The sequence below is a fragment of the Sphingomonas sp. BL-S-28 genome (genome assembly GCF_055521515.1).
The window spans coordinates 3,733,995-3,849,337 of sequence record NZ_CM145484.1 but is presented as its reverse complement, the minus strand read 5'-3'; the positions used below and the strand labels follow the sequence as shown (position 1 = coordinate 3,849,337).

Genomic DNA, 115,343 nt, shown 5'->3' with positions numbered 1-115,343 from the left:
GGTCATCGGATTGCCGCCCACCAGCAGCGTGTGGAACGAGAGCGCCTGGCGCAGATGCTCGTCCTTCACATAGTGCGAGACCATCGAATAGACCGATCGCCACGCCTGATAGCGGGCCAGTGCCGGCGCCGCCTTCACCATGCTGGAGAAATCCAGGAACGCCTGGTGCCCCAGCTTCACGTAGCCTTCCTGATAGACCCCTTCGGCGTAGTGGAGGAATTCTTCGTACCCGCCGATATCGTTGGGGGCGACGCGGGCGATTTCGCGGCGCAGGACATTGTCGTCGTTCGAATAATCGAACGTCACGCCGTCGGTCCAGTTGAGCCGGTAGAACGGCATGACCGGCATGATCTCGACATCGTCGGCCATGTCATGGCCGGACAGCGCCCAGAGTTCGCGCAGGGCAGCGGGGTCGGTGATGACGGTGGGGCCGCCGTCGAAAGTGAAGCCGTCCACCTCGCGCACCCAGGCGCGCCCGCCCACGGCATCGCGCGCTTCGATCAGGGTGGTTTCGACGCCGGCGTTCTGCAGGCGGATGGCGAGGGCAAGCCCGCCGAAACCGCCGCCGACCACACAGGCCCTGCTGGAAATGACGGTGGTCATCATGCCGGACCCCGCTCAAGTCCCAGGTCGGCAAGCGGCCTGCCCCCGCCCGAAAGGCTGGCCAGCGCCGCGCCCAGCGGCACCGGTGGGCGGCCGATCAGCAGTCGTGCCCGGTCCGCCATCGTGGAGCGGCCGGCGTAGAAACGCTCCACCAGCGGCTGCGGCAGGCGATAGAATCGTTCGAGTACCCGCCATCGCGCACCCGGCGGTGCGGCGGCGAACAGCATGCGAGTCAACATCCGGTAATAGCGCCCCCCGCGCCAATGGTTTGCGGCCCATGCATGGCTGACCCTTCCTAGGCTGATGCCGGAGAGCTTGTCGAGAGTGGTCAGATGATGCGCGAAACGGGCGGCGTCGGGAAGCGAATAGGACGTCAGCGGATGAACCAGAGCTGCACGGGCCCCGGCGCGTGCCATTTCCGGCGCTTCGCCGGCGGCCCAGAAACGTTCGAAATCGCCATCGGCGATCACCGGCAGCACGCCGGTCTCTTCGTATTCCACAGCGGTGACGTCCCAGCCGGCAGCGCGCGCATAGTCGGCGATGCGGCCGCGCAGCAGGAGAAGGTCCAGCACCGGGCTGTCGGCATAATAAGTGTCCTCAAGGAAGATCTCGTTTGCGGAGAAGGGCAGGGCATAGACAAAGCGGTAGCCGTCCGCCTGTTCCACGCGCGCGTCCATCACCACCGGATGCTCCAGCCCGTGCGGCCGGGCGGTGCGCAGCATCTGCCCGGCGAATTTCTGCCAGCCGCCGGCCATGTGCGGCAACCCGCGCGTACCGCGTGCGTCGATCACGGCGTCGGCCTCGATCCTGCTCCCATCGGTCAGCGTCACCGATGTGGGGGCGGCGTGCCGGACTTCCGCGCCGGTGAGCAGCGTGCCCTCCGGCACCGCCGCGCGTACGGCGGCATCGAGATTGCGGCTGGTGACGCTGGCGTAAGGCGTGGAGAGGTGGCGGGAGAAACCGGGAAAGTGCACATCGTACCCCGGCCAGCGCGCGGCGACCATCGGCAGGACCAGTTCACGCGCGGCCGGCGTCAGGTCGCTTTCGAAGAAGGACCAGACGTGCTCGCCCCCCAATGTTTCGCCGCGCTCGATCAGAAGAACGCGCAATTCCGGGCGGTGACGCGCCATGGCAAGCGCGATCAGCGATCCGGCAAGACCGCCGCCAAGGATAGCCAGGTTGCACGTGCGAAGCTCCATCGTCCTGACGTTTAGGGAAGCCGGGGCCATGTCGCAACGTGGCAGGACAACTTGGCAGGCTTCGTTGTATGCTGCATATTTGTGACGATGAACGGGGATTTGACCATCTGCGACGCCCGGCCGGACGATGCCGGGGCCATCGCGTCGATCTATGCGCACTACGTGCTGGAAAGCACCGCGACTTTCGAAACCGAACCGCCTGCGGAACTGGAAACGCGCCGCCGCATCGGCGCGACGCTGGATGGCGGATACCCGTTCCTGCTGGTGCGCGACGGCAACGGGGACGGCCGCGTGATCGGCTTCGGTTTCGCCCAGCGCTACGGCCCGCGCGCCGGCTATCGCTATAGCGTGGAGACGACGATCTATGTCGAGCCGGGCTGCGTCGGGCGCGGCATCGGCAGTCAGTTGCTGGGCGCTCTGCTGGACCAGTGCGAGGCGCGCGGGTTCCGGCAGGCCTTCGCGGTGATCGCGGAGAGCGAGCCGGCATCGGTGGTGCTCCACGCCCGCGCCGGCTTTCGCCCGGTGGGCACGCTGGCGGCGGCGGGCTGGAAACACGGCAAGTGGCTGGACGTCTTCGTCATGCAACGCCAGTTGGGCGAGGGCGATCAGACGTTGCCGGAGCCGGAAACGATGCGGACCGGCACGAACGGCGGGCGCTGATCTGCGGATGAGGGGCTCTAGCCGCGAAAGTCGATGCGGTTGGCCAGGATCACGGCCTGCGTGCGGCTGAACACCTGCATCTTCTGCAGGATGGCGGAGACATGGGCCTTCACCGTCGTCATCGAGACATCCAGTTCGTAGGCGATCTGCTTGTTCAGCATCCCGGCGGTGAGCCGGCCCAGCACCACGCGCTGCTGCGGGGTCAGGCTGTCTATCCGCGCGCGGATGGAGGCTTGCTCGGCCGCATGGGCATCGCGTTCGGCAGTTTCGATCAGGGCAGGGCGGTAGATCGCCCCCGCCAGCACCTGTCGCAAGGCGGAGAGAAGATCGTCGGGCTGCAGCGATTTCGGAAGGAACCCGCTCGCGCCTGCCGCCAGTGCGCCGTGGATGGCATCGGGATCGGTCAGGCCGGACACGATGGCCACCGGTGTTTCCGGAAACCGCGCGCGCAGGGTTTTGAGGTCGGACAGGCCCGCGCGCCCCGGCGCCGGCAGGTCCAGCAGGATCAGATCGACCTTGCCCGCCCCCGCCATGCGCTCGGCCGCTTCGGGTAAGTCCGCCGCCTCCAGCACCGCGCAGGCGAACGCCTGCTGCAGCACGGTGCGCAGACCGTCGCGGACCAGTGCATGACCGTCGATGACGATTACGCGTTCCGGATCACCGAGCTTCACCGGCACGGCACGTCCTCCCCTGGTTGCCCCTGCGCTGTCGTCCGGGATTTTACGCCGATACGGACCGGTCTGCCACGAAGGCATGATCGGGACTGGAGCAATTCACCGGATGGGCGCGCAAAAGGTCACGGCCCTGTCACACGCGCGCGGCATAGGCGCGGAGGTAATGGCTTCTACGGATCTCCCTGACAGCCTGGAAGACGAACCGCAGCCGCTGCGGCTTGTAGTGCTTGCCGGGCATGGACCGCGTTCCGCCCTTCGCGGGGCCGATGCGCTTGCCCAGCATTTCGGGCAGAGCCATCGCTGCCTCGTGCCGCTGGCCGGCCGCCCGCTGATCGCGCATATCCTGCAGACCGCCGCACAGCATCCGCGCGTTACCAGTCTGGCGATCTGCGTGGAGCGGCAGGCGTTCGATCCGGTGTGGGACGTGCTGACCCAATTGCCCGGACGCGGCACCGTGGCGCTGGTGGAAGCGCAAGCAGACATTGCCGCCAGCGTGCGCGCGGCGGCGAAGGATTGGGACGGACCCTTGCTGGTCACCACCGCCGATCACGCGCTGCTCTCCGCAGACTCGATCGACGCGATGATTGGGGCGCTGGAGGCGGCAGACGTGGCCTTCGCGCTGACCCGGCGTGAGGCGGTGGAGGCCGCGCATCCGTCTGCCGGCCGCAGCTTCATTGCGATGCAGGACGGCGAATTCGTGGCCTGCGACCTCTACGGCATGGCATCGGCGCGCTTCGTCGATGCCGTGAACGTGTTTCGCGGCGTCCGCACGTCGGACCGCGAAGGGCTGCGCATCTGGCGCGCCATCGGGCTGGTGGGCTTCGTGATGGTGCGGCTGGGCATGGAAACGCTGTCCGGCGCCGTCATCCGCGCCTCGCGCCGGCTGGGCATGCGCGTGCGCGCGGTCGTGCTGGCGGACGGCACGCAAGCGATCGATGTCGACGATGAGCGGACGCACGCCATCGTGCGCGACCTGCTGCATGATCGGGGTGAGCAGGCGGACCCGAGCCGGGAAGCGGGCAGAAGCGCAAAGGCGGCTTTCGCCTGACGCACTGCGCCGGTGGCCCGAAGGCTTTGTTAAATACCGATTTTCAGGGATTTACCAGGGTGATGGTGCGGTCGAGAAGACTCGAACTTCCACGGGCTTTCGCCCACAACGACCTCAACGTTGCGCGTCTACCAATTCCGCCACGACCGCACTGATCACCGGGGCTGTTTGGAACCGCCCCGTGGTAGGAGCGCGCCACTAGCAAGGAGCTTCGGACCCTGCAAGCGATTCGGATGCGATTATTTATGCACAGCGCGATTTTTTTCCGTTTTTGGGCGGAAAGGCGCGGATTTTCGGGGTTTTTGCGAGAAAGAAAATTGCGAGTGCTTGTATTGGTGGGCCGGAGCGGCGTGTGGCGGCATTCCGGCGGCCGGGGTCTCGGCATCGAAATCGTGCCCGGCAGGGCGTTGGGAAGCGGCGATCCGATATAGCCGTCGTGCCTACGCTACGGCTCCAATCCACCCCAAACCCCGTCATCCCCGCGAAGGCGGGGATCCCGCTTATCTTGCGGCATACGAGAGGGGGCAGAAGAAAGCGGGGCCCCCGCCTGCGCGGGGGCGACGAGATGCTTTCGGTAAGCCCACGCTGCTTTTCGCCGCCAGGCGGGGCCACGGTTGGCGTCGCTCTGGGTTGCTTCGGCGGCTTCGCCCCCTCGCAATGACGAAGGGGGCGATTGGGGGAGCGCCTCAACGGTTGCCGAGGTCGCCCTTGCCCACGGTGCCGCTGGCCATGTCCAGCATGCGGTCGAGGCTCTTCTTGGCGTCGAGACGAAGCTGCTCGTCGATCTCGATGCGCGGCTCCAGATCGCGCAGGGCGATGTAGAGCTTTTCCATCGTGTTGAGCGCCATGTACGGGCAGATGTTGCAGTTGCAGTTGCCGTCCGCACCCGGCGCGCCGATGAAGGTCTTGTCCGGGATGGCAAGCTGCATCTGGTGGATGATGTGGGGTTCGGTGGCGACGATCAGCGTCTGGGCATCGGTGGTCTTGGCATATTGCAGGATGCCGCTGGTGGAGCCGACATAGTCCGCATGGTCGACGATGTGCGGCGGGCATTCCGGGTGCGCGGCGATCGGCGCGGTGGGATGCTGCGCCTTCAGCTTCAGCAGTTCGGTTTCGCTGAACGCCTCGTGCACGATGCAGACGCCGGGCCACAGCAGCATTTCGCGGCCAAACTTGCGCGACAGATAGCCGCCAAGGTGACGGTCCGGGCCGAAGATGATCTTCTGGTCGGCGGGGATCTGCTGCAGGATCGTCTCGGCGCTGGAACTGGTGACGATGATGTCGGACAGCGCCTTCACCTCGGTCGAGCAGTTGATGTAGGTCAGCGCGATGTGATCGGGATGCGCGGCGCGGAAGGCGGCGAACTTTTCCGGCGGGCACGAATCTTCAAGACTGCAGCCCGCTTCCATGTCGGGCAGCACCACGATCTTTTCCGGCGAAAGGATCTTGGCGGTTTCGGCCATGAACTTCACGCCGCAGAACGCGATCACATCGGCATCGGTCTCTGCCGCCTTGCGGCTGAGTTCCAGACTATCACCCACGAAATCGGCCAGATCCTGCAGTTCCGGGCGCTGGTAATAGTGCGCCAGGATCACCGCATTGCGCTCCTTGCGCAGCCGTTCGATCTCGGCACGCAGGTCGAGCCCGGAAAGGTTGGCGGGAATTGCGGTCATGGTGTCCCTCTGTCTGGCCGGTCCGGTTCGATGTCGGAATGCCCGACGCCGGAATTTGCGGCCTATCTAGGGACGCTTGCCGCGATGCCCAAGTGGAAAAACCCACGAGTCTTTTTGAAAATCCGCTGAAGGCGGATTTTGGCGGCACCGGCCCACTCCCCCACCCGACCACCCATCAGGATACACTCGTGGGTGGTCGGGTGGGGGAGTGGGCCGGTGCCGCGATGGGAATGCCCGGATGGGCATTCCCAAAATCTCAACCCGCCAGACGGCTCGCGAGGGCGATCCACCAGGGCGTCACCGCCAGCAGTTCGACCATGACGTGGGACAGGAGCACAACCATCGCCACGGCCAGGGTGGCGGGATGGGTATGGCCGATCTCGCGCCGGTCGTGGCGGACGATCAGCTTGACCACGCCAAGCTGGATCACCATCGAAACCCATTCGCCCCACGGCATGATCAGCGGCATCGGCAGCAATCGGCCCAGCGCGGGTTCCATCAGGAGTATGGTGGAGCCGATCATCAGCCGCTTGTGCCAATCGCTCTGCTTGCGGCGAGACACTGCCATGCCCACCAGCAGCGCGAAGAACGCGGCCTCTATATGGACCAGCGCCAGAAAATAGGCCGGCGTGAAGAACGGCGGGAACATGTGCAGTTGCAGTGCGGTCAGGCATAGGGCGCTAGCCAGCACGACCATCGTCGGCACCATCACCGCGCTGGCCCAGCCCAGCTTGCGATGCAGGGCCAGTCCGCCTCGCCCAGCCAGCAGCGACTGCGTGGTCAGCAGCCCCAGCCAGGCCAGCATCGCCATGCCGTGCAGATGCATGACCAGCGGCGCATGGGCATAATCGACGAAACCGCGCAGGCCGAATTGCGCAAAGGCGAAGACAATGAAGGCCGAAAGCCCGATCGCCATCTTCTGCCAGAAGGAAAAGGCGCCGATCCGCGCCTGCGGCAAAGTTGCCATGGAAATCTCCCCACTCACCCGTTTTCACGGGCCCCATCTTTTTCGAGATGTGGGGGGAAATACTTGAAAACGGATTCAGGAAATACGCCGTTTCGACGAATTACTCTTTCGCCGCGACGAGCGTCCAAGTGTCTTCTTCACGGTTTACAAGGCTTCTTCTTTGCAGATCAAGAAGATGGGCAAGAACAGAGCGCCCGGCGGCGGGCCATAGTCTTTCATCCACGCCCTTGTACATGCGCGGCACCATTTCGCCGATCGTGTGGTGGCCGGCTTCGATCTGTTTCAGGATCTGGCGTTCGCGCTGGCGGCGGTGGCCGATCATGCCGCGCACCAGCTGGCGCGGCTTTTCGACGGCGGGGCCGTGGGCGGGGAAATAGACCGCGTCCTGCTGACGCTCGTAGAGCTTGGACAGGCTTTCCAGATAGGCGGTCATGTCGCCATCGGGCGGGGAGACGACGCTGGTGGACCAGCCCATCACGTGATCGCCGGTGAACAGCGCGCCGGTTTCCGGCAGGGCGAAGCACAAGTGGTTGGAGGTATGGCCGGGGGTGGCCACGGCTTCCAGGGTCCAGCCGTCGCCATGGATCGCCTCGCCATCGGCCAGCACGCGGTCCGGCGCGTAGTCGGGATCGAAGGCGGCGTCGGCGCGAGGGCCGTCGTCGTCCAGCGTCAGCGGCGCGCAGCCGATGATCGGCGCGCCGGTGCGGGCCTTCAGCGGCGCGGCGGCAGGCGAATGGTCGCGATGCGTGTGGGTGCAGGCGATGGCGACGATGCGGGCTTGGCCCACGGCGTGCAGGATCGCCTCGATATGTTCGTCCTCGGCCGGGCCGGGATCGATCACGGCGACTTCGTTGCCATCGCCAACGACATAAGTCTGGGTGCCGGTATAGGTGAACGGCGAGGGATTGCGCGCGAGCACGCGGCGGACCAGCGGGGCGATCCGCTCGGCCACGGCATAGGGCTTGTCGATCAGGTCCGGTGCGTTCATGGCGCCGATATGGTGATTTGCGGGTTCGGTGTCGAGTTCCGCGTGCACGATGAAGAGGGATGTGGATGGCCAAGGGCGTGGCAGGTGAGGGCGAACTGGTCCTGGTGATCGATGCCGGGACGACCTCCAACCGCGCGATGGTCTTCGCGCCCGACGGCAGCGTGCGGGCGACGGCCCAGCGCCCGCTGACCCAGCACTATCCGCAGCCCGGCTGGGTGGAGCACGATGCCTCGGAAATCTGGCAATCGGTGTTGGCCTGCGCGCGCCACGCGGTCTCTCAAGTGGGCGGGGCGGCGCGGATCGCGGCGATCGGGCTGGCCAACCAGCGCGAGACCGTGGTGGCGTGGGACAAGGCGAGCGGCGAACCGCTGGCCCGCGCGCTCGTGTGGCAGGATCGGCGGACCGACGATTTCTGCGCGGCCTTGCGAAGGGCCGGGCATGAGCCGGCGGTGCAGGCGGCGACCGGCTTGGTGCTCGATCCCTATTTCTCCGCCAGCAAGATGCGCTGGCTGATCGACAATGTGCCCGAAGTGCGCGCGGCGGCCGATGCCGGGCGACTGGCGCTGGGCACGATCGATTCCTGGCTGCTGTTCAAGTTGACCGGCGCCCATGTCACCGATGCCGGCAATGCCAGCCGCACCGCGCTGATGGCGCTGGATGGCAAGGGTTGGGATCAGGGGCTGTGCGACCTCTTCGGCGTGCCGCATGCTGCCCTGCCGGAAATCTGCGACAGCGCCGGCACTCTGGGCACCACGCGCGGCGAATGGCTGGGTGCGGCGATTGCGGTAACGGGCATGGCGGGTGACCAGCAGGCGGCGACGATCGGGCAGGGCTGCCTCACCCCCGGCGCGACCAAGGCGACTTACGGCACCGGTGCTTTCGTGCTCGCGAACATGGGAGAGGCGCCGCCAACCTCGCGCCACCGGCTGCTGGCGACGGTGCTCTGCCAGTTGGACGGCAGGCGGACTTATGCGCTGGAAGGGTCGGTCTTCGTGGCGGGCAGTCTGGTCCAGTGGCTGCGCGATAGCCTTGGCCTGATCGACGCGGCGGGCGAGACCGAAGTGCTGGCGCGTTCGGTGCCGGACAATGGCGGTGTCGTCATCGTCCCGGCGCTATCCGGGCTCGGCGCGCCCCACTGGCGGCCCGATGCCCGCGCGGCGATCACCGGGCTGAGCTTCGCGGCCAGCCGCGCCCATCTCGCCCGCGCGGCACTGGAGGCGATGGCGATGCAGACGCGCGATCTGGCCGAAGCTTTTGCAGCGGACGGCGCGCGCTGGACGCATCTTCGCATCGACGGCGGCATGAGCGCCAATAACTGGATGGCGCAGGACATCGCCGACGTTTTGGACATTCCGGTGGAGCGGCCCGGCTTCGTCGAAACGACCGCGCTGGGCGCGGCGATGCTGGCGGCGAGCGGGGCGGGTCTGTTCGCGAATCTGGGCGAGGCAGCCGCTGCGATGGCAGGCGAGCGCAGCGCTTTCGCGCCCCGGATGACGGATGAAGTGCGCGAACGCCGGATTGCGGCGTGGAACAAGGCGCTTGGTGCCGTCTAGGTCGCTCTAGGTGTCGTCTAGGTCGTTTTAGGTGCTTAGCTGGCGAGGCGGCGTTCGATCCGCTCGCGCAGCTGTTCCAGCGCGCTGGGCATCTTCTCGTCCGCCAGTTTCCAGCTGCCTTCCAGTCGCAGCAGACGGTCGTAAAAGCGGCGCGTGGTCTCCACCAGCGTGGCCACTTCGGGTTCCAGCATCGCCAGCTGTCGCGCGTCCGACTGGCGCATGACGGGGGACAGGCGGCCATGGCGGCGCAGCTGCAATTCGCTGATCTCGCCCATGAAATAGGCGCGGTGATTCAGCAGCCAGGCAATCGCATGCATCATCCGGGTGGTGGTGCGCAGTCCCTCGCTGGAGAGGGCGACACGCGCGAAATCGTCATCGCTGACCGGCCTGCCCGAAAGCCTGCCCGCCGGCGCGAATGCGTGGCGGACTTCGTCTGACAGCAGCAGCGCCTCCGCATAGAGGGCGTCGACAATGCGCGGGTTTATGGTCGCGGTTTCGGACATGCGGCGCCCGATATTTCTTAACAACGACTCGCGCACAACCGCTCAAAGGTAAATTTCCAAACCTATTTCGCGATTGTCCCCGTTCGGCACGCTTCATCGCTAACGGCGGTTAATTGAATTCATTGGGAAATTTTGAAAGAGAGTAAGTGGTTGGCCGACCTGACGGTCGGGCAAAACGGGCATCCGCCCGTTTTGGGCGGCACCAGCCCACGCCCCCACCCGACCTCCCACAACAGTGTATCCTGGATGGGAGGTCGGGTGGGGGCGTGGGCTGGTGCCGCAAGCCATTCGCGGATGCGAATGGCGTACCCAACGAATTACGCGATGATATCCGGGATCAGATAATCCTCGATCAGCGAAATCTGGTCTTTCAGCCGCAGTTTGCGTTTTTTCAGGCGGGCGATCTGCAACTGGTCTCCGGCGCCGGCCGAATTGAGCGCATCGATCGCCGCGTCGAGATCGCGGTGTTCGATCTTCAGCATTTCGAGGCGCTTACGCATTTCCTCTTCGGTCACGCCGGGGTTCCCTAGTCTCGATCGGCAGCCCTGATTCGGCTGCCAAATGGCCGTCTGCAGCTATTTTCGCGTTGGGCCCACTCAACGCAGGCGGCACGCAGTTCACCGATATGAAGCAATCACACTCTTCGCAAGATAGCGCGAATGTGGTTCGATCTCTTTCGCGCCGCATCCGTCGATGCCGAGTCGCCAAGAAGCCGTGGGTACCGCGGCAGACAGAACATTCGGTCGTCGGGTTTCGGCCCGGTCAGCTTCGCGGAAAAGCTGGCTCGGGTGCGGCTCAGCCCCCCCCGGAGAAGAGGAGAACTGTCCATGGATAGTCGTCACGTCAACGCCCTGCAAAGCAAGCATGCCGGCCTGGAGCGTCAAATTCATGACGAAATGTGCCGACCCATGCCCGATGTCGTGATGATCCAGGCCCTCAAGAAGAGAAAGCTCAAGCTCAAGGAGGAATTGGCGCGCCATTGAGCATGACCGCTCGGTGATGCCGGCGGCGCCTTGTTTCCCGGAAACAGGGGCTTTCAGGGCCCCTTTAAGGCGCCGCCACGCCGGGATTTCGGTTTTGTAATCGCTGATCGCCTGCGCGAATGCGCGACGTTCTCAGGATAACAGCTGATTTCACGGCTTCGCCGCGTTTCCAAAGCGCTCGCTTTCGGTTACTCGGGTAGCCATGACCAGCGGAGCCGTCGAAGCAGCCCGGAATATCCTCACCCGCCTCCATGAGGTCATGGCCTCGCGCAACCATGCGCAGTCCAAGCTCAACAACGTGGTGGAAACGATAGGGGAGTGCCTCAATAGCGAGGTCTGCTCGATCTATCTGCTGCGTGAAGGGATGCTTGAACTCTTCGCCACGCGCGGCCTTGCGCAAGAGGCCGTGCACGTCACCCGCATGGCCGTGGGCGAAGGTCTGGTCGGCTCGATCGCCGATCGGATCGAGACGCTGAACCTGGCCGAAGCGGCCGCGCATCCGGACTTTTCCTATCGGCCGGAAACCGGCGAAGACAAGTTCCACTCCTTTGCCGGTGTGCCGATCGTCCGCCGCGAACGCGCGGTGGGCGTGCTCTGCGTCCAGCACGTAGAGCCGCGCCGGTACGAGGAAGTGGAGATCGAGGCATTGCAGACGGTGGCCATGGTGCTGTCCGAGCTGATCACCAATGCCGACCTTGTCGATGAAGACGATATCAACGCGGCGGGCTCGCTGCAGTCCGGGCCGCAGCAGCTTCGCGGGCTGGCGCTGGTAAAGGGCCTTGCCTCCGGCGTGGCCGTCTATCACCAGCCGCGCGTCACGATCGAGCACATCGTTGCCGAGGATACCGAGGCCGAGCGTCAGCGCGTGATTCTGGCGTTCGACAAGATGCGCGAACAGATCGACCGCATGGCCAGCCAGGCGGAATTCGGCATGGGCGGCGAGCATGAGGAAGTGCTCGAGACTTATCGCATGTTCGCCTACGACGAAGGCTGGACGCGGCGCATCAACGAAGCGATCGATTCCGGCCTGACCGCCGAAGCGGCGATCGAGCGCGTGCAGCAGCGGACCCGCATGCGCATGCGCCAGATCGACGATCCGCTGCTGGCGGACCGTATGCACGATCTGGAGGATCTGGCGAACCGCCTGCTGCGGATCGTTTCGGGTCAGCTGGGCACCGCCGCATCGATGGGGCTGCGCAACGACGCGATCCTGATCGCGCGCAATCTTGGTCCCGCCGAACTGCTGGAATACGACAAGCGGCGGCTGAAGGGCGTGATCCTGGAAGAAGGCTCGCTCACCAGCCATGTCGTCATCGTCGCGCGGGCCATGGGCATTCCGGTGCTCGGCCGCGTGCGGGGCCTGCGCGGCGTTGTGCGCGAGGGCGATCAGTTGCTGCTCGATGCCGATCAGGCGACGACGATGGTACGCCCGCCCGCCGGTGTGATCGAGGCATTCGAAGCGCGTTTCGCCGAGAGCCGCCAGCGTCAGGCCGCCTATGCCGCGCTGCGCGATGTGCATCCCACCACGCGAGACGGTACGCGCGTGCAGGTGATGATCAACGCCGGCCTGCGCGACGACATCGCCAATCTGACGATGACGGGCGCCGATGGCATCGGCCTGTTCCGCACCGAGTTCCAGTTCCTGGTTTCCGCCACGCTGCCCTCGCGCGAACGCCAGACCCGGCTCTATCGCGATGTGATGGAGGCGGCAGGTGAAAAGCCGGTCAAGTTCCGCACGGTGGACATCGGCGGCGACAAGACGCTGCCCTATCTGCGGCATGACGATGGCGAGGGCGAGGAGAACCCGGCGATGGGCTGGCGCGCGCTGCGCGTCGCGCTCGAACGCGAAGGTCTGCTGAAAGTGCAGGCACGCGCGCTGCTGGAAGCGGCGGCGGGGCGCACGTTGCACGTCATGTTCCCGCTGGTGGCCGAACCCTGGGAGTTCGATCAGGCCAAGGCGGTGTTCGAAGGGCAACTGGCCTATCTGCGCAAGCAGAAGAAAGTGCTGCCCGAAGCGATCCACTACGGCGTCATGCTGGAAGTGCCGGCGCTGGCCGAGCAGTTGGACGTGCTGGCGCCGAAGATTTCGTTCCTGTCGATCGGCACCAACGACCTCACGCAGTTCCTGTTCGCGGCCGATCGCTCCAATCCCAAGCTCGCGGAACGCTACGACTGGCTGAGCCCGGCGATCCTGCGCTTCCTGCGCCGCGTGGTGCGCAGCTGTGAAGGGCACAACGTGGAAATCGCGGTCTGCGGTGAAATGGGTGGTCGCCGTCTGGAGGCACTGGCGTTGCTGGGGCTGGGGATTCACCGGCTGTCGATCACGCCGGCTTCGGTCGGTCCGATCAAGGATCTGGTCGGCAAGGTCAATCTGGCGGAAATCGAGGCTGCGGTGGACGGCTGGCTGGCCGAACCGCCGCGCGATCTGCGCGCTGCGCTTACCGCCTGGGCCGCCGAACGCGGCATCGCGGTGGAATGATGCCGATGCTGTTGTGGCGTGCTGAAAAGCCTCCGCAATGGCCGATTGACACGGGTTTGACTTGCGGGGATGTTACTTACCGTGCACGGGGTCGCATCCGCCGCAGATTTCTGAGAGAATAGTCGGCGCTCCGATTGACTTTGGGAGGCTGCCCGGCTTGGTGTCGATCCCGGTTCGGAACTGTCAAACTCACTGAATTCCCTTCGGGAGCGGAATGGAACACGTCGAAAATCAAGATGCGGGCGATCAGGCGCTCAGGAATGCGGACATCACCGTAGGCACCGTGCTGACACGTGCGCGTGAGGCGGCGGGCCTGTCGCGTGCCGATATCGCCATGCAGACCAAGATCGCCGAACGCCATCTGGCCGCGATCGAGGAAGACCGGCTGGGTGATCTTGCCGCGCGCACCTATGCCGTGGGCTTCTCTCGCGCCTATGCCCGCACGCTGGGGCTGGATGAGAAGGAGATCGCCGAGATCGTCCGTCGCCAGCTTGAAGCGGAAGGCGGGCGTGAGCCGGTTGTGGTCCACGATTTCCAGCCCGGAGATCCCGCCCGCGTTCCTTCGGCCAAGCTGGCCTGGTTCGCCGGCGCCGGTGCGCTGCTGGTGATCGTGCTGCTGGTGGTGTTCTGGGGCAGCTATCTCTCGCCCGAGGGCAAGCTGCCCGATCTGCTTTCGCCCAAGCCCGCGCCTGCGCCCACTCAGGTGGCCGTGCCGGTTCCGGCGGCAACGCCCACCGCTGCGCCCGCCAATGGGCCGGTGGTGCTCACCGCGACCGAGGAAGGCGTCTGGGTCCGCGTGACCGATGGCGCCAATCGCCTTGTCGAAACCACGCTGAAAAAGGGCGAAAGCTGGACGGTGCCGCAGACTGCGCAAGCACCGCAGCTTCGCACCGGCCGCCCCGATGCCCTGGCGCTGACGGTCGGCGGGCGCGCGATTCCGGCGCTGGCCGACAAGCCGACGGTGATGTCGGGCGTGTCGCTTACGCCGGCGGACCTGGCTGCGCGGGCCAATCCGCAGGCTGCCGCTCCGTCGGGCGCGGCGCCCGCCGCTTCCCCGGCTGGCGCGTCCGCCGGCCAGCGTGCGCCCGCCCGCCCGGCCTCGCAGGCGACCGTGCCGGTGACCGAGGCGAACCCGGCGCCGGTTCCCGGCAACGACGCTGCGGCGCCGGCTGCCGCACCGCTTTCCACGACTTCCAACTGACCCTGCCTCGACAGGGGGCGCATCTTGCGGCACCCCTGTCCGCAGGCTTGGTTAATGCCTCGTTCGGAGCGGACGCGGCAGCCTTGAGCCGACCGACCTGTCGACCGATCTGCCGCGCGGCAGGGGCGGCGTAAAGGGGGCGTGTCAGCCGGGCATCGCCCGAGACGGAGATGATTTTGCAATGACTTCTTCACTGAACAGCGTGCGCCGGATGCGCCTTGCCGCGACCGGCGTTGTCGCGCTGGCCCTTGCCGGCGTGAGCTTCGTCGCGCCCGCGCAGGCGCAGGATGGTTCGACCGATGCCCGCCTCAAGAAGGTGGAGACCGAAGTGCGCGCGCTGCAGCGCAAGGTCTTCCCGGGTGGCGACGGCAAGTATTTCGCGCCGGAAATCACCGGTCCCGCCGCCACGCCGACCCCGGCGCCCGGCCAGCCCGCTTCCACGCCGGTCAGCGACATGCTGGTGCGTCTGGACGCGGTAGAGGCGCAGATGGCGCGCCTGACCGGGCAAGTGGAGCAGAACACCAACCGCATCGACCAGCTTGAAGCCAAGCTGGCCGCCGGCATGCCGGCGCCTGCTCCGGTTCCGGTCGATCCTGCCGGCCCGCAGCCGACTGCCTCGCAGTCCAACCTGTCGGCCATGGGCGGCACCCAGCCTGCCGTGATGAAGCCCGCCGCCAAGCCGGCCGAGCTGAAGCCGGCGGTGGAGACCAAGCCGGTCGGGCCTTCGAACTCGCGGATCGATGGGGTGAAGGCGATCGTCAAGCCGCAGTCGGCCGACGCAGCCGATGACGAATATTCCTATGGTTTCCGCCTGTGGGAAGCGAAGTACTATCCCGAGGCGGAGCAGCAGCTGAAGCTCTACCTCGAAAAGTATCCCAAGCACGCCCGCGTCAGCTGGGGCCGCAACCTGCTCGGCCGCGCCTATCTGGACGATGGCAAGCCGCTGGAAGCCGCCAAGTGGTTCGTCCAGAACTACCAGGCGGACAAGCGCGGCGATCGTGCGCCGGACAGCCTGCTGTACCTCGCGATCTCGATGAAGCAGATGAAGGACACCAAGCGCGCCTGCATTGCGCTGTCCGAATTCAGCGAAACTTACGCCGCAGAGGCCGCGGGTCGCCTGAAGGGTCTCTACGATTCCACGCGCAATGGGCTCACCTGCGCCTGATCCTCGCTTGATCCCGGCACCGGAGGCGGTCGAACGCTTCCGTGCCGGGATCGAGGCGATCTGGCCGGAACTGGCCGATGCAGCCGCGCGACTGGGCGTGGCCGTGTCGGGCGGGCCGGACAGCACGGCGCTGCTCTTGCTCGCCGTGGAGGCACTGCCCGGCCGCGTGGAAGCCGCCACGGTCGACCACAGATTACGCCTCGAAAGCGCGGGCGAAGCGGCGGATGTGGCGCTGCTGTGCGAGCGGCTGGGCATTCCCCATGCGACGCTTTCCGTCACTGTCGCTGCCGGCAATGTGCAGGCGGAGGCTCGTGCTGCGCGCTATGCCGCGCTGGCGAAGTGGATCGCGGAGCGCGACCTTTCCGCGCTGGCCACTGCCCACCATGCCGACGATCAGGCCGAAACGCTGCTGATGAGGCTGAACCGGGGCAGCGGTGTCGCCGGATTGGCCGGGACGCGCGGGCGGGGGCGGGTGCCGGAAACGGCGATCCCGCTGCTGCGCCCGGTGCTGGATTGGCGGCGCTCGGAGCTGGGCGAGGTGGTTGCGGCAGCGGGCCTGGTGGCGGCGCAGGATCCCAGCAATTCAAACGACCGCTTCGATCGCGTGCGCATCCGCAAGGCGCTGGCCGATGCGGATTGGCTCGATGTGGCTGCCATTGCCCGCAGTGCCGAGAATCTGGCGGATGCCGATGCCGCGCTGGACTGGATGGCGGCGCTGGAATGGCGTTCCTGCGTGAAGAAGGAACCGATGGGGCTGCGTTATCGCCCTCAGGCGCCGCGCGCGGTGGCGCTGCGGGTCTTGGCGCGCTGCGTGGCCGAACTGGGTGGTGAGGAGCCACGTGGAAGCGCCATAGCGCGGCTGTTCGACACGCTGTGCGAGGGCAAACCGGCGTCGATCGGCGAACTGGTCGTGCGGCCGAATGCGGGCGGGTGGAGTTTCGCCAAAGCTCCGGTGCGCGCGGCGAAGAAGATCAAGGGCTGATTGCGGGGCGGTTGTTTCTTCAACGGCCCGCGCTCAGGTATTTCGGAGTTCCTGAGTTCACAACCAAACTTCGTCGTCCCCGCGGAGGCGGGGATCCCGCTTGTCTTGCGGCACGCGAAAGGTTGCAGAAGAAGGCGGGGCCCCCGCCTTCGCGGGGGCGACGGGAGTGGTGTTTGTCATGGGTTCAATGGTTCTGGCCGTTGTTTGGTCTGCCAGCCACGCCGCCCGTCGTCATTGCGAGCGTAGCGAAGCAATCCAAGGGCGGCGCAAACCGCCCCTGGATTGCTTCGCTACGCTCGCAATGACGATGTGAGGTTGTGATGCAGATGCGTGCTGCTTAGGCGCACTCGCCCGCCGCAATCACGCTCCGACGAGATCGTCGCCCATCGCGGCCTGCTTGCCGCGCGTGATGTAGACCTTGTCGCCCAGCTTGGTCACCGCGAACAGTTTGGCTGCGAAGTCGTCCGGCATGCCGACGCAGCCGTGGCTGGCGTAGCCCTTCGCCACTTCCGAACCGTGCAGGGTAATGCCGTCGTTGGTCAGCCGCTGCATGTAGGGCATCGGTGCGCCGGTGTAGATGTTGGAGACGTGATCCTTGTCCTTCTCGGTGATCGGGAACACGCCGAGCGGGGTGGGCGTATCCTCGGTACCGAGCAGCACGGCAGTCGCGCCGATCTCGTAGCCGTCGCGGAATACCGACAGCACGCGCGCGTCGAGGTCTACGGTGATGACGATCGGGCCGGCGGGCGCGCCGGTTTCGTCCCAATGCCATTCGCCGTACTTGATCGCGCCTTCGATCGGCAGGATCCGCTTGATGACGAAAGCGCTGTCGGTGGCCCGGGCAGGGGCGGGCGCAGGGGCCGGAATTGAGGCCGGTGCTTTTGCCGGAGCAGCTGTGTGGAAAGTCGACGCCGCGCTGGCCGGGGTTGCGGGCTGCGTGGCCATGATCAGCACGCCCGCGATCACCGCAAGAGCGGGTGCCGCCGAAGCGAGGAGGAGCTTGGCCCCCATCGGGGCGCGCTTGCGAGGATTGGCGTTGTTTTCCACGAGGACGCTTATCGCGCATTCTCGCAAATCTTGCCAGTGCGTTAACTAATCGCGTCCCGATTTAGGACCGGTTTACCGTCGAAACGTTAACGTGCTGCGTTAGTTCGTTAGTTTTTGTTCGGCGCGGCAATGCCTTGGCGCAAAATGGAATTGGCGAGGTCTGCCACATCCTCTGGCTGCATGTCATCCGACCATACGGCGTAGCGCAGGCCCAGAAACACGTTCATGCCCATGATCGCCCAGGCGTGGGCCTCGCCCAGTCCTTCGCGCAATTCGCCTTTGCGCACGCCTTCGCCCAGACGTTCGGTAATGCGTCTGGCGGTCGATTCGTAGTGGATGCGGAAGCTGGCGGGATCGACGAATTCGCACTCGTCGATGATGCGATAGATTTCCTTGTGATCGCGCGCGAACTGCAGGAATGCGGTCAGTGCGGCCTGCTCGGTTTCCAGCGCGGGCAGTGGCTCGCGCAGCGCTTCGCGCGCGGCTTCGCGCACTTTGCCGCTGAGGTCGTCCACCAGCGCGCGGAAGATCTCATCCTTCGAATCGAAGTAGGTGTAGAAACTGCCCAGTGCCGTGCCTGCGCGCTGGGTGATGCCGGTGATAGAGGCTTCGTGAAAGCCGCGCTCTCCGAATTCCACCGCCGCCGCGTCCAGCAATTTGCGCAAGGTTCGCCGCCCGCGTTCGGTGCGGGGGGTCTTGGCCGATGTCAGCCGATCTGCAGGTTCGGCATCGACCGGCGGCGAGGGGGCGTCTGTGGTCACAGGGACACAGCTAGACCCGGAACCGGTCCGTGGCAAATGTTCAATGTTGAAACATGGTTCAAGTATCAATATGGTCGCCTCCAACGATAAGATCCATTGGGAGCGACTAGTGATGCAAAAGGCGCAGAGGGGCGGCGCGCGCGGCCGTGCAGCGAAGAATTTCCTTACCTTGACCACGATCCTGGCGGGCCTGTCCGCAGTGCCCGCGATGGCGCAGGATGCCGCGCCGGCACCGGACGCTACGGCGCCGACCACCGTAGGAGAGGGCGAGATCATCGTCACGGCCCGCCGCCGCGAGGAACGTCTGGTGGACGTGCCGATCGCCGTCACCAGCTTCAGCGGCGCCCAGCTGGAACGCTCCGGCGCGGCGGATATTACCGATCTGGCCCAGACGGTACCTAACGTGACATTGGAGCCCTCAAGAGGCACCAACTCCACGCTGTCGGCCTTCATCCGCGGCGTCGGCCAGCAAGACCCGGTTTCGGGCTTCGAACAGGGCGTCGGTATCTATCTGGATGACGTCTATCTCAACCGTCCCCAGGCCGCCGTGCTCGATATCTACGACGTGGAGCGCATCGAAGTGCTGCGCGGTCCGCAGGGCACGCTTTATGGTCGCAACACCATCGGCGGCGCAGTGAAGTACGTCACCAAGTCGCTGCCGGACGAGTTCGCCTTCAAGGCCCGCGCCACTTACGGCACTTACAACCAGCTTGACGGGGTCATCACCGCCTCGGCGCCGATCAACGACATCGTCCGCGTCGGCGGTTCGGTGGCGCGGCTGACGCGCGATGGCTTTGGTGAGAACATCACCACCGGCAAGGACAATTACGACAAGGACATCTGGGCCGCGCGCGGCACGGTGGAGATGGGCGGCAGCGGCCAGCCGGTGCTGATCCGCATCACTGGCGACTACACCCGCGATCGCAGCAATCCGCGCGGCGGCCACCGGCTGATCACCGGCTCCGCACCGGGCAGCGAGATCCTGCCCGACGTGTTCGACACTGCCGGCGCCATCGACGATCCGAAGCAGGATATCGAGGCCTGGGGGCTGGCCATGAACATCAAGGTCGATCTGACCGACGCCCTGATGTTCAAGTCGATCAGCGCCTGGCGCAAGGACCATTCGGCGACCCCGATCGACTTCGACGCCAGCCCCACCGTCGATCTGGACGTGCCTGCCTTCTACGACAACGAGCAGCTCAGCCAGGAATTCCAGCTGGCTTACGACAAGGGCCCGCTGCAGGCGCTGGTCGGCTTCTATTGGCTGAACGCCAGCGCCGACACTTACTTCGATTCGCGCACCTACACCACGCTTCCGGCCCTGTTGCCAATGCTGACCGGCCATACCGAGGCCGATGTCGATACCAAGACCTGGGCGGTCTTCGGCGACATGACCTACAACTTCACCGACCAGCTCAGCCTCTCGGTCGGCGGCCGCTATACCTGGGACAAGCGTGAGGCGGATATCATCAAGCAGACCTATTTCCGGGGCGGCGGCGCACGCTTCGGCAATCCGGGCATTCTCTATTCCACCGACACCAACTTCTCCGGCAGCGCTGTCTACAAGAAGTTCACCCCGCGCGCTTCGCTCTCGTTCAAGCCGAACCGCGATCACAACATCTATGCAAGCTACAGCCAGGGCTTCAAGGGTGGCGGCTTCGACCCGCGCGGCGTGGGCAAGAATGCGCCCACCAGCAATGCCAACGGCATCCCCAGCGATGCGGAAGTGGCCGCCTATCTGAGCTTCAAGCCGGAAACGGTGAACAGCTACGAAGTGGGCTACAAGGGCAACCTGCTGGGCGGCGCGCTCTACGTGGCGGCAGCGGCGTTCCGGATGGACTACAAGGACATCCAGATCCCCGGTTCGGTAGCCTGTACGGTCAGCGGCGTGCCCACCTTCTGCGGTGTCGTCTCCAACGCCGGCAAGGCGCGCCTGCAGGGACTGGAACTGGAAACCACCGCGCAACTGGGCCGCGATCTTGCCACTTCGGGTGACAGGCTAAGCCTGTCCGCATCGATGGGCTACATCGATGCCAAGTTCCGCAAGTACGAAACCTTCATCGCCGGCCAGACGGTGGATGTGGCCGATTATCGCCACATCCAGAATACCCCCAAGTGGACCGCCAGCGGCACGCTGAGCTACGATCTGCCGGTGGGATCGGGTGACGTGATGTTCGCCACGACCGTCTCCTATCGTTCGAAGGTTCATCAGTTCGAGTATCCGAACCCCTATCTGGACCAGAAGGGCTATGCCCTGTGGGATGCCAGCCTGGTCTATTCGGCGCCGGGCGGCCGCTGGACGCTGGGCGTCTACGGCAAGAACATCCTCGACAAGGAGTATATCACCTCGGGCTACAGCTACATCCGGCAGGATGCGGTGACCGGGGCGGTGATCCCGGATGCCAATGGCAACCCGATCCCGACGCTGGGCACCCAGGGCACGCTGACCGGCTTCTACGGCAATCCGCGTCAGGTGTTCGTCACCGGCACGGTGAAGTTCTAGAGCATTTTCTAGTCAGGTAGAATCACCTGATGACTCGGAAAATGCGCCAAACCAAAACCTTAGAGCAGTCCATCCGACGCAGTCGGGTGGAAAACTGCTCTAAGTCGAAGTTTCAGGTCGTTCAGGGGGACGTGGGGCCTGCCACGCCGGCAGGCCCCACGCACAACCGGTTCAAGAGGATCCCACGAGGATGGACTACAGCCTCCATCGCTATCGCAGCGCCTGCGGGCGGCTGGACCTTGTCGCTCGCGACTATCCGGCGCGCGACTTTACGCGCACCGGCCCCGCGCCCGTGCTGTTGATGATGCACGGGTTGACGCGGAACAGCGCCGATTTCGAGCCGCTTGCGGCGCACCTTTCCGGCACTTACCGGCTGATCGTGCCCGATCAGCGCGGGCGCGGGCTTTCGCAGTGGGATCCGAATCCGGCGAACTACCGGCCGGACGTCTATGCGCAGGACATGTTCGCCCTGCTGGACGGGTTGGACGTGGAGCGCGCCTGCCTGATCGGCACCTCCATGGGCGGGCTGATGGCGATGGTGATGAATGCGCTACGCCCCGGCCTTGCCAGTGGTTTCGTGTTCAATGACATCGGCCCGGTGCTCGATCCCGCCGGGCTGGCGCGCATTCAGGGTTATGTCGGGCCCTCGGCGCCGATGGCGTCGTGGACCGAGGCGGCGGCACGCTGCCGCGCGGTCAATGCAGCCGCCTTTCCCGATTACGGCACGGCGGAATGGCTGGCTTTCGCTCACCGCACCTGCCGGAAGAACGATAACGGCACCGTCTCGCTCGATTACGATCCCGCCATCGCACAGAGCATGGCGGGCGACGCGCCGCAGACCGTGCCGCCCGATCTCTGGCCCTTGTGGGATGCGCTGGATGCGGCGCCGGTGCTGGTGGTGCGCGGGGCCTTGTCCGACCTGTTGAGCATCGATACCGCGCGGGAGATGGCGCGGCGCCATTCCGGGCCTTACAGCCATGTCGAGGTGCCGCGCGTCGGCCATGCCCCGATTCTCGATGAGGTGCCCGCGCTCGCGGCGATCCTCTCCTTCTGCAAGGAACATCTGGACTGACATGAGTGCCACCGCTTCCCTGCCGAAGGTTTCGTCACGCAAGCCCGCCTCTCCCAATCTGGTGCTGGCGATGCTGCTGCTGGTCTACATCTTCAACTTCGTGGACCGGCAGATCCTCGCCATCCTCGCCGCGCCGATCCAGAAGGATCTGGGGCTGGACGATGCGCAGATGGGGATGCTGGGCGGGCTGGCCTTCGCGATCCTCTATTCCACGCTGGGCGTGCCACTGGCATGGCTGGCCGACCGCACCAGCCGGTCCTGGGTGATTACCGGATCGCTGCTGGTCTGGAGCCTGTTCACCGCGCTTTGCGGTGCGGCGCAGGGGTTCTGGCACTTGTTCTTGGCCCGCCTTGGCGTCGGCGTGGGGGAGGCGGGCGGCGTCGCCCCGTCCTACGCGGTGATCGGCGATCATTTCCCCAGCGAGAAGCGGGCCTTCGCGCTGTCCATCTATTCGCTGGGCATTCCAATCGGCGCGGCAGCGGGCGTGCTGGCGGGCGGCTATGTCGCCGCGCGGGTGGATTGGCGCACGGCTTTCGTCGTCGTCGGGCTGACCGGGTTGCTGGCGGCCGTGCCGTTCCGCCTGATCGTGCGCGACAAGCCCAAGCCTGTGGTTGCCGCGCCCACCGTGCGCTTTGCAGATGTGGCTTCCACACTGATGCGCAAGAAGGCGTTCTGGCTGCTCTCGTTCGGCGCGGCGTCCAGTTCGATGCTGGGTTACGGCGTGATGTTCTGGATGCCCAGCCTGCTCCAGCGCAGCTTCGGGCTCGATCTGGTGCAAACCTCTTGGTTCCTGGGCGCGGTGCTGCTGCTGGGCGGCACCGTGGGCGTGCTGGCGGGCGGGCGACTGGCGGACCGGCTGGGCAGTGCAGACCGCGCCTTCTACGGCTGGGTGCCGGCACTGGCCTATGTTCTGGCGGTGCCGCTCTATGCCGGTGGCATCTGGACGCACAGCGTGCCCACTGCCTTCTTGCTGTTCCTGTTGCCGCAGGCGCTGGCCTACGTCTGGTTGGGCCCGGTGACGAGCGCGGTGCAGCACCTTGTCGAGCCGCCCGCGCGGGCGACGGCATCGGCGCTGTTCCTGTTGATCAACAACCTGATCGGCCTTGGCGGCGGCATCTATGCCCTGGGCGCGCTGTCGAAGGCGCTGACGCCGGTGTGGGGGGCGGAGGCGCTGCGCTATTCGATGCTGATCGGGCTGGGGCTCTATCTGCTGGCGGCGTTGCTGATGGCGCTGGCGGGGCCGGCGCTGCGCCGGGAATGGGTGCGCGAAAGCGCCTGATCCCAAAACGGGATTCCGGCCGGTGAGAGGGCTGGCTTGCGTCCGGGGGCCGGTATAGGCTGGCGCCGGGATGCATAGCTACGGGTGGCTCAATCGGACGGGGAACTTGCGCCTGCGCCATCTGGCGCCGCTGGCGCTTGCCGTCTTTGCCGTGCCTGCCGCCGCCGATCCGCCGCGCACTACCGTCACTGCCGATACGCGGCTGGATTTCGGCAAGATGGTGGTGGTGGATAGCGGCAGCCGCCGCATTTCGGCCAGCGGCATGGTGACGGACAGCGGTGTGCTCTCCGCCCCTGGCAACAGCACAAGGCCGGCGCAGTTCACCGTGGCCTACGATCGCGGCAACGAGAGCCGGCGGCCGCTCGATATTACCGTGGAAGTCGTGCTCTCGGCGCCGGGCACAATCACCAGTGGCGGCGTTTCGGGGAAGCTTTCCGCCTTCGAGACGGACCTTCCCGGCTATGCCACCGTCACGCCGGGTCAAGTGGTGCGGGTGACGTTCGAAAGCTGCGCGCAGCGCGTCTGTTCGCGCAGTTTCCGCGTCGGCGCGCGGATGGACCTGACGCGCCATTATGGCGGCGGCACGCTGGCGATGCCGCTGCCGATCGACGCCACTGTGGTGAGCGTGGACTGATCGGGCATTTGCCTAAGCAGGCATAAACGCCGGTCTTGCCGATTTCTTCCTAGAATGAACGGGATGGCCCGGTTTTCGGCCGGTGCGGAACCCCTGCGCCTGTTCGTCCGTTTCCCGGCGACGGAGGCGCTGGGGCCTCCGTGCCCGGCAGGGGGCGGGCCGGACGAACCGGAACTGGCGCAGATGCGCCGTGCAGCGAGTGAATGCCCGTGTCCCGATCGCCCGTTCTTCCCGTCGCCGCCGGCCTCCTGGCGGCCGGCGCCGTATCCGCGGCACAGCCTGCATGGGCTGCGCAGGGCGATGGCGAGGCCGGCCATGCCGCCGGCGTGGCCAGCGCTACGGTGGTGCAGCCGCTCTCGGTGCGCTCGCTGTCGGACCTCGATTTCGGATCGTTGGGCGAAGTCGGCGCGCAGGGCGGCAGTCTGGTGATCGCCCCCGGCACCGCCAAAGCCCGCTACGCCGGGGCCGCGCATCCCGCTTGCAGCGTCGATACCGCCGACTGCGCCGGCCCCCACGCCGCGCGCCTGCGCGTAGAGGGGGAGCCGGGCCGTGCCTACCGCGTGGTGCTGCCGGAATCGGTACTGGCGCATTCGGCGAATGGGGCGGACGAAGCGACCGGTCTGCCCGTCACCGGCCTCACCGTCCGTACCGACAGTCGCCCGCAGGCTGGCGGGCAAGGCGTGCTGGACAATGCCGGCGCGGACGGGTTTGAAATCGGCGGCGAATTGCGCATTCCGCCCGGCACGGCCGCCTCGCATTACCGCGCGCAAGTTCCGGTCATAGTCGTTTATGGTTGATTCGGCAGGATTTTCTGCCGGATTACTCATACAAGGGAATGAATCGGTCAGTACTTTGGTATGAAATGGAAGTATTGATTATTTTTCAGTAAGAACCCTCAGCATAAGTGCCTAGTCAACACGAGACGGGGTCGCCTCGTGCAGTTCGGTCGGTCGGGACGTCCGGACTATTCAGGAGGTACTTTTCATGAAGAAGCTTGCACTTGTTTCCGCACTGGCGGTTGCCGCCGCTTCGCCGCTCTTTGCCGGTTCGGCACTGGCCGCCACCGCGCAGGGCACCGCCACGGCCACCGTCGTCGCGCCGATCACGCTGACGCACACCTCGGGCGCGGCGCTGGCCTTCGGTTCGTTCACCGCCGGCACCGGCGGCACCGTGGTCGTCAGCTCGGCCGGCGCGGGTTCGAAGACCGGCGGCGTTGTCCTGGTCGCGGGCTCGACCAACACGGCGGACGCTTTCTCGGTCGGCGGCGATGCCAGCCGCGCCTTCACGATCTCCACCACCGGCAGCACCGTTGCCAGCGGTTCGAACACGATGGCCTTCACCACTGCCGCTTCGTCGACCGCCGGCACGCTCAGCAGCTCGGGCGCGGCCACCTTCACCGTGGGCGGCACGCTCACCGTGGGCGCGAACCAGGCCGCCGGCAGCTACACCGGCAGCTACGACGCGACCGTCACCTACAACTGACAACAGCTTTGGGGGGTGGGCCCTCCGGAGGCGCTGGGGGGCGCCATCCGAAGGTCCGTCCGTGTCGGCCCCGAGGGGGGCTCGGGGCCGACATACCTTTTCGCCAGCCGCCGCAAGGGATCGGGATGACCCGCAGGAGACAGAACCGGGCCAGTCTTGCTCTTCTCGGGGCAGCGCTTTTCGCGCTGCTTCCGGGGGCGGCGCTGGCGGCCGGGGCGAAAGGTTCGGCAACCGCCGAAGTGGTGGCGCCGGCGCAGATCGTGCCGCTGGCTTATCTGCGCTTTGGCAGCTTCACGCGGCCGACGACGGCCGGCACGGAGACGGTCAGCACGACCGGCACCGTCAGCGGCACCGGCGGCATGGCGGGCAACTTGTCCTTGCCGCAGGGGAACGGCGGGCGCGGGCAGGCCATGTTCCAGCTTAACGGGTCGGCCAACCGCCTTTATATCGTGTCCCTGCCGGGCACGACGACGATCTCCTCCGGCGCGGCGACGATGCAGGTGAGCGACTTCACATCGGACGCCGGCATCTTCGGCATAGGTGTGCTAGGGGCGTCCGGGCAGGATACGCTGAATGTGGGCGGCACGCTGAACGTCTCGGCCAATCAGGCGCCGGGCAATTACTCCGGCACGTTCACGCTGACCGTCTACTACCTTTAATGGATTTGCTGCACCGGCCCGCTCCCCCACCCGGCCACCCATCAGGGTACACTCGTGGGTGGCCGGGTGGGGGAGCGGGCCGGTGCCGCTACGAAAATGCGCATTCGCGCATTTTCCAAACAAACGCATAAGTACTTAAGTATGATTGCGCCTGATTCCATGCAGTTGCATGGGTGGAATTACTAGGGGCATTCGGGGGTCGCAGTTTTGCGCGTCGCATCGGTACTGGGGAACGGCGCGCGTCTGCTGCGTGCCGGCGGGTTGGCGACTCTTTGCGTCGCGACTGCCGCCATCGCACAGGACGATCCGCTCAAGGCTCCACCGCCACAAGCCGCCGCTCCCGTGCCCGAAGGCGCGGTGGGCGGCATGGGCGATATCAATCTCTACCCCAAGCGCGTGGTGATCGACGATCGCGCGCGCATCGCCTCTGTCGGGCTCTACAACCGCAGCATCGAGCGCGGCGAGTACGACATCACCATTGCCGACAAGATGATGACCAGCGACGGCCGCCTGCTCGATATCGAAACCGTCGATGCTGCCGATCGTGCGAAAGTCCACGGCGCCGCGGCGATGCTGCGCTGGTCTCCCCGCCGCGCGGTGTTGGGCGGTAGCGAGGCGCAGACGATCCGCATCATGGCCCGCGTCGCGCCGGATACGCCGCCCGGCGAGTACCGCGCGCACTTTTCCGCCGTGGCCGTGCCGCCAGAGGATGCCTCCTACTCGATCGAGCAGGCGGCGGGCGGGCAGAAGCCCAATTCGATCGGTGTGCGCATCGTGCCGCGCTTCGGCATCTCGATCCCGGTGATCGTCCGCGTCGGCCAGACCACGCTGACGGCGGGGATCGAGAACGCGCATCTGGTGCCGCTGCCCGGCGGGGGCAAGGGATTGCAACTGACCATCACCCGATCCGGCACGCGCTCCGCTTTCGGCGATATCGCCGTCACCGCGCCGGGTGCGAAGGCGCCGCTGGCGGTGCTGAAAGGGCTGGGCGTCTATACCGAGATCGACGCCCGGCAGGTTACCGTGCCGCTGGAGCCTGCCGCCGATCCGCGCCTTTTGGCCAGCGGTGCGAAGCTGACCGTCACCTACACCGATGACGATGTCGATCCCGGCAAAGTGCTGGCCAGCCGGGATCTCACCGTGCCGTGAGCCGGGGCCGGGGCGGCCGGGACGAAAGGCGGACTGGCTTTCCGAAGGCGGCCGGGCTGGTTCCGTTTCTGGCCGGCGCGTCGCTGCTGGCACGCGGGGATCGCGCCGCACCGACGGCTTCGCCGGCGGGGGAGGACGCCGCGCCCGCGCCGCATCATGCGCTGGCACAACGCCCCGTTCCCCGTCCCAGTTTCGCCGCGCTTCCGCTGCCGGGGCTGACCGCCAAACCGATCATCGTGCCGCCGCGACCATTGCCGATCCGGATGGCCCTGCAGGCTTCGGCGGCGCCGGTTGCTCTGGCAGCCGCCGACGTTCGCACGGAACCTTCGGCTGAACCTGGGCTCATTCCGGGGGGAAACACCGACCGTCAGCCTTTGGCGTCGGCTGCACCGCGCCCGCTCGACCCGTCGCCCGCCCCGATCGCGCTGGTGTTACCGGCGATGTCCGAGGTGCCGTTTCTGCCGGCGGTGGCTCCCCTGATCGACGGTACATCGGTAGCACCGGCTCCGGTGGTGGACCTGCCTGCACCGGTTCCGCTGATCGCTGCGCCGCCTCTCGCCACAGCACCTGCGAACGACCAGCGCCCGGCATTGCTGCTCGCCGTTACTCAGCATTCGGCGGCGGACACTCCGCCACCCGAGCCCCCGGAGCAGACCCTCGCAGCCTCGCGCGCGCTGCCAGCGCCCAGCTTCGGCCTCGGCAGTCCCCAAGCCGCCAAGGACGCCGCCCCCGCAAGCCCGGCCAATCTGGCCCCCGCCAATGCCACGCAGACCTTTCCCGCCAATGTCACCCCGGTCATCACCTACGATGACGAGGTGATCCTGGCGGTGAAGGTCGCCACGGCAACCGGCACCACCGGGGGTGAGGACACCGTGATCGCCTATGGCACGCGCGGCGGGCTCTACCTGCCGCTGGGGGCACTGGCGCGGACGCTCGATCTGGCGATCTCGGTCGGGGACGAGGGCAATTACGCCAGCGGCTGGTTTCTGGACGAAAATCGGCACCTGACGATCAACTTGCGCGAAGGCACGGCGGAGGCGGGCGGCAAGGCGGTTCCGCTGGCGAAAGGCGATGCCGTTGCCTTCGACGGCGAACTCTACGTCCGGGCCGAGCGCATCGGTGATCTGCTGCCGCTGACGGTTACGCCGAACCTGCGCGACCAGTCGATCGTCATCAAGACGCTGGAACCGTTCCCCGTCGAACAGCGTCTGGCCCGCGAGGCAGAGCGTGAGCGGCTGGGCAACGAGCAGGCCTCCGCCGCCAATGCCGAACGGCGTTTCCCGCGAGAGGATACGCCGTGGCTGCCGATCTCGATGCCGATGGCCGATATCGAAACGCGCGCGGTGTCGGACACGACGCTGGGCGAGCGGGTGGAGACCGACTTGCGGCTGGCGGGCGACCTCGCCTGGATGAGCGCGCAAGTCTTCCTGACCCATTCCACGCGCGATGGGCTGACGGCGGCGCATATCGAACTGGGCCGCACCGATCCCGATTCCGATCTGCTGGGGCCGCTCCATGCCACATCGTTCGCGATGGGTGACGTGGCGACCACTTCGCTACCCATCGGCCTGCGCGGTGTCGCGGGGCGCGGGGGTACGGTGACCAATGCCCCGGTGGAGGCGGCATCGGTGTTCGACAGGATCGACCTGCGCGGCCAGCTTCCCGATGGCTATGAAGTGGAACTCTACCGCAACGGCGTGCTGGTGGGATCGACGCGGCTGGCGGTCAACGGGCAATACCAGTTCCTGCAAGTGCCGGTCGATTACGGGCTGAACCTGTTTCGCCTTGTGTTCTATGGGCCGCAGGGTCAGCGCAGTGAGGAAGTGCGGCGCATTTCCGTGGGGGATGGGCGGCTGTCGAAAGGGCAGGTCGTCTACACCGTGGGCGCGGTGCAGAAGGACGAGAACCTGCTGGGCGTCACCGCGCCGCGTTTCATTCCGGGGCTCGATTACGGCCGCTGGCGGGCGAGCGCGCAGCTTGCCTATGGCGTGACCTCGGGCGTGACGGCGATGGTCAGCGGCGGCTGGTTCGACAGCGACTTTGGGGACCGCTGGCTGGCCAGCGCCGGCCTGCGCACCGGGCTGGGCGGGCTGGCTGCCAAGCTGGACTTTGCCATGCAGGACGGGGCGATACCTCTGGGCGGCGTCGGCAAAACCGGGCGCGCGATCGAGGCGGGGCTGGGCGGGCGGGTGTTGGGCGCGTCCTTCACGCTGACCCATGCCGAATATCGCGGCGATTTCCTGGACGAAGTGCGGGTGTTCGACGGGCAGCCGCTGCGCCGCGTCACCGAACTGGACGCCAATGCCACGCTGCGGCCCGGCGGCGAAGGCGGGTTGTCGATTCCGCTCTATGCGCGGGCGCGACGGATCGAATATGCCTCGGGCGAAGTGCAGACCACCGCCTCGCTGCGCGGATCGGCGCGGGTGGCGGGGGTGCTGGCGTCGAACACGCTGGAATATTCGCGCTATGAGCCGGCGAAGGGCGTGGGCGGCGGCATCGTCAACCAGCTGATCGGCACGTTCGACCTTTCGACGCTGAACGGATCGCGCACGCAAGTCCGCGCTTCCGCCAGCTACACCGTGCTGCCCGATCCCCGGCTGGAGGCGGTGTCGCTGGAAGTGGACCGCTCGCTGGATGATCGGACGCTGGTGCGCGCCTCGGTGGCGCAGACCTTCCGCCGTAGCGATACCCAGCTAGGCCTGTCGGCAGAGCGTCGTTTCCGCCGTTTCACGCTGGCGTTCGATGGTACCTATGGCCTGCGCAACAAGGTTCATTCGGTGGCGCTGCGGCTGGGCTTTGGCTTCGGCCGCGATCCGCTGACCGACCGCGTTTATGTCGCGCCGCCGGGGCAGGCATTGTCCGGCGCGGTGGCCTTGCGCGCCTATGAGGACAACAATGGCGACGGCCAATACGACGCGGGCGACAAGGTCCTGCCCGAAGTCGCCTTCGGTTCCGGCACCGGCACGGGGGAGACCGATGGGCAGGGCGTAGTGCTGCTCACCGGCCTGCCTGCCGGCACGCGCGCCAGCGTTCAGGTCGATCCCACGTCGCTGCCCGATATCGCGCTGGCCCCGGTTACGCGCGGCATCGAAGTGGTGCCGCGCCCCGGCCGCATCCACCGCGCCGACTTTGCAGTGGTGGCGATGAGCGAGATCGAGGGGACGGCCTATTTCGAAGGGGCGGCGAGTCCCGAGGGAAAGGCGCGCTCGCGCGGGGTTTCCGGGCTGCAACTGCGGCTGATCGATACTGTCGGAAAGGTCGCATCCAGCGCGCGGACCGAGGCGGACGGGTTCTATCTGTTCGAACAAGTGCGCCCCGGTCGCTACACTCTGGCCATCGATCCCGATCAGGCGGCGCGACTGAAGATTGCCCTGCGCGAAGCCGTGGCGGTGGATGTCGGCCCCAGCGGCAGCACGCTTTCGCGCGACCTCTTCGTGGTTCAGAAATAGCGTACTGATTTTTGCAACGATCCGTCCGGATCATTGCGTTTGATAGATCGCCGCGTGCCGGGCAGAGCATGACTTATGTGTCGCGTTCTTCCGATCTCCGCTCCTCTCTGTGCCCGACTTGCCTGCCCTGCCACGCATCGGCAGGATCAGGCGAACGGCTTGCACCGCTGAGGAGGACCGCTAGACGTGACCGAAGCGCCAACCGACCGGATTCCCCGTTCGCCCGCCGAAATCGTGGCCTCCGCTGCCGCGCGCGGGCTGACGATCCCACCCGAATGCATGGAGGGCGTCGCGGCCAATCTCGCGCTACTGGCGCGCCATGCGGAAATCCTGCTCGGCAACGGCAAGTGACGGCCAGCGCTCTTGAAATCGCCGCCGCCGTGCGCGGCGGGCGGCTCACTGCGGGCGAAGTGGTGGAGCTTTGCCTCGCCGCGCTGCCGCAGCCTGCGGACGATCCGCTGGTGGCGATTACCCGCTTGCTGCCCGAACGCGCCCGGGCCGAAGCGGCGGCGGTCGACGCGCTGGTCGCGGCGGGCAAGGATCCCGGCCCGCTCGCCGGCGTGCCTTATGGCGTGAAGGACCTGTTCGATGTGGCGGGCCTGCCCACCACCGCCGGCTCCACGCTCTACGCCGATGCGCCGCCGGCCGTGGCGGATGCCGAAGCCGTCGTCCGGCTCAAGGCGGCTGGCGCGGTGCTGGTCTGCACGCTCAACATGGACGAATTCGCTTACGGCTTCGCGACGATCAACGCGCGCCATGGTACGACCCGCAATCCTCACGATCCCTCCCGCCTTGCCGGCGGATCCTCGGGCGGCTCGGCGGCGGTCGTCGCGGCCGGGCTGCTCCCTTTCTCGCTGGGGTCGGACACCAATGGTTCGGTCCGCGTGCCGGCGAGCCTCACCGGGCTCTACGGGTTGAAGCCCAGCCATGGCGACTTGCCGCTGGCGGGCGTGTTTCCCTTCGCCGAAAGCTTGGACGATGTCGGGCCCTTCACCCGCACGGCCGCCGACATGGCGCTGGTGTGGGAAGTGCTGTCCGGCCGTAATGTATCGACCGGGACGGACCCGGTCCGGATCGGCCGGCTGGCCGGGCGGTTTCGGGAGAATGCCGATCCCGACCAGCTTGCCGCTATCGACGCGCTTGCCGCCGACGCCCCGCTGGTGGAGCTGCCCGATATCGCCCGCGCCCGCTCGGCCGCGTTCCTGATTACCGCCTTCGAGGGCGGCAACCTCCATCGCAAAGCCTTGTCCGTTTCGGCCATGGCCTTCGATCCCGCGACGCGGGACCGTCTCCTCGCGGGTGCACTGCTGCCCCGGGCACTCTACGAGGAGGCGGTGCGTTTCCGGGATGCATTTCGGGCGCAAGTCCATGCGCTGATGGCGCAGTTCGATGTGCTGCTGGGCCCGGCGACCCCCTGCGTCGCCCCGCCCATCGCCGATCCGCGCATAGAGATCGACGGCGCGCTCAGCCCCGCGCGGGCCGATCTTGGCATTCATACGCAGCCGATCAGCTTCACCGGGCTGCCCTCGCTGGCGGTTCCGTTGTACCGTCCGGGACGCCTGCCGCTCGGCCTGCAGCTTATTGGCGCGCCGGGCGGAGAACCGGCGCTGCTGAAGCTGGCCGCACGGCTGGAGGCACAGGGCGTGACGGGCGCGACAATACCACCCGGAAACACAACCGGGTCGCAATAAGGGGCAGAAGCGTGACGGAAACTACGAGCACCATGGAGGGACCGCCCGGCGGCAGGCTGGAACGCTGGTTCACGCTGAGCGAGCGCGGCACCAATGCCCGCACCGAAGTGCTGGCGGGCGTCACCACGTTCCTGACCATGGCCTATATCGTGCTGGTCAACCCGGCGATCCTGGGCACGGCGGGAATGCCGGTGGCCTCGGTCGCGGCGGCGACGTGCTTTGCCGCCGCTTTCGCCTCGATCCTGATGGGGTTCGTCGCCAATACGCCGCTGGCGCTGGCGCCGGGCATGGGGCTCAACGCCTATTTCAGCTTTACCGTCGTACAGCAGATGGGCGTGCCCTGGCCGGTGGCGCTGGGCTGCGTGTTCATTTCCGGCGTGGCATTCCTGGTGCTGACCGTAACCGGCGTGCGCCAGCTGATCGTCGCCTCCATCCCGCAATACCTGTTCGCGGCAGTGGCGGGCGGCATCGGCCTGTTCATCGGCTTCATCGGCTTCAAGGATGCCGGCATCATCGTCGCCAATCCGGCAACCTTCGTGGCGCTGGGCGACCTCAAGGCCCCCGGCGCGGCGCTGGCGCTGTTCGGGCTGGTGCTGATCGGCGCGCTGAGCGTGTGGAACGTGCGCGGGGCCATGTTGATCGGCATTCTGGCCACCACCGTGGTCGCGTGGCTTTTCGGCATGGTCTCCGTCAGCCCCGAACCCTATTCGCTGGAGGCGTTGACCGGCACCGCGTTCAAGCTGGACCTTGCCGGCGTGTTCGGCCTTTCCGGCAGCCATGGCCTCGGCCTGTTGGAAATCCTCTTCGTGTTCCTGTTCGTGGACCTGTTCGACAATATCGGCACGCTGGTCGCCGTGACCAAGCGGGCGGGGCTGATGGATAGCGAGGGGCGCATCCCGCGCCTGAACCGTATCCTCATCACCGATGCTACCGCCACCATCGTCGGTTCGATGGCGGGCACCAGCACCGTCACCAGCTATGTCGAAAGCGCGGCGGGCGTGCAGGCGGGCGGGCGCACCGGCTTGACCGCCGTGGTCACCGGCCTGCTGTTTCTGGCGACCATGTTCGTTGCACCCTACGCGCAATTGATCCCGCTGGCGGCCACGGCTCCCGCGCTGATCATCGTTGGCGGGCTGATGCTGCTGCCCTTGACCGAGGTGAAGTGGGAAGACCCGCTGGCCGCGATCCCCGCGTTCCTGACCGTGGCGATGATCCCGTTCACGTTCTCGATCGCCAATGGCCTGGCCTTCGGCATCACCGCCCACGCCGCGCTGAAGATCGTGCGCGGCACGGTAGAGAAGAAGGACTGGTTTCTGCTGGTGCTGGCGCTGCTGTTCGTCGCCCGCTTCGTCTGGATGGGGGCTGCCTGATGCGCGCGATGACTGCACTTGCCGGGGCCATCGCGCTTACGGCCACGCTCACCACCCCGGCCCTCGCGGCCGACAAGCTGGACGCCACCCCGCGCACTTTGGTGATGACGGCCTACGAGCCCGAATGGAACGCGCTGGTCCATGCGGTGCAACAGCCGATGTCCTACCAGCTCAACGGCATGACCTACATGACCGGCGTGCTGGAGGGTAAGCCGGTGCTGCTGATGCAAAGCGGCGTTTCGATGGTCAACGCGGCGATGAATACGCAGCTGGTGATCGACCGGTTCGCGGTGAAGCGCATCGTCTTTTCCGGCATCGCCGGCGGCGTCGATCCGGGCCTGTCCATCGGCGACGTGATCGTGGCGGAGAACTGGGGCCAGTATCTGGAAGTCTCCTTCGCGCGCCAGACCGATGCCGGCTGGTTGCCGCCGGAGAAGACCGCCACCGGTGCGCCGGGCAACTGGGAATTCATGTATCCGCGCCCGATCCGCGTCAGCAATGCGGTGCAGGGATCGCAGCATGTCTTCACTTTCGCGATGGATCCACAACTGCTGGCGCTCGCCCGGAAGGTGGCGCCCACGGTGAAGATGGAGCGCTGCGTTACGGCTGCCGTCACCCAGCGGGCCGGGTCGGAGCTGTGCCTGCCGCACGATCCCAAGGTCGTGGTCGGTGGCACCGGGGTCAGCGCCGGGGTCTTTGCCGACAATGCGAAGTTCCGCGAATACCTGCACGCCGCGTGGAACGCGCGCGTGCTGGACATGGAAAGCGCGGCGGTGGCGCAAGTCGCCTATGCCAATCAGGTGCCCGCCATCGTCTTCCGCAGCCTGTCCGACCTTGCCGGCGGCGATCGCGAGAAGAACATGGAGGACACGTTCGAGCATCTCGCCTCGGTCAATTCCGCGCATGTCGTGCGTGCGTTCCTGACCGCGCTGCCGGACTGACGCGATGGGATTGACCACCGTCACCAGCGCGCGCGGGATCGTCACCGCACCGCACTATCTCGCGGCCGAAGCGGGGCGGTCGGTGCTGATGGACGGCGGCAATGCGGTGGAGGCCACCGTGGCCGTCGCCGCGACGCTGGCGGTGGTCTATCCGCATATGACCGCCATCGGTGGCGACGGGTTCTGGGTAATCCGCGAGCCGGATGGACAGGTTCATTCGATCCATGGTTGCGGCGGCGCGGCGGCGAAGGCGGACCTGACGCTCTACGCCGGACTGGATGCAGTGCCGACGCGCGGGCCCCTCGCGGCGAACACCGTGGCAGGGACGATCTCCGGCTGGGCGACAGCGCTGGAGAGCGTCGGGGGCTCGCTGCCGCTGGAGCGCCTGCTACGCGATGCGATCCACTATGCGGAGGAGGGCGTGGCCGTCACCGCCGGCGGCGCGGCCATCGCCGCGACCAAGGGCGATGAACTGCGTAGGGCACCGGGCGGCTATGCCACGACATTCGAGCCGGAAGGGCGTCCGCTGGCCGAGGGCGATGTGCTGCGCAATCCGGCGCTGGCGGGGACTTTGCGCAAGCTCGCGCAGGATGGGCTCGACAGTTTCTATCGCGGCGAACTGGCGGCACGGATCGTCGAAGACCTTGCCGCACTGGGCAGCCCGGTATCGGCGGCGGACCTTGCGGCGCATCGGGCCACGCGGCCCGCGCCGCTCTCCGTGCCGATCCGTGGCGCGCGGCTCTACAACAGCGCGCCGCCTACTCAAGGCTTTGCCTCGCTGGTGATCCTTGCATTGTTCGACCGGCTTGCTGCCGATGCGCCCGACGGCTTCGCGCACGTCCACAGCCTGGTGGAGGCGACCAAGCAGGCCTTCCTGCTGCGCGACGCGCATGTCGGCGATCCCGCCCATACGGATTACGATTTTCAGGGCCTGCTGGACGATGCGGCCGCGCTGGATGCCATGGCGGCGCGGATCGATCCGGCCAAGGCGCTGGCATGGCCGCAGCCGCCGCAGTGGGGCGATACCTGCTGGTTCGGCGCGGCGGACAGCGAGGGGCGCGTGGTCTCCGCGATCCAGTCGACTTATTTCGAGTTCGGCTCGGGCCTCGTGCTGCCGCAGACCGGGATCGTCTGGCAGAACCGGGGCAGCTCGTTCCGGCTTGCGGAGAGCGGCTGGAATGCGCTGAAGCCCGGCCGCAAGCCGTTCCACACGCTCAATCCGGCGCTGGCACAGTTCGATGACGGGCGCGTCATGGCCTATGGCACCATGGGGGGCGAGGGGCAGCCGCAGACGCAGGCCGCACTGTTCAGCCGCTATGTCCGTTTCGGCATGGACCTGCAGCAGGCGATCAGCGCGCCGCGCTGGCTGCTGGGGCGGACCTGGGGGGATGTCACGACCTCGCTCAAGCTGGAGGATGGATTTGACGACGCGCTCTATGCCGAACTGGCGGAGGCCGGGCACGATGTGGAGCGGGTTGGCGCGCTGACGGCGACGATGGGCCATGCCGGGGCCGTGGTGCGCCTGCCGGATGGTACGTTCGAAGGCGCAACGGATCCGCGCAGCGATGGTGGTGTCGCGGCGTGGTGAGCCTATCGCCGCTGTCCTCCCCGGTACGGGGAGGGGGACCGCCGCAGGCGGTGGAGGGGACTCGCGTCCTCCCGCATCGTTTCGTTGCCCGGCATCAACCTTGCCTCAGGCCGCGAATCCCCTCCACCCCCCTTCGGGCGGTCCCCCTCCCCGTACCGGGGAGGACAGCATGACCGGCATTCGCGCGGTCACCCGCTGCAAGACGCTGGGCACCGCGCCTTATAGCGAGACCGAAACCGGCCTCTATCGCGGCTATCTCAGCCCCGCCTATCACGCCACGGTCGACCTTGTCGGCGCCTGGATGGTGGAGGCGGGGATGCGTGTCGATCTCGACCCCGCCGGTAACTTGCGTGGTCGCTACGAAGGCGCCAAGCCCGGCGCACCGGCGCTGGTGATCGGCAGCCACCTCGATTCCGTGCGCGACGGCGGCTGCTACGACGGGCCGCTGGGGGTGATGCTGGGCATCGAATGCGTGTCCGCGCTCTACGAACAGCGCCAGCGCCTGCCTTTCGCCATCGAGGTCTACGGCTTCGGGGACGAGGAAGGATCGCGCTTTCCCGCCGCCATGCTGACCAGCCGCGCGGTGGCAGGCACGCTGGATGTCGATCTGGACACGATCGTCGATGCGGAAGGCGTGTCGCTGGCGGTGGCGCTGGGCTCGTTCAAGACCGACTACGACGTGGTCACCGCCAAGACGCCGACGCAGGGGCTGGCGGTGGAGACCTACCGGAACGCCAGCCGCGCGCCGGGTGAGGTCATGGCCTATCTGGAAGCGCATATCGAACAGGGCCCGGTGCTGGAGGCGGAAGGGCTGGCGCTCGGCACCGTGACCGGCATCGCCGCGCAATTGCGCTACGCCGCCATCGTGCGCGGCATGGCGGGCCATGCGGGCACAAGCTCCATGCCGCTGCGCCGCGATGCGCTGGCGGGCGCGGCGGAAATGGTGCTGGCCATCGAGGATATCGCCCGCGCCGACGCCTCCGACCTTGTCGCCACGGTGGGCCGGCTGGAGGCGATGCCCGGCGCGGCCAATGTGATCGCGGGGGAAGTGCGCTTTTCCATCGACGTCCGCTCCGGCGAAGCGCCCCGGCGGGACCGGGCGGCGCAGGAGGTCGTTACGCGGCTGGAGCAGATTGCCTCGAAGCGCGGGCTCGTGCTCGATCTGGCGCTGGTGCACGACTTGCCCGCCAGCCCTTGCGATCCCGCGCTGATGGAGCTGATGGATGCGGCCATGGCCGAAGCCGGGCAGCCGGCGCGCCGGTTGGTTTCGGGGGCCGGGCACGATGCGATGGTGATGGCGGCGCTTTGCCCCACCGCCATGCTTTTCATCCGCTGCCAGGGCGGGATCAGCCACAATCCGGCCGAGCATGTCGAAACCGCCGATGCCGATGCGGCGCTGCGGGTGATGCTGGGCTTCATAGAAAAAATGGGAGAGCACGTTGCCGACCGAACTTGATCCGCTGCTGTTCGGTGAGATCGATCCGCCCCAGCGCCTGCTGATGGGCCCCGGCCCGATCAATGCGCACCCGCGCGTGCTGCGGGCGATGAGCGCGGACCTCCTAGGCCAGTTCGATCCGGAAATGACCGGCTACATGAATCAGGTTATGGCGCTCTACCGCCCGATCTTCGGCACGCAGAACCAGTGGACCATGCTGGTGGACGGCACCGCGCGCGCGGGGATCGAGGCGGCGCTGGTGTCCATGGTGGCGCCGGGCGATGTGGTGCTGGTGGTGAACTTTGGCCGCTTCGGCCTGCTACTGACCGAAATCCTCACGCGCATCGGCGCGGTGATCGAGACGGTGGACGCACCGTGGGGCGAAGTCGTCCCGCTGGACCGCATTGCCGAGGCTATTGCCCGCTGCCACCCCAAGATCGTCGCCACCATCCACGGCGATACCTCCACCACCATGGCGCAGCCGCTCGACGGGTTCGGGGCGCTGTGCCGGCAGGCGGGGGCGCTCAGCTATGTCGATGCCACGGCGACCATCGGCGGCATGGAATTGGCGGCGGACCGCTGGGGCGTCGATGTCGTTACCGGAGGCTTGCAGAAGTGCATGGGCGGGCCCTCGGGCTCCGCGCCGATCACGATCTCGGACAAGGCGGCAGAACATATCGGCCGCCGCCGCCATGTGGAGCAGGGCATCCGCCGCGACGACATCGTGGACGGTTCGGGACCGCGCATCCGCTCCAACTATTTCGACCTCGCCATGGTGATGGATTACTGGTCCGACAAGCGGCTGAACCACCATACCGAGGCGACCTCGATGCTCTACGCGGCCCGCGAATGTGCACGCATTGCCTTGGGCGAGGGGCTGGAGGCGCGCTATGCCCGCCATGCCGCGGCGGGCCGGGCGATGACGGCGGGCCTGCGCGCCATGGGCCTTAAGGTCTTCGGTGACGATGCGCATCGCATGGCGAATGTCACCGGCGTGTTCATCCCCGCAGGCGTGGATGGCGAGGCCGTGCGCAAGGCCATGCGCGAGCAGTTCGAGATCGAGATCGGCACCGCCTTCGGGCCGTTGCAGGGCCGGATCTGGCGCATCGGCGCGATGGGGTACAATGCCATGAAGCACAAGGTGCTGCTGACTTTGGCGGCGCTGGAAGCGTGCCTGCGGATGGAGGGCTTCAAGGTGCCGCTGGGCGATGCGGTGCCGGCGGCGCTGGAGGCTTGGGCCCTTCGACAGGCTCAGGAGGATGAGCGGGCATGAGCGTGTGCGGTCGGCAGGGGCTTCGACAAGCTCAGCCTGAGCGGAGTTTCAAGGGAAGTGTTACCCTAGGTCCGCTCGTCCTGAGCTTGTCGAAGGACCACAGCGAGGCGGTGCGCCCATGACCCGCGACCTTGTCGGCTACGGCCGCACACCACCCGATCCGCAGTGGCCGAACGGCGCGCGTGTGGCGGTGCAGTTCGTCATCAATTACGAGGAAGGCGCCGAAAACTCCGTCCTCAACGGCGATGAGCGCTCCGAAGCGTTCCTCAGCGAGATGGTCGGCGCCGCCAGCCATGCAGACCGGGCGATGGCGATGGAGAGCCTCTATGAATACGGCAGCCGCGCCGGGTTCTGGCGGCTCCACCGGATCTTCACCGAGCGGAGCCTGCCGGTGACGGTGTTCGGCGTGGCGAAAGCTATGGAGATGAACCCCGAAGCCGTCTCCGCCATGCTGGAGGCGGATTGGGAAATCGCCAGCCACGGCCTGCGCTGGATCGATTACCAGTATCTGCCTGAAGAAGTGGAACGGGCCCATATCGCAGAGGCCATTGCCCTGCACGAAAGGCTCACCGGCAGCCGCCCGTTCGGCTGGTATCAGGGCCGCACCTCGCCCAACACCGCGCGGCTGGTGGCGGAGGAGGGGGGCTTCCTCTACGATGCGGACAGCTACGCCGACGACCTGCCGTATTGGGACAGGAAGCACGGAAAACCGCAGCTGATCGTGCCCTACACGCTCGACGTGAACGACATGAAGATCGTCGCCTACAACGGCTTTACCGAGGGCGAGCAGTTCTTCCGCCACATGCGCGACACCTTCGACCAGCTTGCCGAGGAAGGCGGGCGGATGATGTCCATCGGCCTTCACGGCCGCATCGCCGGCAAGCCCGGCCGTGCCCGCGCCGTCGCCCGGTTTCTCGATCACGTAACCGAGAGCGGTGACGCCTGGATCACGCGCCGCATCGACATCGCCCGCCACTGGATGGAGCATTTTCCGGCATGACTATCGATGATCCCGACCTGCTCGCCGAAGTGACCGCCGCCTTCCGCGAATACGAGCGGGCGCTGATGGCGGACGACATTCCGGCAATGGATGCGCTGTTCCACGAGGCACCGACCACCAACCGCTACGGCGTGGGTGAAGTGCTCTACGGAATCGAGGAAATCCGGGAATTTCGCAAGGGGCGCGGCGGTTCGCCGCAGCGCCGGCTGGACCGTGTGGCGATCACCGTCTACGGGGACCGTTATGCCACGGCCGATGCGGAATTCTTTCGCGAAAACAGCGACCGGCGCGGCCGTCAGACGCAAAGCTGGGTGAAGTTTCCCGATGGCTGGAAGGTGGTCTCCGCCCATGTAAGTCTGGAAGGAAACACGCACTAATGACGGCGCTGTTCGAGCACAGCCCGTGGGTGGAGGAACGCGCCGATACGCGGCCATCCTCCGGCGATCGGCTGGTAGACTTGCTGGCGGTGCTGCATGAAGCGACGCCTGAGGAGCAACTGGCGCTGATCCGCGCGCACCCGGAACTGGCGGGGAAGGCGGCGATCGACCGGACCCTGACCGAAGCCTCCGCCGCCGAGCAAGCCAGCGCCGGGCTCGACCGGCTGACCCCGGAGGAATACGAACGCTTCCACGCGCTGAACGCCGCCTATCGCGACCGTTTCGGCTTTCCTTTCATCATCTGCGTGCGGCTGACCGACAAGGCCGGGATTCTGGCGGCGATGGAGCGGCGGCTGGAAAACGGGCGCGAGGCCGAGGTGGCAACGGCGCTGGCGCAGATTGGCGAGATCGTCCGCCTGCGGCTGGAGGACATGGCGTGAGCGCGCCGGACGCCATCGGCCTTCCCGCACTGGAAGCGAAGCTCGCGCGCGAGATCGAGCTGATCGGCTTCGTCCGCGCCGAATGGGTGCGCCCGCGTGAGCATGACGGCGAACGCGTGTTCGATGTTGCCGTGATCGGCGGCGGGCAGTGCGGGCTTTCCGCCGCTTTCGGCCTGCGCCGCGAAGGCGTTTCCAATGTCATGGTGTTCGACGAGAACGTCGCCGGGTTCGAGGGGCCTTGGGAGACGTATGCGCGGATGGTCACGCTGCGCACGCCCAAGCACCTCAACCCCATCGATTTCGGCATCCCCTCGCTCACCTACCGCGCCTGGTGGGAGGCGCAGCACGGCGCGGCCGGCTGGGATGCGGTGGACAAGATCGCGCGCGGCGACTGGATGGAATACTTGCGCTGGTATCGCCGCGTGCTCGATCTGCCGGTCGAGAACGGTGCGAAACTGACGCGGATCGAGCCATTGCCCGAACGGGGCCTGCATCGCCTGCATTTCGCGGACGGAGCGGTGGCGCTGGCGCGCAAGGTCGTGCTGGCCACCGGGATCCAGGGCGGCGGGGAGTGGCACACGCCGGCGATGGTGCGGGACAATCTGCCCAAGTCGCGATGGGCCCATACCAGCGAGCCGATCGACTTCGACGCGCTGCACGGCAAGCGCATCGGCATTCTGGGCGGCGGGGCTTCGGCCTTCGACAATGCCAACTATGCGCTGTCGCAAGGGGTGGCGGCGGCGGAAGTCTTCATCCGCCGCAAGGACTTGCCGCGCGTCAATCCGATCCGCTTCATGGAGCGGGTGGGCTTCACCGCACGCTATCCGGCGCTGGACGATGCTACGAAATACGCGGCGATGGACTGCTTCCTGGGCCACAACCAGCCGCCCACCAACGACACGTTCGAACGGGCTGCGGCATGGCCGGGCTTCCACCTCCACCTCGGCGCGCCGTGGCTGGATGTGGCGGAACACGAGGGGCGCGTGCGGGTGACGACGCCGCACGGCTTCCACGATTTCGATTTTGTGGTGGTCTCTACCGGCCTTGTCAGCGATCCCGGCCTGCGCCCGGAATTGGGCGCAGTGGCGGACGGCATCCTGCGCTGGTGCGAGCGAGTCACGCCCGTGGGCCCGCGCAATGCCCTGATCGACGCGCATCCCTATCTCGGCCCCGCGTTCGAGTTCGTGGCGCGCGATGGGGCGGATCCGGCTCCGCTGCACGGGCTGTTCGCGTTCAACTATTCCGCGCTCGTCAGCCTTGGCCTTTCCGCATCGGCCCTGTCGGGTTTGCAGAACGCGCTGCCAAGGCTCGTGCGGGGCGTGGCGGACCAACTTTTCCTGGACGATCGAGAGGCTCTGGTGGCCGATTTCCTGACTTACGACGAACACGAATTCCTCGGAAACTGGACGCCGGACGGACCGGGGCCGGGGCCAGTGCAGGGAATGGCCGCCGCATGAGCAGCCTTTCCACCCATGTGCTCGATACCGCCCACGGCTGCCCGGCAGAGGGCATCGCGCTGGAACTGACCGATGCAGCGGGCACGGTGCTGTTCGCCGGCGTCACCAATGGCGATGGCCGCTGCCCCGGCATACCGGCGCTCGATCCGGGGATGTATGCGCTGACTTTCGCCGTTGCCGACTACTTCCGGGCCAAGGGCGCGGCACTGTCGGATCCGCCGTTCATCGATCGGGTGCCGATCCACTTCGGCGTGGCCGAGGCGGACGGGCATTATCACGTGCCGCTACTGGTATCGCCCTTCGGCTATTCGACGTACCGAGGCAGTTGATGTTCAAGAGGTTTTCCGCATGATCCGCGCCTTTCGCGGCGAATTCCTGTCCGTATCCCGTGACCCCCGCACCGACCCAGAAGCGGTTCGGCATGAAGCCGACGGCCTGCTGGTGGTGGAAGACGGCGTCGTCATTGCGCGCGGGGCTTACGCCGATCTTGCCGGGCGCCATGGCGATGTGCCGGTGGAAACCCTGCCCGGCCTGATCGTGCCGGGCTTCGTCGATTCGCATATCCACTATCCGCAGACGGACCGCATCGCCTCGCACGGCGAGCAACTGCTGGACTGGCTGGAACGGCACATCTTCCCCGCCGAAAAGGCCTTCGTCGACAAGGCCCACGCCGATGCGGTCGCGGGGTTCTTCCTCGACGAATTGCTGAAGAACGGCACTACCAGCGCGCTGGTCTTCCCCACCGTGCACGAACAGTCCGTCGACGCGCTGTTCGAGGCGGCGCAGGCGCGAGACATGCGCGTGATCTCCGGCAAAGTGCTGATGGACCTGGGGCCGGAGGGGCTGAGGGACACCGTCGCCTCGGGCCGGGCGGAGAGCGAGGCGCTAATCCGCCGGTGGCGCGGTCGCGGGCGGCTGGGCTATGCGGTTACCCCCCGGTTTGCGCTGGCCTCCAGCGATGCGCAGCTTGCGGACGCCGGTGCGCTGCTGGCCGACCATCCCGATGTGCTGATGCACACCCACCTTGCCGAGAACCTACGCGAATGCGCCGAAGTGAAGGCGCGCTTTACCGAGGCGGCGGACTATCTCGACGCGTACGACCGTTTCGGCCTCGTCACCGATCGGTCGGTCTTCGCGCATGGCGTCCACTTGTCTGACCGGTCCTGCGCGCGGCTGCACGAAAGCGGCGCGGGCATTGCCGTCTGCCCCAGTTCCAACCTGTTTTTGGGTTCCGGCTTCTTCGATTTCGGGCAGGCGGATCGTCATGGCCTGCGGCTGGGTCTGGGCACCGATGTGGGCGCGGGGACGACATTCTCGCTGCTGCATACGCAGGGTATCGCCTATCAGGCGGCGCTGATGAAGGGGGAGCGGCTGGAACCGTTCCGCGCGCTCTGGCTGGCGACGGCGGGCAGTGCGGCGCTGCTGCATATCGAAGACCGCGTGGGCAGTCTGGACGTGGGGCAGGAAGCCGATTTCGTAGTGCTCGACCCGACTGCGACACCGCTGCTGGCGCGGCGCACGCACGGCGCCACTCTTGCCGAACGGCTGTTTGCGTTGCAGGTGCTGGGGGACGACCGCGCGGTTGCGCGCACTTATCTGCTGGGCCGCTGCGCCTGGAACAGGGACAAGACATGACCGACCCCGATAGCTTCCCAGACCTCGACAGCTTCATCGCCGGCCTGCCCAAAGCGGAGCTTCACCTCCACATCGAAGGCAGCCTTGAGCCCGAACTGATGTTCGCGCTGGCCGAACGCAATGGCGTGGCGATCCCCTTCGCCACGGTGGAGGAAGTGCGGGCGGCCTACGATTTCTCGAACCTTCAGGACTTTCTGGACATCTACTACGCCGGAGCCAACGTGCTGCTGAAGCGGCAGGACTTCCACGATCTGGCCATGGCCTACTTCGCCCGCGCGGCGGCGGATGGCGTGGTCCATGCGGAAATCATGTTCGATCCGCAGACCCACACCGATCGCGGCGTGGCGTTTTCGGAAGTGATCGAGGGGCTGCTCTCCGCGATGGCGGCGGCGGAGGCCGAATATGGCCTGACCAGCAGCCTGATCCTCTCGTTCCTGCGCCACCTTTCCGAAGAGGCCGCCTTCGCCACGCTGGAAGAGGCGGAACCGTGGCTGGACCGGATCGAGGCGGTGGGGCTGGATTCCTCCGAAGTGGGCCACCCGCCCGAAAAGTTCGCCCGCGTCTTCGCCGCAGCGCGCGACAAGGGGCTGAAGATCACCGCCCATGCCGGTGAGGAAGGCCCGCCCGAATATGTGCATCAGGCGCTGGACGTGCTGGGCGTCCACCGCATCGACCATGGCAACCGCGCGCTGGAGGATCCGGCGCTGATCGAACGGCTGGTACGCGAAGGTATGACGCTGACCGTCTGCCCGCTGTCCAACCACAAGCTTTGCGTCGTGGACGATCTGGCCGACCATCCGATCGACGCGATGCTGGCGCATGGCTTGAAGGCCACGGTCAATTCGGACGATCCGGCCTATTTCGGCGGCTACGTGGCGGACAATTACCGCGCCGTAGCCAAGGCGCGCGGGCTGGACCGCGATGCGCTGGCGCTGCTGGCGCGGAACAGCTTCACCGGATCGTTCCTGCCGGCCGAGGCGGTGGCGGTGCATTTGGAACGGATCGACGCCTACATGGCGGCGGAGGCTTGACGCGGTACATAGGGTGCTCGGCCGAACGTTGAGCCGGCACCTTGTCGCCCCCGCGAAGGCGGGGATGACGAGGTTTTGATTGGGGAGGCGGGCCCTTCAGGCCAGCCGTTCGGGAACCGATCGCGCTTCCTCGATAATCGCATCGCGGGTGCCCACCGATTCCCACGGGAACACGAACCAGCGCTTGTCCTCCGTGCGGTCGATCATGTCGACCCAGAGGTCCACTTCCACCTTGGAGCTTTTGTTGTTGATCAGCACCGCGAAGTGCAGGTTCTCCTGCACGCCGCCGTTGCTGGCCAGCAGTCCGCGAATGTATTCGATGGTGCCGCCGGAATCGTTGATGTCATCGATGAACAGCAGCCGCGTGCCCGCCGCGCTCATCGCCGCGACTTTGGCCAGCAGTTCGTCCGCGAAGCCGGGGACTTTGGCCGAATGGTCGATCGACAGCATCGGCAGGTCAAGCTGCTGCGACATGTAGACCGCCGGCACCAGCCCGCCGCGGCCGATGCCGATCACGAAGTCCGGCTGCCATTCGCGTTCCTGCACCTTGCGCGAAAGCTGGCGGACCTTGGCCAGAAAATCCTCGTAGTAATCGAGGAAGTGGAGCTGCGGCTCGGCGTGATCGGACATCTATCGAATTCCTGGAAGAAGGGAGTTGAAGCGGAAATTATCGGGTTCGCGCGGTGCGATCAATCCGCAGGGCTTATGCGGGTGCGACGGAGGCCGCATAGCTGAGCTGGGCGAAGCTGTTCTCGATCTCGCCCAGCACCATCGCTGCGGCATAGGAGGGCGTGCGGGCGGAGGCGGTGCAGAGCGCCAGCGTCATCGGCCGCAGCAGCGGGTCGGAAATGCGGGTGAAGTTCAGCAGGCCGCGCTGCACTTCAGTGGCGACGTCCAGCGAGGTGAGCACGCCCACGCCCACGCCGCGCATCACCAGAGAGGTGATCATCTGGATGTTGTCGCTGGTCACCTTGCGTTCGGGCACGACGCCGGTGGCGCCTTCCAGCACGGCGATCTGCTGGCACACCGCCAGCGGTTCGGCCGGCGCGATCAGCGGCTCGCCGGCGCAGACCGAAAAGCGTGCCTCGCGCTTGTCGCCCAGCGGATGGCCGGGCGGGGTCAGGAAGCCCAGCACCACTTCGACGAAGGCGCGCACGGTGAGGTCGCGGTAGGAATGCGGTTCGAACAGGATGCCGAAATCCACCTCACCCTCGGCAATGGCGCGGCGGACGTGCTCGTTGCCGATCACTTTCACGCCGATGGAAATGCCGGGATAGCGCTGCTGGATCGCGTGGATCATGTCGGGCACGTAGCCCTTGGCCAGCGCGTCGATCACTGCGATGTCGACATGGCCGCGCTTCAGCCCGCGCAAGTCTTCGATGCGGGCGCGCAGGCTGGTCATGCCCTGCTGCCACTGGCTGCCCGATGCCATCATCATCTCGCCCGCCGCCGTCAGCCGCAGGCCGGTGGGCAGGCGTTCGAACAGCGGCAAGCCCAGTTCCGCCTCCACGTTCAGAATCTGCCGATCGATCGCCGAGGCGGAGACGTTCAGCTCGTCCGCCGCCTTGCGGATCGAGCCCAGCCGGCCAACGGCCATGAAATAGCGGAGAAAACGCGAAAACGCCGGCATGTGACCCGATACCTGCTCTAATTTTTGCAACGCTGCGTGGAAATCATTGCGTTTGCTCGCACCAAGTCAAGCCCTTACGCATTGGGAAACGTCGAAAGGTGCGACATGGCCAGCCCTCTGCATGGCGCGGTTTTCCGCGCCTTAGGCGGCGGCCGAACAGCGTGCCGTCGGCACGGGGGCGCAATTTCCATAAAGGGTTTCCCAACACCCTGGCCGGGGTCGCGCCCCCTCACGGGGTTCAGGGGTTCATGACGACGATTCAATCGATTGCGTCCCGCTGGGGACGATGGCTGGCGCCTGCGCTTGCGACGCTTGCCGTGCCTGTGGCCATGCCCGCCGTCGCTGCCGAGCCGGCGGTGCCCGGCCTTCCCAAGCTTGCACCGATCCCGGTCAAGGTGGTGGTCGTCGCCAATTTCGAACCGGGCGCCGACAAAGGCGATGCGCCCGGCGAATTCCAGCTTTGGGCGGAACGCGAACATCTCGATGAAAAGATCGCGGTGCGCGGGGTGCTCCATCCGCTGCTGCGCAACAAGGACGGGCTCTACGGCATCGTCTGGGGCAGCGCCGGATCGCTGATGAGCGGCGTGGGTGAGCAGCTGACCGCGCTGACGCTCGACCCGCGTTTCGATTTTTCGAAGACCTACTGGCTTTTCACCGGCATTTCGGGCGTCGATCCCGAAGTCGCCTCGGTGGGTAGCGTCGCATGGTCGCGCTGGGTGGTTTCGGGCGATACCATGCGCGAATTCGACGACCGGGCGGTGCCCAAGGGCTGGCCCTATGGCCTCTTCGCGATCGGCGCGAAGGCACCGAACCAGCTTCCCGACAATCCGGACAGCTTTGCCGGGATGACCGATGCCGGCGCTCTGTCGATGTCAGCGCCGCTCAACCGGGGTCTTGAAAGCTGGGCTTTCGCGATGACGAAGGACGTGGCTATCCCGGACAGTCCGGCGCTCGCCAAGGCGCGCGCGGCGTGGACGGGCTATCCCAACGCGCAGAAGCCGCCCTTCGTGCTGGAGGGGGAGACGCTGGGTACGGTGCGCTACTGGCATGGGCCGGAACGCACGCAGTGGGCGCGCGACTGGGTGAAGCTCTGGACCGGTGGCAAGGGCCGGTTCGTCATGACCAACATGGAAAGCCAGTCGATGCAGGGCGCCATGCTCAATGCGGCGGCGCAGGGGCTGGTGGACATGGGCCGCGTGCTGGTGCTGCGCAGCGCCAGCAATCCGTCGATGCCGCCGCCGGGCGTGGATGCGCTGGCCAGCGTGGGGGACGAGGGGCCGGGGCAAGTGGCCGCCTACGAAGCGAACTACCGCGTCGGCGCGCCTGTGGTGCACGAATTGCTGGCGCATTGGGAACGGTACAAGGACGCCATTCCCGGAGGCGCCGCCCCAGGAAGTGCAGGCAAGTGAAGCGGCTTGTCGCCTCGATACTCATGGCCGGATCGGTACTGGCGTCTGCCTCGGTGGCGCGGGCCGATGCCGCCGGGGAGGCCCGCGCGGCGACGGTGATGGGCCAGCTTTCCGGCAATGCCGCGATGCTGCGCACGTTCCTTCAGGCGATGCCGAAGGGCGGCGACTTGCACAATCATCTGGGCGGCACGCCTTCGGCCGAGGACTGGCTGGGCTGGGCCGGAAGCAAAGGGTTCTGCGCCACTGCCGATCTCGCGCTCGTCCCGCCGCCTTGCGCCGATGCCGACAAGATCACCCGCATCGCCAGTGACCGGCCGTTCGATTATGCCAGGCTGGTCGACCACCTCGGCACGCGCGGCTGGCAGCATGGCGTGGGCGCGGAGGCGGTTTCCGGTCACACCCAGTTCTTCATCAGCTTCGAACGTTTCGGCCCCGCCGCGCGCGGTTCGATGGCGCAGGCGATGATGGTGGCGCTGCGCACGACGGCGGGCGACCACGCGCTCTACCTTGAGCTGATGCACAATCCCGAGGTCATGATGGCATCGATCCTCGCCGCGCCGGACGCGCCGCTGGACGAGGCCGGGCTGGCGGCGCGCTATGCCACGGAAGTGAAGGCGCTGGCCCCGGTGATCGCGCAGGCCCGCGCCGAACTGGACCGCGACGAGGCTACTGTGCGCAAGGGCCTTGCCTGCGGTACTGCCGCCGCCGATCCGGCCTGCGGCGTGGCGCTGCACTATCTCGCCAGCGGGTTCCGCGCACTGCCGCCTGCGCAAGTGTTCCGCTCGCTGATCCTCTCCTTCGCGCTGGCCGATGCGGATCCGCGCTATGTCGGCATCAACCTCGTTCAGCCCGAGGACTGGCCGATTTCACTGCGCGACTACGACCTGCATATGGCGATGGTGCGCTTCCTGGCGGCGAAGTACCCGCGCGTCCACCGCACGCTCCACGCGGGCGAACTGGCCTTCGGGCAAGTGCCGCCTGCGGCGATGAAGAACCATATGCGTAAGGCCATCGACGCCGGCGCGGAGCGCATCGGCCACGGCAGCGGCATTGCCTATGAGGACGACGCCACTGGTACCTTGCGCCGCATGGCTGCGGGGCATGTCGCGGTGGAGGTCAACCTCACCAGCAACGATGTGATCCTGAGCGTGAAGGGCGGCGAGCATCCGATCAATCTCTACCGCCGCTTCGGCGTGCCGGTGACGCTGTCGACGGACGATCAGGGCATCCTGCGCACCGATCTGACCAACGAATACCTGCGTGCGGTGCGCGAGCAGGGGCTGACTTACGCCGATCTCAAGAAAGTGGCGCGCGACAGTCTGGAGTTCGGCTTCATGCCCGGCGCCAGCCTGTGGCGCGACCGCCATTCGGGCGAGCCGGCAGTGCCATGTGCATCGGGCTTTGCCGCACCGGCCTGCCGCGCGCTGATCGCGGGCAGCGAGAAGGCCCGGCTCGAAGCCGAACTCGAAGCCCGGCTCGACCGGTTCGAGGCGCAGGCGAACGACTGGAATCCAACGCCGAAAACGGCGGGAACTACCGAATAAAAACAAGCGAATGGGTGCCCGGCGCGCCACGCAAGGACGCGCCGCAACAAGAACAGCCCTTTGGGAGAGGAGGGACACACAAAAGCAATTCCGGCCCGCATCAGGGGTGCGCGGCGCTGGGGTTCAGGGGGTTTCGGCACGATGACCGCAACGAACAACAATGAGGTGCTTTTCCGCTCGGCCATGAAGTTCAGCCCGAAGAGGATCAGGGGGCGTCGGGGGGCCATTCTCGGCCTGACCGCCGCGCTGCTGTGCGGATCGGCGATCGCTTCGCCCGCCTTTGCCGCCGATTCGCCAGCGGCCGATCCCGCGCCGGCACCGGCCGAGGAACCTGCCCAGGACATCATCGTCACCGGATCGCTGGGCGCGCTTCCCGTGGCCGACGTCGGCTCGGTATTCGGATTCGACAAGACGCTGACCGAAACGCCGCGATCGGCATCGACGATCAGCAGCGAGCAGATCGAACGCTTCGGCATCAGCGACATCTACGATCTGGTCGCGCAGGCGCCGGGTACGTTCACCAACTCGTTCTTCGGGGTCGGCGGTGCGCTCGACATTCGCGGAACGCCGGGCGAAGTCTACTTCCGCGGCATGCGCCGTCTGGACAATCCGGGCAACTATCCGACGCCGATCGGCGCGTCGGACCGCATCGACATCGTGCGCGGCCCCGCCTCGCCGATCTATGGCCCGTCGAAGACCGGCGGCTACATGAACTTCGTGCCCAAGTCCGCGCGCGTGGCGGGCGGTTCCTATCTCTCCGAACCCGAAGGCGAAGTGACCTTTACCGGCGGGTCGTGGGAGAAAGCCGATCTCAAGGCCGAAATCCGCGGCCCCGGCAAGCTGGGCAGTCAGGAATTCGGCTATAGCCTGTTCGCGGAGGTCGAGGATTCGGGCAGCTACTACCGCAACATCTCCACCAAGAACACGGTGCTGCAGGCCGCCTTCGATACCGATTTTACGCCCAACTTGCGGCTGGAATTCGGCGGCATGTACCAGAACTACAAGGGCGTGCAGAATGGCGGCTGGAACCGCCTGACACAGGATCTGGTCGATAACGGCACCTATATCACCGGCGCCGCGCAGGCGGTCGATGCCAACGGTGATGGCCAGATTTCCGCCGGTGAGTTCAACGCCATCGGCAGCTTCGGCCCGTTCGGCGTTCCGGCAGCCTCGTTCACCGATGCCACGTTCAAGGATAATTACCCGTGGCTGGCGCTGACCAACACCGGCACCACGAAGCTCAGCCGCAAGGATGTGCTGGCGGGCAAGGACGACCGGCTCGATACCCGCTCGACCACGCTTTACGCCGACTTGATCTGGGATGGTGAGGATGACCTGCAGATCAAGAACCAGGCGTTCTACGACAGCTATGAGAACATCAACGAGAACGCTTACGGCTTCGCGCAATTCCACGATTCCTGGGTGTTCGAGGACAAGATCGTTCTCGCCAAGAAGTTCACCACCGATGTCGGCAAGTTCGCGTTCCAGGTCTCGCCCTCGATCCGCTACACCAAGTTCAAGCACGGTGACGATTTCGACTACGAATACTTCCACCGCGTCGACTTGACGGTGGGATACAATGCCTTGTCCGATCGCCTGCTCGCCACGGAATGCCCGTTCAGCACCGAGCCCGGCTACACGGCGGCGGACTGCGGTTATTCGAACTACGTCAGCGGCCACTACACCGACTATGCGATGGCCGGCCTTGCCGACCTCGATTTCGACTTCGGTCTCGATATCACGCTGGGCGGCCGGTACGACTACATCAAGGCCAAGTCGACCTACGATCCCACCAAGATGCTGGTCACCCCGGCGCTGGTTTCGGCCAGCAACAGCAAGGGCGCATGGTCATGGTCGGCCTCCGCCAACTACAAGCTGCCCTATGGCATCATCCCTTATGCGACCATCGCCCGCCAATCGACGGTGATCGCCGGGCAGGGCGCCGAACTCTACGCGGGCGACGTGGCGGCGGGCACCTTCGTCTCTGCCTCGAAGCTCTACGAAGGCGGTATCAAGGGCAGCTTCCTCGAAGACCGGCTCTATGCGGCGCTGTCGGTCTACAAGCAGAAGCGTACCGATTATAACATCCAGTCGATCACCGTGAACCAGTCGGTGGAGACCAAGGGGCTTGAGGCCGAGGCGCGCTGGTCGGTGAACAAGCACCTGCTGGTGACCGGCGGCTACACCCGCACCAAAGTCTACAACCTGACCGCGATCGAGGATGGTTCGCTATTCAGCTTCTTCGGTATCGAGGATCTGGTGAACGTCTCCGACCCGACGCTGTACCTCGGCGGTCAGCCGATCGGCCTCGTGCTGGTGGACAGCAAGGAGAAGTCACGCCGCGCCGGTATCCCGACCAACCTCTACTCGCTGACGGCAACGTATGCCTTCGACATGGGCCTCGCGCTCAGTGCCAGCGCGGTGAAGGTGGATTCGGTCTATTCCGGCCAGTCGCAGGCGGTGAAGCTGCCGGCCTATACCAAGGTCGACCTCTCGGCTTCGTATGACACCGGGCCGTGGCTGTTCCGCGTGGTGGTGAAGAACGCCACCAACGAACGCTACTTCCGGGCCAATTTCACCGAACTGTTCGGCTCCACCATCGTGCTGCCGGAAACCCCGCGCAGCTGGCAGGGCTCGATCGTCTACAAGTTCTGATTTTTCCTCTTCCGGGGGCGCTTCCCTACTGGCGCCCCCGGTACCTTTCTGCAGGCGCTGCTTTTGATGATGTTTTCGAAGACTTTTTCCGTGCTTGCCGCCGTTGCCGCCGCCTCTCTGGCCGCGCCGGCGCTTGCCGCTCCCGCCGTTCCCGACATTTCCACTTGCCTGCCCGGCAAGCCCTGTGCCGCGCCCCTGCCGGTGAAAGTGGTGGTCGTCTCGCTGTTCGAGATCGGCGCGGACGAGGGCGATACGGCGGGCGAATTCCAGCTCTGGAAAGAGCGCGCGCACCTTACCCAGCGCATTCCTTTCCCGCAGTCGTTTCATGACCTCTACTACAATCCGGAGACGCAGGTTCTGGGCATGGTGACCGGCGTCGGCACCGCGCGTTCCACGGCGGCGACGATGGCGCTGGGCCTCGATCCGCGCTTCGATCTGTCCAAGGCCTATTGGCTGGTGGCAGGCATTGCCGGGATCGACCCGCAGGATGCCTCGATCGGCTCGGCAGCGTGGGCGCGCTATGTGGTCGATGGCGATCTGGCGCACGAGATCGACGCGCGTGAAATCCCCAAGGACTGGAAGAGCGGCTACTTCCCACGCCACCTGAAAGGGCCGAACGACAAGACTACGCCGATCGATACCTCGGGCGGTGAAGTTTATGAGATCAACCCCAAGCTGGTCGGCTGGGCGTTCAATCTGACCAAGGACGTGAAGCTGCCCGACAGCGACGCGATCCGCACCGAACGCATGCGCTTCACCGGCTATCCCAATGCGCAGAAACCGCCTTTCGTGCTGGAAGGGGAGACGCTTTCGGCGATGACCTTCTGGCACGGCAAGCTGCTGACCGACTGGGCCAACGACTGGGTCCACTACTGGACGCAGGGCAAGGGCGAGTTTGTGACGTCCGCCATGGAAGACACCGGCGTGCTTCAGGCGATGACTTATCTCGACCGCATCGGCCGGGCGCAGAAGGACCGCGTGCTCGTGCTGCGCGCCGGCTCCAACTACACGATGCCGCCGCCGGGCGTGGATGCCGCGTCCTACCTGCTGCGTGAGAACGAGGGGTATGCCGGGCTCGAAGCCTCTGTGGAGAGCCTTTACGTTGTCGGCTCCAAGGTGGTCGATGCGTGGCTCAAGAATTGGGACACGTACAAGGAAACCCCGCCGGAATAATCAGGAACCGGGAAGGTTGGCGGCGATCGTCTCCAGTATCGCCGCCAGCTTTTCCGCTTCGTCCGCGCTTCCGGGATGGCCTGGGGCGCGGACGAAACCCAGGCGCCGCGTCAGGCCGAAATCCCTCACTTCGGCCGTCGCCGTCCCTTCCGGGGCCAGCGAGCGCGGCGCCACCGTTATGCCCAGGCCGGCCGCCACCATGCGCAGGCAGCGGTCCTCGTTCTCGCTGCGCAGGGCAAAGCGCGGGCGCACGCCGGCATCGGTGAAGAAGCGGCTGGTACGCTGCAACGCCTCGCAAGAGCGGCGGGCGATCATGATCTCGCTCGCCAGTTCGCCGGCCGCGATCTCGGCGGTTCCGACCAGCGGGTGGTTGCCCGCCATGACCACGACATAAGGCTCTTCCAGTAGGGGCGTGACGTCAGGCCCGGCTTCGCCGTTGCCCAGCAGGGTAAGCGCCAGCTGGATCTTGCCGCTGGCCAATTGGCTGCGCAGATCGTGGTCGTCACCCTCCACCAGTTCCACGCCGTAGTGCTCGGCCAGCTGCCCTGCCACGGCCTGCAGCATCGGGCCGGACACGGTGGGGATCACCCCCAGCTTCAGGTCCGGCCACTGTTGCAGGACGGGGTATTGCGACGATTTGGCGAACTGGTCGGCGCGGCGGAAGCCGGCTTCAAGGTCGCGGGCGATGGGCAGGAAGGCACCGCCGGGCTCGGTAAGGCGGACATGGCGCCGGTCCCGCACGAAGAGCGGGGATCCGACCAGACGCTCTAGTTCGGCGATGCTGGTGGAAACGGTGGGCTGGGTCACGTGCAGCCGCGCCGCTGCCTGCTTGAAGCTGCCGGAATCGGCGACGGCCAGAAAGTGCCGGATGTGCGCGCGCTTTATCATTGGTAAAATCTATTCAATGGGCGTGGAAGTTTCAATTTGTTTGCATCGGGGCGTTCCAGTAGTTTGCGCGCAAAGGCCGCACCGACGCGCCGTGGAATTTTGGGAAGACGACATGAAAGCCACCCCCGACTTCGATTTCGCGCTGGGTGAAAGCGCCGAGATGATCCGCGAAAGCGTCGCCCGCTTCGCCGACGAACAGATCGCGCCGCTGGCCGCCCGCATCGATGCCGAAGACTGGTTCCCGCGCGAACTCTGGCCCGCCATGGGCGAACTCGGCCTCCACGGCCTGACGGTCGAGGAAGAGTGGGGCGGCACCGGGCTCGGCTATCTGGAGCATGTGATCGCGGTGGAGGAAGTCAGCCGCGCTTCGGCTTCGGTGGGGCTGTCCTACGGCGCGCATTCGAACCTTTGCGTCAACCAGATCCGGCGCTGGGGCAATGATGCGCAGAAGGCGAAGTATCTGCCAAAGCTGGTTTCGGGCGAGCACGTTGGCAGCCTCGCCATGTCCGAGGTCGGCGCCGGGTCGGACGTCGTCAGCATGAAGCTGCGCGCCGATGTGGTAGAGGGCGGCTTCCGTCTCAACGGTACCAAGTTCTGGATTACCAACGGCACTTATGCCGATGTGCTGGTGGTCTACGCCAAGACCGATGCCGAGGCCGGATCGAAGGGCATCACCGCCTTCCTGATCGAGAAGGACATGCCCGGTTTCTCGATCGGCCAGAAGATCGACAAGATGGGCATGCGCGGCTCGCCCACGTGCGAACTCGTGTTCGACGATTGCTTCGTGCCGGCGGAAAACGTGATGGGCCCGCTGAACGGCGGGGTGAAAGTGCTGATGAGCGGCCTCGACTACGAGCGCGTGGTGCTTGCGGGGCTGCAGATCGGTATCATGCAGGCCTGCCTCGACACCGTGATCCCCTATGTGCGGGAACGTCGCCAGTTCGGCACCGCCATCGGCACGTTCCAGCTGATGCAGGCCAAAGTGGCGGACATGTACGTCGCGCTGCAATCGGCGCGGGCCTATGTCTATGCCGTGGCGCGGGCCTGCGATGCCGGGCAGACCACCCGCTTCGATGCGGCCGGGGCGATCCTGCTGGCCAGCGAGAACGCCTTCCGCGTCTCTGGCGAGGCGGTACAGGCGCTGGGCGGGGCGGGCTATACCAAGGACTGGCCGGTCGAGCGCTATCTGCGCGATGCCAAGCTGCTGGATATCGGCGCCGGTACGAACGAGATCCGGCGGATGCTGATCGGGCGCGAACTGATCGGGGCCTGAGGCCGCACGCCACTCAATCGCAACTCAATTCCCGTCATCCCCGCGAAGGCGGGGATCCCGCTTTTCTCTGCGCACGAGGCAAGAAGGAAGCGGGGCCCCCGCCTTCGCGGGGGCGACGAGTAATTTTTGAAGCGTGGTGAAATGGTCTGAGCGGCGGGATGATTCCCTCGCGCTTAGTCCTGCGGTTTCACCCGCAGCAGGCCTTCCTGCGCCACACTGGCCACCAAGGTCCCGTCGCGTGAGTAGATCGCGCCGCGTGCGAAGCCGCGGGCGTGGCCGGACCAGGGGCTGTCCATCGCGTAGAGCAGCCAGTCGTCGATCGGCGGGGTCTGGTGGAACCAGATCGCGTGGTCGAGGCTAGCGCCGGAGACGCCCGGCGAGAAGAAGCCCATGCCGTGCGGCATCAGCGCGGTGGAGATCAGCGCGAAGTCGCTGGCATAGGCCAGCACCACGCGCTGCATCACTGCGTCGTCACCCATCGGCGCGGCCATGCGGAACCACTGGCAGCGCAGCGGCAGGTCGCCCCGAGGACCACCCGGCGGCAGCGGCGGGCAGGGGCGGATGTCGAAGGCGGCCAGGCGTTCCAGCAGGAAGCCCGGAAGCTTCTGCCCGGCAGCGGCCAGCGCGGTCTTGAAGTCCGGGCACTGTTCGGGCGCGGGCACGCCCGGCATCGGCACCGCGTGCGCCAGCCCCTCTTCGGGCCGGTGGAACGAGGCGGCCAGATTCAGGATTGGCTTGCCGCCCTGCATGGCGACGACGCGGCGGTTGGAGAAGCTGTTGCCGTCGAAATCGGGCAGCACGCGGTAGATGATCGGCCGCCCGGCATCGCCGGCGCGCAGGAAATAGGCGTGGAGCGAGTGCGCCTGCCGGTCCGGTTCGATCCCGCGCGCAGCGGCGGCGAGCGCCTGAGCCACCACTTGCCCGCCATAGACGCGGCCCGGCTGTTCGGAAACGGCGGCACCGCGAAAGATTCCGGTATCGATTTCCTCTACGGAAAGCAGGCCGATCAAGTCGGCGACGGCGGCGTCACTCACCGGACGGCTTCTTCACGGGCTTGACCGGGGTTCCTTCCAGCCACGCGAGCGACTGGCGTTCGATGGAGAGCATTTCCTCCAGCGTCTGGTCGATCGCGGTGCGCTGCTGGCGCAGTTCCTCGATACGGTCGCGGATGCGGGAGAGCAGGGTGCGGATCTGCTCGTGATGCTCCGGGTCGACGTCGTAGAGGTCAAGGAATTCCTTGATCTCGCGGATCGAGAAACCCAGCCGCTTGCCGCGCAGGATCAGCTGCATCCGGCCCATCTCGCGCTTCGAATAGATGCGCGTGGTGCCGGCGCGGTGCGGGGCGATCAGGCCCTTGTCTTCGTAGAAGCGCAAGGTGCGCATCGTCACGCCCAGTTGCGTGGCGGCTTCCTGGATGCCCAGCATATCGGCGGAGCGACCGCTTTCGCCTCCGCCCTGCGGCCCGTCCCCGTCCAGCGCTGCCCCCATGCCGCTCATGCGGCCGGATCCGAAGCGGCGCGCTTGGCGGCCTCTTCCTCGACCAGTTCCTTCTTGGAAAGCTTGCCGACCAGCGTCTTGGGCAAAGTATCGCGGAATTCGATGGCGCTGGGCATTTCGATCTTGTTCAGCCGTTCGCGCAGGAATTCCATCAGTGTCGCCTCATCGAGCACGTCGCCCGGATGCAGTGCCACGAAGGCCTTGGGGCTCTGGCCGCGATAGGCGTCGGGAACGCCGATCACAATCGCCTCATGCACCAGCGGATGCTCGTAGAGCGCATCTTCGATCACGCGCGGATAGACGTTATAGCCACCGCACAGGATCATGTCCTTGATGCGGTCCACCAGGAACAGATAGCCGTCATCGTCCAGATAGCCGATGTCGCCGGTGCGCAGGGCGCCGAAGATGAAGGTCTTTTCCGATTCCTCGGGCCGGTTCCAATAGCCGGACATGACCTGCGGGCCACGCGCGCAGACTTCGCCGCGCTCACCGGGACCAAGCACCTTATGCGTGTTGTCCGGATCGCGGATCTCCAGCACGGTGCCGGGGAAGGCGGGGCCGCAGGAATTGTCCTTCACCAGACCTTCCAGCGGGTTGCAGGCGATGATGGGGGAGGCTTCGGACAGGCCGTAGCCTTCCACTACGCGTACGCCGGTGCGCTGTTCGAAGCGCTGGCGCACTTCCAGCGGCAGCGGCGCGCCGCCGGAGATGCAGACGCGCACCTGATCGAACTCGCCATGGAGTTCCTGCTTGTTGAGCGCGGTGTAGAGCGTCGGCACGCCGAAGAACTGCGTGGGCTTGGTGCGCTTGGCAGTCGCCAGGAACGACTTCATCTCGAAGCGCGGTAGCAGGATCATCTCGGCAGCGGTGTCGACCGAGTAGTTGAGCACCGTGGTCAGCGCGAAGACGTGGAATAGGGGGAGGACACCAAGAGTGCGCTCCTGCTGTTCGGGCATGTGGCCGACGTGCGCGATCATCTGCGCGGAATTGGCCGCGAGGTTCGCGTGGGTCAGCATCGCGCCCTTGGGCACGCCGGTGGTGCCGCCGGTGTACTGCAGCACGGCAAGGTCGGAAGGCGAGCGCTCCACGGGATCGGGATCGGCATTGCGCGCGATCAGATCGGCAAAGCGCAGGAAGCGCAGGTCGTGCGGCTCATGCGCGATGTCCTTGCGCTTCAGCAGGCGATAGGCGCGCCCCTTGAACTTGGGCAGGGCATCGGCGATCGGGCAGACCACCACGCGCTTCAGCGCGCCGCCGCAGCTGGTGGAGCCGACCAGCGGCTCGATCTTCGGCAGCGACAGCGCCAGGTCGGAGGCGATGATGATTTCGGCACCCGAATCCTTCACCAGATGCGCCATCTCGCGCTCGGTATAGAGCGGGTTGAAGTTCACCACGATCCCGCCGATGCGCAGGATTGCGAAGTAGCAGACCACGTAATAGGGCGTGTTCGGCAGGCAGAGCCCGACGCGCGTGCCCTTTACGACGCCAAGGTCCTGAAGGCCCCGCGCGGCACGCCGCGCGAGGTCTCCGACTTCGGCATAGGACCACTTGCGGCCCATGAAGTCGATCGCCGGCCAGGTGCCGTGGGCTTCCACGGCGTGGTCCAGCAGATCGGTAAGCAAGCGCGGCGAGATTGGCGGCATTTCATCCGCAACGTGGGAGGAGAGGGGCGTTTCCAAAATACCTCCATTCACGGGAGAGTTGTCGTCAATCGTCGCCGCAGTGCTCATTAGAAGCTCACCCGTGCGCCGAGCGAGAAGACCATCGCGTAGGCGTCCTGAAGCGAACCGTTGGTCAGGATCGGGGTCTGCACCGCGGTACCGGCATAGGCGGCGGTGATGCGGTCGATCGGGGCATCCTTGAACGTGATGTACGAGGCGGCCGCGTCGATCGCGATCTTGCTGGTCATGTTGTAGGTGGTACCGGCCGAGAAGTTCCAGCGGTTGCTGTCCGGAACGCGCGCGTCACGGTTGCCGTCGCTGGTCGGGGTTTCGCCGTACTGCACGCCGCCGCGCACCGTCCACTTCGGGCTGACGTCGTAATCAAGGCCGACCGCGTAGGAGAAGCCGTCCTTGTAGTTTTCGGGAAGCGACTGGTTGATCGGCGCGCCAAGGGTGATCGCGTTGAACTTGCTCCAGCCATAGGCCACGACCTGGCCGTTCACCGTCAGCTGCTTGGTGGCCTTCACGCGGGCCGACATGATCGCCTGCCAAGGGGTGGAGAACTCTGCCGTGGCGTCCAGCGAACGGTTCTGCGCGGCGAGCGGGCCGAGCAGGCCGTCGATGGTCAGCGAACCGTCAAGCTTGTGCTTGATCGCCGACTTGTAGGCGACGCCGATCGAGGCGGGGCCGTTGTGGTACTGGGCGCCGACCGACCAGCCCACATCCCAGCCGCTGCCCTTCAGTTGCTGGTGACCATCGGCCAGAAGCGGCGAAAGGTTGGGCAGGTAGTTGCCGAGCGTGGCGTCGACATGCTCGACGTTCACTGCCGCGCCGACATAGAGGCCTTCCACCGGCTGGAAAGCGACGCTGGGCTGGATGTCGATGGTGCGCAGCTTGGTCTTGTCCGCCGAATAGCGGGCCCAGCTGTCGGCATCGTAGTTGGTGGTGAACGAGTAGGGCGAGGTGACGGTCAGGCCGAAGGCGACCTTGCCGAAGCCATAAGCGATGGAGCCCGAGGGCAGCACGCCGTTATCGATCGGGTTCTTGGCAACCGGGTTGCCGCCCACCGAAGTGGCTGCCTGGCCGGGGCGCTTGATCAGCGTGCCATCGTCCACGACCTTGCCCTTGGGGATGATTACGCTGGCATGCACCGATGCCTGGCCGCCTTCGAGGCCGCCGATCGATGCCGGGTTCCACCAGAGCGAATCGACGCCGGTATCGGCGGCTTCACCCGAAAAAGCGCGGCCCTGTGCGCGCACCGACTGTTCCTGCAGATAAAAAGCCTGGGCATGGGCAGCGCCGGCAAAACCCAGCGCCATGGCCGAAGCGGTGCCCGCCAGCAGGATACGGCCCGAAATCTTTTTCATTTTCATCTCCCTAAATCTTGTCCCTGAATGTTCTCGATGATCGGACTACCGCGCATCAGGGGGCGTGCGGGCAGTCTCATTCCCTGTCAGAATCGGTCACTCCGGAAATGGCTCCCGGCACTTGCCGAATTTCAGGGAATACGCTTCCAGGTCTGCGTCTTGCACAGCGGCCAGACGATGCAGCCCTTCAGCTTGAGCGTGTTGGCGTCCACCGGCGTGATCGTCGCCTTGTAGGTGCCGCCGTCTTCGGGATTGTAGATCTGGCCTTCAACCCACTCGTTACCCTGGCGCTTGAAGCCGCCAACCATCTGCATGCCCTTGAGCTTGCGGCTGCGCTGGCTGGTGTCCTTGTTGTTCACGTCGCGGATGTCGGGATTGGCCTTGATGCCATCCGAATCGACGATGTGTCCGCAGACCGATTCGCCGCAGCGGCTGAGTTCGATGACGCCGTGCTTGGAAGGGGTCATCCACTTGCCGACAACCTGGTCGGCACTGGCCGCCAGAACGGGACTAGTGCCCAGAATTACGGGCATGACGGCGGCAACCAGTGCCGTCCCCACGGGTTTCCAAAGTCTCATGTGCGACCTTTCCATCAACTCTCCATCGAGCACCTTCTGTACCCCAGGGTTTGCGCCCATAAGGTGAGGTGTCGCATTCTCGTAACCGAAAATTTGCTTGACGTATAGGGAAAGAATTGCACCCTTAGGGAAGAACGGTGACGCCCCCCGATCGGTGGTGGGGCGTGAGGCTCCGACGGAGAGAATGCATGAAGAGTGTCGTGATCGCGGGTTATGCCCGCTCGCCCTTCCATCTGGCGAACAAGGGCGCTCTTGCCCGCGTCCGTCCCGACGATCTTGCCGCCCAGGTGATTCGCGGCCTGATCTCCAAGACCGGCGTGGAAGCTGCTGATATCGAAGACGTTGTCGTCGGCTGCGCGTTCCCGGAAGGCGAGCAGGGCTTCAACATCGCGCGCCTCGTGGCGCTGCTGGCGGACCTGCCGATCTCGGTCGGCGGCATGACCGTGAACCGTTTCTGCGGCTCCTCGATGAGCTCGATCCACTATGCCATGGGCCAGATCGCCATCGGCGCGGGCGAAGTGTTCGTCTGCGCGGGCGTCGAATCGATGAGCCGCGTGCCGATGATGGGCTTCAATCCGCTGCCGAACCCGGAACTGGCCAAGCGCAGCGCTGCCTACATGTCGATGGGCGAAACGGCCGAGAACGTCGCCACCAAGTACCAGATTTCGCGCGCCGAACAGGAAGCGCTTGCCGTCTCCAGCCAGCAGAAGGCTTCGGCTGCACGTGACGCCGGCAAGCTGACCGACGAAATCGTGCCGATCCAGACCAAGGCCGGCCTCGTCAGCGAAGACGGCACCATCCGCGGCGAAACCACCGCAGAGGGCCTTGCCGGCCTGAAGCCCGCATTCGATGCGGCCGGTTCGGTGACTGCCGGCACGTCCTCTCCGCTGACCGACGGCGCCAGCGCCGTGCTCGTCACCACCGAGGATTATGCCCGCGCCCACGGCTTGCCGATCCTCGCCCGCATCAAGTCGGTCGCGATTTCGGGCTGCGCGCCGGAAACCATGGGCCTTGGCCCGATCATTTCGAGCCAGAAGGCGCTTGAGCGCGCGGGCATCGCTGCCGGCGATCTCGACGTGGTGGAACTGAACGAAGCCTTCGCCTCGCAGGCGCTGGCCTGCATCAAGGACCTCGGCCTCGACGTCGCCAAGGTGAACATCGACGGCGGCGCGATCGCCATCGGCCACCCGCTGGGCGCCACCGGTGCGCGCATCGTCGGCAAGGCGGCCTCGCTGCTGAAGCGCGAAGGCGGCAAGTATGCGCTCGCCAGCCAGTGCATCGGCGGCGGTCAGGGCATCGCCACGATCCTGGAGTCGGTGGAATGAGCGACAACACGATCAAAAAGGTCTGCGTGATCGGCGCCGGCACCATGGGTGCCGGGATCGCCGCTCAGGTCGCCAATGCCGGCGTGCCGGTGCTGCTGCTCGACATCGTTCCCAACGACGCCACCAATCGTAACGTGGTGGCCGAAGGCGCGGTGGCGAAGATGCTCAAGACCGAGCCTGCGCCGTTCATGAGCAAGTCGGCCGCCAAGCTGGTCGAGACCGGCAACATCGAAGACCATCTCGACAAAGTCGCCGAGTGCGACTGGGTGATCGAGGCGGTGATCGAGCGTCTGGATATCAAGCAGGGCCTCTACGCCAAGCTGGAAGCGGTGAAGCGCGACGGTACCGCCGTTTCGTCGAACACCTCGACGATCCCGCTCGCCAATCTGGTCGAAGGGCGTTCGGACGCGTTCAAGCGCGACTTCCTGATCACGCACTTCTTCAACCCGCCGCGCTACATGCGCCTGCTGGAGATCGTTACCGGTGCTGCGACCGACGCCGGCGTTGCCGCCAAGGTCGAGCAGTTTGCCGACATTTCGCTGGGCAAGACGGTGGTCAAGGCCAAGGATACGCCGGGCTTCATCGCCAACCGTATCGGCACTTACTGGATCCAGCTTGGCCTCAACGCCGCGTTCGACATGGGGATCACTGTCGAACTGGCCGACGCCATTGCCGGAAAGCCGATGGGCGTGCCCAAGACCGGCATCTTCGGCCTTGTCGATCTGGTCGGCATCGATCTGATGCCGCACCTGCAGGCCAGCCTCACCTCGACGCTGCCCGCAGGCGACCTCTACCACGGCATCGCCCGCGACATTCCGCTGATCAACAAGATGATCGGCGAAGGCTACACCGGCCGCAAGGGCAAGGGCGGCTTCTACCGCCTCAACAAGGAGGCCGGTCGCCGCAAGGAAACCATCGACCTCCAGACCGGCGAATACCGTCCGACGATTACCGCACAGGGCCCACGCGGCGCGGCTGCCAAGGGCGACCTCAAGGCACTGGTCGAAAGCAAGGGCGATATCGGCGCCTACGCATGGGCCGTGCTCGGCGCCACGCTGGCCTATGCCGCCAGCCTCGTACCCTCGGCCGCGGATGACGTGGTTGCCGTCGATGACGCGATGAAGCTGGGCTACAACTGGAAGGCCGGCCCGTTCGAGATGATCGACAAGCTCGGCGCCAAGTATCTTGCCGAACGCCTCGCCGCCGAAGGCAAGGCGGTGCCGGAGATCCTGACCGTGGCGGGAGACCGCACGTTCTACCGGATCGAGAACGGCAAGCGCCAGTTCCTCGGCCTTGACGGCGAATACCGCGACATCGTTCGCCCCGAAGGCGTGATGCGCCTTGCCGACGTGAAGCTTGCGTCCAAGCCGATCCTCAAGAACGCCTCGGCGGCGCTCTGGGACATTGGCGATGGCGTCGTCTGCCTTGAATTCACCGGCAAGATGAACGCGCTCGACGGCGAAGTCATGAAGCTGATCGGGCAGGCCATCCCGCTGGTGGCGGCGCAGTACAAGGCGCTCGTCGTCTACAACGATGCCGATACCTTCTCGGCCGGCGCCAACCTCGGCCTCGCGCTCTTTGCGGTGAACATTGCGGCTTGGGGTGAGATCGAAAAGCTCGTGGCCGGTGGCCAGCTCGCCTACAAGGGCCTGAAGTACGCTCCGTTCCCCGTCGTCGGCGCGCCTGCCGGCATGGCGCTGGGCGGCGGCTGCGAGATCCTGCTGCACTGCGACGCGATCCAGGCCTATGCCGAGCTCTACTGCGGCCTTGTGGAATGCGGCGTCGGCCTCGTTCCGGGCTGGGGCGGCAATGGCGAGATGATCGACCGCTGGCGCAAGGCTCCGGGCATGCCCAAGGGCCCGATGCCGGCGGTGGCCAAGGTGTTCGAGATGGTTTCGACCGCGCAAGTCTCCAAGTCTGCCCAGCAGGCGCGTGAGATGATGATCCTGCGCAAGGATGACGGTATCTCGATGAACCGCGATCGCCTGCTCTACGACGCCAAGCAGAAGGCGCTGTCGCTGGTGGAAGGTTACACCCCGCCCGAAGCGCCCGAATTCAAGCTGCCCGGCGCCGGTGGCCGCACGGCGCTTGGCCTTGCGGTGGAAGGCTTCCACAAGCGCGGCATGGCGACCGACTACGACGTGGTCGTCTCCGGCGTGCTGGCCGATGTGCTGACCGGCGGCGAGTTCGACCTCGTCGATACGGTGAGCGAGGGCGAACTGCTCAAGCTGGAACGCGATGCCTTCATGGGCCGCCTGCGCGACGACCGCTCGGTCGCCCGCGTCGAGCACATGCTCGAAACCGGCAAGCCGCTTCGCAACTGATGCCGCGTAACCGATAGAACTGAGAAAGGATCGCGACGTCGCCGAAACCCCCCTCGTCGTCCCCCGTAGGCGGGGACCCCGCTTTTTTCTTCTGGCGGTGTGCCTGCCGCAAGAAGCGGGATCCCCGCCTGCGCGGGGATGACGAGTAAGGAAGGGCTGGCGTCTCGACCCGCGAGGAGAGTGACATGCAAGTCTACGAAGCGCCCCTGCGCGACATGAAGTTCGTGCTCCACGAACTCCACAACGATGACGGCTTCGGCAATCTCGAAGCCCTGGCCGAATTCACGCCCGACCTTGTCGACGCGGTGCTGGAAGAGGCTGCCAAGGTGGCGCAGGAAGTGCTGCTGCCGCTGAACCGCAGCGGCGACATCGAGGGCTGCACGCTGGAAAACGGCGTGGTCCGCACCCCCAAGGGCTTCAAGGAAGCCTACGACATGTTCCGCGAAGGCGGCTGGTGCGCGCTGGCGTCCGATCCCGAATGGGGCGGTCAGGGCCTGCCCGAAGCGCTGAACAAGTTGACCGAGGAGATGATCTGCTCCTCCAACCTGTCGTTCAGCCTCTATCCCGGCCTCACCCACGGCGCGACCACCGCGATCGAGGGCTATGCCAGCGACGCGCTGAAGCAGGCCTACCTGCCCAAGATGGTCGAGGGTACGTGGTCGGGCACGATGTGCCTTACCGAACCGCACTGCGGCACCGACCTTGGCATGCTGCGCACCAAGGCCGTCCCTCAGGGTGACGACAGCTACAAGATCTCCGGCGCGAAGATCTTCATTTCGGCAGGCGAGCATGACCTGACCGAGAACATCATCCACCTCGTCCTCGCGCGGCTTCCCGATGCGCCGGAAGGCGTGAAGGGGATTAGCCTGTTCCTGGTGCCGAAGTACCTGCCCAAGGAAGACGGCACGCCGGGCCCGTCCAACGGCGTTTCGGTCGCGGCGATCGAGCACAAGATGGGCCTCAAGGCCTCTGCCACGTGCCAGCTCAACTTCGACGATTCGATCGGCTGGCTGGTCGGCACCGCGAACAAGGGCATGGAAGCCATGTTCAAGATGATGAACACCGAACGCGTTTCGGTGGGCATCCAGGGCCTTGGCGTAGGTGAAGCCGCCTATCAGTCGGCCGTGTGGTACGCCAAGGAACGCGTGCAGGGCCGATCGCTGTCGGGCGTGAAGAACCCCAAGGGTCCGGCCGATCCGATCATCGTCCACCCGGACGTGCGCCGCATGCTGATGACCGCGCGTGCCTATAACGAAGGCAGCCGCGCCGTCGGCGCATGGGTCAGCCGCGCGCTCGATGCCGAAAAGCACGCGACCGATCCGGCCGTGAAGGCCCGCGCGGAAGACTTCATTGCGCTGATGACCCCGGTGGTGAAGGCGCTCTTCACCGACTTCGGTTATGAAAGCGCGAACCTGGCCGTGCAGGTCTATGGCGGCCACGGCTACATCGCCGAAAGCGGCGTGGAACAGTTCGTGCGCGATGCCCGCATCGCCATGATCTACGAAGGCACCAACGGCATTCAGGCGCTCGACCTTGTCGGCCGCAAGATGCCCGCGCATGCCGGCCGCTATCTACGCTCGTTCTTCCACCCGGTTTCGGACTTCATCGAGGCGAACAAGGCGGACGAGACTTTCGGCAAGATGATCGAAGGGCTGGAAAAGGCCTTCGGCGCGCTGCAGCTTTCGACCGGCACGATTGCCCAGAAGGGCATGAAGGATCCCGAGGAAGCCGGCGCCGCCGCGACCGACTACCTGCGTCTGCTGGGCCTTGTCGCCATGGGCTACACCTTTGCCAAGGCGGCACTGATCGCCAAGGCCAAGCTGGACGAAGGCACCGAAGATGCGGCGTTCTACACCGCCAAGATCGCCACTGCGCGGTTCTTCTTCGACCGTCTGCTGCCGCAGGCGACCGCCGCGTTCCTGGCGATCAAGTCGGGCAAGGCTTCGATGATGGCGCTGGACGTCGACATGTTCTGATTCAGGTCAGGTCCGGCGGCAGCGCGAAGTTCGCTGAATTTTCGGTTGCCGCCGGCCGGCTAATTTCATTTAAGTCTCCCAACGGGGGGGACGGGATGCCCAGGCGTCCCGTCCCCTTCGTCGTTGTGTGGGAGACACCATGGCGCGCGTGTGGGATCGAATGGTTGGCCTGCTGGCTGGCCTGTTTGCCGTTTTGGCGCTGGCAAGCTGTTCGGGCATGGGCGACGCGCCTGCGGCCACGACTCGCAATCGCGGCCCGGCCGATTTGGCCGCTGTGGCCCCGGTGGTCACTTGCGCCTCGCTGACCGGCACGGACCTGACCGCGATCGGCGGCGCCGGCAGCCGGATTACCGAAGCGAGCGAAACCACCAGCGACGGCATCGCCGTCTGCTCCGTGAAGGGCACTTTGGCTCCGGCGGTCAATTTCCATGTGTTGCTGCCGCTGAAGACCTGGACGCAGCGCTACCTGCAAGTCGGCTGCGGCGGGCTGTGCGGCACGATCACGCTGCGCTCCGGCGCGTCGGACGGGTGCAAGGTGCTGAACGATGGCGGCTTCGTCATGGCGGCCACCGACATGGGCCACTCTATGGCCGAAAGCGACGGCGCCTGGGGGCTGGATCCGCAGCGCCGCGCCGATTTCGCGTGGCGCGCGCAGCACATCACCTCTCAGGCCGCCAAGGCGCTGATCCGCACGTTCTACGGGCAGGAAGTGCGCTATTCCTACTTCAACGGCTGTTCGGACGGCGGCCGAGAAGCGCTGATGGAGGCGCAGCGCTTTCCCGACGATTTCGACGGCGTGATCGCCGGCGCCCCGGCCATGCTCTTCACCGTGCAGAACACGCTTTACCACGGCTGGATGGCGCGTTCGAACATGGATGCGGCGGGCAATCCGATCCTCTTGGCGGACCGTCTGCCGATCCTGCACAAGGCAGTGATCGCCGCCTGCGACCGCAACGATGGCGTGGTGGACGGGCTGATCTCGCTGCCCGCCGCCTGCCGTTTCGACATGGACAGCGTCACCTGCGAACCGGGCGCGACTGATACCTCCACCTGCCTGACCCAGGCCGAGGCCGATGTCGCCCGCAAGTTCTATGAAGGCCCGCGCGATCCCAAGACTCATGCGTTCCTGACCGCTGGACAGCCGCTTTACGGATCCGAACTGGAATGGCCCGGCGTCTTCGTGCCGGGGCAGGGCGGGCGGATGATGAGCCCGATGGTGGTGCCACCGGTCATGCGCTACCTCGCCTTTGCGGAGCCGCGCCCCGATACGACGCTGGCCGATCTGGAATTCACGCGCGAAACGCTGGCTGCGCTCTATGCCCGCCACCACTTGTTCGACGCAACGAACCCGGATCTCGGCGCCTTTGCGGCCAAGGGGCACAAGCTGATCCTCTGGCACGGCCTTGCCGACCAGCACATCGCGCCCGCCGTGACCGTGTCCTACCAGAAGGCGATGCTCTCGACGATGGGCGGGCGGACGGTGAACGGGTTCGAGCGGCTCTACCTGCTGCCGGGCGTCGGCCACTGTGGCGGCGGCGAAGGGCTGGCGAGCATCGACCTGCTGACCGCGATGATGGTCTGGGTGGAAAGCGGACACGCGCCGGAAGCACTGATGACCGGCACCACCCGCCATCGCAGCAACTTCGGCCAGCCGCAGGGCATTGCCGGGAACGCGGCGGGCGCACCTGTTGAACCGGCATCGGACCGGCCGGAAATGACGCGCCCGGTCTATCCCTGGCCCGCCGTCGCCAGCCACACCGGGCTTGCCAGCTATACCGACGCCGCCAGCTGGACGCGCAGCGCATCCACCCATGTGGTGGCGACGCGCGACTGGCAGGGCACCGATCTCTTCGCGCCTTACGTTTTCGTCGATCAGTAACAAAAATGGCCGGAGTCCTGGGACTCCGGCCATGAGGGTGGATCCTGTAGCGGGCTCGATCAGAAATCGAACCCTGCGGTGACGCCGTACGTGCGCGGCGCGGCATACGTACCGTTGTCGCCGCTGTTGGTGGCGCCGATCTGGCTCCAGTAGAAGGCGTTGGTCAGGTTCTTGCCCCAGAGGCGCACGAACAGGTTGTCGTTCGTGGAGTGCCAGGTGAGCGAGGCGTCTGCCGTATTGTACGAACCCTGCTTCACGCGCTCGTCCGGCGAACCGACGAAGCCCGAGTTGTAGTAATAGTTGCCCGCCAGCGTGAAGCGGCCGATCCCGGTTTCCAGATCGTAGGAACCGCCCAGGCTGGCCGTGAAGGTGGGCGTGTTCTGCAGCTTGTTGCCGGTGGCGCTGCCGATCAGCAGGCAGTTGCCGCCCAGCTGCGTGAACGGATTGCCCAGCGTGCCCAGGCAGGACTGGCCCGGCGGGATCGTGAAGCCGGCAGGCAGCGGATAGGGCGTGGTGATCACGGCCGTATCGAAGTCGGTATAGCGGGCGTGGGTCCAGTTCAGACCGCCGAACAGGCGGAACGCGCTGGTAACGCGCCAGGTCAGGTCGGCGTCGAGGCCGTAAATCTCTGCCGCATTGGCATTGTAAACCGTCTGCGCGCCGGAGATGACCTGCATCACCTGGATGTTCTTCTCGTCATAATAATAGCCCGCGACGTTCAGGCGCACCTTGCGGTCGAACAGGTCGGACTTGATGCCCACTTCAAAGGCATCGACCTGCTCGGGCTTCAGCAGCACGATCGGCGTGGACTGGGTGATGTAGGTACCGCCACGGAAGCCACGGTTGTAGCTGGCGTAGGCCAGCAGTTCGGGCGAGAAGCGATGATCGAGCGACAGGCGCCAGGTCAGCTTGTTGAAAGTGTGGCTTTCCGACGGGATCGTGGTGACGGTGGTCACGCCCGAGGGCGGGACATTGCCGTTGAACTGCGTCACCGTGGCATCCAGCGAACGATGATCGCTGGTGAAGCGCAGGCCCGCCGTCAGGTTGGTGCTCTCGCCGAAAGTGTAGGTGCCTTCCGCGAAGCCGGCGTAGGAGTCCAGCTTGACCGAGTTGTCGTCCTGCGAATAGCCGTTGTTGCCGAAGGTGAAGAGGCCGGTGGTGCGCGAACCGTCGTTGCCGGCGTTGTCGTGCATGTAGAAGCCGCCCAGCACCCACTTGAACGGGCCGCCGTCCTTCGAGATCAGGTTCACTTCCTGGGTGAACTGCTTGTCGAACTGGTGATTGTCCACGATGATGCGCGGCGCAGTGGTGCCGTCCGGGTCGAAGTTGTAGCTGAACTTCGAATGGCGATAGGCGGTGATGGATTTCAGCGTGGCGAAGCCCATGTCCTGCTCGATCGTCAGGCTGGTGCCCCAGGCGCGGGTGGACATCTTGGGATCGACATCGGCCAGAATGTCGCGGTGCGGATCGCCGCCCAGCGCGGTGATCGCGGCAGGCACGTTCACCCCCAGCGCGTTGAGGCCGAAGTTGCGGAATGCCGGCGCGGCGGCGTCACGGCCGTTGAAATCGCCCGACAGTAGCACCTTGGTGCCCTCTGTCGGCTGCCACAGTAGCTTGCCGCGGCCGCCCCACGACTTCGAAGTCTGGATGTCGTTGCCGGTGTAGAGGTTCTTGCCGAACCCGTCCTGCTGATTGTCGTACTGACCCGAAAGGCTGATCGCGACCGTCTTGGTCAACCCGCCCGAAACATAGGCGGCGGTGTGGATCGTGTCGTAGTTGCCGTAGCCGATTTCGGCTTTGCCGTTCCAGTCGAAGTCCGGACCCAGCGTGGTGGTCTGGATCAGGCCGCCGGTGGCGTTGCGGCCGAACAGCGTGCCCTGCGGCCCCTTCAGCACGGCCACCTGATCGGTGTCGTACATCGACTGGAGAATGCCGAAAGAGGCGCCGTAGTATACGCCGTCGACATAGACCGCGACCGGGTTTTCGATGCTGGGGCCCTGGCCGGTGGCGCCGATGCCGCGAATGCGCGGCAGGCCGATGCCGCCGGTGCCGGTGGTGATGTTGAGCGCGGGTACGGCGGCCTTGAGGTCCAGCGTGCTCTGCACGCCCGCGCTGCGCAGCTGTTCGTTACTCAGCGCGGTGATCGCGATCGGCACGTCCTGGGCCGACTGGTCGCGCTTCTGGGCGGTGACGATGATCTCCTCTACGCCGCCGCTGTTGGCCTGATCGCCGCTGGCCTGCGCAAGGGCAAGCTGCGGCAGCAGCGCCATGGCGGCCGCTCCCCCAAGCAGCATATGGCGCAGGTTTACGGATGTGGTCTGATGTCTCATCGCTTCCTCCCAGTTCCCGGCCTCATCCGTGCCGGTGCGATATATCCCCTCCGCTCCTGCGGGCCGTCGTTTTATCTTGGCGCGTGCAAGGCTTGCCTGCTGGGCAGTAGCGGTATGCCGTCGATGTAGTTCGGGAAGCGTGCAAGGTGGCTATAGGCACTTGCGCCGCGCCGATAACTTCAACGACAGCCATGATGCATTGCCCGGGGCGCTGTCCTATTGAGAGCCTCTGCACAGGAACCGGGCCGTTCAGCCCGCGCCAGGAATTGCGAAGCCCCCAAACGGCAACCTGGGAAATGCAGGGAGAGTTCGAAAGTGAAACGTAGAGATTTCCTGGCCGCGGTTCCGGCCTCGGTGCTGCTCAGCCAGGTCGGCATCGCCAAGCCGGTGCCGACGAAGAAGGGCGTGATGATGATGAACCGCATCGCGCCTTCGGTGTCCGAACTGTACGTCGCCGGTCTTGACGGCGCGGGTGAGCGCAAGGTGCTGGCGGAAAGCACTTACGACTATAACGCGCGCCTTTCGCGCGATGGTGCGCGCATGGCCTTCACCTCTGAACGTCTGGGGGATGGCAATTCCAGCCTGTTCGTTGCCAAGGGTGACGGTACGGGCGCCAAGGCGATCGCGGGTGGCTCCAGCGTGGACGATGCCGCCGCCATCTCGCCGGACGGCAAGTGGCTGGCCTTCGTTTCCACCCGCAACGGCTACAAGGCCAATGTCTGGGTGATGGACCTTGCGAACGGCAAGGTGAAGCAGCTGACCGGCGTGGGCGAAGTGAAGGGCAATCCGGACAGCCCGGACTGCTATTTCCGCCCGGCCTGGTCGCCCGACGGCAAGTGGATCGCCTTTTCCAGCGACACCAACACCAGCTGGCGCGGCCATGACGAGAATCGCGGCTGGGAACACACGCAGGAACTGGCGATCTACAAGATCCGTCCGGATGGCACCGGCTTTGCCAAAGTCTCCGCGCGCAAGAACTGGTGCCAGGGTTCGCCTTCGTGGTCGCCCGATGGCAAGCGCATCGTCTTCTACGAACTGACCACCGAGGCCACCTGGGGCGCCCGTCGTCCCGAATGGATCGGCCGCGTGGATTCGCAGATCGTCTCGGTCGACGTGGAGACCGGCGCACGTATCGAACATACGCGCGGCGCCAACCTCAAGGTCTCGCCGCAATACGTGACGCAGGACGAGATCGGCTACGTCGTGAAGGGCGGCCCGGACGAGGGTATCGCCTACACCTCGGGCCGCCCCGGCTTCAAGCGCAAGGGCCTGCGTTCCCCGCACTGGACCGCCGATGGCAACACGGTGATGTACGAAGTGCAGGAATTCCGCCCGGTCCGCCCGCTGGACAAGCCGCTCTACAGCTGGGATCCGGAATACGACTATCGCTTCATGGACGTGTTCCCGATCCTCTCCAATCAGGGGATGCTGGCCTTTACCGAGAAGCAGACCGGCACATCCTCCATCGTCACCTGCAAGCCCGACGGGTCGCAACGTCGCGTGGTGTTCGACAATACCAAGTCCGGTCTCAATGTGGAGATGGTGAAGAAGGGCCTTGCCGGCGCCTTCCAGCCCTGCTGGTCGCCCGATGGCGAGTGGCTGGCCTTCGGCGTCGGCACCTGGTTCGCCGAACGCAGCTATGCCAAGGCGGTGGTCGTGCGCGTGCGCAAGGACGGCAGCGACCTTGAAGTGCTGACCGACGGCACCGTGCATTCCGGCTTCCCCAGCTTCTCGCACGACGGCAAGGAACTGGTGTTCCGCGTCTGGGGCCAGAGCGAGGAACGCGGCCTGCGCGTGATGAACCTGGAAACCAAGCAGGTGCGCGTGTTGACCGAACAGTTGGACAACCTGCCCGGCTGGTCGCCCGACGGCCAGCGCATCGTCTTCACCCGCAAGGTGGATGACAAGGACTATCAGGTCTGCACCATCCGCCCGGACGGATCGGACTACCGCGAACTCACCACCAGCAAGGCCAGCGATGGCCACGCCGTGTGGTCGCCGGACGGACGCATCATGTGGTCCGGCTCCGAACACGGCTTCCGGGATGAGGCCGCGCTCTACGACAATACGTTCCAGCAATATGGCCAGATTTACATCATGGACGCGGACGGCGGGAACAAGCGCCTGCTGACAGACAGTAAGTGGGAGGACTCGATGCCTCTTTACATTGACAAGTCTTTGATCTGAAAAAGCTCTCTCCCCCTCTGACGGGGTGAACCTTGAGGGAGGATGGCCACTGGCCGTCCTCCCTTTTTTCGTGGCGGGGCGCTGGTTCCCGAACAATCCCCGTCATTGCGAGGAGGCGAAGCCGACGCGGCAATCCAGCGCAGCGTAACCCGCCCTGGATTGCTTCGCTCCGCTCGCAACGACGAAAGGGGGAGGGGCAGCAGTGAGGGCTTTCCCTCAGCTTTGCTTGAGTGCGCTGCCCAGGAACGGCACCAGCGTCTGCCAGTGGTGCTCGGCCTCGGCGAGGTCGTGGACGGCGGTGTCGCGGGGCACCCAGCCGTGCTTGGCGGGATAGGTTTCGACCACGTGATCGATGCCGGCACCCGCAAGCGCGGCGGTGAGGGTGGCCTTCTGATCCTCGGTGAAATTGGCATCCTCGATAGCGCCGCCGATGTAGACCTTTGCCCTGATCTGCTGGGCGAGGAGGTGCGGGCTGCCCGGCTTGTCATTGGCGAGCCCGCCGCCGTGATAGCTGGCGATGGCGGCGATCCGTTCCGGGAAAGTAGCCGCCGCGATCAGCGCAAGGCGGCCGCCCATGCAATAGCCGACCACGCCGATGGGGCCGCTCGCCGCTTCGGGTGCGGCGTCGATGGCGGCGATCAGGGCTTCGGTATCGGCCATGACCGCCTTGGGCGTGGCGGTCGCCATGAATTTCTCCCGATGGGCTTCGCGCAGGGTGGGGTTGGTGAAGACCACTTTGGGATCGACCGGGGCGTAAGGGCCGGCGCGGTAGAACAGGTCGGGCAGGAACACCGCATAGCCAGACGCAGCAAGGCGTGCGGCGATTTCGTGGACGGCGGGGCGGATGCCGGGGCCGTCCATGTAGAGGATCACGGGCGGGAAGGGGCCGCCGGTTTCTGGATAGTGCAGGGTTACGGGGCAGGTGCCGTCGGGCGTCGGGACGGTCAGTTCGCGGGTTAGGGTCATCGCTTGTCTCCTTTGACGAGCGATTTGACCATGCGCGGCGTGGGTGGGTGATTGGAGTTCGGTTAGGTTCTATCGAAAGGGCGTCGCGGGCTCAGTTCCTCCCCTGCAAGGGGAGGGGGACCACCCGAAGGGTGGTGGAGGGGTGTCAGCCTCTCAGCGGCGTACTACCGAACCGGTTACACCCCTCCGTCAGCGCTACGCGCTGCCACCTCCCCTTGCAGGGGAGGACAGCAACCTCACCCCACCTGCCGCAGCGGGGTCGGCGGGGCGCAGACATGCGCGCGGATCACGTCGATGAAGGCGGATTGCACCGGCGTAGGCATCCAGTCCTCACGCGTAGTGATCCCGATGGCGGGCACCGCCTCGATCTGCCCGCAATGGAGCGTGCGCAGGCCTTCCTCATGCGTCAGCTCGTAGGTGGTCATCAGCGTCAAGCGGTCCGACCGCTTAAGCAAGTGGCGAATGATCGGCAGCGCGCACGTGGCAACATGGGTTTGCGGGCCCTTGGTACCTTCGAAGATCCGGTCGAAGCAGGCGCGGCGGCTGGAGCCGGGGGTACCGGTGATCCAGTCGTAGGCCATCAGTTCCTCTACCGAGACCTTGCCGGCACGGGCGAGCGGGTGGCCGGCGCGCGCCACCACGGCATAGGGCGTTTCGATCAGCGGCTCGCAGACCAGGCCCGGCGCCACTTCCTCGGGCAGCAGGCCGACCACGAAATCCACTTCGCCCGCGCGCAGGCACTTGGTCATTTCGACGGCGCTTTCGTTCATGATCCGGATGTCGGCGCTGGGGTACTTTTCCAGGAACTGGTCCAGCACCGATGCCAGCAACACGCTGCCGCCGAAGGGCATGGCACCGATCACGATGGGAGTGCTGGTGCCATCCAGCGCGGCGTCGATTTCCGCCACGCCCCATTCGATTTCCTGCAGCGCCAGCTTGATCATCTGGCCCAGCTTGATCCCCTGCGGGCTGACCAGCATTCCGGCGGCGGTGCGATAGAACAGCGAGACGCGCAAGTTCCCCTGCAAGTCGCGCGCGGCGCGCTGGAGCGAGGCGGCGGAAATGTCGAAGCTGTCGCTCGCCTGTTCGAACGATCCGTGTTCCATCACGCCGACCAAGGTGCGCAGTTGCGACCGGGTGAGGCGGTTGACGATGGCGCGGGCGCCGTCGGCATTCACGGCGGCGCCGATCTCGATCACCGCGCGCTCGGTCTGTTCGAAGAAGCGCTTCACGCGGGCATGGAACACCATGCCGAATTCGTTGAGGTAACTGCCGCTGGCGCGCCGGTCGACCAGCGTGGCGCCAAGCTGCGCTTCCATCTTGGCCAGGGCCTGGGTGACGGCGGGCTGCGACAGGCTGCATGCCTCCGACGCGCGGCGCACCGACTTGAGATCGCCGATCGCCTCGAACAGGCGAAGCTGGCGGAAGCTCAGGCTCTGGGCGCGCTCGGCACCCGGGGTCTTGTGACTCGTTTCGTTGGCCATGTTCAGGTCCTCTCTCCACTCCGGACCTAGCGCAAAATTTATCGGGTCTGCAACGGGCCGGGCTATCACCCCAGCCTTCGCGGTTGCGACATGATGTGGCGATGGTGGGCGATCGGTCGATTTTGGACTTGGCGAAAAAGCGCAGTAATACAGCCATTTTATCCACGAATTGCCATCGTCATGGCGGAGTCCGCACTGCGTCATCCTGCGACAGTCCTGCCTGCGAACCTATTGCGCGCAGCGCTGGATTTATAGGGCTGGCGGCATAAATTCTATCACTTGGCGGGCCGTGAAAGCGGTGAGCCTCTATAAATTGTGCGCTCGTGCCGACCGGTTCGGATGGGGGCTGCGTTGACTTGGAACCGGGCCGGGCGCTTTTCGCGGGGCAACCGGCATCGGACGTTGAGCAGACGTCGATAGCCATGTTTACTCATCCCTGAGGAGAGCGACCTTGAGCCAGAAAGTCCGCCTGAAGTTGGCGATTGCCGACCATCCGCACACCGCCGCGATCCGCGACGGCAGCATCGAGATCGAAGGCGTCGACGCCGAATTCGTGACGGTGAAGCCCCAGATCGGCGCATTCCGCCGCATGGTCCGCGATCTTGAGTTCGACGTCTGCGAACTGGCACCCACGACGTACATCATCGCCCGCGCCTATGGCCGCCCGTTCAAGGCGCTGCCGATCTTCGTGGTGCGCCGCTTCCACCACGGCGGCATGCTGGTGAAGCCGGATTCGGGCATCCGCCACCCCAAGGATCTTGAAGGCAAGAAAGTCGGCGTGCGCGCCTACTCGGTCACCACCGGCGTGTGGATCCGTCAGGTCTTCATCGACGAATACGGCATGGACAACGACAAGGTCACCTGGATCGTCGACGACGAGGAGCACGTGACGCAGCTTCAGCTTCCCACCAACGTGCAGCACGCGCCCGAAGGTCGCTCGCTGGCCGACATGATGGCGGCGGACGAGATTCAGGCCGGTGTCGAAGCCGCTGCCGGCATCGGCCGCACCGGCGCGCCGACTGGTGGCTGGCAGGAAGTCGACACCAGCGAATACGTCGACCTGATCCCCAATGCGGCCGAGGCCGAGGCGGAATACTATGCCCGCACCGGCGTCTATCCGATGCACGGCACCATCGTCGTCAAGGACGAGATTCTTGAGCAGCACCCGTGGATCGCGCGTTCGCTGAACGATGCCTTCACCCGCGCCAAGGACGAGTGGCTGGCCAAGCTCAATTCGGGTGAGGCGACCGGCAAGGGCGCGGACAAGTACCGTGCGCTGCAGGACATCGTCGGCGCTGACCCGCTGCCCTACGGCATCGAGGAAAACCGCGCGACCATCGAGGCGCTGGAGCAGACCGCCTTCAAGCAGGGCCTGACACCGCGCCGCATGACGATGGAAGAACTGTTCGTCGATCCCGCCAAGGCGCCGGTGCGCGTTTAAGCTGATGCCGCAATAATCACTTCGTCGTCCCCGCGAAGGCGGGGATCCCGCTTGTTTTTCTGGTCTCGCGCTGTGGGCGAAAGGAAGCGGGGCCCCCGCCTTCGCGGGGGCGACGGGGTGAGGTTGGCATAAGATTTTGAGTTTCGAACCCGTGTTGCTCGGGCAGAAAATTCCACGGAGAATCCCATGATTATCGACTGTCACGGTCACTTCACGACGGTCCCCAAGCACTTCCGCGAATGGCGCAGTGCGCAAGTCGCGGCGGCGGACGACGTGGCGAATGCGCCGCTCGTTGCCGACGCGCATGTCAGCGACGACCAGATCCGCGAAGGCATCGAAGGCGGCCAGCTCAAGCTCCAGCAGGAGCGCGGCAGCGACCTTACCCTGTTCTCGCCGATCGCCGGCCTGATGAGCCACCACCTCGGCAACGAGCGCACGAGCCTTGAGTGGGCGAGCGTCTCCAACGACCTCGTCTACCGCGTTACCGAGATGTACCCGGACAACTTCGTGCCGGTTGCCATGCTGCCGCAGAGCCCGGGCGCCCCGCCGAAGAACTCGATCCCCGAGCTTCGCCGGGTGGTGGAAGAACTGGGCTTCGTGGGCGTCAACGTGAACCCCGACCCCACCGGCGGCTACTGGACCGGCAAGCCCTTCACCGACAAGGAATGGTATCCGCTGTTCGAAGCGATGTGCGATCTGGACGTGCCGGGCATGGTCCACGTTGCCGCATCGTGCAATCCGAACTTCCACGGCACCGGCGCGCACTATCTGAACGCCGATACCTCGGTGTTCATGCAGATCCTGCAGAGCGACCTGTTCAAGGACTTCCCGACGCTGCGGCTCGTTATCCCGCACGGCGGCGGCGCGGTGCCATACCACTGGGGCCGTTATCGCGGCATGTCGCTGGAGATGATGGATCGTCCGCTGGAAGGGCTGCTGGACAACATCTACTTCGACACTTGCGTCTATCACCATCCCGGTGTCGAACTGCTGACCAAGGTGGTGCCGACTTCGAACGTGCTGTTCGGTTCGGAAATGATCGGCGCGGTGCGTGGCACTGATCCCAACACCGGCCACTATTTCGATGACACCAAGCGCTACGTCGATGCCTGCGAGGCGCTGTCGGATGACGACCGTTTCGCGATCTACGAAGGCAATGCCCGCAAGGTCTATCCGCGCCTCGACGCGCGGCTGAAGGCCAAGGGGCTTTAACAATACCGTCGTCCCGGACTTGATCCGGGACCGCTGGCAATTCTTTAGGCGCTTGCTCGCGAGCAAGGTGCGGTTCGGCCAGCGATCCCGGATCGAGTCCGGGATGACGAATTTGGCAGCGGCGGAAGTTATGCCTCACGGCTGACAATCAACTCCCGCCGCCGCCGCCCACCCCGCACATTGACAGCAACCAGAACAGAGCCCCGGCAGCGCGATGCACGCTTCCGGCAGCGGAGACAGGTGCATGACGTCCAAGTTTGTCGATATCCATCCCCACGTCATTTCCGACGACGAAGGAGCCTATCCGCCGGCGCCGTTGTTCGGAAAGCGGTCCGACTGGTCACAGGAGCGGCCCAGCACCGTAGAGACGCTGATCGCCTCGATGGATGAAGCCGGCGTTGCCAAGGCCGCGGTCGTCCATTCCTCCACCACTTACGGCTTCGACAACAGCTACGTCGTCGATGCGTGTAACCGCTATTCGGACCGTCTCATCGCGGTGGGTTCGGTGGACGTTCTGGCGCCCGACGCCGTGGAGACGATCCGTTCGTGGGTGGACAAGGGCCTCAAGGGGTTGAGGGTGTTCACCGGCGGTTCGACCAAGGAATTCGATCCCAGCGAACTCGACGATCCGCGCGCCTATCCGGCGTGGGAACTGCTGGGTGACCTCGGCCTCACCATGTGTATCCAGACCGGCCCGGTCGGCCTTGCCGCGGTGACCGCGCTGGCGGGGCGCTTCCCGAATGTGCCGATCATCCTCGACCATCTCGGCCGTCCCGATGTGACCGACGGCGCGCCTTACGCGAATGCGCAGAGCCTGTTCGACCTTGCGCCGATCGAGAGCATCTATCTGAAGCTGACGCCGCGCATCATGGGCGATTCGACGAAGGGTGATGCCACCCCGGAGACGCTGTTCCCCAAGCTGGTGGAGGTGTTCGGCGCGCAGCGCATGGCCTGGGGTTCGAACTATCCGACTTCGCCCGGCACGCTGGCCGAGATCAAGGCGACTGCAGAAAGCCGCCTGGCTTCGCTGACGGATGCCGACCGCGAATGGATCTTCGCTAAGACGGCGCAGAAACTCTACCCCGCTCTGGACGACTAAGCGCCAGACGCGACAATAGGTGACATAAAGTGGAGAGAGACGAGATGGACAAGGCACTCGAACGGGGCGGGGCAGGCAGGGCGGCGAATACAGCCGCACCGGCAAGCGCGGCCGCCTGGGCGGTGCTGCTGCTGCTGGCGCTGGGCGTGATGATCGCCTTCGTCGACCGCACCAGCATCTCGTCGGCTCTCGCCGATGCGCCGTTCATCCAGCACTTCGGCATGACCGACATCGACCGGGGCTGGGTGAACGCGGCGTTCTTCTGGTCCTATGGCCTGATCCAGATTCCGGCTGGCTGGCTGGTCGACCGCTACGGCGTGAAGACGCCCTACACGATCTGCTTCGTGCTGTGGTGCCTGGCGACGGCGGTGACGGGCCTGATCTCGACGCTATTCGCGCTGGTTCTGATGCGCGTCATCGTCGGCGCGGCGGAGGCGGTGGTGATGCCCGCCAGTTATCGCTGGATCCGCAACAACTTCAAGGAAGGGCAGAGCGGCACCGCCGTCGGTATCTTCGCGATGGGCAACAAGTTCGGCCCCGCCATCGGCGCGCCGATCGCAGCATGGCTGATCACCGCCTACGACTGGCGCGTGATGTTCATCGCCACCGGCGCGGTCGGCCTGATCTGGCTGCTGCCGTGGATGTTCCTCGTGAAGAACGACCTGCCGCGCCGCGAGGATATGGCCGCGATCAAACGCAAGGCGTCGTCGGTCACGTTCGCCAGCATCCTGTCCAGTCCGCTGGTCTGGGGCACGCTGGTGGTGAACTTCTGCTACGGCTATTTCACCTTCTTCTGCATGACCTGGATGCCCAGCTATCTGGTCGAGGAACGCGGGCTGAGCCTTGAGAAATCCGGCCTGTTCACCTTCTTCAGCTTTGCCGGCATCGCCATTGTCGCGGTCATTGCCGGATGGCTGGCGGACAAGATGATCGCACGGGGCGGGGATCCGGTGTTCGTGCGCAAGGCTTTCGTGATCGCCGGTTTCATCGGGGCCTGTACGGTGCTTTTGGGGGCCAAGGCGGACTCGCTGAACGCGGCGCTGTTCTGGAACGTGTTCTCGCTCTCGTTCCTGGGCCTTGCCACCGCCAACAACCTTGCGCTCTGCCGTCTGACCTTGATCCCGGCGCCTGCCGTGGGCCTTGTCACCGGCGTGCAGCAGGTGGCGACCAGCCTAGCCGGCGGCGTCGCGGCAAGCCTTTCGGGCTGGTTGCTCCATGTCTCGGGCAGTTACGATCTGCCGATGATGGTGATCTTCGTCTTCCTGGTGATCGGCGCGCTGACCACCTGGCTGGTGCTGCGCCCGGAGTGGGCGCCGAAGATTTCGCTCGCAGCAGGCGAGTGAGCTACGCTCCGGGGGATGCCAACCCGTGGGGGCGGGTTGCATCACCCGGAGCGTAGATTGGATTGGCCGCGTGGGCGGCGGCTCCCTAGTGCTGCGACAGGTTCGCAACAGATTTTGACTGAAAGAGGATGCAATGGCGCAGATCGTATTCGGCATGGCCGTTCCGCACAGCGGGATGCTGGGTCAGGCCCCCGAGGACTGGCTGAACAACGGCGATCGCGACCGCAAGAACCCGGAACTCTGGTATCGCAATCGCACCTGGACCTACCCGGAACTGGAGGCTGAACGCGGCGCCGCTTTTGCCCCGTTCCTGACGCTTGAGGAGCGTACCGAGCGTGCCACCCGCTGCCGCGCCGCGCTGGATGAGATGGCAGAGGCCTACAAGCGCGCCAAGGTCGATGTCGCCATCGTGCTGGGCAAGGACCAGAAGGAAATCTGGCCCGACCAGTCGCCGTCGATCACCATCTACACCGGCGAAGACGTGCACAACGGCCCGCCGCAGCGCCCGGTCTATGCGCCCGATCATCATGTCGTGCATCAGGCCTATCCGGACTTCGCGACGTATCTGATCAAGACGTTCCAGGAACAGAACTTCGATCTCAACGATCTGCAGAAGTGGCCGCAGAACACCTGGATGGAATCGCGGCAGGGCTACGCGCCGGACTATCCGGTGGTCCCGCATGCCTACAGCTTCGTCTATCACCAGATCATGGGCGACGATGTGCCGCGCCATGTGCCGGTGCTGTTCAACCTGTTCTACCCGCCGACGCAGCCTTCGATGGCGCGCTGCATCGAATTCGGCCGCGTGCTGCGCGAGGCGATCGAGGCCTGGCCGGAAGACGTGCGCGTGGCGGTGATCGCCAGCGGCGGCCTATCGCACTTCGTCAACGACGAGGAGTTCGATCGCGACGTGATGGAGAAGCTGGCCAGCTATGACTACGAGGGCCTCGCGGCGATCCCGGACGGCTATTACCAGTCGGGCACGAGCGAGGTGAAGATCTACTCGATCGTGATGATGGCTCTCCAGCACACCGGCGCGAAGATGACCTTGGTGGACTACGTGCCCTGCTGGCGCACGGAGGCCGGCACGGGCGAGGGCATGGGCTTCATGTACTGGCAGCCGGAGGAGTAGAGCCGGCGTGATCAGTACTCCCTCCATTGCGTACTGATCACTGATCCCTCGTCGCCCCCGCGAAGGCGGGGGCCCCGCTTGCTTCTGCGACCTCTCGTGTGGCGCAAGATAAGCGGGATCCCCGCCTTCGCGGGGATGACGGATTTGTTTATTGGGCCGTGGGAGCATTTTCTCGCGGGCTGACGGGAGAGTGAGGGATCTCTCCCGGGCAGGTTCCAAAACGGACCTGCCGGTTTTTCGATGGCGGCGGTCGCCGGATCAATCGCGCGATGCCGCCCGGGACGAGGTACGGGCAGAGCAAGCTCGAAAGGAAAGATCCAAGCAATGACCCAGACGCGCCTCAACGGCATCATCCGCGCTCTCGAAGCCGGCAAGCCCGCTTTCACCTGCTTCTCGAAGGTCGACAAGCTGACCGCGCAGGAACTGACCGATGCCCCCTATGACGGCGTGGTCTTCGAGATGGAGCACAATCCCTACGACGTCGCGGCGCTGGGCGACGCGCTGCAGTACATGCTGAGCCGCAAGAAGATCGCCGAAAGCGGTTCGGTCGCGCCTTCGGTCACGCCCATCGCGCGCATCCCGGCGAACGGCGGCGAGATGAACCAGTTTCAGGCCAAGCAGGTGCTGGATCGCGGCGTCTACGGCGTGATCACCCCGCACGTTTCGACCGTGGAGCAGGCTTACAACATGGTCGCTTCCGCTCGCTATGCGAAGCCGACCGGTGCCGCGCTCTACGAGCCCAAGGGCATTCGCGGCGACGGCCCGGCCACGGCCGCGCGCTATTGGGGCCTGTCGCAGCCGGAATACTACGCCAAGGCCGACGTCTGGCCGCTGGCCCCGCATGGCGAGCTGCTGGTGGGCATGATGTGCGAGAGCCCCGAGGCGATCGAGAACCTCGACGACATTCTCGCCAACGTACCCGGCATCGGTCTGGTGCTGATCGGTGAGGGCGATCTTTCGCAGGCGCTCGGCTACCCGCGCCAGTACGACCACCCCGAAGTGGTCAGCGCGATGAACAAGATCGTCGAGGTCTGCAAGAAGCACAACGTCGTCGTCGGCAACCCGCACACCAATGCCAAGAATGTCGAGCGTCTGATCGGCGAAGGCTACCGCTTCCTGATGTCCGCGCCGACGCGCAGCTACGGCGTGGTCGGTCAGGGCCGCGAACTGGCGGGGTACTGACCATGGCCAATGGTGCAGAAACCCTCGTCAACACGCTGGTCGACAACGGTGTGGAGGTTTGCTTCGCGAACCCCGGCACTTCGGAAATGCACTTCCTGGCGGCGCTCGACAATCCGCGCATGAAGTCGGTGCTGTGCCTTTACGAAGGCGTCTGCACCGGCGCGGCGGATGGCTGGTACCGGATGAAGGACGTGCCGGCATCGACCCTGCTGCATCTGGGGCCGGGCCTCGCCAACGGCCTGTCCAACATCCACAACGCCAAGCGCGCCTCGTCCGGCATGGTCAACATCGTCGGCGAGCACTCGGCATCGCACCTGAAGTACGATCCGCCGCTGACCTCCGACATCGAAGGGCTGGCCCGTCCGCTCAGCCACTGGGTGCGCCGCGCCGAATCCGCGACGACCATCGCCTGGGATACGGCCACCGCCTGCGCCAAGGCCAGCGAGCATCCCGGCCAGATCGCCACGCTGATCCTGCCCGGTGACACCGCGTGGAAGGACGCCGGCACCCCGGTCGTGCCGCAGGGCCTGGGCCGCGCCCGCCCCGCGCCCGATCAGGCGCGCGTGGACGAAGTGGCCAAGGTGCTGCGCTCGGGCGAGCCCACGCTGCTGATCCTCGGCAACAAGGCCACGCGCGGCCGTGCGCTGGACCTCGCTGGCGTCGTGGCGGCGGGCACCGGTTGCCGCCTCGGCTCGCAGTTCTTCACCGCGCGTATCGAGCGCGGCACGGGGCGCACGCCGCTGGAGCGCATTCCCTACGCAGTGCCGCTGGGGCAAGCCTTCCTCAAGGACTTCAAGCACATCGTCACGCTGGAGACCAAGGAACCGGTCGCGTTCTTCGCCTATCCGGACAAGCCCAGCCTGTTGAAGGCGCCGGGTACCGTGGTCCACTCGCTGGTCGCGGATGATGAGGACAGCGCGCTCGGCCTCGAAATGCTGATCGACGCGCTGGGCCTGAAGGGCGCTCTGCCGCAGGTGCAGGAACGGATCGAGGCAGCGGCGCCCACCGGCGCGCTCAATCCCGAAAGCATCGCGCAGGCCCTGTCCGCCGCGCTGCCGGATAATGCGATCCTCGTCGACGAGTCCCTGACCACCGGCCGCCAGACCATGGGCCTGACGATGGGCGCGCGTCCGCATGACCTGATCAACAACATGGGCGGTTCGATCGGCTACGGCACCCCCGTCGCCACTGGCGCCGCAATGGCCTGCCCGGATCGGCGGACCTTCTGCATGGTGGGCGACGGCTCGGCCATGTACACGATCCAGTCGCTCTGGACGCAGGCGCGCGAAGGACTGCCGATCACCACGATCATCTTCGCGAACAACCAGTACGCGATCCTCAAGGCCGAATACACCAACATGGGAGCGGGGCAGCAGCCCGGCCCGCAGGCCATGGCGATGATCGATATCGACCGCCCGACCATCGACTGGGTCGCCATGGCGAAGTCCATGGGCGTGCCCGGCGTGCAGGTCGACAATGCCGAGGACTTCCACAAGGCGATGGCCCGCTCCGCGGAGATGGACGGCCCCTGCCTGATCGAAGTCAAGCTCTACTGATCGGGAGAAGGAAAACCATGACCATGACCGAAGTGCTGACGTTAAAGGCCAACGTACAGGACTATCCGCAGACCAAGGCGCTGAAGGACGGGCGCGTTTCGTCCGATATCGTTGCCCTCGATTTCTGCGGGCCGGAAAAGGCGCACAACGGCTTCAAGGCCATGCTGCGCGAGAATGCCTTCGATTGCGGCGAACTGGCGATCGTCACCTGCCTTCAAGCGAAGATCTACGGCAAGCCGTTCGTGCTGCTGCCGGTGCCGATCTCGGGCCGTTTCCAGCACCACTGTGCAGGCTTCAACCGCGAGCTGGGCCACCTCGATCCCAAGGATATCGAGGGCAAGCAGGTCGGCGTGCGCACCTATGCGCAGACCACCGGCCTCTGGGTGCGCGGCGTGCTGCAGCATGAATACGGCGTCGATCTCGACAAGGTGACGTGGATGACCGTGGGCGACGGCCACCTCCTCGAATACACCGACCCCGCAAACTGCGTGCGCCTGCCCAAGGGTTCGGACATCGGCCAGATGATGCTGGACGGTGAACTGGCAGCGACGCTTCAGGGCGTCGATCTGCCCAAGGATCCGCGCGTGGAACGGTTGATCCCCGATCCCTTCAACGCCGCCAAGGACTGGTTCGCGCGCGAAGGCGTGGTGCCGATCAACCACATGTTCGTGGTGCATCAGGACCTGACGAAGACCCGCCCCGACGTGGTGCGCGAACTCTACCGCATGGTGGTGGAAAGCCGCGATCTTACCGAAGGCGGCCTGCCCGATCCGTTCCCGCCGGTCGGCCTTGAGGCCAATCGCAAGGGGATCGAGCTTGCCATCGACTGGGCCTTCGAGCAGAAGATCATCCCCCACAAGATCACTGTCGACGAGCTTTTCGACGACGTGACGGCAAGCCTCGGAGCCTGACCCTGAGCGAAGAACAGCAAGCCCGCCATTCGGTTCAACGCGTGCGCCGGGAAATCCGGCGGCGCAGCCTTACGGTCAGCCGGGTCGAGCCTTTGGGCTCGGCCATGCTGCGGGTCTGGCTGGAGGGGGACGATCTCGCCGATTTCGAAAGCGGATCGCCCGATGATCATATCAAGCTGTTCTTCGCCGTCGAGGGCGCTGGCCCTGACCAAAAGCCGGAGATGCGCGACTATACGCCGCGCCTGTTCGACACCGCCGCGCGCACGCTGGCCATCGATTTCGCGCTGCATGAGCCGGCCGGCCCCGCCACGGCGTGGGCCAAGGCGGCCATGCCCGGCGACGTGCTCAATATCGGCGGCCCGCGTGGGTCGGCAGTGGTGACCGACGATTTCGACTGGTATCTGCTGATTGGCGACGAGACCGCGATCCCGCAGTTCTCCCGCCGGATCGAGGAACTGCGCCCCGGTGTTCCCGTCACCGCGCTGGTTTCGGTTGCGCCGGGAATCGAGCGTGCGCCGGTTCCCGAGCGGGAAGGGCTGAACTGGGTCTGGGTGGAACACGATGGCCACGGCGAAGACGCCGCGCCGCTGCTCGCCGCGCTGGACGATGCCGGGCTGCCGGAAGGCGAGGGCTATGCGTGGATTGCGGCGGAAGCGGCAGTGGCGCAGACCATTCGCGCCAAGCTGACCGACGAGATGGGCCATCCGTTGGGATGGTTGCGCTCGTCCGGTTATTGGACGGTCGGCGAAGCGCAGGGCTGAGCGACGGTCTGGCCAACGCACGGCCCCGGCTAACCCCCAACCTGACACCACCTTACTCCGTCATCCCCGCGAAGGCGGGGATCCCGCTTGTTCTTGGCGGCGGGGAGCAAGGAAGCGGGGCCCCCGCCTTCGCGGGGGCGACGAAGTGTGTTTGGGGAGGTTGGTCTATAAGGCCAAAGGTGTTGGGGCAGGGCACGCAGCCCCGCCCCAAACTCCAACTTACGCTTCGACCAGACGGCCGCGAGCGACCAGCTTCTGGGCCATTTCGTCGGCGACGACATGGCTCGGACGGCCTTCGCTTTCGGCGGTGGCGAGGATCTCGCCCAGACGCTCGGCGATCAGGTCGATGCGGCCGCCAACCTGGTCTTCGGTCTCACCCAGATATTCGGCCACCACGTTGATGATGCCGCCCGCGTTGACCACATAGTCCGGTGCATAAGCGATGCCGCGCGCGGCCAGACGTTCGCCGTCCAGTTCGGTGGCCAGCTGGTTGTTGGCGCCGCCGCAGATCAGGCGGGCACGCAGCACGGGGATGCTGACTTCGTTCAACACCGCGCCCAGCGCGCAAGGGGCGAAGATTTCGGCTTCGGCAGCCAGAATTTCGTCAGCGGAGACCACGCGGCCACCGAACTTCGCGGCCAGCGCTTCGGCACGGGCCGGATCGGCGTCGGCGAGCACCAGCTTGGCGCCGGCTTCATGCAGCAGTTCGGCAAGGTGCGAACCGACATTGCCGGTGCCCTGAAGCGCCACGGTCAGCCCGCGCACATCCGAACCGAAGGTCACGCGCGAGGCGGCCTGCATTGACTTGAAGATGCCCAGCGCGGTCCAGGGCGAGGGGTCGCCACCGGCAAAGCCCGGCTTCTTGTCGAGACCGGCCACGTGGCGGGTTTCCTCGGCAATGGCGCGCATGTCGGCGATGGTGGTGCCGACGTCTTCCGCCGTCACGTACTGACCGCCCAGCTTTTCGACCGCGCGGCCGAAGGTGCGGAACATGGCGGCGCGATCGAACGCACCTTCGGGACGCTGAAGCACGGCCTTGCCGCCGCCGAAGGGCAGGCCGGCAATGGCGTTCTTGTAAGTCATGCCGCGGGCAAGGCGCAGGGCGTCGGTCGCCAGCGCATCCTGATCGGCATAGCTCCAGAAACGGCAGCCGCCCGCCGCCGGGCCAAGCGACGTGGAATGAATGGCAATCACGCCCTTCGCGCCGCTTTCGGGGTCGTCGATTACCACGAACTGTTCGCCCAGTTCGCAATCCACCGTGTTCACCATCTCGTCTTCGTCCTCACTTTGGGGGAGCCTGGGAAATAGCAGTGTTTGGCCTGATAAAAATTGCGATTTTGGCGCCACTGGCGCTATGTATGGCGTTATCTATTCGCTGATCGTGAAATTTTGGAATTGAATATGTCAGACGGGCTCGACGAGTACGAAAAGAAGATCCTTGCGATTCTCCAGGTGGACGCCTCCCGATCCTCGGCCGATATCGCGCAGGAAGTTGGCCTGTCGCAGGCGCCGTGCTGGCGCCGCATCCAGCGGTTGAAGGACGAAGGCTACATCCGCAGTGAAGTCTGCGTGCTCGATCGGCGCAAGATCGGCCTGCGCGCGCAAGTCTTCGCGCAAGTGAAGCTGACCGCGCATGGCCGGGCCAACTTGTCGCAATTCGCCGATGCCATGAACGCCTTTCCCGAAGTGCTCGATTGCTTCGTGCTGATGGGGGCGGTGGATTTCATGCTGCGCATCGTCACTGAGGATATTGAGGCTTACGAACGGTTTTTCTTCGAAAAACTGTCGCAGGTTCCGGGGGTGCAGGAAGTCAACTCGATGGTCGCGCTGTCCGAGATCAAGTTCACCACCGCGCTGCCGCTCGATCATCTGTAAGGAAGCGTTGCGATGCCGGTGACGACGTGAATTTTCTGTGACTATGAATCACCCTGTCTCGCAACGGCACTGGACGGCGGGGGTGTGGATAACTATATACCGACCGGTATGAAATGCTCCGACTCCATTGTCGCCCCTCGTGGTCGCCCGCGTGAATTCGATCCCGAACAGGCCCTTACCTCGGCTCTGCGCGTGTTCTGGCAGCGCGGCTACGAAGGTGCGTCGATGGCCGAACTGACCGAGGCGATGGGCATCACCAAGCCCAGCCTCTATGCCTGTTTCGGGAACAAGGAGGCGCTTTTCAAGAAGGCGCTCGATCTCTACGAGCGCGACAAGATGGCTTACGTGGGCAAGGCGCTGGAAGCGCCGACCGCGCGCGGCGTGGCGGAACGGCTGCTGAACGGCGCGGTTGCCACCAATTGCGGCGGCAGTGGTACCGATCCGCATGGCTGCCTCAGCGTGATTTCCACCGTGGCCTGCACGATGGAGGATGCCTCCATCCGCGACTTCATCGCCGCGCGCCGCCTAGCCACCGAAGAATCGCTGATCCAGCGCTTCGACCGGGCCAAGGACGAGGGCGATCTGCCGGAGAGCGTCGATCCCCGTTCTTTGGCCCACTGCCTGATGACCGTGCTTCAGGGCATGTCGGTCAAGGCACAGGGCGGTTCCTGCGTGCAGGAAGTGAAGGGCGTGGTGGATACGTTCCTGACCATGTGGCCCAGCAAATAAGGGTCGTTTGAAAATCCGTCGGAAACGGATTTTGGCGGGACCGGCAAGTTCCCGCCACATTTTCAAGCGGAACGCAGGAAAAATGTCATTCACCTGCCGTTCACGCCCTTGAAATTGCTGCGTTGCACCTAATTTTACCGAGCGGTACAGAAAACTGCTTGACGATTTCTGTACCGCTATATATACCAATCGGTACAGAACGAGGTCATAGCCGACTCGCCGTTTAGACGGGAGCACGGGGTCCGAAGTTCCTCCTTCGGCGCCGTCCGACCCCCCGCGGGCGGCTCCACTGAAAAACCAAAATGCAGCCGACGCTGCGGAGCCCTGTCTCCGTGCGGTGTCGGTCTGCGACTGAAGACTTTCCGGTGCCCCTTGCGCCGGAACTCGCCGGCGCGCGCCCTTACCTCCCCCTCCTGTCCCGGGGGCGCGCGTCGGTTTCTTTCCAGGGAGCACAGACATGGCCTTCATCGATTTCTCCGATGCAGCGCACCCGGCGCTGCCCGTCGCAAATTCCAAAGTGGTTCCCATTGCCGCCCGCGCACCGGATGCCGACGGTGGGTTGCTGAGCCGCCTCGAACGCCGCGTCGTCGAACTGGCGCGCGAGGATGGGCTGAAAAGCCTGATCCCGCCGCGCCCGCGCCGCTGGCTGACCCGCCTGATCTTCGGCCCGACGCCGCCCTCCAAGATGCTCGCCAACGAGCAGCTTGAAGCGCTGCGCCAGCTGGCCGTGCAGGCCTGGCACCACGGTTATACCCTGCCGGTCTCGGCGATCCGCGAGGCTCAGGCCGCGGGTCACAGCGAAGCCAAGGTCGGCGCCGTCATCGATTTTATCGGGCGCCTGCGCGCCCCGGTCCGGAGGCTTGCTGCGTGAATGCTCCCGTAAAACTGGAAGAACCGGCCACGGTGTCGTCGCCCATCGGCGACACCGGCCGCAAGCGAGGAAGCGGTCGCCAATTGGCGATCGGTGCCATCGCTCTCGTCGCGGTGGCGGGGCTGGGGTGGAAGGTGTTCCACGAAGCCCCCGCCGATGCCGCGCCGATGCCGCCCGCCATCGTGCAGGCTGCCAATCCGCTGGTGAAGGACGTGACCGAGTGGGACGACTACGTCGGCCGCTTCGCCCCCAGCAAGACCGTTGAAGTGCGCCCGCGTGTATCGGGCGCGGTGACCCAGATCCTGTTCCGCGATGGCGACTATGTGCAGGCCGGGCAGGCGCTGTTCGTCGTCGATCCGCGCCCCTACCGAGCCGCCCTTTCGGAAGCGCAGGCGGACGTCGCTTCGGCCCAGAGCGCACTGGCGCTGGCCCGTTCCGACTATGCCCGCGTTGCCGGGCTTAAGGGGGACGAGGCCATGGCCGCCAGCGAGGTGGACCAGCTCAGTGCCAAGGTTCGCGCCGCCAGCGCGCAGCTTGCCGCCGCGCAGGCCCGCGTTACCCAGCGCGCGCTCGATGTCGAATTCTCCACCGTGCGCGCGCCGATTTCGGGCCGCATCTCTGACCGCCGGGTGGACGTGGGCAACCTCGTCTCCGGAGAGAACGGCACCGGCGCCAGCCTGCTGACCACGATCAACGCGGTCAGCCCGATCTACTTCACCTTCGATGCGTCCGAAGCGCTGTTCCTCAAGACCCAGCGCGAAAAGGCCGAGCACAAGGATGCTGCCAACGTGCAGGTCCGCCTGCAGGACGAGACGCAGTACCGCTGGAACGGCAAGCTGGACTTCACCGACAACGGTCTGGACCCGCGTTCGGGCACGATCCGCGTGCGTGCCGTACTGGATAACAAGGATGGGTTCCTGACGCCGGGCATGTTCGGCAACATGCGTCTGGCCGAAGGCGGCACGGTCAAGGCCATGCTGGTGCCCGACGATGCGATCCAGTCCGACCAGGCCCGCAAGGTGGTGCTGACGGTCGGCAAGGACAGCACCGTTACCGCCAAGCCGGTGGAACTCGGCCCGCTGGTGGACGGTCTGCGCGTGATCCGTTCGGGCCTTGTGCCCAGCGACCGCGTCATCATCTCCAACTATCAGGCGGCCGTTGCCGGCGCCAAGGTCAATACCCGTCGCGGCCAGATTGCGCCCGACGTAAAGGCAGCCGCCGCCGCGGCTGCCGGTCCTGAAACGCCCGCCGCGGCGCAGGCCACCATCGCCCATTGATCCACCCATCAGGGGGGCGGTCCATACCGTGACCGCTCCCCCCAGAGGGGCACATTCCCATGCGATTTTCCCGGTTCTTCATTGACCGGCCGATCTTCGCGGGCGTCATCGCGGTGCTCATCACCGTGGTGGGTGCGCTTGCGTTCTTCGGCCTGCCGGTCAGCCAATATCCCGACATCGTCCCACCGACGGTGACGGTGACCGCCCAATATCCCGGCGCTTCCGCCGAAACCGTTGCCGACACCGTGGCTGCTCCCATCGAGCAGGAGATCAACGGCGTCGACAACATGCTCTACATGAGTTCGCAGTCCACCGGTGACGGCAAGGTGACGATCACCGTTACCTTCAAGATCGGTGCCGACCTCGATGCCGCGCAGGTTCTGGTGCAGAACCGCGTCGCCGTGGCCGAACCGCGCCTTCCCGAAGCGGTGCGTGCCATGGGCGTGGTCACTCGCAAGACCTCGCCAGACTTCCTGATGGTCGTGAACCTGCAATCGCCCGATGGCTCGCTGAACCGCGATTACCTGTCGAACTATGCGCTGACGCAGGTGAAGGACCGCCTTGCGCGCCTTGACGGCGTGGGCGACGTGCAGCTGTTCGGCTCGCGCGACTACGGCATGCGCATCTGGATCGATCCCAACAAGGCCGCCGCCATGAACCTGACGGCGGGTGAGATCGTGGACGCGCTGAAGGCACAGAACGTGCAGGTTTCGTCCGGCTCGATCGGCGCGCCGCCGTTCGACAAGGGCAATGCCTATCAGGTCGGCGTCGAGATGCAGGGCCGCCTGAACACGCCCGAACAGTTCGCGGATATCGTCGTGCGGACCGATGCCGATGGCCGTCAGGTCCGCGTGCGCGACGTCGCGCGTGTCGAGCTGGGCGCGCAGGACTACACCACCAACACCTACCTTTCCGGCAAGCCCACCGTCGTGATCGCGGTGCTGCAGCGTCCGGGCTCGAACGCGCTCGACGCCGCCAAGGCCGTGCGCGCCGAGATGGACGATGTCGCCAAGTCCTTCCCCAAGGGCCTGGAATATTCGGTGATCTACAACCCCACCGAATTCATCGGCCAGTCGATCGACGCGGTCTATCACACGCTGTTCGAGGCGGTGATCCTGGTCGTGCTCGTCATCCTCGTCTTCCTCCAGAACTGGCGCGCGGCGGTGATTCCGATCATCGCGATCCCCGTGTCGCTGGTTGGCACCGCGATCATGCTCGCGGCGGTCGGATATTCGCTCAACAACCTTTCGCTGTTCGGCCTTGTCCTCGCCATCGGTATCGTCGTCGACGACGCCATCGTCGTGGTCGAGAACGTCGAACGCTATATCGAAGAAGGCATGAAGCCGATCGAGGCCGCCCGGCGCTCGATGGACGAAGTGACCGGCGCGCTGATCGCCATCGTCCTGGTGCTCTGCGCGGTGTTCGTGCCGACGCTGTTCATCACCGGCATGTCGGGGCAGTTCTACAAGCAGTTCGCCGTCACCATCACCACGGCGACCGCGATCTCGCTGCTGCTCTCGCTCACGCTTTCGCCTGCGCTTGCCGCACTGCTGCTGAAGGACAAGCATGGCCTTCCTGCCAATGCCCCGCGCTGGAAGCAGGCGCTGCAAGGCGCGGCGGACAAGTTCAACCACGGCTTCGACCGGATGAGCGATCGCTATGCCGCGCTGACGCTCAGGCTGGTGAAGGCGCCGGTGAAGATGATGGCGACTTATGCCGCCCTGATCGCCGCCACCGTGGGCATGTTCTGGGCAACGCCGACCGGCTTCATCCCGCAGCAGGATCAGGGCTACTTCCTGGCCGCGATCTTCCTGCCGCCGGGCTCCTCGCTCAGCCGCACGGATGAAGTGTCGCAGGACGTTGCCAAGCGTCTGCTGCCGATCAAGGGCTTGCGCGGTGCGGTGATGTTCGCGGGCTTCCACGGCCCGTCGCAGACCGCAGCGCCCGACGCCGCCGCCATCTACTTCCCCTTCAAGAGCTTCGAGGAGCGCAAGCAACTCGGCGTCACCTACGAAGGCATCATGGCGCAGGCGCAGGAGGCCATGAAGGGCTACGACAAGGCGCAGGTCCTGCTGATTCCGCCGCCGACCATCAACGGCATCGTCCCCCCGGGCGGTTACCGCATGATCGTGGAAGACAAGGAAGGCCGCGGTCTGGGTGAACTTCAGAAGGCAGCCGGCGCCCTGATCGCGCAGGCCAACCAGCAGCCGCAGCTTCAGCAGGTCTACACCCTGTTCAGCATGAACACCCCGCGTGTCTATGCCGACGTGGACCGCCGCAAGGCCGACATGCTGGGCGTCTCTCCGTCCAAGATCTTCGAAGCGATGCAGGTCTACCTCGGTTCGTCCTACATCAACGACTTCAACCTCTTGGGCCGTACTTATCGCGTCACCGCGCAGGCCGATGCGCCCTATCGCGGATCGACGGCGGATATCGCCAACCTCAAGGCGCGTTCGGACTCGGGCGCGATGGTGCCGGTCGGCTCGGTCGCGACCTTCAAGGACGAGACCGGACCCTACCGCGTGGTGCGCTACAACCTGCACCCGGCGGTGGAAATCGACGGCAGCTATGGCAAGGGCTACTCCTCGGGCCAGTCGCTGGCGACGATGGAGAAGGTGGCGGACGAAACGCTCCCCTCGGGCTACGGCCATGAGTGGACGGGTATCGCCTATCAGCAGGCCACTGCGGGCAACACGGCCGGAATCGTCTTCGGCATGGCGGTGCTGTTCGTCTTCCTGGTCTTGGCTGCCCAGTACGAGAGCCTGACCCTGCCGCTGTCGATCATCCTGATCGTGCCGATGTGCCTGTTCGCGGCCATGCTGGGCGTGAACTTGCGCGGGATGGACAACAACATCCTCACGCAGATCGGTCTGGTCGTGCTGATTGCCTTGGCTGCCAAGAACGCGATCCTTGTGGTCGAATTCGCCAAGCAGGCCGAGGATGAGCGGGGCTACTCGCCGGTGGAAGCAGCCGTCTATGCGGCCCGCACCCGCCTGCGCCCGATCCTGATGACCTCGTTCGCCTTCATCCTCGGCGCGGTGCCGCTGGTGATCGCGAGCGGTGCAGGCGCCGAGCTTCGCCAGGCGCTGGGCACGGCGGTGTTCTTCGGGATGGCTGGCGTTACCGCCTTCGGCCTGCTGTTCACGCCCACCTTCTACGTCGTCTGCCGCAAGCTCGCGGCGGCCCTGCGGCGCAAGCCGAAGGAACCGCAGCACGAGAGCCATGCGGTGATCCCGGCGGAATGAAAGGACGGATGATGTCCATGAATATCAAGACCATGGTCGCGGCACTTCTTGCCGCGACCAGCCTCTCGGCCTGCGCCGTCGGACCCGACTATGTCGCGCCGACGCCGCCGGCCACGGCGAGCGCGCCCTTCGCGGGCGTCCAGTCCGCCGAAGTGACCAATGCCTGGCCGGACGACAACTGGTGGCGGCTCTACAAGGATCCGGTGCTGGACGGTTTGGTGGCAGACGCACTGGCCGCCAATACCGATGTCCGCGTGGCGGTGGCCCGGATCGAGAAGGCGCGGGCGAACTTGCGCGGTTCGAAGTCCGACGCGCTGCCGCAGACCGGGATCGACGCCAGCGGTACCTATGGCCGGGTTTCGGAAAGCCAGGTGCTACCGGGCTATGATCGGGAAGGGCGCCGTGTCGATGGCGAGCTTTCGGTCAATTACGAGCTGGACCTGTTCGGCCGGGTGAAGCGCGGGATCGAGGCTTCGCGCGCCGATCTCGCCGCCGCGCAGGAGGATGCCGATGCGGTACGGGTGACGGTCGTTGCCGATACCGTGCGCGCCTATGTCGATGCCACCAGCTCGGCCGAGCAGATCGCGGTGGCGCAGGATACGGTGGCGCTGCTCGACAAGTCGGAGCGGATCACCAATGCCCGCTTCGAGCGCGGCCTGAACCAGAAGCTGGACGTGATCCGCGTGACCCAGCTGCGCGAGCAGCAGGCGGCGGCGATCCCCAGCCTTCAGGCGGCGCGCGATGCGGCGCTGTTTAGGCTGGCGACACTGACCGGGCGCACGCCGCAGGATCTGCCGGCTGCAGTGCGCGATCGGACGACTACGCCCGATGTCGGTCAGCCGATCCCGGTGGGTGACGGCGCCACCTTGCTGGCGCGCCGTCCGGATGTGAAGGCGGCCGAGCGCCGTCTGGCCGGTGACACCGCGCGGATCGGCGTGGCGACGGCGGACCTCTATCCCCGGATCACGCTGGGCGGCTCAGTAGGCACGACGGCGGTGGGCGCGACCGATATTCTTGGCGGTGGTCCTCTGCGTTGGCTGATCGGGCCGATGATCTCCTGGGCCTTCCCCAACCAGGAAGCCATCCGCGCGCGGATCGGCGGGGCACGGGCCGATGCCAAGGCCGATCTCGCGACTTTCGACGGCACCGTGCTGACGGCGCTGCAGGAGACCGAAACGGCGCTTTCCGCCTACCGCAACGCGCTGCTGCGCAAGGACCGGCTCGCCTCGGCCCGCGATGCGGCGAAGCGTGCGGCGGATGTCAGCATGGCGCGGCAGAGCAGGGGGCAGATCGACTCGCTCGACGTGCTCGATGCGCAGCGCACCTTGGCCGGCGCCGATGCCGACTATGCGGCAGCGACGCGCGCGGTGGCCTTCGCGCAAGTGGACCTGTTCCGCGCGCTGGGCGGGAACTGGCAGGAAACCTGACGTTTCCGCGTCGTTTTCCTAAAGAGAAAGGGGCGGCAAGGCTGATGCCTTGCCGCCCCTTTTCGTGTGCGTTTGCCGCTATCAGCGCGAGCCGAAGGCGTAGCGCACGTTGATACCGAATTCACGCGGGATCGTGGTGGTCACGCCCGTGTAGCTGCTGGTGTAGGTCGCCGCCGTCGGGGTAGTGCTGATGCCGCCCGTCGGGGTGAGGTTGAGCTGCTGGTACGCCGTGTAGAGCGGTGTCGTACGGGTCAGCGTTTCGGTCGTGTTGAAGACGTTCTTCGCATAGAGACCGATTTCCCAGGCACCGTCATCCGCGCGCAGACCAGCGAAGAGGTTCACCAGCGCATAGTCCGGCACATCGTCGTAGATGTTGGTCGGATCGCCCTTCGACTTGCCGTAATAGGTCAGCAACCCGCGAACATAGGCGCTGCCGCCCTTGATGACCCCGAAGCTGTATTCGCTCTGCACCGTGGCGCTGAACGGCGCCTGGAAGCCGGAACGCTGGTTGACCTGGCACGAAGCGATATTGTTCGTGCCGACGGCCTGCTGCAGCTGGTCCAGCGTGGGCGCGCTGGTGACCGCATCCGGAACGCCATCGCCGTTGAGATCGTTGCACGGGATAGTCCCGTTCTTGATCTTGCCCATCGAGTAGCTGGCCTGCGCGCTGAGGTCCCAGCCCTTCAGAACGGTGTAAGTCACATCGCCTTCTACGCCGTTCACTTCGACCGGGACGGCGCCCACGAAGTTGAAGTTGTTCACCTGCTGGGCAAGGCTGGTAACATTGCCGGCAGCATCACGGACGGCCACGGTGTTGATGTAGAACACGCCGTTGCCCGGCGCACGGTACGGGTAGTTCTTGAACTTCTGGTGATAGCCGGTGAGGTTGAAGCGCAGCTGCCCGTCGAGCAGCGTGGACTTCATGCCGATTTCATACGACTTCGAGGTTTCTGCCGGCAGGTGCAGGAACGAATTTTCAAGAGCCGACGGGGTGATGTTGAAGTCACCCACAACGTCGATACCCGGGCGCCAGGAGCTACCGGTCGACGCGTAGACCATGAAGTCGTGCGAGAAGTTGTACTTCAGCGATCCGCTGTAGATCCACTTCTTCTCCTTCTGCGGGCGATCGGAAATGACATTGCCGCCCACCGTCAGGATGTTGTTATTGTTGTAATCGATATGGCGCACGCCGCCGGCAAGTTCGAAACCGCCGAAATGCGCGGTCAGGTTGCCGAAGAACGACTGTTCGTGTGACTTGCCTTCGCTCTGGATCGGCGTCTGGACGATGCGGGCGATGCCGCCGTTCAGCTGCGGCACGCCCGGAACGAAGGGCAGGCGCAGGATCGTCGGGTTGTTGAGCGAGGTATCCGGATGGTTGCGGTTGTCGAAGAAGCCGACGACGTAGTCCAGCATCCCGAACAGGCGCTCGTCGTTCTGCAAGCGAACTTCGTGCGAGGTCGAGGTCGAGAACGTGTCGGTGACCTGATTGACGTCGCCCGCGAAAAAGTTGCCGTCATCGACGTTGTCGGTCGAATGGATCTTCTGGGTATAGTGCTGGCCCTGATAGATCAGGCGCTGGCCCCACTGGCTCGCTTCGGCGCGCCAGTTGTAGATGTCGAAGCCCTGGCGGATGACGCGCGGCTCTTGCTGGATCGATCGGCGATCCTTGGTCGAAATGAAGACCGGGCTGGGCATGGCGTCGGGATTGGCTTCGGAGAACGAGGCGACCTGATCGTAAGTGCGGCCCTGAACGTCGATGCGCTGGTACATGCCTTCGAAGCGCAGCCAGTCGGTCGGCGTGACGAGGGCCGAGATGCGGCCGCTCTTGGTGCGCCAGAACGGATCGGGATTGTTGTAGATCGAACGGACGCGGTCGCCTTCGTTCTCATCCCATACGCCGGCGGCGCGGATCGCGGCAATGCCCTCGATCACGGGCACGTTCAGCGCGCCCTTGAAGTTCAGCGTGCCGATGTTGTTGGCGGTCATGTCCATGACGCCGCCGAACGAATAGAGATCGGGCTTCTTGGTGGTGACGGTGATCGAGCCCGAAGGCGATGCACGGCCGCGCAGCGTACCCTGCGGGCCGCGCAGCACTTCGACCTGACCGATGTCGTACATCTGCTGCAGTACGACGCCGGCCGTGGTCGGCGCGTCGTTCATGTAGAATTCGACGGTCGGATTGTTGCCGCTGGCGTTCACGTCGAAGTTGATGCCGCGCATCGTGGCGTTGCCGCCGATGCCGTTGGCATTGGTGGTCAGTGAAAGACCCGGAGCCAGCGTCTGCACTTCCTTGAAGTCGCGCATGTTGAGCTTGGAGAGGTCATCCGCCGTTACGGTGTCGATCACCGCCGGCACGTCCTGCACGTCTTCGTCGCGGCGACGCGCGGTGACGATGATGACGTTGGTTGCCTCGTTGGCAGTAGCTTCCGGCTGCTGTTGTTCCTGAGCTAGGGCCGGGGAACTGACCCCCAGAAGCCCGACCGAAGCCAGCAGAAGCTGCTTGTAAGCGCGCATGAACTCTCCCTCCATTTTATATCGATTTTTCTTGCGCGTATGGGTGCTAGGCGGGGCGCTTCATTGTCAAATGAAATGCCTTCATTTTTACCAAACTACGGCAGGGCGTTATTTGAACAGGTGGTCAAATCCGGACAAGTGGCGGAAATTTCCGGTTTTCCCCTCTATGAAACAGAGTGGATCAGACTGATTAAGGGCAAAAAAAGGGGCGCCGGAGCGCCCCTTTTCCGAATCTGCAAAGAATCTCCTGCCGTCAGTTGCGGCTGGCCAGTCCCTTGTTCAGCCAGAGCGCTGCCAGCGTGGCGAGCGCGCCCGAGAGCAGGTAGCCGCCCGAGGCGATCAGGCCGAAGTTGGCCGAGAGCAGCAGCGCGGCCAGCGGCGCGAAGCCGGCGCCGAACAGCCAGGCAAGATCGCTGGTGAGCGCGGAGCCGACATAACGGTGCTCGCTGGCGAAGCCCGAGGCGACGACACCCGACGACTGACCGAAGGAGAGGCCGAGCAGGATGAAGCCCAGGATCATGAAGGTGATCTCGCCAAGCGGGCCGGCATCCAGCAGCTGCGGTGCGAAGCCCGAGAAGACGGCGATGCCGACGGCGCAAGTGCCGAGCAGGTTGCGGCGGCCATAACGGTCCGCAATCACGCCCGAGGCGACGATCGCGGCGACGCCGAACGCGGCGGCCACGGCTTCGATCAGCAGGAAGCCGGTGGGCGAATCGTTGGTGAACAGGAACACCCACGAAAGCGGGAACACGGTGTCCATATGGAACAGCGCGAAGCTGGCGAGCGGGGCGAGGGCACCGACAAGGATCGTGCGCCATTCGCTGCGGATCGTCGCCGAAACGCTGACTGCCTGAAGGTCGCGGGTGGAGAACAGGGTCTCGAACTCGTCGGTGACGACGATGCGCAGGCGGGCGAACAGGGCGACGACGTTGATCGCGAACGCCACGAAGAACGGATAGCGCCAGCCCCAGTCGAGGAAGTCGGCCGCAGGCAGTTCGCGGATCATATAGGCGAACAGCAGGCTGGCGACGATCAGTCCGATCGGCGCGCCGAGCTGCGGGATCATCGCGTACCAGCCGCGCTTGTTCTCAGGCGCGTTGAGCGCGAGCAGCGAGGCCAGACCGTCCCAGGTGCCACCGAGCGCGAAGCCCTGGCCCAGGCGGAACAGCATCAGCAGCCAGATCGAGGTGGCGCCGGCCGAGGCATAGGAGGGCAGGAACGCGATCGCCGCGGTCGATCCGCCCAGCATGAACAGCGCGATCGTCAGCTTGGTGCCGCGGCCATAGGCGCGGTCGATCACCATGAAGATCAGCGAGCCGAACGGACGGGCGACGAACGCCAGCGCGAAGATCGCGAAGGAATAGATCGTGCCGGTCAGCGCATCGACGAAGGGAAAGAACAGCTTCGGGAAGACCAGCACCGAGGCGATGGCATAGACGAAGAAGTCGAAGAATTCCGAGGTTCGGCCGATGATGACGCCGATGGCGATCTCACCGGGGGAGGGCTGGTGATGCTCCTTGAACGTCGGCAGGCCCAGGGCGTCTCTGGACTGGGGTGTGCTGGTCATTTCGATTCTGCGGCCTTCGTCTCGGGTCCGGTCGCGACCCACGCGGAACGCGCAAGGCCGGTCGCGGACGAATCAAAGCGGACGCGCGAAAACGCCCGTGTACATGGTGGGGCCCTATCGGCATTGATTGGCGTCAAGGGGATTGGACAAAATGTCCTATGTTCGCACTCGCGGCATCGGCTTAGGCGCTCCACCCATGCGCCCACCCGAGTCCAGACCGAAGCCGCGGCACATGCCCGCGCTCGCCAAGATCGCTGCCGCCCTGTCCCTGACGGGTGCGCTGTCCGCCTGCAATGCCGTCGTGCTGCACCCTTCCGGGGATGTCGCGCAGCAGCAGGGTGACCTCGTCGTCGCCTCTACCCTGCTGATGCTGCTGATCATCGTCCCCGTGCTGGCGCTCACCGGCTGGTTCGCCTGGCACTATCGTGCCGCGAACCGGACCGCGAAGTACGACCCGCACTGGGATCACTCGACCCAGCTCGAACTGCTGATCTGGGCAGCGCCGCTGCTCATCATCATCTGCCTTGGTGCGCTTACCTGGGTAAGCACCCACCTTCTCGATCCCTACCGCACCATCGGCCGCATCGACGCCAAGACCCCGGTCGCCGCCGATGTGAAGCCGCTGCAGGTCGAAGTCGTCGCGCTCGACTGGAAGTGGCTCTTTATCTATCCGGAGCAGGGCATCGCCACGGTGAACGAACTGGTCGTGCCCACCGGCCGCCCGCTGCAGTTCAAGATCACCTCGGCGAACGTGATGAACTCGTTCTACGTGCCTGAGATGGCCGGCCAGATCTACGCGATGCCCGGCATGGAAACGCGCCTGCACGCAGTGATGAACCGCGCCGGCGATTCGGTCGGCTTCTCGGCCAACTATTCGGGCGCCGGCTTCTCGCACATGCGCTTCGCCACCCATGCGCTTTCCGATGCGGACTTCACAAATTGGGTGAAGAACGTGCAAACCGCCACTCCGCAGGGCGGGGCTGCCGGTTCGGACGATGCCAATGCCGGCACGCTTGACCGCACCGCCTACCTCCAGCTCGAAAAGCCGAGCGAAAAGGTGCCCGTCACCCGCTTCGCCGCCGTTTCGCCCGACCTTTATAACGCCATCCTCAACATGTGCGTTCAGCCGGGCAAGATGTGCGCCAGCGAAATGATGGCCATCGACGCACGCGGCGGCCTGGGCAAGGCGGGCATCCGCAATGTCGAGATGCTGTCCTACGACCGCGGCGGCCGCGAAGCCGTTGCCGCCGTCAACCCTTCCGCCGCTGTCCAGCGCGAACTCGCCTGGGTCCGCGCGCTGTGCCGCCAGAACCCCGGTTCCGCGCCCGATCACTCGGTGAAAGCGCCGTCTTCGATGAAGACGCTTTCGGGCGCCGGCATTTCTGAGCCGCAGGAAGCCGTGCCTTTCCTTTCGCGGGATAAGGAAGCGCTTGCCGCTCCCATCTCCATGCCCGCGCATTCCTCCCAGATTTCCCGGAACTGACAGAACATGGAAGCCGTAGACCATTCGCACTGGAGCCCATTATTGGGCCGCCTGTGGTGGGACGCCCTGCCACAGGAACCGATCGTGCTCGCCACTTTCGTCGTCGTCGCCCTTGGCGGCGCGGCGCTGGTGGCCGGCCTCACCTATTTCAAGCTCTGGGGTTATCTCTGGAAGGAATGGTTCACCAGCGTGGACCACAAGAAGATCGGGATCATGTACATGATCCTGGGCCTCATCATGTTCCTGCGCGGCTTTGCCGACGCGGTCATGATGCGCATCCAGCAGTCGATCGCCTTCAACGGCAGTGAGGGCTACCTTACCGCCCACCACTACGACCAGGTCTTCACCGCCCACGGCGTGATCATGATCTTCTTCGTGGCGATGCCTTTCGTCACGGGCCTCATGAACTACATCGTGCCGTTGCAGATCGGCGCGCGCGACGTCTCCTTCCCGTTCCTGAACAACTTCAGCTTCTGGATGACGACGGCGGGCGCGGTGCTGGTCATGGCCTCGCTGTTCATCGGTGAGTTCGCGCAGACCGGCTGGCTGGCCTATCCGCCGCTGTCCAACCTGGCGTACAGCCCGTGGGTCGGCGTCGACTACTATATCTGGGCACTGCAGATCGCCGGTGTCGGCACGCTGCTTTCGGGCGTCAACCTGATCGCGACCATCGTCAAGCTGCGCGCGCCGGGCATGACCATGATGCGCATGCCGATCTTCACCTGGACCGCACTCTGCACCAACATCCTGATCGTCGCTGCCTTCCCGGTGCTGACGGCGGTGATGGCGATGCTCTCGGTCGACCGTTACCTGGGCTTCAACTTCTTCTCGAACGACTTCGGCGGTTCGCCGATGATGTACGTCAACCTGATCTGGATCTGGGGCCACCCCGAGGTCTACATCCTCATCCTGCCGCTGTTCGGCGTCTTCTCCGAAGTCACCGCCACGTTCTGCGGCAAGCGTCTGTTCGGCTATTCGTCGATGGTCTACGCGACGCTGGTCATCACCATCCTCTCGTACCTCGTCTGGCTGCACCACTTCTTCACGATGGGTTCGGGCGCGAGCGTCAACTCGTTCTTCGGCATCACTACCATGGTGATCTCGATCCCGACCGGCGCGAAGCTCTTCAACTGGCTGTTCACGATGTACCGTGGCCGCATCCGGTTCGAACTGCCGATGATGTGGACGGTCGCCTTCATGATGACCTTCACCATCGGCGGCATGACCGGCGTTCTGCTCGCGGTGCCGCCGGCCGACTTCGTCCTGCACAACTCGCTGTTCCTGATCGCCCACTTCCACAACGTCATCATCGGCGGCGTGCTGTTCGGCATCTTCGCGGCGATCAACTTCTGGTGGCCCAAGGCCTTCGGCTTCAAGCTCAACCAGTTCTGGGGCAAGGTCAGCTTCTGGCTGTGGGTTCCGGGCTTCTGGTTCGCGTTCATGCCGCTCTACATCCTGGGCCTGATGGGCGTTACCCGCCGCATGCGCGTGTTCGACGATCCGTCGCTGCAGCCGTTCTTCATCGTTGCCGCTTTCGGCGCGCTGATGATCGCCGGCGGTATCGGCGCCATGCTTCTCCAGTTCGCCGTGTCGATCTGGAAGCGTGAGGAACTGAAGGACGAAACGGGCGATCCGTGGGACGGCCGTACCCTTGAGTGGTCGACCAGCTCGCCGCCGCCGGAATACAACTTCGCCTTCACCCCGATCGTGCACGACATCGATGCCTGGGACGATATGAAGCGTTGCGGCGTCGAACGTCCGACCGCCGGCTTCCGCCCGATCCACATGCCCAAGGGCACCGGCACCGGCATCATCCTTGCCGGCCTGTCGACCGCGCTTGGCTTCGCGATGATCTGGTACATCTGGTGGCTCGCGGCCGTGTCGTTCCTCGGCGTGATCGGTTACGCGATCTTCCATACCTTCAACTACAAGCGCGATTTCCACATCCCGGTCGAAACGGTCGAAGCGACCGAGGCCGAGCGGACGCGCCAGCTTGCAGCCGCAGGAGCCTGATCGATGACTGCGACTGCAACCGAAATGAAGACCCCGCTGACCCAGCCCCAGCTTCAGGCCGCGTTCTACGACCTGAACGAGCATGACCATCCCGAAGGCGGCAGCACCATGCTGGGCTTCTGGATGTACCTGATGAGCGACTGCCTCATCTTCGCCATGCTCTTCGCCGCGTTCGGCGTGCTGGGCGGCAACTTCGCGGCGGGTCCGGGGCCGAAGGATCTCTTCGACCTCAAGCTCGTGGCCGTGAACACCGCGATGCTGCTGTTCTCGTCGATCACCTACGGCTTCGCCATGCTGGCCATGGAGAAGAACAAGGTCGGCGCGACGCAGCTCTGGCTGCTCGTCACCGCCGTGTTCGGCGCGGCGTTCCTGTCGATCGAACTCTACGAGTTCCATCACATGATCGCCGAAGGCGCGACGCCCATGCGTTCGGGCTTCCTCACCGCGTTCTTCTCGCTGGTGGGCACCCACGGCCTTCACGTCACCTTCGGCCTGATCTGGCTGTTCACGCTGGTCATCCAGGTCGGCACCAAGGGCCTGATCCCGGCGAACAAGCGCCGCCTCATGTGCCTTTCGCTGTTCTGGCACTTCCTCGACGTCATCTGGATCGGCGTCTTCACCTTCGTCTATCTCATGGGAATGCTGTGATGAGCGACCACGTCCACCCCAACGAGCACGTCGACGACGTGCACGCCAGCGGCCATGGCACGATGCGCGATTATGTGATCGGCTTCCTGCTCTCGGTCGTCCTCACCGCCATCCCGTTCTGGCTGGTGATGACCGGCGCCATCGCCGACAAGTCCACCACCGCACTGGTCATCATGGCCTTCGCGATGGTGCAGATCGTCGTCCACATGATCTACTTCCTGCACATGAACACGAAGGCCGAGAATGGCTGGACGGTCATGGCGCTGATCTTCACGATCGTGCTCCTTGTGATCACGCTCTCGGGTTCGCTGTGGGTCATGTACCACCTGAACCACAACATGATGCCGATGAACGCGCACGACATGGGCCAGCTGCCCTGATCGTCACGGTTTCACGCGTATCATGCACAAGATGATCGAAACCAACGAAGCGCGGCGGCCCTGGGGGCTCGCCGCGTTTCTGTTGTTGGCCATGGCGGCATTCGTGACGCTGGGCGTCTGGCAGGTGCAGCGCCTGCAGTGGAAGCACGCGCTGATCGCCCGCGTCGACGCGCGCGTCCACGCCGCGCCGATCCCGCTGCCTGCCGACGACCGGCTGGCGCGCGTGAAGGGTTCGGACCTCGACTATCTGCGCGTTTCGCTTCAGGGTCGGTATCTGGGGAAGGCGACCGCGCTGGTGCGGGCCGCCACCGATCTGGGCACCGGGTACTGGACGATGACGCCGCTGCGGCTTGAGGATGGACGGCAGGTTTGGGTGAACCGCGGCTTCGTGCCGGCGGGCACTACCGCCAAAGTCGCCGCCGCGACCACGCCGGAGGGTCCGGTTTCCGTCACCGGCCTGCTGCGTTCGGACGAGCCCAAGGGCAGCCTGCTCCAGTCCAATCAGCCGCAGGTCGACCGCTGGTACTCGCGCGACGTCAACGCCATGGCGCAGGCGCGCGGCATCGGCGCGGTCGTGCCGGCCTTCGTCGATGTGCAAGTGGAACAGGCAAACCGTCCCAAAGGCCTGACCCCGGTGCCGGGGCTGACCCAGATCCACTTTCCCGACAACCACCTCAGCTATGCGCTGACGTGGTTTGCGATGGCGGCGATGTCGGCCATGGCGCTGGTCTTCGTCTGGCGCCGCCGCCGATGGAACGGCTGATCGATCTGTTCGCGCCGAGGGGGCTTCCGGGAAGTTCCGCCAGCCGCGCGAATATCGTCCTGCTTACGCAATTGCGCTGGACCGCGGTGATCGGCCAACTTGTCACCATCGTCACCGTCCAGCAGGTGCTGGGCGTGAAGCTTTCACTGGCGCCGCTGCTGCTGGCACCGCTGCTGCTGATCGTGGTCAATCTCGTTTCCGCCAGCGTGGTGCTGCGAAGACAGTCGTTCTCGCAGGGGGAGCTATTCTCTGCGCTGATGATCGATGTCGTGGCGCTGTGCTGGCAGCTCTACCATTCGGGCGGGGCGACCAATCCGTTCACCTTCCTGTTCTTGCTGCAGATCGTCATCGCCGCCGTCATTCTGGACTTGCGCTGGAGTTCGCTGGTGGCGGTCAACGCCTGCCTCTGCGTGCTGTTGCTGACGTTCTACTACCAGCCGCTGCGCCTGCCGGTGCAGCACGTGGGTGACCCGTTCCAGCTCTATATCTACGGCAGCCTGCTATGCTTCGTCCTGGCGGCGGTGCTGCTGATCGTCTTCGTCGCCCGCCTCGACCTCACCCGGCGCGAGAGCGATGCCAAGTTGGCCGCGCTGCGCCAGCAGGCGGCGGAGGAGGACCACATCATCCGCCTGGGCCTGCTCGCCTCCGGCGCGGCGCATGAACTGGGCACGCCTCTCTCGTCGATCTCCGTCATTCTCGGCGACTGGACGCACGAGCCGGCGATTGCCGAAGATCCGGACCTTTCGGCGGACCTTGTCGACGTCCGCCGCGAACTCGATCGCTGCAAGACCATCGTCAGCGGCATCCTGATGTCGGCCGGCGAAATGCGCGGTATTGCGCCCGCCGTCACCACCTTGCGCGGTTTCATCGGCGAGATCCTCGAAGAGTGGCGCCCACGTATGCCGGGCGAGTTGCGTTTCCTTGATTCCATCGATGAGGATCGCTCGATCGTCTCCGATCCGGGCCTTCGGCAAGTGATCGGCAATGTCATCGACAATGCCGTGGAAGTCTCGCCCGACCTTGTGGTGATCGAGGCATGGGTGGAATCCGGCCGCCTCGTCCTGACAGTCAGCGATCGTGGCCCCGGCTTCGATCCGGACATCCTGCCGCGCGTCGGCCAGCCCTATGCCTCCACCAAGGGGCGCGACGGCGGAGGGCTGGGGCTGTTCCTGGTGGTCAACGTGATCCGCAAGCTGGGCGGCAAAGTCGCGGTCGACAATCTGCCCGATCGCGGCGCAAGGGTGCAACTTGCGATTCCCCTTGCTACACTGGCCTATGAGCCCAGAAAGGGCGACGAATAAGCCGGGGCCCCCTTTTGACCGAGCCAGCCATGACAGAGAGTGCCGCGAGCGACGCGGAAAGTGCCACACTGCTGATCGTCGAGGATGATCCCACCTTCGCGCGCACTCTGCGCCGTTCGTTCGAGCGTCGGGGCTATCTGGTCAGTTCCGCCGCCAGCCCGGAAGAAGTGGAAGGGCTCTGCGCCGCCGCCGATTTCGACTATGCCGTGGTGGACCTGAAGCTGGGCGCCTCATCCGGCCTTTCGGTGGTGCAGACGCTGCACGCGCGCTCGCCCGAGACGCGGATCGTGGTGCTGACCGGCTATGCCTCGATCGCGACGGCGGTGGAGGCGATCAAGCTGGGCGCCTCGCACTACCTCGCCAAACCGTCCAACACCGACGATATCGAGGCGGCTTTCGCCAGCGTCGATGGCGATGCCAGCGTGCCGGTGGACGGGCGCAAGAGTTCGATCAAGACGCTGGAGTGGGAGTATATCCACCGCACCTTGGTCGAATGCGAATTCAACATTTCCGAAGCGGCGCGCCGTCTGGGCCTCCATCGCCGGACGCTGGCACGCAAGCTCGAAAAGCGTCAGGTCTAGGCGGGAACGGGGAGGGGGGACTCATGGCTGACCATTCCGCGCCCAGAAAGGCGCGCCTACCTGCGGTCGATCCGCGCGCGTTGCTGACCTTCCGCGCGGTCTGCGAAACCGGATCGATCAGTGCGGCGGCGCGGGCGCTGAACCTGTCGCAGCCCTCGGTTTCCAACACCATCGCCTTGCTCGAAAGTCGCCTTGGCACCGTTCTGTTCGAGCGCGGGCGCGGCGGCATCGTGCTGACGCGCGAGGGGCTGGTGCTGCAACGCCGCTCCGAGGCGCTGGCCACGCTGCTGGCCGATGCGGTGAGCGATGTCGAACATGCCCGCCACCGCATCTCCGGCCCCTTGCGCATCGGCGGCACCCCCGGCGCGCTGCTGACCCTGCTGCCCGGCGCGATCATGCGCATGGAAGCGGCCGTGGGCGATTTCGCGCTCAGCGTCGTTGAACGGCCCGACGCCGAACTGCATGAGATGCTGCGGCAGGGCGAGATCGAACTCGCGATGGTGACGACGCGCATCGAATCCATCCCCGAAGGCATGGTGGAAGTGACCGCCGCGCGCGATCCTTTCGCGTTGATCGTCGGCCGTCACCACGCCGCGCTGGGCGACCGTGTTTCGCTGCGCGAGGTCGAAGGGCTGCCATGGGTCCTGCCCGAAGCGCGCGGGGCGTTCCGCCGTCAGGTCGATGCGCTGTTCATCGCGGCGGGCGTCTCGGTGCCGCGCATCACGATCCGCTGCGACTCGTTGCTGACCACCCGCGCCATCGTGCGCGATACTGACCGTGTGACCGTGCTGCCGCGCACCGTCGCGCTGGACGGCACTTCGGACGGCTCGATCCGCGCCATCGCCATTGCCGAGGCCGTGTTCGAACGCAGCGTCGGCGTGCTGCGGATGGAAGGCGGCGCCCTTTCCCCGCTGGGCGAGGCGATGCTGGCGGCGCTTCCACCCGTTCCATAGTTTTTGACTATGGTGATCCGAAATATCATTATTTTACTTTGGATGCGCTGACCCGCTAAATCGCTCTCAACTCGAAAGACAAAAACGGGAGAGAGCGATGCGGACCCTGATCCGCGATGTATCCATCTTCGACGGCAGCGGCAGCGCTCTCCAGACCGGCTCGGTGCTGGTGGACGGCGAGCGGATCGCCCGCGTGGCTTACGGTGACGACGCATTGGCGGGTGAAACTGCCGATGTGGCCATCGACGGGCGCGGCAAGACGCTGATGCCGGGTCTGGTCGACGCGCACACCCACCTCACCTGGGGATCTTCGGTCGAGAAGATCTACCACCAGTTCATCCTTCCGCCCGACGAGCTGAAGGTCGCGGCCTGGCGCAATGCGCGCGTGCTGCTCGATCACGGCTTCACCTCGATCTACTCGGCCGGCGCGCTGGGCGACATGATCGAGCCGGAACTCGCTGCAGCCATCGCAGCGGGCGAAACGCCGGGGCCGCGCATGGTCCCCTCCACCCTCGAACGCAGTCCGGAAGGCGACGAAGGCGTTGAGACCGGCGACGTGTTCAACGGCCGCGGGCCCGATGCGATGCGCAAGTTCGTGTCCTACTGCAAAGACGAGGGCGTCCAGTCGATCAAGCTGGTCGTCTCCGGCGAGGATGCGCTGAAGCCCGGTTCGGCGATGCAGGTGCTCTACACCCGCGAGGAAATGCTGGCGGCCGGAGAGGCCACGCGCGAGGCGGGCATGTGGATCGCCACCCACGCCTATTCGCCGGAAGCCATCGGCCTCGCGCTCGATGCCGGTGCGCGCATTCTCTACCACTGCTCTTTCGCGGACGCGGCGACGGTTGACCGGATGGCGGCGGACAAGGACAAGTTCTTCTACGCGCCCGGTCCCGGCGTTTCGGTGGCGGCGATCGAGGCCAATCCGCCGCCGCATGTCGACATGACGCATATGAAGGCCAGCGCGCATGAGCGCATGAGCCTTGAAGGCAAGCTGGTGCCCGAACTGAAGGCGCGCGGCGTGCGTATCCTGACCGGTGGCGACTACGGATTCCCGTTCAATCCGCATGGCCGCAACGCTCGCGATCTGGAGCATTTCGTCCAGTACTTCGGCTTCACCCCCGCCGAGGCGCTGCGCTCCGCCACGCAGTACGGCGGCGAGCTGATGGGTCTTGAGGTCGGGCTGGTGAAGGAGGGCTGGCTGGCCGACCTGCTGCTGGTCGATGGCGATCCCACGGCGAATGTCGCGGTGCTGCAGGATAAGGACCGGCTGACCGTGATCATGAAGGGCGGGGCATTCCACAAGGCGCCTGCCGAGATCGAAACGACGGGTTAAATCAGGGGCTAAATCGATGTCGTACGACGTGGTTGTCGTAGGCTGCGGCCCTGTGGGCGCGCTGGCCGCGAACCTTCTCGGCCTGAAAGGGCTCAAGGTGCTGGTTCTCGAACGGGAACTGGAACATTATCCGCTGCCGCGCGCGGTCCATCTCGATCACGAGATGATGCGCCTGTTCCAGTCCGCCGGGGTGATCGATCGGGTTCAGGGCGACATGATCGCCACTGACGGGCACCTGCATGTCGGCGCCGACCACGGCGTGATCCGCTACATGGGCACCGTGGGCAAGCCGCGTCCGTTCGGTTGGGCCAACGATTACTTCTTCTACCAGCCCGAACTCGAAGCGCACTTGCGTGAGGGCTTTGCGGCGATGCCGAATGTGGAGATGAAGCTGGGCGCCAGCTTCACCGGGCTGACGCAGGACGGTGAAGGCGTCACGGTCGAGTATCTCGATGGGTCTGAGACTTGCACCGTCAAGGCCCGCTGGGTCATCGCCTGCGATGGCGCGCGCAGCACAGTGCGCAAGGCGCTGGGCGTCGTGCTGGACGATCTCGATTTCGAAGAGCCCTGGCTCGTCGTCGATGCCGAAGTGGAAGGACCGGTCGCGTTTCCGCCGCTCTCCGGTGTGCCCGAGGGAGCCGATCTTCAGCGCCTTTCGGTCATGATGTGCGATCCCTCGCGCCCCGCCACCGTGGTTCCTGGCCGCCGCGACCATCGCCGCTGGGAGTTCATGCTGCTCCCCGGCGAGGACGACACTGCAATGTCGGCGCCGGAAAAGGTGGCCGAACTGGTCGGCGCGTGGATGGCCGATGTGCCGCACCGGATCGTGCGCGCCGCCACTTATCGCTTCCACGGCCTCGTCGCGCATCAGTGGCAGGTCGGCAATGTCTTCCTGGCCGGAGACGCCGCGCACCAGACGCCGCCGTTCTTCGGGCAGGGCATGTGCCATGGCCTGCGCGATGTCGCCAATCTGTCGTGGAAGATGGACGCGGTGGCCAACCACGGCGCCGAGCCTTCGGTGCTGGGCACCTACCAGCGTGAGCGCGATCCGCATGTCCGTGCGGTGATCGGGGCGGCCGTCGCGGCTGGTCGCTACATCTGCGAACTCGATCCCGCAGCGGCCGCCGCCCGCGATGCCCGCATCCGCGAGGAAGCGCGCCAGAAGGCCGGCGAGACCGCGCACGACCTGATCCCCTCCATTGCCGAGGGCGTGGTTCTCGCCCAGACCCTCGGCGCTGGCGCGCGCTTCGTGCAGCCGGTGTTGACCGATGGCCGCAAGCTCGACGATCTGACCGGCGGCGACTGGCGTCTCTTCGTCCGCGACGATGCTGTGCCTGGCCGTGCCGAGGACGTTACCCGCATCTCCGCCGGCACTCTGCCGGACAATGGCGCCGTCACCGCATGGCTCGACGAACACGGCGTAGATGCTGTGCTGATCCGGCCCGACCACTACGTCTTCGGTACGGCCAACCATAGCGCCGAAGACCTCCTCGCAGCCCGAGCGGCGCAGCTTTTCAACCATCAGGAGCTTGCCGCATGACCCTCACGCTGGCTCAGGCCCAGACCATCGTCACCGGCACCCTTGCCGAAGCGCGGGCCCGCAATGCCAAGCAATTGGCGGTGATCGTGCTCGACGCGGGCGCACACCCGATCGCCTTTGCCCGCGAGGACGGGGCGAGCCTCTACCGCTTCGACATTGCCAAGGCCAAGGCCGAGGGCGCCGTGGGCATGGACGCGGATACCGCCGTTCTGGCCGAGCGGGCCAAGGGCAACCCGACTTTCTTTCAAAGTGTCACCGCTGCCGTCGGCGGCCGCATCGCGTTCTCTCCCGGGGGGGTAGTGATCCGCGATGCCGCCGGCACCCTGATCGGCGCCGTGGGCGTCAGCGGTGACACCGGCGAGTGCGATGCCCAGTGCGCCCGCGCGGGCATCCGCGCCGCGGGTCTTCTTCAGGAGCCAGAAGCATGAAACTGCGCAGCATCGAACTGGCGCTGCCCGATCCGGCCGCCGCCGCCACCTTCATGATCGAAATCTGGGGCATGGCAGCTGCCGAGGTTCAGGGCGACACGCATTACCTGCGCGGCTCCGGCCCGTTCCCTTACCTCGTGGCGTTCGAGAAGTCGGAAGACGAATTCGTCCGCTCGACCACCTTCGTCTGTACGGCCGAGGAACTGGAAGCGCTGAAGGCGCGCATCGTCGCCTCGGGCTGGACTGCAAGCCTGACGGTCAGCCACGATCTTGGCGGCGGGCACGGCCTGCTGGTCGAACTGCCTGAAGGCACGATCCTGCGCTTTCTGGTGGGCGCAACCGAAGTCGAACCGATCACCGGACGCGACCTGCCGGTGAAGCTGACCCACGTGGTGTTCAACGCCGCCGATGCCGAAGCCTGCGGGCATGCGGTGGAGGACATTCTCGGCTTCCTCGTTTCCGACCGTACCAAGGGCATGGTCTTCGTGCGCTGCAACGACAGCCACCACTCCACCGCCTTCGCCCGCGCCGGCTTCGCCTCGCTCAACCATGTCGCTTTCGAAATGGAGGACATCGATGCGGTGATGCGCGGCATCGGGCGTCTGCGCGATCACGCCATGGTTCCCGCATGGGGCCCCGGCCGTCACGGCCCGGGCGCCAATGTCTACGCCTACTTCATCGCTCCGTTCGGCCCGGTGATCGAGTTCTCGACCGCCGTCGAAAAGGTGCCGCAGGACTACAAGGCCGGCGCCCCGGAAGACTGGACCTGGCCGCCGAACCGCATCGACCAGTGGGGCATTTCCGACAAGGATTTCGATGGCCTTCGCCGCGCCGAGGAGCGCTTCCGTTTCCGCCGCGACTGGGAAGCCGCGCCGCTCTGACCATTTGACCGCCGCCGCAGCACTCGCGGGGCAGGGGAGACTACGCATGAACCGCTATATCAGCTTCGAACGTCCCGATGGCAGCAAGAGCTTCGGCCGCCTCGAAGGGGACAAAGTTCTCGATCTGGGCAAGGCCGGCGGCGACGCCTGGCTGAAGGACGTGCTGGCCGGTGACCTTGCCGCGCTGCCCGCCACCGGCGAGTTCGCCAGCGATGTCGTAAAGCTGCTGCCGGTCGTTCCGAACCCCGAAAAGATCCTCTGCGTCGGCCTCAACTACGCGACCCACGTTGCCGAGACCGGCCGCGAGCAGAAGGAACACCCGGCGATCTTCACCCGCTGGGCCGACAGCCTGATCGCCGATGGCGAGGCCATGGTCCGCCCGCCCGAAAGCGAGCGCTTCGACTATGAGGGCGAACTGGCCGTCATCATCGGCAAGGGCGGCCGCCGCATCGCACCGGAGAACGCGTGGGAGCATGTCGCCGGTTTCGCGCCGTTCAATGACGGCTCGATCCGCGACTGGCAGCGCCACAACATCCAGTTCACCCCCGGCAAGACCTGGCCCGGCACCGGCGGCTTCGGCCCGTCGATGGTCGTCGCTTCGGATGTCGCGGACCTTGCCTCGCAGCGCGTCCAGACCCGGGTGAACGGCGAACTGGTGCAGGATCAGCCGGTGTCGGACATGATCTGGGATATCCCCACGGTCATCGCCTACTGCTCCACCTTCACCGATCTGAAGCCCGGCGACGTGATCGCCAGCGGCACGCCCGGCGGCGTTGGCGATAAGCGCAAGCCCCCGCTCTACCTCAAGGCCGGAGACACGGTGGAAGTCTCCATCGGCGTGATCGGCACGCTCACCAACCCCGTCATCGACGAATCCTGACCCCATCCAAGCCACAAAAGAACACAAGGGAGAGAGACATCATGAACACCATTCACAAGGCGCTGCTGCTCTCGGGAATAGCCGTGGGTGCCCTCGGCACGCCCGCCATGGCGCAGGACGCCGCGAATACGACCGCTCCTCAGGCGGCGCCGCAAGCTGCCGACACCGGCGAGATCATCGTCACCGCCCAGCGCCGCGCGGAGAAGGTGACAGAGGTTCCGATCTCGATCACTGTTGCCAGCGCCGCGCAGCTGGAGCGGCAGCAGGTCAACACCGTGAACGACCTTGCCCGCATCGCGCCGAGCCTCGAAATCCAGGCGGCACCCGGCCAGAACACCGGTGGCGGCGGTTCGATCCGCGGCATTGGCACGCAGACTTTCTCGCCCGGCGCGGTGGCCTCGGTCGGCGTCGTCGTCGATCAGGTCAGCCAGGGCAATGCGAACATTTCGGACCTGTTCGACATCGCCCGCGTCGAAGTGCTGAAGGGCCCGCAGGGCACGCTGTTCGGCCTGACGACTTCGGCCGGCGTCATCAACATCACCACCAACAAGCCCGATTTCACCCAGTTCTCTGCCCGTCTGCGTACCGAGCTTTCGGACGCCGGCACTGCCGGTTCGAAATACGGCAACCAGGTGATACAGGGCCTCGTCAACGTGCCGATCGCCGCCAATGCCGGCCTGCGCGTCTCCGGCGTCGCCAACTTGCGGCAGGGCGTGAACCGCAATGCCACGACCGGCGATCTTAACGACACCAACCGTTACAGCGTGCGCGGCCGCTTCCTGTGGGAGCCGACCGACCGCGTTACCGTGAACCTGAATGGCGACTATGCGCATAGCAGCATCGAGAACGGCGGCGACTTCTTCACTTTCGTTAAGACCGGCGGCCCGGGGCCGTTCCTTGGCGGCGCCGGTTTCGATCCCGTGGGCATCACCGATCGCCTTGCGTCCTGCGGCGTGACCCCGGGCGTTGGCAACCGTAACTACTGCACCGATGAAAGCTACACCGGAAAGGCAGAGAACTACGGCGGATCGCTGCAGGTCGATTACGCTGCCGATCCCTTCACGCTGACCGCGATCACCGCCTATCGCAAGTCGACCGAGACCGGTCTTGGTGCCTCCTCTAACGTGTTCCGCGCCGATCCGCTGGAACTGCAGGTCCACAACGATGCGGTGAATCGCGATCTGAGCCTGTTCACGCAGGAATTCCGCATCAGTTCGGCAGCGGGGCAGCCCATCGAATATACCGTGGGCGCCTTCTATTCGAACCAGAAGCAGACCCGCGATCCAGAGACGGTGGACGTTACGCTGATCCCGGTGCCGGGCGTCACCATTCCCATCGTTTCCACTACCACGCCGCAGTTGACGATCCGCGATGAATCGCTGGCCTTCTTCGGGCAGGCGACCGGCCATGTCACCGACCAGTTCCGCCTGATCGGCGGCGTACGCTACACCACCGACAGGCTCTCCCTCGATACGTTCGACACCACCGGCATCATCACGGACAAGACCGTGCTGAACACCGAAAAGTGGTCCTGGCGCCTTGGCGCGCAGTACGATCTCACCTCGCGGGCGATGGCCTATGCCACCGTGTCGCGCGGGTTCAAGGGCGGCCAGATCGCGGTGCCGACCGGCGCCACGCCCTATGTGGTGCTGCCCGAAATCCCGACTTCGTATGAGGCCGGCGTCAAGGCCACGCTGTTCGGTTCCTGGGTGGCCGATCTCAGCGTGTTCTACATGAAGATCGACAACTTTCAGGCGCAGCAGTGCACGGTGGATGCCAACGCGATCATCTCGTGCGATCAGAAGAACATCAACGGCGTGAAGACGCGCGGTGCCGAGATCAACTTCTTCGGCAACGTGACGCACAACTTCTCGCTCAACACCGGCTTCATCTTTGCCAAGGCGACCTATCCGAACGGCTTCATCGGCACGGACGGGACCGATATCGGCGGCAGCCAGCTGGCCTATTCGCCGCGCTACAAGTTCACGCTGTCCGGCCAGTACGACATTCCGCTGGGTGAACGTTTCGGCGGCTTCGTTTCGGTGGACACGGTCTGGAAATCGCGCATCCGCTATGAAGCGAACTCGGTGGAGGACACCACCTACAGGCCGCACTGGATGGTCGGCGGGCGCATCGGCGTGAAGACGGCGGACGATCGCTACAGCGTCGCGGTCTTCGTGCGCAACGCCTTCAACGTGCACGAGCCCAGCCTGATGCAGAGCGACTTCCCGTACAACGGCGCGTCCAACATCGGCGCGATCTATGGCCCGCAGTCGTACCGCAATGTCGGCATCAGCCTGGACGCCAAGTTCTGATGGCAACCGGCCGGAGCCTTCGCGTGAGGGCCCGGCCGGCATTTCGATCAGCCGGACAGAGCGTGACGACATAGGGGTACGATGCAGGTGAAATGCGGGAAGATGATGTGGGCCCTCGGCAGTGGGTTGGTGCTGGTGGCGGCGCTGGCCTCCGCCCCAGCCCTTGCGGAGACGGCCCGTGCGGAGACGGCCCGTGCGGCGGACTGTCCGGCGCTGCGCTGGACGACGCTGGGCACGGCGGGCGGGCCGGTTCCCACGGCGGAACGTTCGGAGCCCGCCAATCTGCTTACCATCGGTGATCGCCGGATACTGGTGGATACCGGCGACGGCACGGTAGACCAATTGGCCCGCATCGGGCTGGACCTTGGCGCCATCGATACGGTGTTCATCAGCCACAACCACCTCGACCATACCGGCGGCCTTGCCGCCGTGATCGGGCTGCGCTGGATGAACCAGTTTCCCGGCGTGCTCACGGTCTACGGCCCGGTTGGCACGCGGACGGTGGTCGACGGCATCGTCGCCTCTCTGGCGACGCCGGGCAGCATCGGATTCGGTCTTGGCACCCCGCCGCCGCGTCCGGCGGATTCGGTACGCGTGATCGAGAT

Annotated in this window: 95 protein-coding genes and 1 tRNA gene (2 of these 96 cut by a window edge); 71 read left to right on the top strand and 25 right to left on the bottom strand. The window is 65.5% G+C overall.

What is annotated here, in order from left to right; translation table 11 throughout:
- Together ACZ1JC_RS26540 and crtY are read right to left on the bottom strand one after the other, a co-directional pair.
- On the bottom strand, positions 1 to 606 hold the 5' end (the start) of the coding sequence (locus ACZ1JC_RS26540) for a phytoene desaturase (protein ID WP_465137314.1). 891 nt of this gene lie to the left of the window's left edge; the window shows 606 of its 1,497 coding nt (coding positions 1-606); its start codon is at positions 604 to 606; the stop codon falls past the left edge of the window.
- Positions 603 to 1,802 (bottom strand): lycopene beta-cyclase CrtY, encoded by a 1,200-nt coding sequence (gene crtY, locus ACZ1JC_RS26535; protein ID WP_465137315.1) that lies wholly within the window; start codon positions 1,800 to 1,802, stop codon positions 603 to 605. The genes ACZ1JC_RS26540 and crtY overlap by 4 nt, the downstream gene beginning before the upstream one ends.
- A gap of 87 nt (positions 1,803 to 1,889) precedes the next feature.
- Here crtY and ACZ1JC_RS26530 point away from each other — a divergent pair, with 87 nt between their 5' ends.
- Complete coding sequence (locus tag ACZ1JC_RS26530) at positions 1,890 to 2,462, top strand: N-acetyltransferase family protein (protein WP_465137316.1); 573 nt, start codon at positions 1,890 to 1,892, stop codon at positions 2,460 to 2,462.
- A gap of 17 nt (positions 2,463 to 2,479) precedes the next feature.
- Here the strand turns inward: ACZ1JC_RS26530 and ACZ1JC_RS26525 are convergent, their stop codons facing one another.
- Positions 2,480 to 3,139, bottom strand: coding sequence for a response regulator (locus ACZ1JC_RS26525; RefSeq protein WP_465137317.1), 660 nt, complete (start codon positions 3,137 to 3,139; stop codon positions 2,480 to 2,482).
- Positions 3,140 to 3,299: 160 nt separating this feature from the next.
- On the opposite strand from ACZ1JC_RS26525, the gene ACZ1JC_RS26520 reads away from it, so the two are divergent.
- Positions 3,300 to 4,184 carry an NTP transferase domain-containing protein gene (locus tag ACZ1JC_RS26520; protein ID WP_465137318.1) on the top strand — a complete coding sequence of 295 codons (885 nt, stop codon included), beginning with the start codon at positions 3,300 to 3,302 and terminating at the stop codon, positions 4,182 to 4,184.
- A gap of 63 nt (positions 4,185 to 4,247) precedes the next feature.
- On the opposite strand, the gene ACZ1JC_RS26515 is transcribed toward ACZ1JC_RS26520, so the two are convergent.
- The 4 genes from ACZ1JC_RS26515 to ACZ1JC_RS26500 all read right to left on the bottom strand — a co-directional run bounded on the left by ACZ1JC_RS26515 (position 4,248) and on the right by ACZ1JC_RS26500 (position 7,812).
- Positions 4,248 to 4,334: transfer RNA gene (locus ACZ1JC_RS26515), tRNA-Leu, on the bottom strand.
- A 536-nt stretch (positions 4,335 to 4,870) separates the two neighbouring features.
- Positions 4,871 to 5,857: a quinolinate synthase NadA gene (gene nadA, locus ACZ1JC_RS26510; protein WP_465137319.1), complete on the bottom strand. Its 987-nt coding sequence runs from the start codon at positions 5,855 to 5,857 to the stop codon at positions 4,871 to 4,873.
- Between the two features lie 256 nt (positions 5,858 to 6,113).
- Positions 6,114 to 6,824: a hypothetical protein gene (locus tag ACZ1JC_RS26505; protein ID WP_465137320.1), complete on the bottom strand. Its 711-nt coding sequence runs from the start codon at positions 6,822 to 6,824 to the stop codon at positions 6,114 to 6,116.
- 100 nt (positions 6,825 to 6,924) lie between these two features.
- Complete coding sequence (locus ACZ1JC_RS26500) at positions 6,925 to 7,812, bottom strand: MBL fold metallo-hydrolase (RefSeq protein ID WP_465137321.1); 888 nt, start codon at positions 7,810 to 7,812, stop codon at positions 6,925 to 6,927.
- A gap of 65 nt (positions 7,813 to 7,877) precedes the next feature.
- On the opposite strand from ACZ1JC_RS26500, the gene glpK reads away from it, so the two are divergent.
- Positions 7,878 to 9,365: a glycerol kinase GlpK gene (gene glpK, locus ACZ1JC_RS26495; protein WP_465137322.1), complete on the top strand. Its 1,488-nt coding sequence runs from the start codon at positions 7,878 to 7,880 to the stop codon at positions 9,363 to 9,365.
- 35 nt (positions 9,366 to 9,400) lie between these two features.
- Here glpK and ACZ1JC_RS26490 read toward each other — a convergent pair whose 3' ends face one another.
- Complete coding sequence (locus ACZ1JC_RS26490; RefSeq protein ID WP_465137323.1) at positions 9,401 to 9,868, bottom strand: DUF1465 family protein; 468 nt, start codon at positions 9,866 to 9,868, stop codon at positions 9,401 to 9,403.
- 317 nt (positions 9,869 to 10,185) lie between these two features.
- On the bottom strand, positions 10,186 to 10,383 hold the full coding sequence (locus ACZ1JC_RS26485) for a YdcH family protein (protein ID WP_395395682.1): 198 nt from the start codon (positions 10,381 to 10,383) through the stop codon (positions 10,186 to 10,188).
- A gap of 144 nt (positions 10,384 to 10,527) precedes the next feature.
- On the opposite strand from ACZ1JC_RS26485, the gene ACZ1JC_RS26480 reads away from it, so the two are divergent.
- The 5 genes from ACZ1JC_RS26480 to tilS all read left to right on the top strand — a co-directional run bounded on the left by ACZ1JC_RS26480 (position 10,528) and on the right by tilS (position 16,678).
- On the top strand, positions 10,528 to 10,851 hold the full coding sequence (locus ACZ1JC_RS26480) for a DUF465 domain-containing protein (RefSeq protein ID WP_465137324.1): 324 nt from the start codon (positions 10,528 to 10,530) through the stop codon (positions 10,849 to 10,851).
- Between the two features lie 202 nt (positions 10,852 to 11,053).
- Positions 11,054 to 13,330, top strand: coding sequence for a phosphoenolpyruvate--protein phosphotransferase (gene ptsP / locus ACZ1JC_RS26475; protein WP_465137325.1), 2,277 nt, complete (start codon positions 11,054 to 11,056; stop codon positions 13,328 to 13,330).
- 214 nt (positions 13,331 to 13,544) lie between these two features.
- On the top strand, positions 13,545 to 14,531 hold the full coding sequence (locus ACZ1JC_RS26470) for a helix-turn-helix domain-containing protein (protein WP_465137326.1): 987 nt from the start codon (positions 13,545 to 13,547) through the stop codon (positions 14,529 to 14,531).
- Positions 14,532 to 14,712: 181 nt separating this feature from the next.
- Positions 14,713 to 15,696, top strand: coding sequence for a tetratricopeptide repeat protein (locus ACZ1JC_RS26465; RefSeq protein WP_465137327.1), 984 nt, complete (start codon positions 14,713 to 14,715; stop codon positions 15,694 to 15,696).
- A complete protein-coding gene (gene tilS / locus ACZ1JC_RS26460) occupies positions 15,677 to 16,678 on the top strand; it encodes a tRNA lysidine(34) synthetase TilS (RefSeq protein WP_465137328.1) in 1,002 nt (333 codons plus the stop codon). The genes ACZ1JC_RS26465 and tilS overlap by 20 nt, the downstream gene beginning before the upstream one ends.
- A 360-nt stretch (positions 16,679 to 17,038) precedes the next feature.
- On the opposite strand, the gene ACZ1JC_RS26455 is transcribed toward tilS, so the two are convergent.
- Together ACZ1JC_RS26455 and ACZ1JC_RS26450 are read right to left on the bottom strand one after the other, a co-directional pair.
- Positions 17,039 to 17,689 (bottom strand): L,D-transpeptidase family protein, encoded by a 651-nt coding sequence (locus ACZ1JC_RS26455; RefSeq protein WP_465137329.1) that lies wholly within the window; start codon positions 17,687 to 17,689, stop codon positions 17,039 to 17,041.
- Positions 17,690 to 17,832: 143 nt separating this feature from the next.
- On the bottom strand, positions 17,833 to 18,486 hold the full coding sequence (locus ACZ1JC_RS26450) for a TetR/AcrR family transcriptional regulator (RefSeq protein WP_465137330.1): 654 nt from the start codon (positions 18,484 to 18,486) through the stop codon (positions 17,833 to 17,835).
- Positions 18,487 to 18,598: 112 nt separating this feature from the next.
- Here ACZ1JC_RS26450 and ACZ1JC_RS26445 point away from each other — a divergent pair, with 112 nt between their 5' ends.
- The 23 genes from ACZ1JC_RS26445 to ACZ1JC_RS26335 all read left to right on the top strand — a co-directional run bounded on the left by ACZ1JC_RS26445 (position 18,599) and on the right by ACZ1JC_RS26335 (position 44,951).
- On the top strand, positions 18,599 to 20,989 hold the full coding sequence (locus ACZ1JC_RS26445) for a TonB-dependent receptor (RefSeq protein ID WP_465137331.1): 2,391 nt from the start codon (positions 18,599 to 18,601) through the stop codon (positions 20,987 to 20,989).
- A gap of 190 nt (positions 20,990 to 21,179) precedes the next feature.
- The gene (locus ACZ1JC_RS26440) at positions 21,180 to 22,061 is read left to right on the top strand and encodes an alpha/beta fold hydrolase (protein WP_465137332.1); all 882 of its coding nucleotides are present in this window, start codon (positions 21,180 to 21,182) and stop codon (positions 22,059 to 22,061) included.
- A gap of 1 nt (position 22,062) precedes the next feature.
- A complete protein-coding gene (locus ACZ1JC_RS26435; RefSeq protein WP_465137333.1) occupies positions 22,063 to 23,340 on the top strand; it encodes a spinster family MFS transporter in 1,278 nt (425 codons plus the stop codon).
- Positions 23,341 to 23,410: 70 nt separating this feature from the next.
- Positions 23,411 to 23,974 carry a DUF4402 domain-containing protein gene (locus ACZ1JC_RS26430; protein WP_465137334.1) on the top strand — a complete coding sequence of 188 codons (564 nt, stop codon included), beginning with the start codon at positions 23,411 to 23,413 and terminating at the stop codon, positions 23,972 to 23,974.
- A 203-nt stretch (positions 23,975 to 24,177) separates the two neighbouring features.
- Positions 24,178 to 24,771 (top strand): DUF4402 domain-containing protein, encoded by a 594-nt coding sequence (locus tag ACZ1JC_RS26425; protein ID WP_465137335.1) that lies wholly within the window; start codon positions 24,178 to 24,180, stop codon positions 24,769 to 24,771.
- 187 nt (positions 24,772 to 24,958) lie between these two features.
- Entirely contained in the window at positions 24,959 to 25,456 is a 498-nt protein-coding gene (locus ACZ1JC_RS26420; protein WP_465137336.1) for a DUF4402 domain-containing protein, read from the top strand.
- A 125-nt stretch (positions 25,457 to 25,581) separates the two neighbouring features.
- The gene (locus tag ACZ1JC_RS26415) at positions 25,582 to 26,115 is read left to right on the top strand and encodes a DUF4402 domain-containing protein (RefSeq protein ID WP_465137337.1); all 534 of its coding nucleotides are present in this window, start codon (positions 25,582 to 25,584) and stop codon (positions 26,113 to 26,115) included.
- Positions 26,116 to 26,322: 207 nt separating this feature from the next.
- Positions 26,323 to 27,264, top strand: coding sequence for a fimbrial biogenesis chaperone (locus ACZ1JC_RS26410; RefSeq protein WP_465137338.1), 942 nt, complete (start codon positions 26,323 to 26,325; stop codon positions 27,262 to 27,264).
- On the top strand, positions 27,261 to 30,713 hold the full coding sequence (locus ACZ1JC_RS26405; protein WP_465137339.1) for a hypothetical protein: 3,453 nt from the start codon (positions 27,261 to 27,263) through the stop codon (positions 30,711 to 30,713). The genes ACZ1JC_RS26410 and ACZ1JC_RS26405 overlap by 4 nt, the downstream gene beginning before the upstream one ends.
- 186 nt (positions 30,714 to 30,899) lie before the next feature.
- Positions 30,900 to 31,064: an AtzG-like protein gene (locus tag ACZ1JC_RS26400; protein WP_465137340.1), complete on the top strand. Its 165-nt coding sequence runs from the start codon at positions 30,900 to 30,902 to the stop codon at positions 31,062 to 31,064.
- A complete protein-coding gene (locus ACZ1JC_RS26395; protein WP_465137341.1) occupies positions 31,061 to 32,404 on the top strand; it encodes an AtzE family amidohydrolase in 1,344 nt (447 codons plus the stop codon). The genes ACZ1JC_RS26400 and ACZ1JC_RS26395 overlap by 4 nt, the downstream gene beginning before the upstream one ends.
- A 32-nt stretch (positions 32,405 to 32,436) precedes the next feature.
- A complete protein-coding gene (locus tag ACZ1JC_RS26390; RefSeq protein WP_465138485.1) occupies positions 32,437 to 33,774 on the top strand; it encodes an NCS2 family permease in 1,338 nt (445 codons plus the stop codon).
- Entirely contained in the window at positions 33,774 to 34,715 is a 942-nt protein-coding gene (locus ACZ1JC_RS26385) for a 5'-methylthioadenosine/S-adenosylhomocysteine nucleosidase (protein ID WP_465137342.1), read from the top strand. The genes ACZ1JC_RS26390 and ACZ1JC_RS26385 overlap by 1 nt, the downstream gene beginning before the upstream one ends.
- Positions 34,716 to 34,719: 4 nt before the next feature.
- Positions 34,720 to 36,303: a gamma-glutamyltransferase family protein gene (locus tag ACZ1JC_RS26380; protein WP_465137343.1), complete on the top strand. Its 1,584-nt coding sequence runs from the start codon at positions 34,720 to 34,722 to the stop codon at positions 36,301 to 36,303.
- A gap of 169 nt (positions 36,304 to 36,472) precedes the next feature.
- Positions 36,473 to 37,759 carry an allantoate amidohydrolase gene (locus ACZ1JC_RS26375; protein WP_465137344.1) on the top strand — a complete coding sequence of 429 codons (1,287 nt, stop codon included), beginning with the start codon at positions 36,473 to 36,475 and terminating at the stop codon, positions 37,757 to 37,759.
- A gap of 43 nt (positions 37,760 to 37,802) precedes the next feature.
- Positions 37,803 to 39,011, top strand: a complete 1,209-nt coding sequence (locus ACZ1JC_RS26370) for a pyridoxal-phosphate-dependent aminotransferase family protein (protein WP_465138486.1) — start codon at positions 37,803 to 37,805, stop codon at positions 39,009 to 39,011.
- A 118-nt stretch (positions 39,012 to 39,129) separates the two neighbouring features.
- Positions 39,130 to 40,011: an allantoinase PuuE gene (puuE, locus tag ACZ1JC_RS26365; RefSeq protein ID WP_465137345.1), complete on the top strand. Its 882-nt coding sequence runs from the start codon at positions 39,130 to 39,132 to the stop codon at positions 40,009 to 40,011.
- Positions 40,008 to 40,388 (top strand): oxalurate catabolism protein HpxZ, encoded by a 381-nt coding sequence (hpxZ, locus tag ACZ1JC_RS26360; protein WP_465137346.1) that lies wholly within the window; start codon positions 40,008 to 40,010, stop codon positions 40,386 to 40,388. Before puuE ends, hpxZ begins: the two co-directional genes overlap by 4 nt.
- The gene (gene uraD, locus ACZ1JC_RS26355) at positions 40,388 to 40,828 is read left to right on the top strand and encodes a 2-oxo-4-hydroxy-4-carboxy-5-ureidoimidazoline decarboxylase (RefSeq protein ID WP_465137347.1); all 441 of its coding nucleotides are present in this window, start codon (positions 40,388 to 40,390) and stop codon (positions 40,826 to 40,828) included. The genes hpxZ and uraD overlap by 1 nt, the downstream gene beginning before the upstream one ends.
- 14 nt (positions 40,829 to 40,842) lie before the next feature.
- Positions 40,843 to 42,285: an FAD/NAD(P)-binding protein gene (locus ACZ1JC_RS26350; protein WP_465138487.1), complete on the top strand. Its 1,443-nt coding sequence runs from the start codon at positions 40,843 to 40,845 to the stop codon at positions 42,283 to 42,285.
- Positions 42,282 to 42,614 (top strand): hydroxyisourate hydrolase, encoded by a 333-nt coding sequence (gene uraH / locus ACZ1JC_RS26345; RefSeq protein ID WP_465137348.1) that lies wholly within the window; start codon positions 42,282 to 42,284, stop codon positions 42,612 to 42,614. The genes ACZ1JC_RS26350 and uraH overlap by 4 nt, the downstream gene beginning before the upstream one ends.
- Before the next feature lie 19 nt (positions 42,615 to 42,633).
- On the top strand, positions 42,634 to 43,920 hold the full coding sequence (guaD, locus tag ACZ1JC_RS26340; protein WP_465137349.1) for a guanine deaminase: 1,287 nt from the start codon (positions 42,634 to 42,636) through the stop codon (positions 43,918 to 43,920).
- Positions 43,917 to 44,951: an adenosine deaminase gene (locus tag ACZ1JC_RS26335; RefSeq protein ID WP_465137350.1), complete on the top strand. Its 1,035-nt coding sequence runs from the start codon at positions 43,917 to 43,919 to the stop codon at positions 44,949 to 44,951. Before guaD ends, ACZ1JC_RS26335 begins: the two co-directional genes overlap by 4 nt.
- Positions 44,952 to 45,047: 96 nt before the next feature.
- Here ACZ1JC_RS26335 and ACZ1JC_RS26330 read toward each other — a convergent pair whose 3' ends face one another.
- Positions 45,048 to 45,581, bottom strand: coding sequence for a phosphoribosyltransferase (locus tag ACZ1JC_RS26330; RefSeq protein WP_465137351.1), 534 nt, complete (start codon positions 45,579 to 45,581; stop codon positions 45,048 to 45,050).
- Positions 45,582 to 45,654: 73 nt separating this feature from the next.
- Entirely contained in the window at positions 45,655 to 46,581 is a 927-nt protein-coding gene (locus tag ACZ1JC_RS26325; RefSeq protein WP_465137352.1) for a LysR family transcriptional regulator, read from the bottom strand.
- A gap of 248 nt (positions 46,582 to 46,829) precedes the next feature.
- On the opposite strand from ACZ1JC_RS26325, the gene ACZ1JC_RS26320 reads away from it, so the two are divergent.
- From ACZ1JC_RS26320 to ACZ1JC_RS26305, 4 genes are all read left to right on the top strand, one after another.
- Positions 46,830 to 47,990 carry a purine nucleoside permease gene (locus ACZ1JC_RS26320; protein WP_465137353.1) on the top strand — a complete coding sequence of 387 codons (1,161 nt, stop codon included), beginning with the start codon at positions 46,830 to 46,832 and terminating at the stop codon, positions 47,988 to 47,990.
- A complete protein-coding gene (locus ACZ1JC_RS26315) occupies positions 47,987 to 49,534 on the top strand; it encodes an adenosine deaminase family protein (RefSeq protein ID WP_465137354.1) in 1,548 nt (515 codons plus the stop codon). Before ACZ1JC_RS26320 ends, ACZ1JC_RS26315 begins: the two co-directional genes overlap by 4 nt.
- Before the next feature lie 141 nt (positions 49,535 to 49,675).
- Positions 49,676 to 52,189, top strand: coding sequence for a TonB-dependent siderophore receptor (locus tag ACZ1JC_RS26310; RefSeq protein ID WP_465137355.1), 2,514 nt, complete (start codon positions 49,676 to 49,678; stop codon positions 52,187 to 52,189).
- Between the two features lie 66 nt (positions 52,190 to 52,255).
- Positions 52,256 to 53,362, top strand: coding sequence for a purine nucleoside permease (locus ACZ1JC_RS26305; RefSeq protein ID WP_465137356.1), 1,107 nt, complete (start codon positions 52,256 to 52,258; stop codon positions 53,360 to 53,362).
- On the opposite strand, the gene ACZ1JC_RS26300 is transcribed toward ACZ1JC_RS26305, so the two are convergent.
- Complete coding sequence (locus tag ACZ1JC_RS26300) at positions 53,363 to 54,250, bottom strand: LysR family transcriptional regulator (RefSeq protein WP_465137357.1); 888 nt, start codon at positions 54,248 to 54,250, stop codon at positions 53,363 to 53,365.
- 112 nt (positions 54,251 to 54,362) lie between these two features.
- On the opposite strand from ACZ1JC_RS26300, the gene ACZ1JC_RS26295 reads away from it, so the two are divergent.
- A complete protein-coding gene (locus ACZ1JC_RS26295; RefSeq protein ID WP_465137358.1) occupies positions 54,363 to 55,523 on the top strand; it encodes an isovaleryl-CoA dehydrogenase in 1,161 nt (386 codons plus the stop codon).
- 173 nt (positions 55,524 to 55,696) lie between these two features.
- Here the strand turns inward: ACZ1JC_RS26295 and ACZ1JC_RS26290 are convergent, their stop codons facing one another.
- The 5 genes from ACZ1JC_RS26290 to ACZ1JC_RS26270 form a co-directional block, all read right to left on the bottom strand.
- Positions 55,697 to 56,557: an acyl-CoA thioesterase gene (locus ACZ1JC_RS26290; RefSeq protein WP_465137359.1), complete on the bottom strand. Its 861-nt coding sequence runs from the start codon at positions 56,555 to 56,557 to the stop codon at positions 55,697 to 55,699.
- Positions 56,550 to 56,948: a MerR family transcriptional regulator gene (locus ACZ1JC_RS26285; protein ID WP_465138488.1), complete on the bottom strand. Its 399-nt coding sequence runs from the start codon at positions 56,946 to 56,948 to the stop codon at positions 56,550 to 56,552. Before ACZ1JC_RS26285 ends, ACZ1JC_RS26290 begins: the two co-directional genes overlap by 8 nt.
- Before the next feature lie 68 nt (positions 56,949 to 57,016).
- On the bottom strand, positions 57,017 to 58,663 hold the full coding sequence (locus ACZ1JC_RS26280; RefSeq protein WP_465138489.1) for a long-chain-fatty-acid--CoA ligase: 1,647 nt from the start codon (positions 58,661 to 58,663) through the stop codon (positions 57,017 to 57,019).
- An 86-nt stretch (positions 58,664 to 58,749) separates the two neighbouring features.
- Positions 58,750 to 60,048 (bottom strand): OmpP1/FadL family transporter, encoded by a 1,299-nt coding sequence (locus tag ACZ1JC_RS26275; RefSeq protein ID WP_465137360.1) that lies wholly within the window; start codon positions 60,046 to 60,048, stop codon positions 58,750 to 58,752.
- Between the two features lie 131 nt (positions 60,049 to 60,179).
- Entirely contained in the window at positions 60,180 to 60,626 is a 447-nt protein-coding gene (locus ACZ1JC_RS26270) for a DUF2147 domain-containing protein (protein ID WP_465137361.1), read from the bottom strand.
- A 188-nt stretch (positions 60,627 to 60,814) separates the two neighbouring features.
- Between ACZ1JC_RS26270 and ACZ1JC_RS26265 the strand changes: the two genes are divergently transcribed.
- The 4 genes from ACZ1JC_RS26265 (at position 60,815) to ACZ1JC_RS26250 (ending at position 68,130) form a co-directional block, all read left to right on the top strand.
- Positions 60,815 to 61,951: a thiolase family protein gene (locus ACZ1JC_RS26265; protein ID WP_465137362.1), complete on the top strand. Its 1,137-nt coding sequence runs from the start codon at positions 60,815 to 60,817 to the stop codon at positions 61,949 to 61,951.
- The gene (locus ACZ1JC_RS26260; protein ID WP_465137363.1) at positions 61,948 to 64,275 is read left to right on the top strand and encodes a 3-hydroxyacyl-CoA dehydrogenase/enoyl-CoA hydratase family protein; all 2,328 of its coding nucleotides are present in this window, start codon (positions 61,948 to 61,950) and stop codon (positions 64,273 to 64,275) included. The genes ACZ1JC_RS26265 and ACZ1JC_RS26260 overlap by 4 nt, the downstream gene beginning before the upstream one ends.
- Before the next feature lie 185 nt (positions 64,276 to 64,460).
- Entirely contained in the window at positions 64,461 to 66,251 is a 1,791-nt protein-coding gene (locus ACZ1JC_RS26255) for an acyl-CoA dehydrogenase C-terminal domain-containing protein (RefSeq protein ID WP_465137364.1), read from the top strand.
- A 139-nt stretch (positions 66,252 to 66,390) separates the two neighbouring features.
- Positions 66,391 to 68,130, top strand: coding sequence for a tannase/feruloyl esterase family alpha/beta hydrolase (locus tag ACZ1JC_RS26250; RefSeq protein WP_465137365.1), 1,740 nt, complete (start codon positions 66,391 to 66,393; stop codon positions 68,128 to 68,130).
- A gap of 59 nt (positions 68,131 to 68,189) precedes the next feature.
- On the opposite strand, the gene ACZ1JC_RS26245 is transcribed toward ACZ1JC_RS26250, so the two are convergent.
- Entirely contained in the window at positions 68,190 to 70,460 is a 2,271-nt protein-coding gene (locus tag ACZ1JC_RS26245) for a TonB-dependent receptor (RefSeq protein ID WP_465137366.1), read from the bottom strand.
- 315 nt (positions 70,461 to 70,775) lie between these two features.
- Here ACZ1JC_RS26245 and ACZ1JC_RS26240 point away from each other — a divergent pair, with 315 nt between their 5' ends.
- Positions 70,776 to 72,647, top strand: a complete 1,872-nt coding sequence (locus ACZ1JC_RS26240; RefSeq protein WP_465137367.1) for a hypothetical protein — start codon at positions 70,776 to 70,778, stop codon at positions 72,645 to 72,647.
- A gap of 216 nt (positions 72,648 to 72,863) precedes the next feature.
- Here the strand turns inward: ACZ1JC_RS26240 and ACZ1JC_RS26235 are convergent, their stop codons facing one another.
- The gene (locus ACZ1JC_RS26235; RefSeq protein WP_465137368.1) at positions 72,864 to 73,613 is read right to left on the bottom strand and encodes a dienelactone hydrolase family protein; all 750 of its coding nucleotides are present in this window, start codon (positions 73,611 to 73,613) and stop codon (positions 72,864 to 72,866) included.
- Between the two features lie 236 nt (positions 73,614 to 73,849).
- Positions 73,850 to 75,097 carry a LysR family transcriptional regulator gene (locus ACZ1JC_RS26230; protein WP_465137369.1) on the bottom strand — a complete coding sequence of 416 codons (1,248 nt, stop codon included), beginning with the start codon at positions 75,095 to 75,097 and terminating at the stop codon, positions 73,850 to 73,852.
- Between the two features lie 451 nt (positions 75,098 to 75,548).
- Here ACZ1JC_RS26230 and ACZ1JC_RS26225 point away from each other — a divergent pair, with 451 nt between their 5' ends.
- From ACZ1JC_RS26225 to ACZ1JC_RS26185, 9 genes are all read left to right on the top strand, one after another.
- Complete coding sequence (locus ACZ1JC_RS26225) at positions 75,549 to 76,538, top strand: ABC transporter substrate-binding protein (RefSeq protein WP_465137370.1); 990 nt, start codon at positions 75,549 to 75,551, stop codon at positions 76,536 to 76,538.
- Positions 76,539 to 76,724: 186 nt separating this feature from the next.
- On the top strand, positions 76,725 to 77,750 hold the full coding sequence (locus ACZ1JC_RS26220) for an amidohydrolase family protein (protein ID WP_395393560.1): 1,026 nt from the start codon (positions 76,725 to 76,727) through the stop codon (positions 77,748 to 77,750).
- Positions 77,751 to 77,994: 244 nt separating this feature from the next.
- Positions 77,995 to 78,849 (top strand): amidohydrolase family protein, encoded by an 855-nt coding sequence (locus tag ACZ1JC_RS26215; RefSeq protein WP_465137371.1) that lies wholly within the window; start codon positions 77,995 to 77,997, stop codon positions 78,847 to 78,849.
- A 44-nt stretch (positions 78,850 to 78,893) separates the two neighbouring features.
- Entirely contained in the window at positions 78,894 to 80,192 is a 1,299-nt protein-coding gene (locus ACZ1JC_RS26210; protein ID WP_465137372.1) for an MFS transporter, read from the top strand.
- A gap of 133 nt (positions 80,193 to 80,325) precedes the next feature.
- A complete protein-coding gene (locus tag ACZ1JC_RS26205; RefSeq protein ID WP_465137373.1) occupies positions 80,326 to 81,324 on the top strand; it encodes a DODA-type extradiol aromatic ring-opening family dioxygenase in 999 nt (332 codons plus the stop codon).
- 324 nt (positions 81,325 to 81,648) lie between these two features.
- Positions 81,649 to 82,506 carry an HpcH/HpaI aldolase family protein gene (locus tag ACZ1JC_RS26200; RefSeq protein ID WP_465137374.1) on the top strand — a complete coding sequence of 286 codons (858 nt, stop codon included), beginning with the start codon at positions 81,649 to 81,651 and terminating at the stop codon, positions 82,504 to 82,506.
- A gap of 2 nt (positions 82,507 to 82,508) precedes the next feature.
- Complete coding sequence (locus ACZ1JC_RS26195; RefSeq protein ID WP_465137375.1) at positions 82,509 to 84,062, top strand: acetolactate synthase large subunit; 1,554 nt, start codon at positions 82,509 to 82,511, stop codon at positions 84,060 to 84,062.
- Positions 84,063 to 84,079: 17 nt separating this feature from the next.
- Positions 84,080 to 84,973, top strand: a complete 894-nt coding sequence (locus ACZ1JC_RS26190; protein WP_465137376.1) for a substrate-binding domain-containing protein — start codon at positions 84,080 to 84,082, stop codon at positions 84,971 to 84,973.
- Between the two features lie 41 nt (positions 84,974 to 85,014).
- On the top strand, positions 85,015 to 85,734 hold the full coding sequence (locus ACZ1JC_RS26185) for a siderophore-interacting protein (protein WP_465137377.1): 720 nt from the start codon (positions 85,015 to 85,017) through the stop codon (positions 85,732 to 85,734).
- A 219-nt stretch (positions 85,735 to 85,953) separates the two neighbouring features.
- Here ACZ1JC_RS26185 and ACZ1JC_RS26180 read toward each other — a convergent pair whose 3' ends face one another.
- Positions 85,954 to 87,003, bottom strand: a complete 1,050-nt coding sequence (locus ACZ1JC_RS26180; protein ID WP_465137378.1) for a Leu/Phe/Val dehydrogenase — start codon at positions 87,001 to 87,003, stop codon at positions 85,954 to 85,956.
- 132 nt (positions 87,004 to 87,135) lie between these two features.
- Between ACZ1JC_RS26180 and ACZ1JC_RS26175 the strand changes: the two genes are divergently transcribed.
- The 6 genes from ACZ1JC_RS26175 (at position 87,136) to ACZ1JC_RS26150 (ending at position 95,158) form a co-directional block, all read left to right on the top strand.
- On the top strand, positions 87,136 to 87,609 hold the full coding sequence (locus tag ACZ1JC_RS26175) for an Lrp/AsnC family transcriptional regulator (RefSeq protein WP_465137379.1): 474 nt from the start codon (positions 87,136 to 87,138) through the stop codon (positions 87,607 to 87,609).
- Positions 87,610 to 87,717: 108 nt separating this feature from the next.
- Positions 87,718 to 88,338: a TetR/AcrR family transcriptional regulator gene (locus tag ACZ1JC_RS26170; RefSeq protein WP_465137380.1), complete on the top strand. Its 621-nt coding sequence runs from the start codon at positions 87,718 to 87,720 to the stop codon at positions 88,336 to 88,338.
- Positions 88,339 to 88,795: 457 nt separating this feature from the next.
- The gene (locus tag ACZ1JC_RS26165; RefSeq protein ID WP_465137381.1) at positions 88,796 to 89,209 is read left to right on the top strand and encodes a hypothetical protein; all 414 of its coding nucleotides are present in this window, start codon (positions 88,796 to 88,798) and stop codon (positions 89,207 to 89,209) included.
- On the top strand, positions 89,206 to 90,486 hold the full coding sequence (locus tag ACZ1JC_RS26160; RefSeq protein ID WP_465137382.1) for an efflux RND transporter periplasmic adaptor subunit: 1,281 nt from the start codon (positions 89,206 to 89,208) through the stop codon (positions 90,484 to 90,486). Before ACZ1JC_RS26165 ends, ACZ1JC_RS26160 begins: the two co-directional genes overlap by 4 nt.
- Positions 90,487 to 90,545: 59 nt before the next feature.
- The gene (locus tag ACZ1JC_RS26155; RefSeq protein ID WP_465137383.1) at positions 90,546 to 93,731 is read left to right on the top strand and encodes an efflux RND transporter permease subunit; all 3,186 of its coding nucleotides are present in this window, start codon (positions 90,546 to 90,548) and stop codon (positions 93,729 to 93,731) included.
- Between the two features lie 17 nt (positions 93,732 to 93,748).
- Positions 93,749 to 95,158: an efflux transporter outer membrane subunit gene (locus ACZ1JC_RS26150; protein WP_465137384.1), complete on the top strand. Its 1,410-nt coding sequence runs from the start codon at positions 93,749 to 93,751 to the stop codon at positions 95,156 to 95,158.
- An 81-nt stretch (positions 95,159 to 95,239) separates the two neighbouring features.
- Here the strand turns inward: ACZ1JC_RS26150 and ACZ1JC_RS26145 are convergent, their stop codons facing one another.
- Both ACZ1JC_RS26145 and ACZ1JC_RS26140 read right to left on the bottom strand, forming a co-directional pair.
- Positions 95,240 to 97,672: a TonB-dependent receptor gene (locus tag ACZ1JC_RS26145; protein WP_465137385.1), complete on the bottom strand. Its 2,433-nt coding sequence runs from the start codon at positions 97,670 to 97,672 to the stop codon at positions 95,240 to 95,242.
- Between the two features lie 253 nt (positions 97,673 to 97,925).
- Positions 97,926 to 99,239, bottom strand: a complete 1,314-nt coding sequence (locus ACZ1JC_RS26140; protein ID WP_465137386.1) for an MFS transporter — start codon at positions 99,237 to 99,239, stop codon at positions 97,926 to 97,928.
- A 196-nt stretch (positions 99,240 to 99,435) separates the two neighbouring features.
- Here ACZ1JC_RS26140 and cyoA point away from each other — a divergent pair, with 196 nt between their 5' ends.
- The 15 genes from cyoA to ACZ1JC_RS26065 form a co-directional block, all read left to right on the top strand.
- Complete coding sequence (gene cyoA, locus ACZ1JC_RS26135; protein WP_465137387.1) at positions 99,436 to 100,722, top strand: ubiquinol oxidase subunit II; 1,287 nt, start codon at positions 99,436 to 99,438, stop codon at positions 100,720 to 100,722.
- A 6-nt stretch (positions 100,723 to 100,728) separates the two neighbouring features.
- On the top strand, positions 100,729 to 102,735 hold the full coding sequence (gene cyoB, locus ACZ1JC_RS26130; protein WP_465137388.1) for a cytochrome o ubiquinol oxidase subunit I: 2,007 nt from the start codon (positions 100,729 to 100,731) through the stop codon (positions 102,733 to 102,735).
- Positions 102,736 to 102,738: 3 nt separating this feature from the next.
- Positions 102,739 to 103,383 carry a cytochrome o ubiquinol oxidase subunit III gene (gene cyoC / locus ACZ1JC_RS26125; RefSeq protein ID WP_465137389.1) on the top strand — a complete coding sequence of 215 codons (645 nt, stop codon included), beginning with the start codon at positions 102,739 to 102,741 and terminating at the stop codon, positions 103,381 to 103,383.
- On the top strand, positions 103,383 to 103,763 hold the full coding sequence (gene cyoD / locus ACZ1JC_RS26120) for a cytochrome o ubiquinol oxidase subunit IV (protein WP_395327817.1): 381 nt from the start codon (positions 103,383 to 103,385) through the stop codon (positions 103,761 to 103,763). Before cyoC ends, cyoD begins: the two co-directional genes overlap by 1 nt.
- Before the next feature lie 22 nt (positions 103,764 to 103,785).
- Complete coding sequence (locus ACZ1JC_RS26115; RefSeq protein WP_465137390.1) at positions 103,786 to 104,526, top strand: SURF1 family protein; 741 nt, start codon at positions 103,786 to 103,788, stop codon at positions 104,524 to 104,526.
- Positions 104,514 to 105,827, top strand: a complete 1,314-nt coding sequence (locus ACZ1JC_RS26110) for an ATP-binding protein (RefSeq protein ID WP_465137391.1) — start codon at positions 104,514 to 104,516, stop codon at positions 105,825 to 105,827. Before ACZ1JC_RS26115 ends, ACZ1JC_RS26110 begins: the two co-directional genes overlap by 13 nt.
- Positions 105,828 to 105,856: 29 nt before the next feature.
- Positions 105,857 to 106,408, top strand: a complete 552-nt coding sequence (locus ACZ1JC_RS26105; protein ID WP_465137392.1) for a response regulator transcription factor — start codon at positions 105,857 to 105,859, stop codon at positions 106,406 to 106,408.
- 23 nt (positions 106,409 to 106,431) lie between these two features.
- Positions 106,432 to 107,361, top strand: coding sequence for a LysR family transcriptional regulator (locus tag ACZ1JC_RS26100; protein WP_465137393.1), 930 nt, complete (start codon positions 106,432 to 106,434; stop codon positions 107,359 to 107,361).
- 97 nt (positions 107,362 to 107,458) lie between these two features.
- Positions 107,459 to 108,694, top strand: a complete 1,236-nt coding sequence (locus tag ACZ1JC_RS26095) for an amidohydrolase family protein (protein WP_465137394.1) — start codon at positions 107,459 to 107,461, stop codon at positions 108,692 to 108,694.
- A 16-nt stretch (positions 108,695 to 108,710) separates the two neighbouring features.
- The gene (locus tag ACZ1JC_RS26090) at positions 108,711 to 110,234 is read left to right on the top strand and encodes a bifunctional 3-(3-hydroxy-phenyl)propionate/3-hydroxycinnamic acid hydroxylase (protein WP_465137395.1); all 1,524 of its coding nucleotides are present in this window, start codon (positions 108,711 to 108,713) and stop codon (positions 110,232 to 110,234) included.
- Entirely contained in the window at positions 110,231 to 110,662 is a 432-nt protein-coding gene (locus ACZ1JC_RS26085; RefSeq protein WP_465137396.1) for a GlcG/HbpS family heme-binding protein, read from the top strand. The genes ACZ1JC_RS26090 and ACZ1JC_RS26085 overlap by 4 nt, the downstream gene beginning before the upstream one ends.
- Positions 110,659 to 111,543, top strand: coding sequence for a VOC family protein (locus ACZ1JC_RS26080; protein ID WP_465137397.1), 885 nt, complete (start codon positions 110,659 to 110,661; stop codon positions 111,541 to 111,543). The genes ACZ1JC_RS26085 and ACZ1JC_RS26080 overlap by 4 nt, the downstream gene beginning before the upstream one ends.
- A gap of 46 nt (positions 111,544 to 111,589) precedes the next feature.
- Complete coding sequence (locus tag ACZ1JC_RS26075) at positions 111,590 to 112,423, top strand: fumarylacetoacetate hydrolase family protein (RefSeq protein ID WP_465137398.1); 834 nt, start codon at positions 111,590 to 111,592, stop codon at positions 112,421 to 112,423.
- A gap of 41 nt (positions 112,424 to 112,464) precedes the next feature.
- Complete coding sequence (locus ACZ1JC_RS26070; protein ID WP_465137399.1) at positions 112,465 to 114,738, top strand: TonB-dependent receptor; 2,274 nt, start codon at positions 112,465 to 112,467, stop codon at positions 114,736 to 114,738.
- Between the two features lie 102 nt (positions 114,739 to 114,840).
- On the top strand, positions 114,841 to 115,343 hold the beginning of the coding sequence (locus tag ACZ1JC_RS26065; protein WP_465137400.1) for an MBL fold metallo-hydrolase. It continues 511 nt past the right edge of the window; only the first 503 of its 1,014 coding nucleotides appear in the window; it begins with the start codon at positions 114,841 to 114,843; its stop codon lies beyond the right edge, outside the window.

Bases quoted from the DNA above. Each gene is read 5' to 3' on its own strand.
- crtY (WP_465137315.1), bottom strand. From the start codon at position 1,802: ATGGAGCTTCGCACGTGCAACCTGGCTATCCTTGGCGGCGGTCTTGCC.
- ACZ1JC_RS26530 (WP_465137316.1), top strand. From the start codon at position 1,890: ATGAACGGGGATTTGACCATCTGCGACGCCCGGCCGGACGATGCCGGG.
- ACZ1JC_RS26520 (WP_465137318.1), top strand. From the start codon at position 3,300: ATGGCTTCTACGGATCTCCCTGACAGCCTGGAAGACGAACCGCAGCCG.
- nadA (WP_465137319.1), bottom strand. From the start codon at position 5,857: ATGACCGCAATTCCCGCCAACCTTTCCGGGCTCGACCTGCGTGCCGAG.
- ACZ1JC_RS26505 (WP_465137320.1), bottom strand. From the start codon at position 6,824: ATGGCAACTTTGCCGCAGGCGCGGATCGGCGCCTTTTCCTTCTGGCAG.
- ACZ1JC_RS26500 (WP_465137321.1), bottom strand. From the start codon at position 7,812: ATGAACGCACCGGACCTGATCGACAAGCCCTATGCCGTGGCCGAGCGG.
- glpK (WP_465137322.1), top strand. From the start codon at position 7,878: ATGGCCAAGGGCGTGGCAGGTGAGGGCGAACTGGTCCTGGTGATCGAT.
- ACZ1JC_RS26490 (WP_465137323.1), bottom strand. From the start codon at position 9,868: ATGTCCGAAACCGCGACCATAAACCCGCGCATTGTCGACGCCCTCTAT.
- ACZ1JC_RS26480 (WP_465137324.1), top strand. From the start codon at position 10,528: ATGTGGTTCGATCTCTTTCGCGCCGCATCCGTCGATGCCGAGTCGCCA.
- ptsP (WP_465137325.1), top strand. From the start codon at position 11,054: ATGACCAGCGGAGCCGTCGAAGCAGCCCGGAATATCCTCACCCGCCTC.
- ACZ1JC_RS26470 (WP_465137326.1), top strand. From the start codon at position 13,545: ATGGAACACGTCGAAAATCAAGATGCGGGCGATCAGGCGCTCAGGAAT.
- ACZ1JC_RS26465 (WP_465137327.1), top strand. From the start codon at position 14,713: ATGACTTCTTCACTGAACAGCGTGCGCCGGATGCGCCTTGCCGCGACC.
- tilS (WP_465137328.1), top strand. From the start codon at position 15,677: ATGGGCTCACCTGCGCCTGATCCTCGCTTGATCCCGGCACCGGAGGCG.
- ACZ1JC_RS26455 (WP_465137329.1), bottom strand. From the start codon at position 17,689: ATGGGGGCCAAGCTCCTCCTCGCTTCGGCGGCACCCGCTCTTGCGGTG.
- ACZ1JC_RS26445 (WP_465137331.1), top strand. From the start codon at position 18,599: ATGCAAAAGGCGCAGAGGGGCGGCGCGCGCGGCCGTGCAGCGAAGAAT.
- ACZ1JC_RS26440 (WP_465137332.1), top strand. From the start codon at position 21,180: ATGGACTACAGCCTCCATCGCTATCGCAGCGCCTGCGGGCGGCTGGAC.
- ACZ1JC_RS26435 (WP_465137333.1), top strand. From the start codon at position 22,063: ATGAGTGCCACCGCTTCCCTGCCGAAGGTTTCGTCACGCAAGCCCGCC.
- ACZ1JC_RS26430 (WP_465137334.1), top strand. From the start codon at position 23,411: ATGCATAGCTACGGGTGGCTCAATCGGACGGGGAACTTGCGCCTGCGC.
- ACZ1JC_RS26425 (WP_465137335.1), top strand. From the start codon at position 24,178: ATGCCCGTGTCCCGATCGCCCGTTCTTCCCGTCGCCGCCGGCCTCCTG.
- ACZ1JC_RS26420 (WP_465137336.1), top strand. From the start codon at position 24,959: ATGAAGAAGCTTGCACTTGTTTCCGCACTGGCGGTTGCCGCCGCTTCG.
- ACZ1JC_RS26415 (WP_465137337.1), top strand. From the start codon at position 25,582: ATGACCCGCAGGAGACAGAACCGGGCCAGTCTTGCTCTTCTCGGGGCA.
- ACZ1JC_RS26390 (WP_465138485.1), top strand. From the start codon at position 32,437: ATGGAGGGACCGCCCGGCGGCAGGCTGGAACGCTGGTTCACGCTGAGC.
- ACZ1JC_RS26385 (WP_465137342.1), top strand. From the start codon at position 33,774: ATGCGCGCGATGACTGCACTTGCCGGGGCCATCGCGCTTACGGCCACG.
- ACZ1JC_RS26380 (WP_465137343.1), top strand. From the start codon at position 34,720: ATGGGATTGACCACCGTCACCAGCGCGCGCGGGATCGTCACCGCACCG.
- ACZ1JC_RS26375 (WP_465137344.1), top strand. From the start codon at position 36,473: ATGACCGGCATTCGCGCGGTCACCCGCTGCAAGACGCTGGGCACCGCG.
- ACZ1JC_RS26370 (WP_465138486.1), top strand. From the start codon at position 37,803: ATGGGCCCCGGCCCGATCAATGCGCACCCGCGCGTGCTGCGGGCGATG.
- puuE (WP_465137345.1), top strand. From the start codon at position 39,130: ATGACCCGCGACCTTGTCGGCTACGGCCGCACACCACCCGATCCGCAG.
- hpxZ (WP_465137346.1), top strand. From the start codon at position 40,008: ATGACTATCGATGATCCCGACCTGCTCGCCGAAGTGACCGCCGCCTTC.
- uraD (WP_465137347.1), top strand. From the start codon at position 40,388: ATGACGGCGCTGTTCGAGCACAGCCCGTGGGTGGAGGAACGCGCCGAT.
- uraH (WP_465137348.1), top strand. From the start codon at position 42,282: ATGAGCAGCCTTTCCACCCATGTGCTCGATACCGCCCACGGCTGCCCG.
- guaD (WP_465137349.1), top strand. From the start codon at position 42,634: ATGATCCGCGCCTTTCGCGGCGAATTCCTGTCCGTATCCCGTGACCCC.
- ACZ1JC_RS26335 (WP_465137350.1), top strand. From the start codon at position 43,917: ATGACCGACCCCGATAGCTTCCCAGACCTCGACAGCTTCATCGCCGGC.
- ACZ1JC_RS26330 (WP_465137351.1), bottom strand. From the start codon at position 45,581: ATGTCCGATCACGCCGAGCCGCAGCTCCACTTCCTCGATTACTACGAG.
- ACZ1JC_RS26325 (WP_465137352.1), bottom strand. From the start codon at position 46,581: ATGCCGGCGTTTTCGCGTTTTCTCCGCTATTTCATGGCCGTTGGCCGG.
- ACZ1JC_RS26320 (WP_465137353.1), top strand. From the start codon at position 46,830: ATGACGACGATTCAATCGATTGCGTCCCGCTGGGGACGATGGCTGGCG.
- ACZ1JC_RS26310 (WP_465137355.1), top strand. From the start codon at position 49,676: ATGACCGCAACGAACAACAATGAGGTGCTTTTCCGCTCGGCCATGAAG.
- ACZ1JC_RS26305 (WP_465137356.1), top strand. From the start codon at position 52,256: ATGATGTTTTCGAAGACTTTTTCCGTGCTTGCCGCCGTTGCCGCCGCC.
- ACZ1JC_RS26300 (WP_465137357.1), bottom strand. From the start codon at position 54,250: ATGATAAAGCGCGCGCACATCCGGCACTTTCTGGCCGTCGCCGATTCC.
- ACZ1JC_RS26295 (WP_465137358.1), top strand. From the start codon at position 54,363: ATGAAAGCCACCCCCGACTTCGATTTCGCGCTGGGTGAAAGCGCCGAG.
- ACZ1JC_RS26285 (WP_465138488.1), bottom strand. From the start codon at position 56,948: ATGCTGGGCATCCAGGAAGCCGCCACGCAACTGGGCGTGACGATGCGC.
- ACZ1JC_RS26280 (WP_465138489.1), bottom strand. From the start codon at position 58,663: ATGCCGCCAATCTCGCCGCGCTTGCTTACCGATCTGCTGGACCACGCC.
- ACZ1JC_RS26275 (WP_465137360.1), bottom strand. From the start codon at position 60,048: ATGAAAAAGATTTCGGGCCGTATCCTGCTGGCGGGCACCGCTTCGGCC.
- ACZ1JC_RS26270 (WP_465137361.1), bottom strand. From the start codon at position 60,626: ATGAGACTTTGGAAACCCGTGGGGACGGCACTGGTTGCCGCCGTCATG.
- ACZ1JC_RS26265 (WP_465137362.1), top strand. From the start codon at position 60,815: ATGAAGAGTGTCGTGATCGCGGGTTATGCCCGCTCGCCCTTCCATCTG.
- ACZ1JC_RS26260 (WP_465137363.1), top strand. From the start codon at position 61,948: ATGAGCGACAACACGATCAAAAAGGTCTGCGTGATCGGCGCCGGCACC.
- ACZ1JC_RS26255 (WP_465137364.1), top strand. From the start codon at position 64,461: ATGCAAGTCTACGAAGCGCCCCTGCGCGACATGAAGTTCGTGCTCCAC.
- ACZ1JC_RS26250 (WP_465137365.1), top strand. From the start codon at position 66,391: ATGGCGCGCGTGTGGGATCGAATGGTTGGCCTGCTGGCTGGCCTGTTT.
- ACZ1JC_RS26245 (WP_465137366.1), bottom strand. From the start codon at position 70,460: ATGAGACATCAGACCACATCCGTAAACCTGCGCCATATGCTGCTTGGG.
- ACZ1JC_RS26235 (WP_465137368.1), bottom strand. From the start codon at position 73,613: ATGACCCTAACCCGCGAACTGACCGTCCCGACGCCCGACGGCACCTGC.
- ACZ1JC_RS26230 (WP_465137369.1), bottom strand. From the start codon at position 75,097: ATGGCCAACGAAACGAGTCACAAGACCCCGGGTGCCGAGCGCGCCCAG.
- ACZ1JC_RS26220 (WP_395393560.1), top strand. From the start codon at position 76,725: ATGATTATCGACTGTCACGGTCACTTCACGACGGTCCCCAAGCACTTC.
- ACZ1JC_RS26215 (WP_465137371.1), top strand. From the start codon at position 77,995: ATGACGTCCAAGTTTGTCGATATCCATCCCCACGTCATTTCCGACGAC.
- ACZ1JC_RS26210 (WP_465137372.1), top strand. From the start codon at position 78,894: ATGGACAAGGCACTCGAACGGGGCGGGGCAGGCAGGGCGGCGAATACA.
- ACZ1JC_RS26205 (WP_465137373.1), top strand. From the start codon at position 80,326: ATGGCGCAGATCGTATTCGGCATGGCCGTTCCGCACAGCGGGATGCTG.
- ACZ1JC_RS26200 (WP_465137374.1), top strand. From the start codon at position 81,649: ATGACCCAGACGCGCCTCAACGGCATCATCCGCGCTCTCGAAGCCGGC.
- ACZ1JC_RS26195 (WP_465137375.1), top strand. From the start codon at position 82,509: ATGGCCAATGGTGCAGAAACCCTCGTCAACACGCTGGTCGACAACGGT.
- ACZ1JC_RS26190 (WP_465137376.1), top strand. From the start codon at position 84,080: ATGACCATGACCGAAGTGCTGACGTTAAAGGCCAACGTACAGGACTAT.
- ACZ1JC_RS26180 (WP_465137378.1), bottom strand. From the start codon at position 87,003: ATGGTGAACACGGTGGATTGCGAACTGGGCGAACAGTTCGTGGTAATC.
- ACZ1JC_RS26175 (WP_465137379.1), top strand. From the start codon at position 87,136: ATGTCAGACGGGCTCGACGAGTACGAAAAGAAGATCCTTGCGATTCTC.
- ACZ1JC_RS26170 (WP_465137380.1), top strand. From the start codon at position 87,718: ATGAAATGCTCCGACTCCATTGTCGCCCCTCGTGGTCGCCCGCGTGAA.
- ACZ1JC_RS26165 (WP_465137381.1), top strand. From the start codon at position 88,796: ATGGCCTTCATCGATTTCTCCGATGCAGCGCACCCGGCGCTGCCCGTC.
- ACZ1JC_RS26155 (WP_465137383.1), top strand. From the start codon at position 90,546: ATGCGATTTTCCCGGTTCTTCATTGACCGGCCGATCTTCGCGGGCGTC.
- ACZ1JC_RS26150 (WP_465137384.1), top strand. From the start codon at position 93,749: ATGAATATCAAGACCATGGTCGCGGCACTTCTTGCCGCGACCAGCCTC.
- ACZ1JC_RS26145 (WP_465137385.1), bottom strand. From the start codon at position 97,672: ATGCGCGCTTACAAGCAGCTTCTGCTGGCTTCGGTCGGGCTTCTGGGG.
- ACZ1JC_RS26140 (WP_465137386.1), bottom strand. From the start codon at position 99,239: ATGACCAGCACACCCCAGTCCAGAGACGCCCTGGGCCTGCCGACGTTC.
- cyoA (WP_465137387.1), top strand. From the start codon at position 99,436: ATGCGCCCACCCGAGTCCAGACCGAAGCCGCGGCACATGCCCGCGCTC.
- cyoB (WP_465137388.1), top strand. From the start codon at position 100,729: ATGGAAGCCGTAGACCATTCGCACTGGAGCCCATTATTGGGCCGCCTG.
- cyoC (WP_465137389.1), top strand. From the start codon at position 102,739: ATGACTGCGACTGCAACCGAAATGAAGACCCCGCTGACCCAGCCCCAG.
- cyoD (WP_395327817.1), top strand. From the start codon at position 103,383: ATGAGCGACCACGTCCACCCCAACGAGCACGTCGACGACGTGCACGCC.
- ACZ1JC_RS26115 (WP_465137390.1), top strand. From the start codon at position 103,786: ATGCACAAGATGATCGAAACCAACGAAGCGCGGCGGCCCTGGGGGCTC.
- ACZ1JC_RS26110 (WP_465137391.1), top strand. From the start codon at position 104,514: ATGGAACGGCTGATCGATCTGTTCGCGCCGAGGGGGCTTCCGGGAAGT.
- ACZ1JC_RS26105 (WP_465137392.1), top strand. From the start codon at position 105,857: ATGACAGAGAGTGCCGCGAGCGACGCGGAAAGTGCCACACTGCTGATC.
- ACZ1JC_RS26100 (WP_465137393.1), top strand. From the start codon at position 106,432: ATGGCTGACCATTCCGCGCCCAGAAAGGCGCGCCTACCTGCGGTCGAT.
- ACZ1JC_RS26095 (WP_465137394.1), top strand. From the start codon at position 107,459: ATGCGGACCCTGATCCGCGATGTATCCATCTTCGACGGCAGCGGCAGC.
- ACZ1JC_RS26090 (WP_465137395.1), top strand. From the start codon at position 108,711: ATGTCGTACGACGTGGTTGTCGTAGGCTGCGGCCCTGTGGGCGCGCTG.
- ACZ1JC_RS26085 (WP_465137396.1), top strand. From the start codon at position 110,231: ATGACCCTCACGCTGGCTCAGGCCCAGACCATCGTCACCGGCACCCTT.
- ACZ1JC_RS26080 (WP_465137397.1), top strand. From the start codon at position 110,659: ATGAAACTGCGCAGCATCGAACTGGCGCTGCCCGATCCGGCCGCCGCC.
- ACZ1JC_RS26075 (WP_465137398.1), top strand. From the start codon at position 111,590: ATGAACCGCTATATCAGCTTCGAACGTCCCGATGGCAGCAAGAGCTTC.
- ACZ1JC_RS26070 (WP_465137399.1), top strand. From the start codon at position 112,465: ATGAACACCATTCACAAGGCGCTGCTGCTCTCGGGAATAGCCGTGGGT.